This is a genomic window from Nocardioides deserti (assembly GCF_014266025.1).
In the GTDB taxonomy this organism is placed as follows: Bacteria; Actinomycetota; Actinomycetes; order Propionibacteriales; family Nocardioidaceae; genus Nocardioides; species Nocardioides deserti.
This window is the reverse complement of sequence record NZ_JACMYC010000001.1, coordinates 506,847-622,189: the sequence shown is the minus strand read 5'-3', so window position 1 is coordinate 622,189 and position 115,343 is coordinate 506,847. Positions and strand designations below refer to the sequence as shown.

Genomic DNA, 115,343 nt, shown 5'->3' with positions numbered 1-115,343 from the left:
CTGCGGGTGACCGGCTACGAACGGGGCACGATCACGCCCCTGGGCAGCCGGACCGCCCTCCCGGTCGTCGCCGACGCGTCCGTCGCCGGACGGATCTCGATCGGCGGAGGTGAGCACGGGGTCGGGGTGACCGTCGAGGCCGACGACCTCCTCGCCGCGCTGGGCGCGGAGGTCGCCGACGTCACCGACGTCACCGACGTCGTCCCGTCGGACTAGGGACTCCTCAGCGCCGGCGCAGCAGCATCGAGCCGACGTAGAGGATCGCCAGGACGACGAGGACGATCAGCAGGATCTTGAGCACAGGGGTCTCCTTGTCCGGGCGGCCTCGGGGTGGCCGCCGCGCCGGGACCGTTACCCGCGACAGTCCCGGCGCGAACGGATCAGAGGTACTGGCCGGTGTTGGCGACGGTGTCGATGGACCGGCCGGGCTCGGTGCCCTGCTTGCCGCTGATGAGGGTGCGGATGAAGACGATCCGCTCCCCCTTCTTGCCCGAAATCCGCGCCCAGTCGTCGGGGTTGGTGGTGTTCGGGAGGTCCTCGTTCTCCTTGAACTCGTCGACGCACGCCTGCAGGAGGTGGGCGACCCGGAGGCCGCGCTGATCCTGCTCGAGGAAGTCCTTGATGGCCATCTTCTTCGCGCGGTCGACGATGTTCTGGATCATCGCGCCGGAGTTGAAGTCCTTGAAGTACAGGACCTCCTTGTCGCCGTTGGCGTAGGTGACCTCGAGGAACCGGTTCTCCTCGGTCTCGGCGTACATCCGCTCGACCGTCGCCCGGATCATGCCGCCCACCGTTGCCTCGCGGTCCCCGCCGAACTCGGCGAGGTCGTCTGCGTGGAGGGGGAGGTCGGGGGTGAGGTACTTGGAGAAGATGTCGCGTGCGGACTCGGCGTCGGGCCGCTCGATCTTGATCTTCACGTCGAGGCGACCGGGCCGCAGGATCGCGGGGTCGATCATGTCCTCGCGGTTCGAGGCGCCGATGACCAGGACGTTTTCCAGCAGCTCGACGCCGTCGATCTCGCTGAGCAGCTGCGGGACGATGGTGTTCTCGACGTCGGAGGAGACGCCGGACCCACGGGTGCGGAACAGCGAGTCCATCTCGTCGAAGAACACGATGACCGGCGTGCCGGTGCTGGCCTTCTCCCGCGCCCGCTGGAACACCAGCCGGATGTGGCGCTCGGTCTCACCGACGTACTTGTTGAGCAGCTCGGGGCCCTTGATGTTCAGGAAGTAGGACTTCACCTCCTGGCCCGCGCCGTCCGTGCCGTGCCGTGCGGCGACCTTCTTGGCCAGCGAGTTCGCGACCGCCTTGGCGATCAGCGTCTTGCCGCAGCCGGGAGGGCCGTAGAGCAGCACGCCCTTGGGCGGCTTGAGCTGGTGCTCGCGGAAGAGCTCGGGGTAGAGGTACGGCAGCTCGACCGCGTCCTGGATCTGCTCGATCTGGCCGCCGAGGCCGCCGATGGACTCGTAGGCGATGTCGGGGACCTCCTCGAGGACGAGCTCCTCGACCTCCGACTTCGGGACCTTCTCGTAGACGTAGCCGGCACGGGAGTCCAGCAGCAGGCTGTCGCCGGCGCGGATCGTCTCCCCGCGCAGCGGCTCGGCCAGCCGCACGATGCGCTCCTCGTCGGCGTTGGCGATGACCAGGGCGCGGTCGCCGTCGGCGAGCACCTCCTTGAACATCACGACCTCGCCGACCTGCTCGAACTCGAGCGCGGCGACGACGTTCAAAGCCTCGTTGAGCATGACCTCCTGGCCGCGGCGCAGGGTGTCGAGGTCGACGGACGGGCTGACGTTGACCCGGAGCTTGCGGCCGCCGGTGAAGACGTCGACCGAGTCGTCGTCGTTGCGGGCGAGGAAGGTGCCGAATCCAGCCGGCGGCTGGGCGAGCCGGTCGACCTCCTCCTTGAGCTTCATGATCTGGTCGCGGGCCTCGCGCAGCGTGCTGGCGAGCCGCTCGTTCTGCGACGTCACTGCGGCGAGCGAGCGCTGCGCGTCGGCGAGCCGGAGCTCGAGGCCGCGGTTGTGCGAGGGCGAGTCGCTCAGGCGGCGCCTGAGGTCGGTGACCTCGGCCTCCAGGAACCGGACGTGGCTCGCGAGCTCCTCCGGGCTGGGACCGTCCTGAGCGCGGCTGCCCGAGCTGGGGATGTCGGATGTCATCGGCGCACCTCCTCGTGTGCCGCGACCCTACCCGCGGATCCTGACGACGGAAGGGGGTGAACCGCCGGGATGGTCACGATTCGGACGCGGCCCGTCGACGGTCCCCGCCCCGGCCCCGCCCCAGCCCCTGTCCGGCCCCGGTGCGGGTCCGGTGATCAGTCCTCGACGACGGGCTCCTCGACCGGTACGCCGGGCGGGCGCGGGCCGGTGTAGTCCGGGCCGTAGGCGCCGGGCGCCGGGCGCCGCTTCTTCAGCGGCGGCCGCTGCCCCGGGGCCATCCGCCGGGCGGTCACGAGGAACGCCGTGTGGCCGATCATCTTGTGGCCCGGCCGGACCGCGAGCCCCTCGACGTGCCAGTCCCGCACGAGCGACTCCCACGGCTGGGGCTCGGTGAACCCGCCGTGGAGCCGCACGGTCTCGACGAACCGCGAGAGCTGCGTGGTGGTGGCGACGTACGCGCACACGATGCCGCCGGGGACCAGCGCGTCCGCGGCGGCGTCCAGGCACTCCCACGGCGCGAGCATGTCGAGGATGATCCGGTCGCAGCGCTCGCCGGACGCGGGCAGCGCCTCGGCGAGGTCGCCGAGGGTGAGCTGCCAGGCGGGGTGGGTCTGGCCGTCGGGGGCGCCGAAGAACTGGGTGACGTTCTTGCGCGCGACGTCGGCGAACTCCTCGCGGCGCTCGTAGGACGACACCTTGCCGAACGGGCCGACCGCGCGCAGCAGCGAGCAGGTCAGGGCACCCGATCCGACGCCGGCCTCGACGACGTGGGCGCCGGGGAAGATGTCGGCCATCGCGACGATCTGGGCGGCGTCCTTGGGGTAGACGACCGCCGCGCCGCGGGGCATGGAGACGACGAACTCCGAGAGCAGCGGCCGGAACACGAGGTACTCCCCGCCGGCCGAGGAGGTGACGGTGAAGCCCTCCTCGCGGCCGATCAGCTCGTCGTGCTCGAGGTGCCCGCGGTTGGAGAAGAAGCGCTTGCCGGCGACCAGCTCGAAGTTGTGGCGGCGGCCCTTCTGGTCGGTCAGCCGCACCCACTCCCCCTCGCGGAGGGGTCCGCGGTGGACCCCCGACCAGGCGTCACGGCTCACGTCGGGCAGGGCGTCGGACATGCGCGGAACCCTAGTGGCGACCCTCGCGGAACGCGCGATCGACGTCGGCGGTCACGAGCACGCCGTAGACGCCCTGGCGCTGGTCCTGGCCCTCGCCCTGGCCCTCGACGAGGAGGTACTCCGTCGCCGGGGTCCGGCTGATCGCCCGGACCAGCTCCTCCCCGGCGAGGCCGGCCGGGATCCGGAGCCCCGGCTCGAGCGTGCGCGCCACGGTGGACGTGGCGACCCAGGGGCGGCGGTCCTCGGGCGTGGCGAGGAGGGCGGCCTCGTTGACCAGGCCGACCGGCGTGCCGTCGGCGGCCACGGTGACGAGGCTGCCGGCCTGCGCGTCCTGCGCGCGGCGTACCGCCTCGGCCAGCGGCAGGTCCTCGGACACCGCGAGGGTACGCCGCGCGAGGTCGCGGGCGACCAGGTGCGGGAGGCGGCGGCGCACCCGAGCGGAGGTGATCGCCGCCGTCGCGCCGGTCCACAGGAACAGCCCGACGACGAACGCCAGCAGGAAGTCCAGCAGCTCGGCCTCCACGCCCAGCAGCGGCTCGAGCGCGAGCGGCCACAGCAGCACCAGGACCGCCGTGATCCGGCCGCCCCACCCGGCCGCGATCGTGCCGCGGTGCTGGTCCTTCGTCGCACCCCACACGGCCGCCTTGAGCACCCGGCCACCGTCGAGCGGCAGCCCGGGCACGAGGTTGAGGACGCCGACGAGCAGGTTGGCCACCGCCAGGCCCTCCACCGCCAGGAGCAGCAGCCCGTCCGGCACCACGAACCACAGCCCGAACGCCGCCGCGCCGACCGCCAGCGACGTCAGCGGACCGACCACGGCGATCGCGAACTCCTGCTTCGGCTTCGTCGTCTCCGCCTCGATCGCGGTCATGCCGCCGAGGAAGTGCAGGGTGATCGAGCTGATCGGGAAGCCGTAGCGCTGCGCCATCACCGCGTGCGACGCCTCGTGGAGCAGCACCGAGAGGTAGAGGACGACCGCGAAGGCCAGCCCGGCGACGTACTTCAGCGCACCGAGACCGGGCTCGACCTGCTCCACGCGCGGGGCGATGACGACAGCGATGAGCGCCGCGACGATGAACCACGAGGACGAGACGAGCACGTCCGCGCCGGCGATGGTGCCGACCTTGAAGGTGCCGGGCGGGCGGCGCGCGGGGCCGGGTCGAGGGCTGCGGTCGGTGGCCCGGCCGTCGCCGGGAGGTTCGGGGTCGGCCACCTCGCCAGCGTATCGGGGCGGTCACGACGCGACTGTCCGTGGGCTCGCCTAGGGTCTGGCCCATGAGCGTGCAGCAGGCCTCGTCCCCCGCCGATCGGGTCTCGACGCCGGTGGACGGGGTCGAGGTGGTCGGCGCGCTGTCCCCGAGCCGGGCGGGTGACTTCCTGACCTGCCCGCTGCTCTACCGCTTCCGGACCGTGGACCGGCTGCCCGAGCCGCCGTCGCCGGACCAGGTGCGGGGCACGGTGGTGCACAAGGTGCTCGAGGACCTCTTCGACCTGCCCGCGGCCGACCGGACGCCGGCGCAGGCGGAGGCGATGCTGGAGCCGGCCTGGGAGCGGCTGCGGGAGGAGTCGCCCGACGTGGCGGCGATGCTCGGCGACGGCGGGCCCGAGGTCGCCGCCTGGTTGGCGTCCTGCCGGACCGTGCTCGAGCGGTACTTCACGCTCGAGGACCCCCAGCGCCTGGAGCCGGCCGAGCGGGAGCTGTACGTCGAGAGCCTGCTGGACTCGAAGCTGCTGCTGCGCGGGTTCGTGGACCGTGTCGACGTCGCTCCGGACGGGTCGATCCGCATCGTCGACTACAAGACCGGGCGGTCGCCGGCGGCCGGCTTCGAGGCCCGCGCGCTGTTCCAGATGAAGTTCTACGCGCTGGTGGTGTGGCGCACCCGCGGGATCGTGCCGGCGGTGCTGCAGCTGGTCTACCTCGGCAACGGGGAGATCCTCCGCTACCGGCCCGACGAGCAGGACCTGCTCGCGACCGAGCGCAAGGTCGAGGCGATCTGGCAGGCGATCCGGTCCGCGGAGGAGAGCGGCGACTGGCGGCCGCGGCGCAGCCGGCTCTGCGACTGGTGCCAGCACCGGTCGCTGTGCCCGGAGTTCGGCGGCACGCCTCCCCCGCTGCCGGACGCCCCGCCGAGCACCGAGTCGAGCACCGGGTCGAGCACCGGGTCGAACACTCAGCCGACGACGGCCTGACGGGTCGAGGCCCTACAGGCCGTTCCGCTCGGCCCAGAGGGCTGCCTGCGTGCGGTCGACGACGCCGATCCGCGCGAACGCCGAGGTCAGGTGCGCCTTCACGGTGCGCTCACTGATGTCGAGTCGACGGGCGATCTGCTTGTTCGCGAGGCCCTCGCGGACCAGCTCGAGCACCTCGGTCTCGCGGTTGGTGAGCTGGACCGGCGGCGGCGCGGCGCGTACGCCGAGCAGCGCGCGCGCTGCTCGAGGGTGGATCGGGGACTCCCCGCGGCTGACCGACCGGATCCCGGCGAGCACGTCGTCGGGGTCGGCGTCCTTGAGCAGGTAGCCCACCGCGCCGGCGTCGAGGGCGCCGACGATGCGCTCGCTGTCGGAGTAGGAGGTCAGCACGAGCACGTCGCTGCGCAGCCCGGCCGCCTTGATGTTGCGGGTGGCCGTGACCCCGTCGACGTTCGGCATCTGGAGGTCCATCAGCACGACGTCGGGGTCGGTCTCGCGCACGACGGTCAGCGCCCGGGCACCGTCCTCGGCCTGGCCGACCACCTCGATGTCGTCGGTGCCGGCGAGGAGCTGCGCCATCCCGGCGCGGATGACGGCGTGGTCGTCGACCAGGACCACGCGGATCGGTGTGCTGCTCACTGCTGGGCCACCTCCATCCGGACCGTCGTGCCTGCGCCGGGCGCCGAGATCACGTCGATCTCGCCGCCGATGTCCTTGACCAGGCTGCGCAGGCCCTTGAGACCGTAGCGGTCCGGGCCGGAGACCGCCGGGTCGAACCCGACGCCGTCGTCGACGACCTCGAGCCGCAGCCGGCTGTCCACGCTGTGCACGGTGACCGCCACGGTCGTGGCGTCCGAGTGCCGCAGGGCGTTGCGCACCGCCTCCTGGGCGACGCGCCAGACGAGCGCGACAGAGGCGTCCGAGGCGCCCTCGATGCCGCTGACGTCGACGGACGCCTGGATCCCCGCGTTGGCCGCCGGTGCGACCAGGTCGTTCAGCGCCGGCTCCAGCCCGTCGGCGTGCAGGTCGGGCGGGTGGATCTCGGCCAGCAGGGAGCGCAGCGCGCGCAGGCTGTCGCGGAGGCTGTCCCCCGCCCCGTCCAGCGTCTGCCGCGCCGGCTCCGGGACCGCGGGGTCGCGGGAGAGCGCCGTGACGGAGAACGTCGTGCCGGCGATGTCCTGGACCACCCCGTCGTGCAGGTCGCGCGCGATCCGGCGCCGCTCGGCGTCCGAGGCGTCGGCGGCGTGGACGAGCAGCCGCTCCCGCTCCTCTCCGGCCCTGGTCAGGCGGCGGGTGAGCAGCCAGAGGATCGGGGTGACGATGACGAGCAGCCCGGCCAGCGAGCCGATGGTGATCCACCGGAATGGCGCCAGGATCTCTTCGCGGCGCTGCTCGATCCGGTCGAGGCTGAAGTAGGCCTCGAACAGCACCGGCTGGTCGTCGACCACCAGCGGTGTGTACACCCGCACGAGCTGCTCGTCGAAGTTCGTGCCGGCGTTCTCCGGGTCGTCCTCGTCCGCGACGGCGTAGCCCGTCCCGCCCTCGCGGAGGACGCGGCGATGGTCGCTGCTCAGCTCGAACGGTGCGCCACTGAGCGCGCCGAGGTCGCTGAAGACCAGCGTCCCGTCGGCGAGCCAGACGTTGATGCGCACCGTCTCGGGGTTGTCGATGAGCAGGCCCTGCTCCGTGAGGTCGCGGAACCTGTCGATGGCCCCGGCCTGCGCGCGCAGCAGCCGCCTATCCATGGCCGGCAGCGCCACAGAGTTCGCCAGGACGACGGTGGTGTTGCGGGCCTCCGCGACGGCTTCGTCCTCGGCGACGTCCTCGGCTATCCAATTCGTGCCGGCGATGATCGCGGTCATCGTCACCACGGCCAGCAGGAGGAACTGCACGACCGGACTGCGCAAGAACCGCACGGCTACCTCTCGACGACGCGCCGGGCGGCGCGGCGACCAGGATAGGCCGCACGCGTGGTTGGGCTCAGGCGGTGCCCTCGGCCTTGCAGGCCTCCCCGGTCTTCTGATTCACCGCGCGGAACAGCACGTCGTCGGCACCGTAGAGGTCGACCATGAACCGGACGATGCGGAAGGACCGGTCGGCGTCCTTGGCCTTGACCTCACCCATGAACGAGAAGTCGTCGTTGTGCTTGAACTTCCACGTCCACACGTCGTCGTCGTCGCTGAAGACCACCCCGACGACCTCGATCTCGCCGTTGGTCATCAGCGTCGTGCGCAGCTTGACCCGGCTGCTCCCCTGGCAGTTGCCGAAGTGGTTGCTCTTGGAGTCGTCCTTGCGCTTCGCGGGGAGGCCGTCAGGGCCGGGCGCCGGGATCAGACCGTCGGCGACCACGTTGCTCTGCACAGGGGCCACGTCCTCCGCAGCCCCGCCATCACTCGCCACCGCCGGAGCGGGAGCGAGGGCCGCTGCACCCAGCACGAGGCCGAGCACGATGGCGGGACTGCGACGGACGAACATGTGGGCCTCTCTCAGAGCGCTGGGAGTCCAGCGCCCCCGAAGCAGTCCCCATCCTGCCGGGCGCCGATGTGCGACGCCATTGCCCGGAGGTACTAGGACCTCCGGGCAGTCACGGCCGTCGCCCGGCGGCCGGCCCGAGCGGCGCGCCACACCTCGTCCAGGTCAAGCCCGTCGAGGGTGCTGGCGAACGAGCGCCGCTCCCCCGGCGGGACCTCGACGTGGTTGGGCACGACGAGCACCTCGCAGCCGGCCGCTGCGGCCGACGTCGCGCCGGTCGTCGAGTCCTCGACCGCGAGGCAGTCGGCGGGGTCGAGGCCGAGCTGTGCCGCCGCGGTCAGGTAGGGCTCGGGGTGGGGCTTGCCGTGGGTGACCTGGTCGCCGGTCACGACGGCCGAGAACGTGCCCGGGGGCAGCTGCTCGAGGATCGGCTCCACGAACCGGGTCCACGACATCGTGACCAGCGCGCACGGCACGCCCGCCTCGGCGAGGGTCAGCAGCTGCTCGCGCGCACCCGCGCACCACGGCACGCTGCGGCGTACCCGCTCCACGACGCCGTCGAGCAGCAGCTCCACGATCTCCTCGGGCGGCAGGTCCAGCGGCATGTGCTCGCGGATGTAGCGCGCGGAGACCATCAGGTCGTTGCCGACCAGGGCGAGCGCGTGCGCCTCGGACCAGGTGCCGCCGAAGCGCTCGGCGAGCGCGAACTCGGTCTCGATCCAGTAGGGCTCGGTGTCGACGAGCGTGCCGTCCATGTCCCAGAGCACGGCCTGCGGGAACCGGGCCCGGCGCTCAGGGTGCTGACCATCGGTCCTCGTGCGATTCGCGGTACTCAGCGTGCCCTCCCGAGCTCCAGTGACCGGTCGGGTGACGAGCCACGCTGCGCACCAGCCTAGGTCGGGCCCCCGGCGAGCAGTTGCGCAGGAGGCCGCTCCTCCGGACTCAGCGCACGCGCCAGCGGATGCTCGAAACGCTGGCGGCGGACCGGGTCGTGGCGGTCCTCGGGCTCTTCAGGTCGAAGCGGGTCGTCGCTCGTACGCGGATCCGCGTGACGGCGTACCCGCTGCGGTCGGTGGTCACCCAGCGCCGGACGACGACGCTCCCCTGCCGCCACCCCCGGACCAGGACGCGGAGACCGGCGACGGGCCCACCGGTGTCGGAGTCGGTGGCTCGGAGCCTGATGCGGACGCGTCGCCCCTGCGTCGTGGCCCCTCCTCGGTCGGTGAACGCGAGGACCGGCTGGACCGCCGTAGGGGCGGGACTCGAGGTCGGTGTCGGGGACGCGGGCGGGGACGAGGGTGTCGGCGACGGCGCGGACTCCGGGACCGGGGTGGGTTCCGGCGTGGACGTGGCGCTCGGCGAAGGCACGGGCTCGGGCTCGGGCTCGGGCTCGGTGGTGGCGGTCCCCGTCGCTGTGGGCAACGGCGACGGGCTGTCGGAGACGGGGGCGGGCGGGAGCGGTACCGGGCTCACGGCGCGAGCGTCACAGCCGGTCAGGGAGCACAGCGCCCGGTCGGGGTCCGGCAGGCCGTACCCGTGCTCGGGGTCCCAGCCCGCCGACCCCAGGTCGCGAGCCGTGATGGTCAGTGCACTCGCCAGCTGCTCGCTCGTCATCGCGCCGTCGGTGACGTCGACGGCCAGGGCCGCGATCGCCGCTACATGGGGGGTCGCCATCGAGGTGCCGGACATGTAGGCGTAGCCGGCAGGGACCGTCGAGATGATCCGACCACCGGGGGCGGCGACGTCGACGTAGGTGCCGGTGTTGGAGAACGCCGAGCTGCTGTCGTCCACGTCGGTCGACGCCACGGCGATCACGCCTGGCACGGCCGCCGGGAAGCTGGGGGCGTTGCCGGTGGCTCGCTCGTTGCCGGCTGCCGCGATCACGGGTACGCCCTTCGTCATCGCGTAATTGGCGGCGACCGTCGTGGTCGGGTCCTCGGTCGGCCCACCGAGCGAGAGGTTCACGACGTCCGCGCCGCGGTCGGTGGCGTAGATGATCGCTTTGGCGATGTGTGAGCTCCAGCCCGAGCCATCGGCGTCGAGGACCCGCAGCGGCATGATCTTCGCGGCCGGCGCCAGCCCCGCGACGCCGACCGAGTTGCCACGGACTGCCGCGATCACTCCGGCCACGTGCGTCCCGTGACCGTTCGGATCCACCTGGCCGCCGCCGCTGACGCCCACCGCACCGGAGACGAAGTCCGCGCCGGATGCGGTCAGCTGACCTGCGAGGTCGGGGTGGCTGCCGTCGACGCCCGTGTCGACCACCGCGACCACCGAGCCGGCACCGGACGACCATCCGGCCCACACCTGCTCGGCGGCCAGCCGGTCCAGAGCCCACTGGCGGGCGCGGAGCACGTCCGCCGACATCGCCTCTGCTGCGGGTGTGTCGATCGACACCTTGGAGTCGATGGACACGGCCACGAGGTCGTCGCCGGTCTGAGCGCGCCGGACCGCCCGCACACCGTCGTCCGGTCCCACGACCTCGTCGACGATCACGCGCGGTTCACCGCCCCGGTCGACCACCCTGACCACTCGCAGACGGGTGTCGGCGGTCGCGTCCGGCGCGGCCGCGCGAACCAAGGCGGCCGCCGGCGTGTCGACCGATTCGTGAGGTGTCGCCCAGGGCTGCGGGACGTCCACCACCTCGTCCGGGGCCTGCAGGGCCGCCGGCTGCTCGGGCGCCCCGGGCGGCGACCACACCGCCGAGTCCGGGCCCGTCGCCTGCCCGCTCGGTGGCCGCCCGTCGGACGTGTCCACGAGCCCGGTCCCCAGGGTGCCGGACACCGCGAGCGCTGCAGCGACAAGGCCACATGCGAGGAGGATGCGCGTACGGCCACGAGGCGAGCCAGTCACGTCTGGGTTCCCTTTCCCGAGTCAAGGTGAGACCCCCCAGAGCCGCCTTCCGAGGCCGCATCGGGCCATTGCCCGACTCCCCAGAGGGTAATCGTCCTGGCCACTGCCGGCGGAATCCGGCCAGTCCTCCGGTCCTCCGGCCAGTCCTCCGGGCCGTCCTACGGTCAGTCCTCCGGGTCGTAGCCGAGGTTCGGCGAGAGCCAGCGCTCGGCCTCGGCGAGCGTCCACCCCTTGCGCTCGGCGTACGCCGCCACCTGGTCGCGGCCGAGCCGGCCGACCACGAAGTACTGCGACTGCGGGTGGCTGAAGTACAGCCCCGAGACCGAGGCTCCGGGCCACATCGCCATCGACTCGGTGAGGCGGATCCCGGTCGCGGCCTCGACGTCGAGGAGCTCCCAGATCGTCCGCTTCTCGGTGTGGTCGGGACACGCGGGGTAGCCGGGCGCGGGGCGGATGCCCGTGTAGCGCTCGGCGATGAGGTCCTCGTTGGTCAGGGACTCGGTCGGCTCGTAGCCCCACAGCTCGGTTCGGACCCGCTGGTGGAGCCGCTCGGCGAACGCCTCGGCCAGCCGGTCGGCCAGCGCCTCGACCATGATTGCGGAGTAGTCGTCGAGGTCGTCCTTGAACTGCTGGACCCGCTCCGGCAGGCCGATGCCCGCGGTGACGGCGAAGCCGCCGACGTGGTCGGCCAGTCCGGTCGAGGTGGGCGCGACGTAGTCGGCGAGCGAGCGGTTCGGGACGCCCGCGCGGTGCTCACCCTGCTGGCGCAGCTGGTGCAGGACCGTCCGCTGCTCGCTCCGCTCGTCGTCGGCCCAGACCACGAGGTCGTCGCCGTCGGCGTTGGCCGGGAAGAAGCCGTAGACCGCACGGGCGGTGACCCACCGCTCGGCGACTATCCGGTCGAGCATGGCCTGCGCGTCGTCGTACAGCTTGCGGGCGGCCTCGCCGCTGGCCGGGTTGTTGAGGATGTCGGGGAACTTGCCCTTCATCTCCCAGGCGTTGAAGAACGGCTGCCAGTCGATGTACTCGCGCAGCTCGGACAGGTCGTAGTCGTCGAGGACGTGCACGCCGGGCTGCTTCGGCGCCGGCGGGACGTAGCCGTCCCACGAGACCGGCGTGGCGTTGGCGCACGCGTCGGCGTACGTCAGCTGGGGCCGGTCCTGCTTGGTCGCGTGGCGCGCGCGCAGCGAGTCGTAGTCGGCCTTGAGGTCGGCCAGCAGGTTCACGCGCCGTTCCGCGTGCAGCAGCGAGGCGACCGTCGGCACCGACCGTGAGGCGTCCTTGACCCACACGACGGGGGCGTCGTAGCGCGGGTCGACCTTGACCGCGGTGTGCGCGCGGGAGGTGGTGGCGCCGCCGATGAGCAGCGGGATCTCGAGACCGAGGCGCTGCATCTCGGTGGCGACGTTGACCATCTCGTCCAGCGACGGCGTGATCAGGCCCGAGAGGCCGATGACGTCCGCGCCGACCTCGGCGGCGGTGTCGAGGATCTTCTGCGCCGGCACCATCACCCCGAGGTCGATGACCTCGAAGTTGTTGCACTGCAGCACGACGCCGACGATGTTCTTGCCGATGTCGTGGACGTCGCCCTTGACCGTGGCCATGACGATCGTGCCGTTGGTGTCCTTGGCCGTGGCCAGCGCCGGGTTGTCCAGCTTCTCCTGCTCGATGAACGGGATGAGGTAGGCGACGGCCTTCTTCATCACGCGCGCCGACTTCACCACCTGCGGCAGGAACATCTTGCCGGCGCCGAACAGGTCGCCGACGACGTCCATGCCGGACATGAGCGGGCCCTCGATGACCTCGATCGGGCGGCCACCGCGGGCGGCGATCTCCTGGCGCAGCTCCTCGGTGTCGGCCTCGACGTGGGCGTCGAGCCCCTTGACCAGCGCGTGGGTGATCCGCTCGCCGACCGGCAGCGAGCGCCACTCCTCGGCGGTCGCCTCGGCCTCCTCGCCCTTCTTGTTGAACGACTCGGCGATCTCCAGCAGCCGCTCGGCCGCGTCCGGACGTCGGTTGAGCACGACGTCCTCGATCCGCTCCCGCAGCTCCGGCTCGACCTGGTCGTAGACCACCAGCGCGCCGGCGTTGACGATGCCCATGTCGAGCCCCGCCTCGATGGCGTGGAGCAGGAAGACGGCGTGGATCGCCTCGCGCACGGGGTTGTTGCCGCGGAAGGAGAAGCTCACGTTGGAGATGCCGCCGGATACCTTCGCCCCGGGGAGGTTCTCCTTGATCCAGCGGGTGGCCTCGATGAAGTCCAGGCCGTACGACGCGTGCTCCTCGATGCCCGTGGCCACGGCGAAGACGTTCGGGTCGAAGATGATGTCCTCGGCCGGGAAGCCGACCTCGTCGACGAGGATCCGGTAGGCCCGCTCGCAGATCGCCTTGCGGCGCTCGAGGTTGTCGGCCTGGCCGTCCTCGTCGAAGGCCATGACGACCGCGGCGGCGCCGTACTTGCGGCAGAGCCGGGCGTGCTCGCGGAACGCGTCCTCGCCTTCCTTCATGGAGATCGAGTTGACGATCGCCTTGCCCTGGACGTTCTTCAGCCCGGCCTCGATCACCTCGAACTTCGAGGAGTCGACCATGACCGGCACCCGGCTGATGTCGGGCTCGCTGGCGACCAGCTTGGTGAAGCGGTCCATGGCCGCGACGCCGTCGATCATCCCCTCGTCCATGTTGACGTCGATGACCTGCGCACCGTTCTCGACCTGCTGGGCCGCGACCGACAGGGCGGTGTCGTAGTCGCCGTCCTTGATCAGCTTCCGGAAGCGGGCCGAGCCGGTGATGTTGGTGCGCTCGCCGACGTTGACGAAGAGCGAGTCCTCGTCGATCGTGAACGGCTCGAGCCCCGACAGCCGCATCGCGGGGCGGATGCTCGGCACGTCGCGGGGCGTGGCGTCCTCGACGGCCCGGGCGATCGCGCCGACGTGGGCCGGGGTGGTGCCGCAGCAGCCGCCGACGAGGTTGACGAACCCCGCCTCGGCGAACTCCCGGATGACCGCCGCGGTCTCCTCGGCGGCCTCGTCGTACTCGCCGAACGCGTTGGGCAGGCCGGCGTTGGGGTAGCAGCTGACGAAGGTGTCGGCCACGCGGCTGAGCTCGGCGACGTAGGGCCGCATCTCCTTGGCTCCGAGAGCGCAGTTGAGGCCGATGGCGAGGGGGCGGGCGTGCCGCACCGAGTTCCAGAACGCCTCGGTCGTCTGGCCCGACAGCGTGCGCCCGGAGGCGTCGGTGATCGTGCCGGAGATGATCACCGGCCAGCGGCGCCCGAGGTCCTCGAAGAGCGTCTCGAGCGCGAAGATGGCCGCCTTGGCGTTGAGCGTGTCGAAGATCGTCTCGACGACCAGGAGGTCCGCGCCGCCGTCCACGAGGCCCCGGGCGGCGGTGGTGTACGCCGCGACGAGCTGGTCGTAGGTCACGTTGCGGGTGGCGGGGTCGTTGACGTCGGGCGAGATGGAGGCGGTGCGCGTCGTGGGGCCGAGCGCGCCGGCGACGTACCGCGGCCTGTCGGGGGTCTCGACGGCGTCGCACGCCCGGCGGGCGAGCCGGGCTGCCTCGAGGTTGAGCTCGTAGGCGAGCTCCTCCATGCCGTAGTCGCCGAGCGAGACGGCGTTGGCGTTGAAGGTGTTGGTCTCGAGGATGTCGGCGCCGGCCTCGAGGTACTCCCGGTGGATGCCCTCGATGATCTGCGGCTGGGTCAGCGTCAGCAGGTCGTTGTTGCCGACCACGTCGCTGGGCCAGTCGGCGAACCGCTCGCCGCGGTAGCCGGCCTCGTCTGGGCGGTCGCGCTGGATCGCGGTGCCCATGGCGCCGTCGATCACCATGACCCGTTCCCGCAGCGTCGCGGTGAGCGCCTCGGTGGCGTCGGGTCGGCGGTTCGGCGGTGCGAGATCGGGCACGCCAGCTCCTTCCGGGCAGGTGGCTCCAGCGTAGGAAGAGCGGTCCGAGTGCTGGACAGGGTTCTCAGATCGTGGCACCGGGCGTCGTGCCCGGTGAAATCCCGGCACCTGACTACCCTGATGTGGTGATCGAGATCGAGGACCTGCCGGAGCTGGTCGACCCCGTGGTCATCGCGGCCTTCGAGGGCTGGAACGACGCAGCCGACGCCGCCTCCTCGGTCGTGGACCACCTCATGGAGGTCTGGAACGCCCGGGTCGTGGGCGCCATCGACCCCGAGGAGTTCTACGACTTCCAGGTCAACCGTCCCGTCGTCGGCACCGACGAGCTCGGGCACCGCCGGATCACCTGGCCCACCACCCGGATCGCGGTCGCCTCTCCCCCGGACCTCGACCGCGACGTCATCCTCGTGCGCGGCATCGAGCCCAACATGCGCTGGCGCCAGTTCTGCGCCGAGCTGCTCGCCGCCTGCGACGACCTCGGTGGCGAGCTGGTCGTCACGCTCGGCGCGCTGCTCGCCGACACCCCGCACACCCGGCCCATCCCCGTCACCGGCACGGCCACCGAGCCGGACCTCGTCGACCGGCTCAAGCTCGAGCAGTCGACCTACGAGGGCCCGACCGGCATCGTCGGGGTCTTCCAGGACGCCTGCGTCCGGCTCGACATCCCCGCGGTGTCGTACTGGGCGGCGGTGCCCCACTACGTCGCCCAGCCGCCGTGCCCCAAGGCGACCCTGGCGCTCATCGGCCAGCTCGAGGACCTGCTCGAGGTCTCCATCCCGCTCGGCGACCTGGCCGAGGACGCCCGCGCCTGGGAGCGTGGCGTCGACGAGCTCGCCGAGGACGACGAGGACGTCGCCGACTACGTCCGTGCGCTCGAGGAGACCCGCGACACCACCGACCTGCCCGAAGCGTCCGGCGAGGCGATCGCGCGCGAGTTCGAGCGGTACCTCAAGCGGCGCGGCGACGAGTCCGGCGGCGGGGCCGGCTAGGCGTCAGGTTCATCGGGGACCCGTCGAACCTGACGGGTCCCCGATGAAATTTCAGCGGGGACCCGTGAGGTTCATCGGGGCGCCGATGAACCTCACGGCCGCCCGAGGGGTTCAGACGGCCAGGCCGAGCGCGGCGTCGAGGACGGCGATCATGCTCACGGCGGCGTCGGGGTCGCTGGTGTCGGCGAGGCCGTCGGTGCCCAGCGTCGCGCGGACCCAGCGATCGACGGCGGCGACGGCGCGCGGGGCGTCGAGGTCGGCGGCGAGCGCCTCGAGCACCTCGGCGACGACCGGCGCGGCGGGAGCGCCGGCGCCGAGCGCGAGGGCGCGGCGCCAGTCGGCGAGGGTGTCGACGGCGTCCCAGAGCTCGGCGTCGGTCCACTCCCAGTCGGCGCGGTAGTGGTGCCGCAGCAGCGCGAGGCGGATCGCCATCGGGTCGACGTCGCTGTTGCGCAGCGCGGAGACGAAGACCAGGTTGCCGCGCGACTTCGACATCTTCTCGCCGTCGTAGGCCACCATCCCGGCGTGGACGTAGGTCTGCGCGAACGGCGTGCCCGGGTCGGCGACCTGGGCGTGGCCGGCGCACATCTCGTGGTGGGGGAAGACCAGGTCGCTGCCGCCGCCCTGGACGTCGAACGCGCCGCCGAGGTGCTCCAGCGCGATCGCGGTGCACTCGACGTGCCAGCCGGGGCGACCGGGGCCGAACTGGCTCGGCCACGACGGCTCGCCCGCGCGCTCGCCGCGCCACACGACGCAGTCGAGCGGGTCCTTCTTGCCGGGCCGGTCGACGTCGCCGCCGCGCTCGGGGTAGATCCGCAGCATCGTCTCGCGGTCCCAGCCGGACTCCGCGCCGAAGGCGGGGTCGGCGGTGACCGACATGTAGAGGTCGTCCTCGACGCGATAGACCGCACCGGCCTCCTGCAGCCGCTCGATCAGCTCCAGCACGAGCGGGATCGACTCGACGGCACCGATGTAGTGGTCGGGAGCGAGCACCCGCAGGGCGGTCATGTCCTGGCGGAACAGCTCGGTCTCGCGCTCGGCGAGCTCGGTCCAGTCGGTGCCGACCTTGGTGGCCCGCTCGAGCAGCGGGTCGTCGACGTCGGTGACGTTCTGGACGTAGCGGACCTCGTGGCCGGCGTTGCGCCAGGCGCGGTTGAGCAGGTCGAAGCCGACGTACGTCGCCGCGTGGCCGAGGTGGGTGGCGTCGTACGGCGTGATGCCGCAGACGTACATGCGCGCCGGGCCCTCGGGCGTGGTCGTGACGAGCGCGCCGGTGGCGGTGTCGTGGACCGACACCTCCGGGCCCGTGACGGCGAGGGTCGGGATCTCCGGGGACTGCCAGGCGCGCATGGCCGCAGCCTATCGACCGGGATCCGCCGACCCGGTCGGCGGGAGGCTCAGAACGGCGGCCACGGGATCGCGGGCATCTCGCCGTCGGGCGCCGGCATCACGCCGCGGTCGAGGAACCGCGCGCAGCGCCGCTCCAGGGCGGTGATCTCGAGGTCGGTGAGCAGCGGCGCCAACGTGTCGCCGAGGTCGCCGGAGAGCGCGGTGCGGAGCCGGCTGACGACCTCGACGTCCTCGTCGCGCAGCGGCTCGCCGAGCCAGCCCCACAGGACGGTCCGCAGCTTGTGCTCGTGGTGGAACGTGATGCCGTGGTCGACGCCGTACCGGTGGCCGTCGGCCATCTCCAGCACGTGCCCGCCCTTGCGGTCGGCGTTGTTGACGACCACGTCGAAGACGGCCATCCGGCGCAGCGGCTCGCTGTCCTCGTGGACCAGGCTCACCGGCAGGTCCCGGCCGTCGACGCCGTCGAAGACGTGGAGGAAGCCGCGCGGCACCTCGCCGTGCGGCACGATCTCCACCGCCGCCTGCTCGGGGTCGGGCTCGCGCCAGCGCTGGACCATCCCGACGCCGTGGGGGCCTTCACGCAGCCACGTCTGCGGCACGACGTCCCACCCGGTGGCCTCGGACACGGCGTACGCCGCCACTTCGCGGGAGGCGAGGTCGCCGTCGGGGAAGTCCCACAGCGGCCGCTCCCCCGCCACCGGCTTGTAGACGACCTTGATGTCGCCGATCGCACCGAGGAACGTCGCGTTGCTGGCCGGCATGATCCGGCCGTGCAGGACCAGCTCGTCCTCGATCAGGTCCACGCCGGTGTCGTCGGCGGTGGTCACGGGTCGCGGCGCTTGAACCCGTTGGCCCGGACGCACAGGTGGCCGTCGGGGTCGATCGGCAGCCCGCAGAAGGGGCAGGACGGGCGACCCGCCTCGAGGACCTGCTCGCTGCGCTTGACGAACGCGCGGGCGAGACCCGCGGGGATCCGGACGAGCAGCACCTCGTCGGGCTCGGGCTCCTCGAAGTCCTCGTCGACCTGCTCGGGCGAGACCACCGCGGCCTCGGTGAACGGGAAGACCTCGATCACGACGCGCTCGTCGTCGGGGTCCCACGACAGCGTCATCGTGCCGGCGCGGAACTCCTCCTCGATCGGCTGCTCCAGCGGATCGGTGTCCTCGAGGTCCAGCGGCGCGACGGCCGGGATCATCGCCGTGTTCCGATCGCTGGCCATGACCTCGTCCAGCAGCTCATCGATCCGCTCCGCGAGGGCGGCCACCTGCTGCTTCTCCAGGGCGACGCTCACGAGCTTGGCACCGTTGCGGGCCTGGAGGAAGAACGTGCGGGACCCCGGGGGCCCGACGGTGCCGGTGACGAAGCGCTCCGGCGGGTCGAACCCGTGGACGAGTGGTGCCATGTCCCCCACCCTATGAGGCCGCGCTAGGAGGTCGGACCGGCGCCGCCGCCGACCACCGCGTCCGCCTCGGCTGTCGCCGCCGCCCGCTTGCCGGCCCGCGGCTTGCGCGCGGGCTTCTGCGCCAGCCAGGCGAGGTCGCCGGCGTGGGTGTTGGTGGCCAGCACGTAGGGCCGCGAGCCGGTGTACCGCACGATCGAGATTGACGCGGGGTCGATGGTGATCCGCTGGAAGAGGTCCAGGTGCATGCCGAGGGCGTCGGCCAGCACGGACTTGATGATGTCGCCGTGGCTGACCGCCACCCAGACGGCGCCGGCGCCGTGCGCGGCCTCCACCGATGCGTCGTGGCGGCGTACGGCGGCGACGGCTCGCGCCTGCATCGCGGCGAGCGACTCACCGCCGGGGAACTCGGCCGCGGAGGGCTGCGACTGCACCGTCGACCACAGCTTCTCCTTGGCCAGGTCGCGCAGCTGCCGGCCCTGCCACTCGCCGTAGTCGCACTCCGTGATGCCCTTCTCGGTCACCAGCGTGAGCGGGGGCGCCTGGGCCCGCATGATCGCCTTCGCGGTCTGCCGGCAGCGCTCGAGCGGGCTGCTGACGATGGCCTGCACCGGCAGGTCCTTCATCCGCTCCCCGGCCCGCGCGGCCTGCTTCTGCCCGGTCGCGTCGAGCTTCACCCCGGGCATCCGACCGGCCAGCATGCCGCTCGCGTTGGCGGTCGTCCGGCCGTGGCGGACGAGGATGACGGTGGCCATGGCGTCGAACACTACTGGTCACCGCGGCGCTACCGTTCCGGGCGTGATCGTCGACAGCGCGCTGTACCGTCACGGCTCGCGGGTCCCCGTCGACTGCGGACCGCAGGACTACTCCCTGCTGCGGCGGGAGGTCCGCGACGAGGGCGACTTCGTCTGGCTGGGGCTGCACCAGCCCGATGCCGAGGAGCTCGCGCGGGTGGCCGAGGCGTTCGACCTGCACCCCCTCGCCGTCGAGGACGCGGTCAAGGCGCACCAGCGGCCGAAGCTCGAGCGGTACGCCGACAGCCTGTTCCTGGTGCTCAAGACGCTCTGGTACGTCGACGAGGACGACGCCGTCGAGACCGGCGAGATCAACATGTTCGTGGGCCGGGACTTCGTCGTCACCGTCCGCCACGGCGAGGGGTCGGAGCTGCAGTCGGCCCGGCAGTTCCTCGAGTCGCAGCAGGCCGTGCTGGACCACGGACCCTCTGCGGTCGTGTACGCCGTGTGCGACACCGTCGTCGACGCCTACCGGGACGTCGCCGACGAGCTCCAGCAGGACGTCGACGAGGTCGAGGACTCGGTCTTCTCCCCCACCCGCAGCGACGACTCGGTCCGCATCTACGTCCTCAAGCGGGAGATCGCCGAGGTGCGTCGCGCGGTCCAGCCGCTGCGCGACCCGATGCGCCGGCTCGCCGCCGGCGAGGTCGACGGCATCGACGCCGGCGCGGCGCCGTTCTTCCGCGACGTGCTCGACCACCTCGGCCAGGTCGGCGAGGTCGTCGACAACCTCGAGACGCTCCTGTCCTCGGCGTTCGACGCCCACCTGGCGCGGATATCGGTCCAGCAGAACGACGACATGCGCAAGATCTCCGCCGGCGCCGCCCTCGTCGTCGTGCCGACGCTGATCGCCGGCATCTACGGCATGAACTTCGACCACATGCCCGAGCTGCACTGGACCTTCGGCTACGTCTTCGCCCTGGCGCTGATGTTCGGCTCGTCGGCGGTCCTGTGGGTCTTCTTCAAGCGGTCGGGCTGGTTGTGAGTCGCTGCTGCTTTCTCGCGGCCGTCGGTCGAGGCTGGGATGGGGTCGTGTGCCTGAGGACGCACGCCAGCGCGTCGTCAGGCACACGACCGTGACGACCGGCCCCCTGTGAGGCCGGCAGCGCCGTCCGCCTCCGATGCGTACGGACGTACCGAAGTGCGCCAGCGGCCATCGCGACCTGCGGGAACGTCGCGCGCGGACAGGTTCGGTACGTCCGCCGCGTCCGAGGTCGTCCCGTCGGCTGTGGCTCACCTCAGCCCTGTGCGGCTGCTCCGAGCGGGATCAACCACAAGTTGCCCCTCGCGCACGACGACCGGCGATCCTTTGCTCCCCAGCGTCTCCATCAGCTCGTCGATCGCGCTGCCCGAGATGGCTGGGTCGTAGAGCGCCCCGACCCCGGGCGCTGCGCCTGCGAAGCCATGAGCGACGAAGTGGGCCCACTCGGTCGGCCCGAAGGCGAGCACTTCTTTCTCGCCGGCCCGGAACCTGATGATGGTTCGCGACTCATCGAGGCGCTCGACCCAGGCGACCCCGGAGAGGAATTCCATGAGGTCGCGCCAGAGGGCCTCTACGAGGCTTCGCGGGATCTGTTCGCGCGCCGCGCCCATGGGCGGCAGTATGCGCGCGGTGCCGCCCCACTGCACCGGGCAGCGCCGCAACTGGGACAGGCGCTTCGAGAAACCTGTCCCACGTGGGCGTAGCGTTTCGCCGTGCGCTGCCTGCTTGCTGTCCTGATCATCGGGCCGGTGCTCGCCGCGTGCTCCTCGGACAAGGGCTTGGGCGAGACCGAGCGGGTCCGCAGTGATGACCTCGGGAGCGCTTGGCCGCTGACGGTCGATTCGGCTCTGCTGACTTACGACGACGCAACCGTCTTGGTGCAGGTCGAGGGCAGTGCCTTCCGCATCGACGACATCTCCGGTCCGGGCGACGCCCACTCGGGCTTCCGGCGACTGTGGGCGACCGACCCCGAGCAACGCCATGGGCGCAGAGACCTGTCGCCCTTGGTCGACGCGGGGAGATCGCTCTGCGACTGACCTGCTCTTCACCGCTCCAGCGCACCACGGTCAGGTCGACGCCAGTCCCCGAGGCACGGCGTCATCGATCGCCGTCGCACGTCGCTGGGCGTGGAAAAGTGGCTCTGGCCAACCGGGCCCGACCGGCGCACACTCAGGGCATGAGCGACCCTCGAGGCGTCACCAGCGTGCTCCGGCCGAGGTTGCCGTGGGCCGTGTTCGCCGTCGTCGCCGCAGCCGCGCTCAGCGCCTGCGTGGTCGCTGCCCTTGCCGCGGACGACGCTGCCAGGGCGTCGGTGGTCGTCGGGAGCGGGGTGGTCGCCGTGGCGCTCGGCGCGCTGCTCATGGCCGCGGTGCTCTCCCCGCTGCCGGGGGCGGCCCGGCCGCGGGGGCTGCACGGAGCGGACTGGAGCGCGGCCGCGGCGACCGGCACCGATGGTGGTGGTGGCTGCGGCGACGGCGGGGCGGCCAGCGGCTGACTCGACCCCGGCCGAGGGTCAGGCGGCGAGCACGCCGGTGCCGACGAGCACCAGCACGAGGGCGCCCAGCCCGACGCGGTAGAGCACGAACGGCGCGTAGGAGCGGGTCGAGACGTACCGCAGGAGCCACGCGATGGCGGCGTACCCGACGACGAACGACACGATCGTCGCGGTGATCGTCGGGCCCCAGCCGTAGGTGTTGTCCCCGTGCGGGATCTCCTTCAGCTCGAACAGCCCGGCGCCGACGACGGCGGGGATCGCGAGCAGGAACGCGTAGCGGGTGGCGGCCTCGCGCTCGTAGCCGAGGATCCGGCCCATCGAGATGGTCGCGCCCGAGCGGCTGACGCCGGGGACGAGCGCGCACGCCTGGGCGAGCCCCATGAGGACCGCGTCGCGCAGGTTCATCTGCTTGATGGTCTTGTTCGAGGCGCTCATCCGGTCGGCGATGCCGAGCACGATGCCGAGCACGATCAGCGTGGTGCCGATGATCCACAGGCTGCGGAAGTCGGACTCGATGACGTCCTTCAGCGCGATGCCCAGCAGCACGATCGGCAGCGAGCCGATGATGATGAACCAGCCCATCCGGGCGTCGAGGCTGCCGCGGTGCTCCGGCTTGACCAGCGACCGCAGCCACGCCGACGCGATCCGCCAGATGTCGTGGCGGAAGTAGATGAGGACGGCCAGCTCGGTCCCGATCTGGATCACCGCGGTGAAGGCCGCTCCGGGGTCCCCCCACCCGAAGAGCTCGGGGAAGATCCGCAGGTGGGCGCTGCTCGAGATCGGGAGGAACTCGGTCAGTCCCTGGATCGTGCCGAGCACGACGGCCTTGAGGAAGTCCCACACGGGCGCCGATCCTACGGACACCGGTCCCGCGAGCCGGGCACGGCGTCCGGGGCGTCGCCCACTACCTTGTCGCCATGCAGCACAGGTCTCTGGGTGCCACCGGCTTGAAGGTCTCGCGCCTGGGTCTTGGCACGATGACGTGGGGTCGCGACACCGACGAGCACGAGGCGCGCGACCAGCTCGTGGCGTACGCCGAGGCGGGCGGCACGCTGCTCGACACGGCGGCCGGGTACGGCGGCGGCGCGTCGGAGGAGCTCATCGGCTCGCTCCTCGGCGACGTCGTCACCCGCGACGAGGTCGTGCTGGCGACGAAGGCCGGCATCAGCGCGCGGCGGGGCGGCCGGGAGTACAACACCTCCCGCGGCCACCTGCTCACCACGCTCGACGGTTCGTTGAAGCGGCTCGGCGTCGACCACGTCGACCTGTGGCAGGTGCACATCTGGTCCGACGAGACGCCGCTGGAGGAGACGCTGTCGGCGCTCGACATCGCGGTGTCGTCGGGCCGGGCGTCGTACGTCGGGGTCTCGAACTACTCCGGCTGGCAGACCGCCCAGGCCGCCACGTGGCAGCGCGCCGTGCCCGGTCGGGCGGTCATCGCCTCGACCCAGGTGGAGTACTCCCTGCTCAACCGCGCCGTCGAGGCCGAGGTGCTCCCGGCCTGCGAGGCGCTCGGCCTCGGGGTGCTGCCCTGGTCACCGCTGGGTCGCGGGGTGCTGACCGGCAAGTACCGCTCCGGCACGCCCTCGGACTCCCGCGCCGCCTCGTCGCACTTCGCCGGCTTCGTCGGCACCTACCTCGACGACCGCTCGGCCAGGATCGTCGAGGCCGTCGCCCGTGCCGCCGACGGCCTCGGCTGGACGCCGCTCGAGGTCGCCCTCGTGTGGGTGCGCGACCAGCCCGGCGTCACCGCCCCGATCGTCGGCGCCCGCACGGCCGCGCAGCTGCGCGGCGCGCTCGGCACCGACGGCCTCGTCCTGCCAGCCGAGATCGTCGAGGCGCTCGACGACGTGTCCGGAGAATGACGGCATGTCTCGGGTCCACCGTCTGCCGCTGAACCGCGGGGTCGAGTGGGAGTTCGACAAGGTCACGTTCTCCCGCGAGTTCTCCCGCAACGTCGTCACCAAGCTGCTGGTCGAGCGCGCCGAGCACGGCGGCTGGGAGCTCGACCGCGTCCGGATCACCCCCGACGGCACCCGCCGGGTCATCCTGCGGCGCAAGATCATCCGGGCGGTCCGCACCGCCTGAGCCGGGACGCGCCGGTCCTCAGACCTGGTCGAGGAACCGGTCGAAGACCCGCGCGCCGAACTCCAGCGCGTCGACGGGCACCCGCTCGTCAACGCCGTGGAACAGTGCGGTGAAGTCGAGGTCGGCCGGGAGGCGCAGCGGCGCGAAGCCGTAGGAGCGCATGCCGAGCTTGCGGAAGTGCTTGGCGTCGGTGCCGCCGCTCATGAGGTACGGCGCGACCACGGCGTCGTCGTCCTCGGCGAGGATCGAGCGGGTCATCGCGGCGACGAGGTCCCCGTCGTACGGCGTCTCCCAGGGCTGCTGGTGCGAGACGTGCTCGATCTCGACGCCCTCGCCGGTCAGCTCGGCCAGGGTCGAGAAGAACTCGTCCTCGAAGCCGGGCAGGAACCGCCCGTCGACGTACGCCGTGGCCTCGGTCGGGATCACGTTGACCTTGTAGCCGGCCGACAGCATCGTCGGGTTGGTCGTGTTGCTGATGACCGCGCCGAGCATCCGGGCGGCGCCGCCGAACTCCTCGATGAGCGCCGGCGCGTTCTCCGGCGTCACCTCGGTGCCGGCGAGGTCGGCGACGGTGGCGAGCAGCACCTCCATCGTCGGCGTGAGCCGGACCGGCCACTGGTGCGCGCCGATCCGGGCGACGGCGGCGCTGAGCCGGGTGACGGCGTTGTCGGTGTTGATCATCGAGCCGTGGCCGGCGCGGCCGCGGGCGGTCAGCTTCATCCAGGCCATGCCCTTCTCGGCGGCCTCGATGAGGTAGACACGGCGGCCGCGGACGGTGGCGGAGAAGCCACCCACCTCGCCGACGGCCTCGGTGACACCCTCGAGCAGGTCGGCGTGCTGCTCGACGATGACCTGGGCGCCCTTGTGGCCGCCGGCCTCCTCGTCCGCGGTGAACGCCAGCACGACCGGGCGGTCCGGCACCTCGCCGGCCTGCTGCCGGGCGCGGACGACGGAGAGCAGCATCGCGTCGAAGTCCTTCATGTCGACCGCGCCGCGGCCCCACACGTACCCGTCCTGGACCTCGCCGGAGAACGGGTCGACCTGCCAGTCCTCCGCCGCCGCCGGCACGACGTCGAGGTGGCCGTGGAGCAGCAGCGCGTCGGTGCGGCTCGGGTCGGCACCGCCCCACCGGGCCACCAGCGAGGTGCGACCCGGCTCGGACTCGATGACCTCGCAGGTGATGCCGACCTCGTCGAGCAGCGTCGCGACGTGCTCGGCGGCTTTGCGCTCACCCGGGCCCTCGGCGTCGCCGTAGTTGGAGGTGTCGATGCGGATCAGGTCGCGGCACACCTCGACGACCTCGGCGGCGGGGTCGTAGGAGCGCTGCTGGTCGGACGCCTCGGAGCTCGTCATGGGCCCAGCATGACACCGGCCCGCGAGGGGCCCGATTCGGTCGGGACGACACCTCTGTAGTACTTTTTCTCCGCACTCGTCCGGGTGGCGGAATTGGCAGACGCGCTAGCTTGAGGTGCTAGTGCCCGTATTAGGGCGTGGGGGTTCAAGTCCCCCCTCGGACACAGAAGTTGCTCCTCGAACGAAGGCCCCTCCGGCCTGGCCGGCGGGGGCTTCGTCGTTCCCGGCTCAGCCGTTGCCGTCCTTGACGTGACCGCCGTCACCACATTAGCGTCGTTGATGCCAGGATTGAAAGGTTTCAATCGGGCGCCGGTCTCGGGACGACGCGGTGTCGGGCGGCGCCTTGGTGCGCCCTCGCGACCCCTCGCGTGCCGGGCCCGCGCGCTCCTGACGTGCCGCCTCCCCCTGCGGCACCCGAGAGGACGCAGATGAACGCCACTCCCCCCACCTCCGCACGACCGGTCGGCCGCGGACGGCGCAGCGCCGCGTGGCTCGCCGCGGCGGCCGTCACCGGCACGCTCGCAGCGACCGGCCTCGTGGTGGCGCCTGCCACCGGCGGACCCGGCCGGGCCGCGCACGCCCCGGACGCTCCGCTCGCCCTGACGGTCGATGACCAGACCCGCCCGCTGAACGTCGAGGGCGCACCGCTCTTCGGCTGGCAGCCGCAGGACCGCGACCCGGGCGAGGTGCAGACGGCCTACCAGCTGCGGGTCCTCGACGCGAGCACGGGCAGGACCGTCTGGGACTCCGGCAAGGTCGCCTCCGACGAGCAGTCCCACGTCGAGTACTCCGGGCCGGCCCTGCGCAGCGGGGACGACTACCGCTGGACCGTCCGCACCTGGGACGTCACCGACCGGTCCTCCGGATGGTCGGCGCCCGCCACCTTCGAGACCGGCATCGGCGACGGCGACTGGGAGGGCGCCTCCTGGATCCGCCGCACGACCGGCGAGGCGGACGACTACACGCTCGCCCGCACCGAGGTCCCCGTCGCCGACAGCCCCGTCGTCCGGGCCCGCGCGTACACCGCGGCCAACCACACCTACGAGCTGTTCCTCGACGGGAAGCGCGCCGACCGCGGGACCTCCTTCGCCTACCCGGGCGAGGGCTACTACCAGGCCACCGACGTGACCGACCTGGTCACCGCCGGCCGGACGCTCGCGATCGGCATCCGCTACCACTGGTACGGCAGCGGTCAGGGTCGTCCTGCCGCCGCGCCCGGCCTGCTCCACAAGCTGGTCGTCGAGCACGCTGACGGCACTCGGCAGGTCGTCACCACCGACGGCAGCTGGCGCCTCACCCGCGACACCCGGTTCGTGAGCGGCAACCGTCGCAACGGGGAGGGCGACCGTGTCGACGCCCAGGACGGCCGCGCCGTCATCGACGGCTGGGCCCGGCCCGGCTTCGACGCGGGTTCCTGGCAGCCGGCGACCGTGGTGGGTCAGCACCCGGTCGCGCCGTTCACGCACCTCTCGGGCCAGGAGACCCGCATGGAGGAGTCGATCATCGCCCCGGAGCGGATCCTCACCGCGGCCGACGGCACGCTGGTCGCCGACTTCGGGAAGGTCGTCCCCGCTCGTCCTGTGGTCCGCTTCCAGGACGGCGTCGCGGGTCGCACCGTGGTGCTGCGCGCCGGCTACGAGCTGACCGACAACGGCCGGGTCGCGACCTCCACGCTCGCCACCCAGGGGACCGACATGTCCTTCCCCTACATCCAGGACGACGGCGAGCAGACGTGGGAGGCCTGGACGCACCTCGGGTTCCGCTACCTCGAGATCCCCCAGGCGGGCGAGGACGTCACGGTCGACGACGTCTCCGCCGTCCTCGTCCACACCGACGTCGAGGGCCCGGAGGCCACGTTCTCCAGCAGCGACCCGACGCTCGATGCGGTCTGGGACATGATGCAGCGATCCGCGCTGTGGTCGGTGCAGGAGCAGTTCGTGGACACGCCGACCCGGGAGAAGGGTCAGTTCCTCGGCGACGCCGCCAACATCTCCTACGCCACCATGCAGGGCTTCGGCGAGCGGACCGCGACCCGCCAGGCGATCCGGGAGTTCCTCCAGTCCCAGCAGCGGTTCTGGAGCTCCGGCGCCGACGCCGGCCGCTACAACGCCGTGTACCCCAACGGGGACGGCAAGCGTGACATCCCCGACTACACCGAGATGTTCGTCGACTGGGTCTGGCGCTGGTACGAGGTCACGGGCGACGAGACCCTCATCCGCGAGGCGTACCCGGCCATCCGGGAGACCGCGGGCTACGTGCTGCGCCACATCCCCGACGAGGGCCCGACCGCCGGCCTCGTCACCAACCTCTCCGGCGGCAGCGGCGCCTACCGCTACGGCATCATCGACTGGCCGGAGCCGGGGCGGTTCGGCTACGACATGGACGCCGCCGCCCGCACCGTCATCAACGCCCTCGGCGTCGAGGTCCTGCGCCGCACCGCAGACATGGCGGAGGTCGTCGGGCGTCCTGCTTCCGAGGTCGCCGAGCTCCGCGACTCCGAGCGGGCCCTCGTCGGCGCGATGAACGACCGGCTGCGTCGCCCGGACGGCGTCTACGTCGACGGCCTGCACGCCGACGGGACCCAGTCGACGCACGCCGGCCAGCACTCGACGTCGTACGCCGTGGCGTTCGACGTCGCCCCCGAGGAGGACCTGCCGGCGCTGGCCGAGCACCTGTCCTCGATGGGCATGAAGCAGGGGCCGATGACCGCCCACTGGCTGCTGCAGGCACTCTCCGACGCCGGCCGGCCGGACGCGGTGCTGCGGCTGCTGACCAATCCCGACGACCTGGGCTGGGCACGCATCCTCGACCAGGGCGGCACCTTCACCTGGGAGGCCTGGACCCTCGACCCCGGCAGTAACTTCAGCCAGTCGCACGGCTGGGGCGCCCAGGCGGCGGTCGACGTGATCGAGACGATGCTCGGCATCCGGCTCGGCGAGCCCGGCGCCGAGACCGTCGTCCTGGCCCCGCCGGCCACAGGTCTGGAGCACGCATCCGGCTCCGTGCCCACCCAGCGCGGCGTCGTCTCGCTCGACTGGACCCGCAGCCAGCACGGCGTCCGGCTGGAGGCGGACGTCCCGGTCAACGTGACGGCCCGGGTCGAGCTGCCGGCCTCCGACCGGACCACCTACCGGGCCGTCGGACGCACGGACGCGCGGTACCTCGGCACGCGCGACGGCGTGGCCGTCTTCGAGGTGGGGTCGGGCAGCGTGCGGTTCGTCCCCACGCGCGGCCGCGGCTGAGATCGCGGTGCCACCGGGTCCGGGAGCCCCGGGCCCGGTGGCGCGCGGTGGCCGACGGCCCGACCCCGGAGGAGCCGCGTACGCCGCGTGGCTCCTGACCGGCGGCCCGGGCCCGTCCCGTAGGCTCCGGCCACGCCCGCTGCGCAGGAACCCGGTGAGACTCCGGGGCGGTTCCGCCACTGTGACGCGACCTCCGGGTCGTCAGCCAGACACTCGTCGTGGGTCCGATCCGACCGTTCGACGGGGCGAGAACCCCGGAGGAGGACCCGGCCATGGCCGACCCTGCCCGCATCTGCCTGCTGTCCACGTCCGACACCGACCTGCTCTCGGCGCGGGCCTCGGGTGCCGGCTACACGCTGGCCAACCCCGCCCGGCCCGCACACCAATCCATGGCCGCGGCGCTGGAGGGCGCCGACCTGGTCGTCGCCCGGATCCTGGGCGGTCCCGAGGACCTGTGCAGCGGGTTCCGGCGTATCCGCGAGACCGGCGTGCCACTGGTCGTGCTGGGCGGTGAGCAGCAGCCGAACGCGGAGCTGATGGAGCTCTCGTCGGTGCCGATGGGCGTCGCGGCCGAGGCACACCGCTACCTCGCCGAGGGCGGCCCGGAGAACCTCGCCCAGCTGCACGGGTTCCTCTCCGACACCGTGCTTCTCACCGGCGAGGGCTTCGAGCCGCCGCGTCCGGTCCCGGCGTGGGGCGTCGCCGAGCGGCCCGCGCCAACCACGGGCACGGGCACGACCCGCGCGGACCTGCCACGGGTGGGGATCCTCTACTACCGCGCCCACCACAGCAGCGGGAACACCGACTTCGTCCACGCCCTGGCCGACGCCGTCGACGCGACCGGCGCCGCCGTCGGAGTACCCGTCTTCGCGGGCTCCCTGCGCAGCGCGCCCGACGCGCTGTTCGAGGAGCTCGCGACCTTCGACGCCCTGGTCGTGACCGTGCTGGCAGCCGGCGGCAGCGTGCCGGCGTCGGCGAGCGCCGGCGGCGACGACGAGGCGTGGGACGTCGAGCGGATCGCGGCGCTCGACCTGCCCGTGCTGCAGGGGCTGTGCCTGACCAGCAGCCGGGCGGAGTGGGAGGCCAACGACGACGGCGTGACGCCGCTGGACTCGGCCAACCAGGTGGCGATCCCGGAGTTCGACGGTCGGATCATCACCGTGCCGTTCTCCTTCAAGGAGGTCGACCCCGACGGGCTCCCCCGCTACGTCGCCGACGAGGAGCGCTGCCGACGGGTCGCCGGCCTCGCGGTCAACCACGCCCGCCTCCGCCACGTGCCCAACGGCGAGAAGAAGGTGGCGCTGGTGCTGTCGGCGTACCCCACCAAGCACTCGCGGATCGGCAACGCCGTCGGGCTCGACACCCCGGTCAGCACCGTCCGGCTGCTGCGCCGGCTGCGCGACGCCGGCTACGACCTCGGCGGCGCCGGCGCGGTGCCGGGCCTCGACCTCGAGGACGACACCGAGGCCGGCGACGCGCTCATCCACGCGCTGATCGCCGCGGGCGGGCAGGACGAGGAGTGGCTGACCTCCGGCCAGCTGACCGACGCCCACGTGCGCGTGGCGCCCGAGCAGTACGCCGCGTGGACGGCGCACCTGCCGGCCGCGCTGCGCGAGGAGATCGCCGCGGCCTGGGGGGAGGCGCCGGGCAGCCTGTTCGTCAACGACGCCGGCGAGCTCGTGCTGGCCACGCTGGTGGCCGGCAACGTCGTGCTCATGATCCAGCCGCCCCGAGGCTTCGGGGAGAACCCGGTCGCGATCTACCACGACCCCGACCTCGCCCCCACGCACCACTACCTCGCGGCGTACCGCTGGCTCGAGGCACCCGAGGCCGAGGGCGGCTTCGGCGCGCACGCGGTGGTCCACGTCGGCAAGCACGGCTCGCTGGAGTGGCTGCCGGGCAAGAACGCCGCGCTGTCGGCGGAGTGCGGCACGGACGCGGTGCTGGGCGACCTGCCGCTGTTCTACCCGTTCCTCGTCAACGACCCCGGCGAGGGCGCGCAGGCCAAGCGGCGCGCGCACGCGACGATCGTGGACCACCTGGTGCCGCCGATGGCGCGGGCGGAGTCCTACGGCGACATCGCGCGACTGGAGCAGCTGCTCGACGAGCACGGCAACATCGCCGCGATGGACCCGGCCAAGCTGCCGGCGATCCGCGGCGAGATCTGGCAGCTGATGAAGGCCGCCGAGCTCCACCGCGACCTCGGTCTCGAGGAGAGGCCCGAGGACGACGACTTCGACGACTTCCTGCTCCACGTCGACGGTTGGCTGTGCGAGATCAAGGACGTCCAGATCCGCGACGGCCTGCACGTCCTGGGGCAGCCGCCGACCGGCGAGGCGCTGGTCAACCTCGTGCTCGCGGTCCTCCGCGCGTCCCAGGTGTGGGGCGGCGTCGGGCACGCGGTCCCCGGCCTGCGGACCGCGCTGGGGCTCACCGAGGGAGCGGGCACTGCCGAGGTCGACGCCGTCGAGGCGCAGGCGCGCGGGCTGGTCACGGCGCTGGCCGACGCCGGGTGGGACCCGGACGCCGTCGACGCGCTGCACGAGGACGCGGATGTCCGCGCCGCCCTGCGCTTCGCCGCCACCGAGGTGGTCCCCCGCCTGGCGGCCACGACCGACGAGATGGACGCGCTGCTGCACGCGCTCGACGGGGGGTACGTCGCCGCGGGACCGTCCGGGTCACCGCTGCGCGGCCTGGTCAACGTGCTGCCGACCGGGCGGAACTTCTACACCGTCGACCCGCGTGCGGTCCCGTCGCGGTTGGCCTGGCAGACCGGGCAGGCGATGGCCGAGTCGCTCGTGCGGCGCTACCTCGACGAGACCGGCGAGCACCCCACCTCGGTGGGCTTGTCGGTGTGGGGCACCAGTGCGATGCGCACGTCCGGCGACGACGTGGCCGAGGTGCTGGCCCTGCTCGGCGTGCGGCCGGTCTGGGACGAGATGTCGCGTCGGGTCAGCGAGCTCGCCGTGATCGACCTCGCGGAGCTCGGCCGGCCCCGGATCGACGTGACGGTGCGGATCTCCGGATTCTTCCGCGACGCCTTCCCGCACGTGGTGGCGATGCTGGACGACGCGGTGCGGCTGGTGGCGGACCTCGACGAGCCCGACGAGCTGAACTTCGTGCGCGCCCACGCCCGGGCGGACCTGGCCGAGCACGGCGACGAGCGACGCGCGACCACCCGGATCTTCGGGTCGAAGCCGGGTTCCTACGGGGCCGGCATCCTGCAGGTCGTCGAGTCCGGGACCTGGCGCGACGACAACGACCTGGCGGAGGTCTACACCGCGTGGGGGGGCTTCGCCTACGGCCGCGGCCTCGATGGCGCACCCGCCGCCGACGACATGCGCGCGGCGTACCGCCGCATCAAGGTGGCGGCGAAGAACGTCGACTCCGCCGAGCACGACATCGCCGACTCCGACGACTACTTCCAGTATCACGGCGGGATGGTCGCCACCGTCCGCGCGCTCACCGGCGCGGATCCCAAGGCGTACGTCGGCGACTCGACCACTCCCGACGCCGTGCGGACCCGCTCCCTGCAGGAGGAGACCAACCGCGTCTTCCGCGCCCGCGTGGTCAACCCGCGCTGGATCGCGGCGATGCAGCGGCACGGCTACAAGGGTGCCTTCGAGCTGGCCGCGACGGTGGACTACCTCTTCGGCTTCGATGCGACCGCCGGCGTGGTGCACGACTGGATGTACGAGTCGCTGGCCGCCTCCTACGTGCTCGACGAGACCAACCAGGACTTCCTGCGCCGCTCCAACCCGTGGGCGCTGCGCGGCATCGTGGAGCGGCTGCACGAGGCGGCCGACCGCGGGCTGTGGGCCGAGCCGGACGCCGAGACGCTCGCCTCGCTGCAGAAGGTCTACCTCGAGGTCGAGGGCGACCTCGAGGACGGGGACCAGTGACACACGTCCACGTCGTCGGCCTGGGCATGGGGCGACAGCACCTGACCGCCGAGGGCGCAGCCGCGCTGGCTGGCTCCGACTACGTCGTGGCGGTCCGCAAGGGCGAGCACGACGAGCTGCTCGAGGTACGCCGGCGGGTGGCCGCCGACCACGGGCTCGACCTCGTCGAGGTGGTCGACGCTGAGCGCGACCGCGCCGACCCGGCGGACTACCCGGGCGCGGTGGCTGCCTGGCACGCGGCGCGCGCGGACGCGTGGGCGCGGGTGCTCGGCGCGCGCGGCGGCACGGCGACGTACCTCGTGTGGGGCGACCCCTCGCTCTACGACTCGACCCTGCGGGTGCTCGAGCAGGTCGCCGCGCGCACGGAGCTGACGTGGGACGTGGTGCCAGGGGTCAGCGCCCCGCAGGTGCTCGCCGCGCGCCACCGCGTCGTGCTGCACGAGGTCGGCCAGCCGGTGCACCTCACGACCGCGCGGCGGCTGGCCGACGACGTCGCCGCCGGCCAGCGAAACCTCGTCGTCATGCTGGGGTCGGCCGCGAGCCTCGACGGGCTCGACGGCCTGCCGGACTGGCGGATCTGGTGGGGCGCGAACCTCGGCGCGACCGGCGAGCGGGTGGTGGTCGGCCGCGTCGGCGAGGTCCTCGACGAGGTGCGGGCCGCCCACGAGGCCGCCCGCGACGAGGCCGGCTGGGTGATGGACTGCTACTTGCTGCGGGCGCCACGGTGAGCGGCCTGCTGGTGGCCGGCACGACCTCCGACGCCGGCAAGTCGGTGGTCACGACCGGGCTGTGCCGTGCGTTCGCGCGCCGGGGGGTGTCGGTGGCGCCGTACAAGGCGCAGAACATGTCCAACAACTCGATGGTCTGCCACGACCGCGACGGCACCCCGGCCGAGATCGGCCGGGCGCAGTGGGTGCAGGCGCTCGCCGCCCGGGTCACCCCCGAGCCGGCGATGAACCCGGTGCTGCTCAAGCCCGGCTCGGACCACCGCAGCCACGTGGTGGTGCTGGGCCGGCCCGCCGGGGAGGTCGCAGCGACCGACTTCGCGACCGGCCGGCGGCACCTCGCGACGGCCGCGCACGCGGCGTACGACGACCTGGCCGGGCGGTACGACGTCGTGGTCGCCGAGGGCGCCGGCAGCCCGGCCGAGGTGAACCTCCGCGCGAGCGACTACGTCAACCTGGGCCTGGCCCGCCACGCCGACCTGCCGGTGGTGGTCGTCGGCGACATCGACCGCGGCGGCCTGTTCGCCGCGATGCTCGGGACGCTGGCGGTGCTGGAGCCGGCCGACCAGGCGCTGGTGGCGGGCTTCGTGGTCAACAAGTTCCGCGGCGACCTCGGGCTGCTGCGCCCAGGGGTGGAGCGGCTGCAGGAGCTGACCGGGCGACCCGTGCACGGCGTGCTGCCGTGGCACCCCGACGTCGGGCTGGACTCCGAGGACGCGCTCGACCTCGAGGGCCAGCGCGCCCGGGCCGGCGACGGGGTCCGCGTCGCGGTCGTCCGGCTGCCGCGCATCAGCAACTTCACCGACGTCGACGCGCTCGGGCTCGAACCGGATCTCGACGTCGTCTTCGTCTCGCACCCGCGCGACCTCGCCGACGCCCACCTGGTCGTCCTGCCCGGGACGCGCGCCACCCTGGCCGACCTCGCGTGGCTGCGCGCCCGCGGCCTCGACGCCGCCCTCGCCCGCCACGTCGCAGCCGGCCGACCGCTGCTCGGGATCTGCGGCGGCTTCCAGATGCTGGGCCGGGAGATCCGCGATCCCGAGGGCGTCGAGGGCCCCGCCGGGGCGCACGCCGAGGGGCTGGGCCTGCTGCCCGTGAGCACCACGTTCGCCCGCGACAAGGTCCTGCGGCTCCCGGTCGGCGAGGCGCTCGGCGCCACCACCACCGGCTACGAGATCCACCACGGACGGGTCTCCCGGGACGCCGGCTGCGAGGAGTTCGTCGGCGGCGCCCGGTCCGGTGCCGTCCTCGGGACGATGTGGCACGGCAGCCTCGAGGGCGACGCGTTCCGCGCGGCGTTCCTCGCCGAGGTCGCCGGCCTCGCGCGGTCCGAGGTGTCCTTCCCCGCCGCGCGCGAGCGCCGGCTGGAGCTGCTGGCCGACCTGGTCGAGGAGCACCTCGACGTCGGCGCGCTGCTCGCCCTCGCCCGCTCCGGCCCCCCGCCGGACCTGCCGACCCTCGAGCTGGGGCTCGTCCGATGAGGGTGCTGCTGCTCGGCGGCACCGCCGAGGCCCGCGAGCTCGCGCGGCTCCTCGTCGACGCCGGGGTGGACGTCACCTCGTCGCTGGCCGGCCGGGTCGCGCGACCGCGGCTGCCGGTCGGGCCGGTGCGGATCGGCGGCTTCGGAGGGGTGGCCGGCCTGCGCGCCGAGCTGGCGGCGTACGACGTCGTGGTCGACGCGACGCACCCGTTCGCTCGGGGGATCAGCGCGAACGCCGTCGCGGCCTGCACCGCCGAGGGCGTCCCGCTGCTGCGGCTGGAGCGGCCTGGGTGGGAGCCCGACCCGGCCTGGACGTACGTCGCCACGCACGCCGCCGCCGCGGAGCGGGCCGCCGCGCTGGGCCGGCGTCCGTTCCTCACCGTCGGGCGGCAGGAGCTGGCCGCCTTCGTCCCCCACCTCGGCGACCGCGACGTGCTGGCCCGCGTCGTGGACCCGCCCGACATCGACGTGCCCCCGACCTGGTCGCTGCTGACGAGCCGCGGCCCGTACACGCTCCCGGGCGACCTCGCCGTTATGCGCGAGCACGGCTCTGACGTGCTGGTCACCAAGGACTCCGGCGGCACCTACACCCGTCCCAAGCTCGACGCTGCGGCCGACCTCGGCGTGCCGGTGGTCGTCGTCGCCCGGCCCGAGCCGGACCCGCGGACGCCCGTCGTGAACGCCCCGGGTCCGGCCCTGGCGTGGGTGGTCGGCCGGCCGACCGCGGACTGCACCGACGAGCTCGGCGGCGCGGTGGTAGGTTCCGCCTGCCGTGGTGAACGGGAAGCCGGTGCGAGACCGGCGCGGCCCTCGCCACTGTGAGCGCGGAGTCCCGCGACCTCACTGACACCCAGGTGTCAGGACCACTGGGCGCGAGCCTGGGAAGGTCGGTCGTCGGACGTCGATGCGCGAGCCAGGAGACCGGCCACGGCGCTTCACCTCCACGAGGGTTCCTGGAAGAGAGCACCACCGATGATCCGTCGTACCGTCCTGCGTCCGACCCTGCCCACCGTCCCGTCCACCGGACCGTCCACCGCCCGGCTCCGCAGGCTCGGCGGGCTCGTCCTCGCGGCCGGGCTGCTGTCCGGCTGCACCGGGGCGCCGGCGACCGGGTCCGCCCCGCCCACGTCCTCCGACCGGTTCCCGGTCACCGTCACCAGCTGCGGCCACGAGGTCACCGTCGACGAGCCGCCGTCCGAGGTGGTGACCCTCAACCAGGGCGCCACCGAGGTCGTCCTGGCCCTCGGGCTGGCCGACCAGCTCGCCGGCACGGCCTACCTCGACGACGCCGTCCCCGAGGAGTGGCAGGCGGCGTACGACGCCGTGCCGGCGCTGTCGGCGGAGTACCCCACCAACGAGCAGCTGCTGGCCGCCCGTCCCGACTTCGTCTACGCCTCCTACGCGAGCGCCTTCGAACCGGCCGTGGCCGGCACGCAGGACGACCTCGCCGCCTCGGGCGTCGGCTCCTACCTCTCCCCGTTCGGCTGTCCTGAGGCCACTGACCGCCCCGAGGCCTCGTTCGAGGCCGTCTGGGACGAGGTCACCGACGTCGCGAGCGCCCTGGGCCACCCCGAAGCCGCCGAGCGGCTCCGGGACGAGCAGGAGGACCAGCTCGCTGACCTGCGGTCCGGGGCGGCCGGCGAAGGCCTCGACGTCCTCTGGTGGGACGGCGGCACGAAGTCACCGAACGTCGGCGCCGGCGACGGCGGTCCGCAGCTGGTGCTGGACGCCGTGGGCGCGACCAACGTCTTCGGCGACCTGCCCGGCTCCTGGGCCGAGGGCAGCTGGGAGGACGTGCTGGCCGCCGACCCCGACGTCATCGTGCTGGTGGACGCCGTCTGGGACCGGGCCGCGGACAAGCGGGCCTACCTGGAGTCCGACCCGGTGCTGAGCGGGCTCACCGCGGTCCGGGAGCAGCGCTACGCCGTGGTGCCGTTCTCCGCCTCGACCGCCGGCGTGCGGCTGGTCGACGGGGCCGCCTCGCTCGCCGGACAGCTCGGCGAGCTCGGGCTGGATGGGTGAGCCTGCGGGGCGCCCGCGGCCGGACCGGTCTCGGGCTCCTGGCGCTCGGCGGGCTGGCGGTGCTCGTCGGCAGCTGCGCGATCGCGCTGGGGGTGGGCTCGGTCGACGTGCCGGTGGCCCGCGTGCTGGCGGTGCTGGCGCGCCGGGCCGGGGCGGGTGAGCTCGACGTGACGCTGCTGGAGGACCAGCTGGTCTGGCAGCTGCGGCTGCCGCGGATCCTCGGCGCGGTCGCCGTCGGGGCCGTGCTGGCGTCCAGCGGCGCCGTGCTGCAGTCGCTGACCCGCAACGACCTGGCCGACCCGTTCCTGCTCGGCGTCTCCAGCGGCGCCGGGGTGGGTGCGGTCAGCGTGATCGTGCTGGGCGTGGGCGTCGGCGGCCTCGCCGCGGGCGCCGTCCTCCCGGCCGCCGCGTTCGCCGGCGCGCTCGCCGCGCTCGCCGCCGTGCTCCTGGTCGCGTCGGCCGGGGGCGGCGCGCTCCGCCCGCACCGCACGGTCCTGGCCGGCGTGGCGGTCGCGCACCTGTGCGGCGCCTACACCTCGGTGGTCGTGATCATGCACGGGCAGGGGGACGCCGCGCGCCGGGTGCTCGCCTGGACGCTGGGCTCGCTCGCCGGCCTCCGCTGGGGCAGCGCGCTCGTGCTCGTCGGTGCCGCCGTGGTCGCGCTGGTGTGGTTCCTGGCGTACGCCGAGCGGCTCGACGCGTTCGCGTTCGGCGAGACCTCTGCCCGCTCGCTCGGCGTCCCCGTGACCGCCACCCGGTGGGTCCTGATGGTGGGCACGGCGCTGGTCACCGCCACGACCGTCGCGTACGCCGGCGCGATCGGGTTCGTGGGGCTCGTCGTGCCACACCTGGTGCGTCCGCTCGTGGGCTCGCGGCACCGGGCCCTGCTGCCTGCCTCGGCGGTCGCGGGCGCGGTGCTCCTCGTCTGGGCCGACACCGCGGCGCGTTCCCTGGTCGACGGACAGGAGGTGCCGATCGGTGCCCTGACCGCGCTCATCGGCGTCCCCGTCCTGGTCTGGCTGATGGCGAGGAGGACCGTCGGATGAGCCACCGCGAGAACTGCGTCCACCGGGCTGCCCACGGCGACCTGCTCGAGGTCACGGCCGAGGGGGTGACCGTTCGGCTCGGCGACCGGACCGTGCTCGACTCGGTCGGGCTGCGGGCCGCGGGCGGTCGGGTGACCGGGCTGCTCGGCCCCAACGGCTCGGGCAAGACCACGCTGCTGCACGTGCTGGCCGGACTGCGTCGTCCCGACGCCGGCGTGGTGCGGGTCGGGGGCACCGACCTCCGGTCGCTGCCGGACCGGCGGCGGGCCCGGACGGTCGCGCTCGTCGAGCAGCACGCCGCCACCACGGTCGACCTCACCGTCCGCGAGGTCGTCACGCTCGGCCGGCTCCCCCACCGCGGTCGGCTCGGCGGCGCGGCGCGGGACACGCGCGGTGCGGACGTCGTCGAGGAGGTGCTCGAGATGGTGGGGCTGGCCCCGCTCGCGGAGCGGCTCTGGGGCACGCTCTCGGGCGGCGAACGACAACGCGCCCACCTCGGGCGGACACTGGCGCAGGAGCCGGAGGTGCTGCTGCTCGACGAGCCGACCAACCACCTCGACCTGGGCCAGCAGCTGCGCTTCCTCTCGCTGGTCCGCGAGCTCGGCCTGACGGCGGTCGCGGCGCTGCACGACCTGGAGCTGGCCGCAGCGTTCTGCGACGACGTGGTGGTGCTCGACGGGGGCCGGGTCCGTGGCGACGGCACGGTCGGCGACGCGCTCACCGCGCCGTTGCTCGGCGAGGTGTACGGCGTCGAGGCGTCCCTCGCGCCGCACCCCCGCCTGCCCCGGCAGCACCTGGTCTGGGACGGCCCCTCCGGAGGACCCCGGTGACGGCGTACGTCCTTGTCGGCACGACGCCCGCCGACCCTGCCCGCCGGGCGGAGCTGCTGGCGCTCGCGCGTCGCGTCGGCGCCGAGCTCGCCTTCATTCAGCTCGGCTCCCCCGGGCTGGGCACGGTGCTCACGCGGCTGGCCGACGACGGCGCCGCCCGGGTCGTCCTCGTCGGGGTCGGCGGCGCGACCGGGCCGGGGGTGTCGTGGCTGCGCCGGGTCGCCGCGCACTGGTGGGCGACGTACGGCGCCGGCGCGCCCGAGCTGCTCACCGCCCCGGCGTACCTCGCCGACGAGGCGGCGTGGGACGACCTGGTCGCGCGCGCCCGGCCGGTCACCGGGGCCGGGCCCGGCCTGCGCTCCGCCGCGTGGGAGGACGTCCCGCGCCACCGCCACCAGGTCCTCGTCTGCCGCGGGCCCCGGTGCACCGCCGCGGGCGCGGAGGAAACCGCCGCCGCACTCGTCGTCGAGCTCGCCCGGCACGACCTCGGCGACGACGACGTGCTGCTCACCCAGACCGGCTGCCAGTTCCCCTGCAACCGGGCCCCTGTCGTCACGGTCCACCCCGACGACGTCTGGTACGGCGGCGTCGACCGGGCCGCGGCCGGCGCGGTCGTCGCCGAGCACCTCGTGGCCGGGGACCCGGTCGAACGGCTCCGACTTCGGCGTGTGGCAGCCGGGACGACCGCGGACAGGGCACGATGACCCAGTGAATTGAGGGTGCCGGAAGCTGACCCGCACGACGGCGAGCGGCCGCCCGAGCATCCTGGCGGTGCTCGGGCCCGGCGACACGGTCGGCGAGATGTCCCTGCTGGGTAGGCACCCGGCGGGTCGCACCCTCACCCCAGTGGGGTGTTGCGTTGCCGCCGAGAGGGGTACTGGGATCTCAGCCGCCTTGGCGCGGCTTCCCCCGAAGTGCCCAGCCGGCTGCCGAACATCATGGGGTCAGCAGCCTGGCGGCACACCTTCAAGGAGTACACGCGCATGTCTGCACACACGAACGACACCACGAACCACACCGGCCGCCGCATCAGCACCGAGACGAAGGCGTCCTTCAAGACGACCGAGCTCATCGCCTACGTCGCGGCCGTCATCGGCGTTCTCATCGCCTCCGCCATGGTCGACGCCTCGGACTTCGGCGCGCAGGAGGCCTGGTTCTACGTCACCCTCCTCACCATCGGCTACATGGTCAGCCGCGGACTCGCGAAGTCCGGCAGCCGCGACTTCTACGACGACGACCAGAACGACCGCACCGCGAACAGCGCCCACCAGCACTGACCGCTGCGCCACACAGACACGGACCGCCCCTCGCTCCTGAGCCGGGGGCGGTTCTGTCGTTCGAGCCGACCGAGCTGGCCGCGCCGAACGGACCGTGGTGGTCGCCCGGGGACCCGTCGGGGGAGCCCCGGGCGACGACGACGCCGGTTCAGCAGCGCCGTCGTGTTGACCCGCGACTGAAGCCGCGCGGCCCCCTCCGGAGGGGTGGTGGTGACGTGGCTCGGGGAACACATCAGGTACCCGCTCTGGTCGAACGTTCCTCAGTCGTGGCGAGACGTGTCACCGAAGACCGCGCGGAGGCCGGGGTACGCCTCGTAGAGCCGCTCGCGTCGCTCCCTGGCCGGCTTCACGACGATGTCGTCGTGCGTCGGCAGGCCCTTGCCCTGGCGCCAGCGCATGACCGTTGCTTCCGACAGCCCGCACGCCGCGGCGACCTCCCGGATGCTCCCGCCGTTGCGCATCGCGGTCACGACCGCGTCGGCCAGTTCGAGCTCGGCGAGCTTCTTCAGCTCCACCGCACGCTGCATCCGCTCGACGTCGGCCGGGCGGGGGATGCCCTTGCGCTGAGGCATGGGCGGACGGTAGCGGTGGGACGCCGCGCAGGTGCAGTCGTGGGGACGGCGGTTCATACCATGGTGCCGCCGCAGCAAGCAGCAAACGCTCGCTTCGTGAACCCACCTATTGGGTGAGACGCGGCTTAGGCCTAGCGTCCGGACGCCTGCTACTGCGGGCCGCGGCTCGGGACGCTGCTGCTGGCGGGAGCGCTGTCCCCATCCGCGGGAGCCGCCTCGGTTTCCCCCCGCTCCGAGGCGGCTCCACTTCCAGACGAGCCGCCTCGGGTTGGTCCCCCCGAGCCCGGGGCGGCTCCCTGCTTCCCCGCACCCTCGGAATAGGTGCGGTCGCGGTGACGGCTTTTCCGCCAGGCGAGGTGTGGACATCTAGACGTCGACGCCATGTCAGCGCCAGGTCTAGGTAGGACGGGTCTCAGTCCATACCGTCCGGATGCCTGCCCTCCCAGCGGGCCGCGGTCGGCAGGATCTGGTGGCGAACCGTTGACGCCGACCGCGCGAGCCGCCTCGGCCCCTCCCCCAAGTGCCGAGGCGGCTCACCTTCACCGCCCGCCGGGTTCGACCCGCTCCTGCGGGAGCACCGCGGCTTGCTTTGCGTTGGTGCGGTGAGACTCGCGACACGCTGGGGTTACCGAGCGGTACACCCTTTCGGGCGAGATCCCTGCCCTAGGCTCATCGACGTGAACCCACTGGCCGACGCGATCGAGTGCGACGTTTGCTGGGCCCTCGTGTCGAGACGGCTCATGGTCTTCCATCGTGAGTGGCATGCCAGTGCCGACGGGGTCGGACGGCGAACGTTCCCGGATCAGCAATCGCTGGAGCTGCACTTCGCTGAGGCAGTGTGGGGACTCTGCCAGCTCCGATCGATCCCGGAAGCCTCTCCTCGGCGTGAGTTCGTGCAGGACCTCAGGAGCCGACTCGTCGCTGCGGCACACGCCTCGGTGGAGGTCCCTGAACATCCCGCGGCTCAATCGCCCGTCGGTTCGACTACTGCCGGCTGTCCAGCCGGTAGCGCTTGCTGAACTCCTGCGTGCGACGGCGCTTCTCCTCGCGCGCCGCGATCTGCTCGGCGGTCGGCCAACCGTTCGCCTAGCCCCACCGGTGCGCGGTCCGGTCGCTGATCCCGGCCGACGCCGCGGCCTCCCGGTGCGAGGCGCCGTACTTCATCGCGCCGACCACCGCGGCGAGCAACTCGGCCTCGGCCGCCTCGAGCTCGGCCCGCGCGGCGTTGAACCGGGCGCGCTTCTCGATCCGACGCTGGTCGGCCGGCGCCGGGATGGCCGTCCGCTGGCGCACCCGCGGAGGCTGACGGCGCAGCCCGGAAAGGGTGTGGCCACGATGTCAGCGGTTCGGGACCTTCCCGGCCGAGTGAGGGCATCCAGGGTCGTGGGTGACCCGTGCCTCGTGGGCTCCTCGGCGTGAGGCGGTCCTTCACCCGGGACGCCCTACTGGCGTTCGCTCGGCTCAGCCTGGTCCCGCACCGATCTCGGCCGGCGATCCTGCCGCTGACGGCCGCCGCCGGCCGCTGACGGCCGGTCACGAGCAGCGTCACCTGCCCGACGCCGGCCCTTCATCCTCCGCTCACCGCAGGACGCCCTGTCCACCCCCGGAGACGCCTACGTTCGCGCCACCGACGACAGGGGTGGTGCATGGCGAGGATGATCAGTCCCCGGGGTGGGACCCGGGTGCTGTCGGTCTACGAGGGTTTCTTCGCCGGGGGTGCGCGGATCCAGCACACCTCGGTGGTGACCGGCCTGCACGCCGCGACGGACCAGCGGCACAGCGTGCTGGGACTGGCGAGCAGCACGGCCCGCGAGGACACCGTGCAGCGCGCCGACCGCGACGGCAGCTGGCGGCGGCTCATCGACGCCGGAGTCGCCGTCGACGCGCTGGACCGGTCCTCGACCGGCACGCTGGGCCGCGGGCACCTCGCCCGCCTCGAGCGGGCGGTCCGGGACGCCGACGTGGTCCTGTCGCTGAAGGAGCAGCCGCTCGCCGCGCTCGGTCGCGTGGACACCGGCGGCACCCCGGTGCTCGTCTCCCTGCACCGGTCCGACCCCGAGCACCACGGGCCCGCCGTGGCCGACCTCGTCGAGCTCGTGGACCGCGGGGTCGTTACCTCGGCGGTCTGCTGCGCGCGGTCGACCCAGCGGGCCTACCACGCGGCGACCGGGATCCCGCTGAGCCGGCTGCCGGTCGTCCACAATGGCGTCGACCTGCGGCGGTACCGGCCCTCGGCCTCCGACCGCCGCGACGTACGCCGGGAGCTCGGCATCCCGAGCGGTGCACCCGTCGTCCTCCTCTCCGCCCGCTTCGACCCGATGAAGGACGTCCCGCTGTTCCTGCGGGCGGTCGCCGCCCTCGCGCGCCGGCGCCCCGAGGCGCACGTCGTGCTCTGCGGCGCCGGCATGTCGCCGACCAACGGCGGGCTCGCCGACCTGGCCGCGGCGACGCTGCGCGGCTGGTCGGGCGCGCAGGACCGGGTGCACCTGCTCGGGATCCGCACGGACATGCCGCGCCTCTACAACGCCGCCGACCTCGTGGCCCTCACCAGCGCCTACGGCGAGGCGGCGCCGCTGTCGCTGCTGGAGGCGATGGCCACCGGCACCGTGCCGGTCACCACCGAGGTCGGCGACGCGGCGGAGATGGTCGGCGACCCCCGCCTGGTCACGAGCCGCGAGCCGGACGCGGTTGCCCTCGCGTGGGAGGCCGCGCTCGAGGCCCGCGAGGGGCACCGGGCCCGGATCCTGGGCCGCCGGCACCGGCTCTCCGAGCGGCACTGCGTCGACGCGTACGCCGCCCTCGTCGAGCAGCACGCGACGTACGACGCCCTCCGCCCCGCGGTCTGACCGGGTTCGCGGACGTGGTGCGACCGGACGGCCGGCAGGCCGTGGTGCTGGCGCTCGCCGCGGCCGCAGCGGTGTGTGCAGCGGTCGTGGAGGCCGGCTGGGCGCCGGCCTTCATCGACCTCTCGGTCTACCGGTTCGGCGCCGGGCAGCTGGCGCGCGGCGAGGACGTGTACGCCGGCACCGACCCGGCGAGCGGGCTGCCGTTCACCTACCCACCGTTCGCGGCGCTGCTGTTCCTGCCGCTCGCGGCACTCCCCGCGCCCCTCGCGGCCGGCCTGCTCGCGGGCGCCTCGGTCGCGGCCCTGGGCTGGACCGTCCGACTGCTCGCCCCGCGCCCGGGACCCGCGGTCCTCGGGCTGCTCGTCGCGGGGCTGGTCGTGCTCGAGCCGGTCGAGCAGACCCTGTCCTTCGGGCAGGTCAACCTGCTGCTGATGGCCCTCGTCGCGGCGGCGGTGCTCCAGCCGGACCGGCCGCGCAGCCCCTGGCTGCTCGGGGTCGCCGCCGGGCTCAAGCTGACGCCGCTGGTCTTCGTCGTCCTCCTCGCCCTCGTCGGCCGTCAGGGCCAGGCCGCGCGGGCGGTGGCGGTCTTCGGGGGCACGGTGCTGCTCGGGGCGGCCCTGCTCCCCCGGGACGCTGAGGCCTACTGGACCGCAGCGGTCTGGGACCCCGACCGGGTCGGCGGCGTCGCGTTCGTCAGCAACCAGTCGGTCAACGGGCTCCTGGCCCGCCTCGGCGACGGGCACCCGTCGACCGCGGTGTGGTTCGTGGTGGCCGGAGCGGCGTCCCTCGCGGCCCTGGCGTGCGGCGCCGCGTGGTACCGGCGCGGGCATCGGTCGCTCGGCCTGGCCCTCGCTGCCGCGGCGATGCTCCTGGCGTCGCCGGTCTCCTGGAGCCACCACTGGGTGTGGGTGGTCGTGGCCGTGGTGGCCCTGCCCCGGACCGCGCCGGTCGTCGTGGCCGTCTTCGCCACCCGGCTGCTCTGGTGGCCCCCGCACGGCGAGGACCGCGAGCTCGACTGGGGTCCCGTCCAGCACCTGGCCGGCGGCTCCTATCTGCTGCTGGCGGTGCTCCTCGTGCTGGGCTCGGCCGTGGCGCTGGTGCGCACCGGCCGGACCCCGGCGTCAGCGCCAGAGCCGGAGCAGGGCCCAGACCCAGAACACGACGACGGCCGTGCCCAGGACCGTCACCGTGACGAGGCTGCCGCTCACGGCACCACACCCTGACCACGGTCGGCCACCGCCGCTCCACCGGCGGGAGGACCGCAGGCGCACAGCCGGCGAACACCCGCCGGCCTGGACCGGCAGGCCCGCCTATCGTCGGGACCATGGGGACGGAGGGCTCGGCACGCGAGGCGCTCCGCGTGCTGGCCACGCGGCTCCTGCTCGAGCACACCGGCGCTAGGGGCGTCGTCCGGCTCTGCCCGCAGTGCGGCGGCGACGACCACGGCCAGCCCGTGCTGACCGGGCCGGGACCGCTCGCCCGCGTCTCCCTGGCGTACGCCGACGGGCTGGTGGCCCTGGCCTGGAGCAACCACGGGCCGGTCGGCGTCGACGTGGAGCGCGACGGTCCGCCGGTCGGGACGTACGGCGACCGGCGGGCCTGGACGAGGGCCGAGGCGCTGCTCAAGCACGCCGGCACCGGCCTGGCCCACGACCCGCGCGACGGCCTTCCGGCCGACGTGCCGACGCACGACCTCCGGGCGCCGGACGGCTACGTCGGGACCGTCGTGGGGCGCGGGGTCAGCTGGTGCGTGGCCGGTCCGGCGCTGCCGGGAGGTCGGGCAGGGCCGGTTCGTCGAGCCACGCCCGGAACAGACCGCCCAGGTCCTGCCCGGTGACCTCGCCGGCCAGCGCGACCAGCTCGGTGGTGGTGACCGACCCGCCGCGGTGCCGCTCGCACCAGGTGCGCAGCAGCTCGAAGAACGGCTCGTCGCCCACGGTCAGCCGCAGGGCGTGCAGGGTGAGCGCGCCGCGCTTGTAGACCCGGTCGTCGAACATCGTCTCCGGCCCCGGGTCGGCGAGCACGAGGTCCTGGTCGGAGTCGCCGAGGCGCTGGTGGTGGGAGCGGGCGTGCACGTCGGCGGGGTCGCCGCCGGAGCGCTCGGACCACAGCCACTCGGCGTAGCAGGCGAAGCCCTCGTGCAGCCAGATGTCGCGCCAGCGGGCGAGCGTGACCGCGTTGCCGAACCACTGGTGCGCGAGCTCGTGGGCGACCAACCGCACCGAGCGCCAGTCGGGGTCGAGGAAGTTGGCACCGAAGGTGGAGAGCCCCTGCGCCTCGAGCGGGATCTCCAGGTCGTCGGCGGTGACGACGGAGGTGTACGCCGCGAACGGATAGGGGCCGAAGAGCTCCTCGAAGAAGCCGAGCATCTCGGCCTGCCGGCCGAACCCGGCGGTGAACGCCTCGTCGCCGGTGTCGGTGCCCTCCGGCACCGCGGCCCGGACCGGCACCCGGGCGCCGTCGAGCTCGTGGACGTCGTACCGCCCGACCTGGACCGTGGCGAGGTACGTCGCCATCGGCTCGCGCTGCTCGTGCACCCACCGCAGGCCGGAGCCCTGACGCACCCGCTCGGTGCGCTCGCCGTTGGCGACCACGACGTACCCCGGCTCGGCCGTCACCGTGATGCGGTACGTCGCCTTGTCGTCCGGCCGGTCGTTGCAGGGGAACCACGTGGGGGCGCCGTGCGGCTGGCCTGCGACGATCACGCCGTCCTCCAGCTCCTCCCAGCCGGCGTCGCCGTGGACGTCGTCGACCAGCGGCCGCGGCGTGCCGGCGTACTTCACGACGACCCGGAACTCGGTGCCGGCCGCGAGCGGCTCGGCGAGCGAGACCACGAGCCGGCTGCCCCGGGTGGTCCACCGCTTCGGGCTCCGGCCGCCCACCGTGACCTTGTCGGCCTCCAGCCCGGCGAGGTCCAGGACCACCCGGTCGAGGTCGTCGGCCACCGCGACCGCGTCGATGGTGGCCCGGCCGCGGAGCCGGTTGGGGGCGAGGTCGTAGTCGAGCTCGAGGTCGTAGTGGCGGGCGCTCCAGGCGGGGTCGCCGTGGCCGGGGAGGTAGTCGTCCGCGGTGGGGAGGCCGTGCTGACCGGGCAGCTTCACGGCTCCGCCGTCCACGGGCCGATGGGGTTGCCGATCCAGGTCGTCTTGTCCGGCACGGATTCGCCCCTCATCACCAACGACACGGGGCCGACCGTAGCGTGGCGGCCCAGCGTCGCCGCGGGGAGGATGACGCTGTTCGGGCCCAGCGTCGAGCCGCGCAGGAGCGTCACGGTGTCGGTGCTGAGCATCCGGTCGTGGAACAGGTGCGTCTGCACGACGCTGCCGGCGTTGACGGTGGCGCCGTCGCGCAGGTCGACCAGGTCGGCCTCGGGCAGCCAGTAGGTCTCGCACCACACGCCCCGCCCGATCCGGGCGCCCATCGTGCGGAACCACGCGGTCAGCAGCGGCGTGCCGACCGCGGCGCGGGCGAACCACGGCGCGGCCAGCACCTCGACGAAGGTGTCGGCCAGCTCGTTGCGCCACACGAAGGAGCTCCACAGCGGGTGGGCGCCGGGTCGGGTCCGGCCGACGAGCAGCCACTTGGCGGCGGTCGTGACCGCAGCCGCGACCAGGCCGCCGAGCGCGAGCAGCGGGCCGGCGAGCAGGACCGCCACGAGGACGCCCCACCGGTCGAGGAGCGCCACGAGCGCCACCGCGACCACGAGGGTCAGCGCGACGGCGAGCACGACCGGGACCAGGCGGCACAGCTCGACCAGCGACCGCGCCACGAGCAGCCGCGTCGGCGGGTCGTAGGTGCGGCCGCCGTCGGAGTCCTGGGCGACCCGGCGCAGCGGCGCCGGCGGGCTGCCGAGCCAGGACTCGCCGGACCGGGCGCGGGCGCGCCGCGGGGCGGCCGACAGCACGGCGACGAGCGACGCCTTGGGCACCTTGCGGCCGGGCGCCGCCATGCCGGAGTTGCCGACGAACGCGCGCTTGCCGATCTTCACCCGCTCGACGCGCAGCCACCCGCCGCCCAGCTCGTAGCCGCCGATGAGCGTGTCGTCGGCGAGGAACGCCTGGTCGTTGACCTGGGTCAGGGACGGCACGAGCAGCACCGTCGAGGCCTCGACCCGACGCCCGACCCGCGCGCCGAGCGCCCGCAGCCAGACCGGGGTGAGCAGCGAGGAGTAGAGGGGGAACAGCCAGGTCCGCGCCTCGTCGAGCACCCGCATCGTCGTCCACACCGCGAGCGCCGGTCCGCTGCGCACCGGGTGGACCCCGGGCCGGACGCCCAGCGCGGCCAGTCGGACGACCAGCCACACCAGGGCGGCCAGGACGAGCAGGCCGACCAGCGTGGCGAGCGGCACCCAGGGCAGCAGGCCGGCGAGCGCGTCCCGCGGGCCGTCGTACGCCGCCGGGCCGAGCGCCAGCAGCACGGCCCCGCCCGCGGCGACCGCCGCGACCGGCAGCAGCGCCAGCAACGCGGCCACGGCGACGTACGCCGCGACCCAGGCGCGCGAAGTCACCGGACGACCCGACCAGGGCCCGCGCGCCGCCTCGCTGACCCGCGTGGCGGGAGCGCCGGACCAGAACTCCCTGTCCGGCACCCGGCCGAGGACCGCCGACCCCGGTGCGACCTCGGCGTCCCGTCCGACCTCCGCACCGGGGCACAGCATCGAGCGCGCGCCGACCTTGGCCCGGGCGCCGACGGTGACCGGGCCCAGGTGGACGACGTCGCCGTCCACCCACCAGCCGCGGAGGTCCACCTCGGGCTCGACCGAGCAGCCCTTGCCGAGCCGGAGCAGGCCGGTGACCGGAGGGAGGGAGTGGAGGTCGACGTCGCGGCCGACCTCGGCGCCGAGCAGCCGGGCGTACCACGTCATCGCCGGGGCGCCGGCCAGCCCGGTCGCGCCGAGCTCGTCGGCGGCGCGCTCGGCCAGCCACAGCCGCAGGTGGACCTTGCCGCCGCGCGGGTGGTCGCCCGGACCGATCCCCGCCAGCACGAGCCGCGCGGTCCCGGCGGCGAGCAGCATCCGGCCGGGCGGGCTGAGGAAGACGAGCCAGCCGAGCAGCACCAGCGACCACGCCGGCCGGGGCAGGCCGTCGATGCCGACCAGCGCGGCCGCGTGGCAGCCGATCGCCGCCCAGGTCAGCCAGCGCGGGCCGGCGAGCATCCGCAGCGCGACCGTCGCGACCACCTGGCCGGCCTGGGTCTTCAGCGGCACGGCGGGCACGGTCCGGTCGCTGGTGGCGCCCGGCGCGGCCAGCCCGTCGAGGTAGCCGGCGAGCTCCCCGAGGGTCGGCCGCTCGTAGATGTCGCCGACCGCGACCTCCGGATGGCGCACCCGCAGCCGCGAGACCATCTGCGCGGCGGTGAGGCTGCCGCCGCCGAGGTCGAAGAAGTCGTCGGCGCGGCCGGTCGCGCCCGCCCCGAGCACCTCCAGCCACAACCCGGCCACCCACGACTCGGTCGCGGTCAGCCCGGCGGTCGGCGCCTCGGCCGCCGCGGGCAGCGGCCAGGGCAGCGCGTCGCGGTCGACCTTGCCCGACGTGCGGGTGGGCAGCGCGTCGACGACCGCCAGGCGCGGGACGAGCGCGGCCGGGAGCGCCCGGCGCAGGCGGTCGAGGGCGGCGGTCTGGTCGAAGGTCGCGTCCACGGCGACGTACCCGACGAGCAGCTGGTTGCCGGCGGAGGTACGCCGCACCGCGGCCGCCGCGCCGGAGACGCCGGGCAGCCCCAGCAGCGCGCTGTCGACCTCGCCGAGCTCGATCCGCCGACCGCCCAGCTTGACCTGGTCGTCGGCGCGGCCCCCGAAGAGCAGCCCCTCGGGGTCGAAGACGACCAGGTCGCCGGACCGGTAGGCGCGGTCCCACCCGAGGGTCGGCATCGCGGCGTACTTCTCCGCGTCCTTGGCGGGGTCGAGGTACCGCGCGAGGCCGACGCCGCCGATGATCAGCTCACCGGTCTCCCCCGGAGCGACGTGGTGCCCCTCGGCGTCGACCACGGCGAGGTCCCAGCCGGCCAGCGGCAGCCCGATCCGCACGGGCCCATCCCCCGTGAGCTCGGCACCGCAGGCCACGACGGTCGCCTCGGTCGGGCCGTAGGTGTTCCACACCTCCCGGCCGGGCGCGACCAGCCGGGCCGCGAGCTCCGGCGGGCAGGCCTCGCCACCCATGATCAGCAGGCGCACCTGCGCCAGCGCCTCCGCCGGCCAGAGCGCGACCAGCGTCGGCACGGTCGAGACGACGGTGACCTCGTTGGCGACGAGCCACGGCCCGACGTCGACGCCGCTGCGGACCAGCGCGCGCGGGGCCGGCACCAGGCACGCGCCGTACCGCCAGGCCAGCCACATCTCCTCGCAGCTGGCGTCGAAGGCGACCGAGAGACCCGCCATCACCCGGTCCCCGACGCCGAGGGGCGCGCCCTGGAGGAAGAGCGTCGACTCGGCGTCGACGAACGCCGCGGCGCTGCGGTGGGACACCGCGACGCCCTTGGGGGTCCCGGTCGAGCCCGAGGTGAAGATCACCCACGCGTCGTCGGTCAGCCCCGGTTCCTCGGCCGCACGGGGCACCTGCGCGTCCACCTGGCGGCGCGCGACCACGGCGAGCCCGTTGCCGACGACCGCGGCGACGTCGGCCTCGCCGAAGACCAGACGGGCCCGCTCGTCGGGGTCGTCGGCGTCGACGGGGACGTATGCCGCGCCGGCCAGCAGGATGCCGAGGATCCCGACGTACAGGTCGGTGGTCCCCGAGCTGATCCGCACGCCCACCCTGTCGCCGGGGCCGACCCCGAGCTCCGCCAGCCGCGCGGCGAGGGCGTCCGCGGACTCCTCGAGCTCTGCGTAGGTGAGCACCTCGTTGCCGGTGTCGACCGCCGGCTCGTCGGCCGCCTGCGCGACCGTCGCGCGGAAGACGTCGACCAGGGTGCGTGGCGTGGGCGCCTCTGCGCCTCGGCGCAGCGGCAGCGTGGGATCGGTGAGCACGGGCGAACGCTGTCGGGGACAGGTGAACGGGAGGTGTCGGTGTCCGCGGAACGGGTCGTCCCAGGCATCGGCCGGCGGCCCACGGTTCACCCGGGCGGCACCGACGCTCCTCCTCCCGGCCACCCGCCGACGGCAGCGTGGAGCCGCTGCGGCGGCCTCGGTGCCGCGGCCCCTACTCGGAAGGATCGCCATGCACGAGCACCCGCACGACCACTCCCACGGGCACGACCACGGGCACGACCACGGGCACGCGCACGAGGTCGACGACCTCAACGCTGTCGCCGCGGACACCTCGGTCCCCGACAGCGACCTCTCCCCCGCCGAGCTGTCCCGCCGTGGGCTGCTCCGCGCGGCCGGCATCACCGGCGCCGCTGTCGCCGGGATCGCCGGCATGCGCGGCGTCACCCCGGCGATGGCCGAGCCCGGGGCCACGCCGGCCCGCGGCGGCAGGCCGGGCTCGGGCGCACCGCGGCACTGGCTGGCGGGCGACCACCACATCCACACGCAGTACTCCTCCGACGGGCAGTACCGCGTCATCGACCAGGCCCAGCACGCCGCGGCGTACGGCCTGGACTGGCTGGTCATCACCGACCACGGCGGGGCCACCCACGCCCGCATCGGCGTCGACCTGGTCAACCCCGACATCCGGGCCGCGCGTGAGGAGCTGCCCGACACGCTGATCTTCCAGGGCCTGGAGTGGAACATCCCGGCCGCCGAGCACGGCACCGTCTTCGTGGCCCCCGGCCCGCACGAGGTCGAGGTGCTCAAGCAGTTCGAGAACGCCTACGACGGCTCGGTCAAGGGCGCGTCGGGCAACTCGCCGGCCAACGAGGCGCTCGCCGTCGCCGGCGTCCAGTGGCTCGGCCAGCAGGTCGACCGCAAGCGGGTCGCCGACGCGCTGTTCCTCGCCAACCACCCGGCCCGCAACGGCATCGACAGCCCCCACGAGATCCGGGCCTGGCGCGACGCCGATCCCCGGATCGCGATCGGCTTCGAGGGCGCGCCCGGCCACCAGGCCGCCGGCCTGCCGAAGGGGTACGGCCCCGGCTCGGCCCGCGGCTACTACGGCAACGCCCCGGGGCCGGCGTCGTTCGCCGGCTACCCGCCCGAGAGCTACCGCACCTGGGGCGGCTTCGACTGGATGACCTCCACGGTCGGCGGCCTCTGGGACTCGCTGCTCGCCGAGGGCAAGCCGTGGTCGATCACCGCGAACTCCGACTCCCATGTCAACTGGACCGACACCCCCCGCCGCCCCGACGGCTCGAGCTCGGAGCAGTTCAACCGCGACGGGCGGTACGGCGACCCCGTCTACGCCGGCCGGATCAACCTCGACGCCGGCGACTTCTGGCCCGGGTTCTACAGCCGGACCCACGTCGGCGCGTCCTCTCGCGACTACCGCGCGGTCATGCGCGGCATGCGCGACGGCCGGATCTGGGTGGACCACGGCGGCCTGGTGAAGTCGATCGACGTGACGGTCCGCAGCACCGGCGGCCGCGGACGCGACCGGAACGCTTCGGAGACCCTCGGCGGCACCCTGATGGCCAGCCGCGGGAGCCGGCTCGAGCTCGTCGTGCGGATCACCGCCCAGGACGTGCCGAACTGGTCGCAGTTCGTCCCGTCGCTCAACCGCGTGGACGTCGTCCGCGGCAAGGTCGAGCTGCCGTCCCGGTCCGCCGACCGCGACCGGTTCACCGCCCCCGACTCGAAGGTCGTCGCGCAGACCGACACCTCGGGCCGGACCGGCACGTACACGCTGACCTACGACCTGGGCCGCGCGGAGGAGCCCTTCTACGTCCGGCTCCGCGGCACCGACGGCAACCGGTCGCAGCCGGGCTACCTCGGCGCGGCGGTCGACCCGGCCGGCCCGCAGATCGACGTCGTCGGCGACGCCGACCCATGGGTGGACCTGTGGTTCTACACCAACCCGATCTGGGTCGTCCCGACCCGGTGACGACTCCCCCGGACGTGCCGGCGTCCACGGTGCTGCTGGCCGTGGACGTCGGCACCCGCGACCACGCCGGTGCCGAGCACGTCGTCCACCAGCTCGACGCGCTGCTGCCCGCCGAGCTGGTGGCTCACGCGACGTACGTCGCCAGCACGCACGTCGTGAGCACCGACGACGGCGCGCACACCGCCGTCGCGGCGTCGTGGACCAGGTCCGCGTCGGAGGCCGCCGCACTGCTGTCGCGGCTCGCCGGCCCCCTCGGGGATGACGTCGGCGTGCTCGTCGTCGCCGCAGGCGACGAGGACGCGGCGGGGCCGTCGGCGTTGGTAGCGGGTGCCCGTGCGGCGGCCGAGCAGCACGCCGGCCGCACCGCCGGGCGGCTCGCCCGGTTCGCGGGCCGCGCGGGGGTCGAGCGGGTGTGCACCGTCGCGGAGGTCGAGGCACTCGACGCGGTCGACGCCGTCGAGGCGCTGGCCGGCACGGAGGTCGGCCCCGACACGCTGGTCGACCTCCGCGAGTGGGCTCGGCCGACGTGGCGGGCGGGGCGCGCGGTGCTCACCGTCCAACCGGGTCGGGAGCACCTGGTGCCGTTCGAGTCGCGCTACCAGATCCCCTGCTGCTCCGACCACTAGCCACCCACCGGGGTCGTGTGCCTCAGGACGCGCTCGGCCGCGTCCTCGGGCACACGACCCTGCTCGCATGGGCGGACGCGCCCAGCGCCGCCAGCCACCCCACGCGGCGGGCGAGAGCGGTCACCCGGGGCACGTCGCTGGGCCGGACCGGCCGTCCGCTGCCCATCGTCGGCCGCTGCTCGACCCGGTCGCCGTACCGGTTCGTGCCGCCAAGGGTGACGCCGAGCGACCCCGCGAACGACGCCTCGACCACGCCGGCGTTCGGGCTGGGGTGCGCCCGGGCGTCGCGCCGCCAGGCCGCCCACGCGTCCGCGGCCCCGGTCGGCGCGGCAGCCAGCACGCACAGCCCGCCCAGGCGCGATCCCGGCAGGCCGAGCACGTCGTCGAGGCGGGCCGACGCCCACCCGAAGCGGGCGTAGCGGGGGCTGCGGTGGCCGACCATCGCGTCGAGGGTATTGGCGGCGCGGTGTGCCAGCAGGCCGGGTACGCCGCCGACGGCCCCCCACGCGAGCGGGGCCGTGACGGCGTCGGAGGTGTTCTCCGCGACCGACTCGACCACCGCGCGGGCGACCTCGTCCGCGTCGAGGCCGGTCGGGTCGCGGCCGACGAGGTGGGTCAGCCGCTGCCGGGCCGCGGGCAGGTCGTCGGCCGCGAGCAGCGCGTGGACGGCCAGCGCCTCGCGCTCGAGGCTGCGCCCGCCCAGCACCGCCCAGGTGCCCAGTGCGGTCGCGGCCGCGTGCAGCGCGGGGCGGCCCTGGGTGGCCCGCTCGACGGCGATGCCGAGCCCCGCGGCGCCGCCCACCAGCAGGGTGGTGTGCGCGACGCCGGGCGCTCGCGCGTCGGCGTACAACATCTGCTCGGAGCGGCTCGCGAGCCGCCCGAACCCCGCGACCGGGTGCCACCGGCGCGGGTCCCCCATCGCCCGGTCCAGCGCGAAGCCGAGGAGGAGCCCGGCGGCGCGCGACCTGGCGTTCGGGCGCGACCACAATCGTTCAATTGCGCGGTTGTTGCGGGTTCTCGGGCCGGAAAGGCGTCGCAATCGTTCAATTGAACGATCGTGTACGCCGCCAACCCTGCGCCCGCCCCCGACCCGACCCCCCGACGCCACCCTCACGCCTGCAACCGAGCAGCGTCGAGCGCAGCCAGCAGCAGCGCGGTCGTCTCCGGCGGGCGCACGGCGATCCGGGCCCAGGAGCCGTCGAGGCCGGGGAAGGTGTCGGCCCGGCGCACCGCGACCCCCCGCTCGCGCAGCGCCGCGCGAGCGCCGTCGCCGAGCCGGGCGAGCACGAACGACGCCTGCGACTCCACGACCTCGACGCCCCGCTCGGCCAGCCCCGCGACCAGCACCGACCGCCACCCGGCGATCCGGGCCGCGCGCCGGGCCGCCTCGGCGACGGCCGCCGGGCCGGTGCAGGCGGTCGCGGCGTGGATCGCCGGCGTCGAGACCGACCACGGCACCTGCCGCGCGGCGAGGCCGGCGATGCTGCGCTCGTTGCCGACGACGTACCCGACGCGGATTCCCGGCAGCGACCAGTGCTTGGTCAGGCTCCGGACGACGAGCAGCCCGCGCCGCCGGTCCTTGGCCAGCGACTCGCGCTCCCCCTCGACGGTGTCGATGAACGCCTCGTCGACGAGCACGACCCGCTTCGGCCGCCGCAGACGGAGGATCTCCGCGGCGGGGTGCAGCACGCCGGTGGGGTTCGTCGGGTTGCCGAGCACGACCAGGTCGGCGTCCTCGGGCACGGCGGCGGGGTCGAGCCGGTAGCCGTCCTCAGCCCGGCAGTGCACGACGGTCACCCGGTGTCCCGCGCGCTCGAGCGCGGCGTGCGGCTCGGTGAACTGCGGGTGCACGACGACCACGTGGCGCCACTGCTTCCACCGGGCGACCAGCTCGAAGGCCTCGGCGGCGCCGGCGGTCACCAGCACCTCGTCGGGCCGCCGGCGGTGCAGCTCGGCGATCGCCACGCGGGCGGCCGCCGGGTCCGGATAGCTCGTCGACGCCCGCACCCCCTCGGCCAGCGCCCGCTCCAGCCAGGCCGGACGCGGCTCGGGGTGCACGTTGACCGCGAGGTCGAGAAGCCCCGGACCGAGCTCGCGGTCGCCGTGGTGGAGGAGCGGGTCGGTCGACTCCTGCGGCTCCTGGGGTTCGACGGCCGTCGGCTCGGGCTCGGCCAGGGGCGGCCCGGCCACCGGCGCCGCGGCGGCCGCCGCCTCGGTGAACCGCCGGGCGAGCTGGGGGTGGCCGGCCCAGTGGAGGTGGAGGTACGACGCGTGCAGGGTCGGCGACGCGACGCCGATCAGCTCGCGGTCGACCTCCCAGGCCGGCGTCCAGCCGCGGGCGGCGCGGGTCAGGGCGGTGCGGTGGAACTCGTGCCCGCGCACCTCCTCCCCCGCCCGGGTCAGCAGGCTGTCGCCGACCGCTCGCGCGACCGGGTAGCGCAGCACCAGCCGCTCCGACATCGCGGCCGACGTCCCGATCACCCCGGCCATCGGGGTGTCGTCGAGGGAGTCGAGGAGGTAGAGCATCCCGGCGCACTCCGCCACCGTCGGCAGCCCGCCGCGCACCGCGTCACGGACCTGCGCGAGCAGGGCGGTGTTGCGGGCCAGCTCGCGTGCGTGCTCCTCGGGGAAGCCTCCGCCGAGCAGCAGCGCCTGCGTGCCGTCCGGGAGCGCGCGGTCGGTCAGCGGGTCGAACCGCACCACCCGGCAGCCGGCGGCCGCGAGCAGCTCCTCGGTCTCGGCGTAGGCGAACGTGAACGCCCGGCCGCCCGCCACCGCGACCACCGGCCCGCCCGGCACCGGGCTCACCTCGCGCGCGGGGTCCCACGGCGTCGCGTCGAGGGCGGGCGCTGTCCGCGCGACGTCGAGCACCGCGTCGAGGTCGACGTGCTTCGCGACGTGCTCGCCGAGCCGGGCGACCAGCGCGGTGGCCTCGTCGCGCTCGGCGGCCGGCACCAGGCCGAGGTGCCGTGAGGGGGTCGCCAGCGACTCCTCGCGCGGCACGACGCCGAGCACGGGCAGGTGCAGCGAGCGGCGTACCTCCTCCACGTTGCGGGGCGAGCCGGCCCGGTTGAGGACGACGCCGACGACCTCGACCGCCGGGTCGTACGCCGCCATGCCGGCCACCAGCGCACCGACCGACCGCGACATCCTCGCGATGTCGACGACGAGCACGACCGGCGTGCGGGTGAGCGCGGCCACGTGCGCCGTGGACGCGAACCCGTCGGTGCCGAGCCGGCCGTCGTGGAGGCCCATCACGCCCTCGACGACCGCGACGTCCGCGCCGCGGGCGCCGTGCAGCAGCAGCGGGCCGATCCGCTCCTCGCCGACCTGGTGGGGGTCGAGGTTGCGGCCGGGCCTACCGGTGGCGACGGCGTGGTAGCCGGGGTCGATGTAGTCCGGGCCGACCTTGTGGCCGGACACCTCGAGCCCCCGGGCGCGCAGGGCGGCCATGAGGCCGGTGGCGACCGTGGTCTTGCCCTGGCCGGTCGACGGCGCGGCGACCACGAGGCGGGGCAGGTGCGCCTGCGTCACCACTCGATCCCTCGCTGGCCCTTCTGGCCGGCGTCCATCGGGTGCTTGACCTTCGTCATCTCGGTGACCAGGTCGGCGACCTCGAGCAGCGCAGGCGCGGCGCGGCGGCCGGTGACGACGACGTGCTGGCGGCCGGGCCGGTCGCGCAGGGTGGTGACGACGTCGTCGAGGTCGACCCAGCCCCAGGCGATCGGGTAGGTGAACTCGTCGAGCACGTAGATGTCGTGCGCCTCGGCGGCCAGCCGCCGCTTGATCTCGGCCCAGCCCTCGGCGGCGGCGCGGGCGTGGTCCTCGGCGTCGCCCTGCTTCTTGGTCCACGACCAGCCGGCGCCCATCTTGTGCCACTCGACGGGTCCGCCCTCGCCGGTCTCGCGGTGCAGCTCGCCGAGCCGCTCGAGCACGGTCTGCTCGCCGATGCGCCACTTGGCGGACTTCACGAACTGGAAGACACCGACCCGCCAGCCCTGGTTCCAGCCGCGGATGGCGAGGCCGAAGGCGGCGGTGGACTTCCCCTTGCCGTCGCCGGTGTGGACCATCAGCAGCGGCCGGTTGCGGCGCTGGCGGGTCGTGAGCCCGTCGTCGGGCACGGTCAGCGGCTGTCCCTGGGGCATCAGCGGGTCTCCTCGAGCTGGCGGGTCGGCGTGGCGAAGGCGGCGACCTCGCCGATGACGGTGACGGCGGGCGGGGCGATGCCGGCCGCGGCGGTCGCGATGTCGGCCAGGTGCGCCACGCGGACCTCCTGGTCGGGGTGGCCGCCACGGGCGACGACGGCGGCCGGGGTGGCGGGCGGCATGCCGTGGCCGAGCAGCTCGGCGGTGATCGCGGCGAGGTTCGCGACGCCCATCAGCAGCACCAGCGTCGTGCCGGACCGGGCCAGCGCGGCGTAGTCGAGCGTGCAGGTGGGATGCCCCGGGGGCACGTGCCCGGACAGCACGCTGAACCCGTGCACCACCCCGCGATGGGTGACCGGGATGCCCGCGAGCGCGGGCACGGCGACGGCCGAGCTCACCCCGGGCAGCACGCGCGCCTCGATGCCGGCGTCGGCGCAGGCGAGCACCTCCTCCATCCCGCGACCGAAGACGAACCCGTCGCCGCCCTTGAGCCGTACGACGCGTCGCCCGGCCCGCGCGTGCTCGACGAGCAGCTCGTTGATCCGCTCCTGCGGGGTGGTGCGCCCGCGCGGCAGCTTGGCGACGTCGAGCACCTCGGCGTCGGGGCGCGCCCAGGCCAGCGCCTCCTGCGGGGCGAGGTGGTCGACGAGCAGCACGTCGGCCTGCTCGACCGCGGCGCGGCCGGCCACGGTCATCAGCCCGGCGTCGCCGGGCCCGCCTGCGACCAGGGTGACCGAACCAGGCAGCAGGGGTGCGAGCGTGCCCATCAGGCGACGCGCCCCGTGGCGGGCCCGGAGTCGGCGCGACCGGCCACGACCTCGACGAGGCCGTCGGCGCTCACCTGCTCCATCGGCACGTGCTCCGCGCGGAGGTGGCCGGCGAGCGTCCGCGCCAGCCCCATCCGCAGCGGGCCCTGCTCGCAGTCGACCACCACGCTCGGGACGCCCTGGCCGGCGAGGTGCGCCGCCGCACGGCGGGAGCGGTCGACGGCGTCCGGGCCGGCGGTGGCGCGTCCGTCGGTGACGAGCACGAGCAGCGGCCGCAGGTGCGGGTCGCGCAGCCGCTCGCGGCGCAGCACCCGCTCGGCCTCGAGGAGGCCCTCGGCCAGCGGCGTCCGGCCGCCGGAGGGCAGGTCGTCCAGCAGCGCGGCGGCGACCTCGACCGACCCGGTCGGCGGCAGCAGCAGCCGCGCCTCCCGGCCGCGGAAGCCGACCAGCGCCACCTTGTCGCGGCGCCGGTAGGCGTCGGTCAGCAGCGACAGCACCGCGGTCTTGACCTGGGCCATCCGCCGTCGAGCCGCCATCGAGCCGGAGGCGTCGACGCAGAAGAGCAGGAGGTTCGCCTCCCGGCCCTCGCGGACCGCCGTGCGCAGGTCGACGGGCTGCAGCCGGACCCGGCCGCCCGCGGTGCCGGCGCCCTGGCGGGCGGACCGCTCGGCCGCCGCGCGCAGCGTCTCGACCAGGTGCAGCGAGCCGTGGCCGGTGCTCGCCCCGACCCGCCGGCCGCTCGTGGCCCGCGCCCGGCTGCGCCGACCCGGGTTGCCCTCGCCGACGCCGTCGACGGTCAGCAGGCGGGGGCGGTACGCCGTGCCGGAGCGCGCGGCGGGCTGGTCGCCGCCGCTGCCGCTCGGGGCGGGCGGCGCCTGCGGGGCGGGCTGGTCGTCGGGCTCCTGCTCGTCCTGGTTGCCGGCCGGCTGGTCGGACTCCTGGTCGCTCGGCTGGTCGGGCTGCTGGTCGGGCTGCTGGTCGGCGTGGTCGTCGTGCCCCGGGCCGCCGGAGCCCTCCGTCTCCGGGGCCTCCCGCTGCGGGTCGTCACCACCGCCCGGCGGCTCGGGCTGCGGGTCGGGATCGGGGTCCGGCTCGGGGAGCTCCTCGTCGCCGAGGACCCGGTCGAGCAGGTCCTCGTCGAGGCCCGGCGCGTCGAACGGGTTGCGTCGACGCCGGTGCGGCAGCGCCAGCAGCGCGGCGGCGCGGATGTCGGCCAGCGTGACGCGGTCGCGGCCGGCCCAGGCGGCGTGGGCCGCCGCGGTCCGGGTGGTGACGATGTCGGCGCGCAGGCCGTCGACCTCGAACGCTGCGCACACCTCGGCGACCTTGAGCAGCGCCGCGTCGGTGACCACGACCGAGCCGACCCGGGCGCGGGCGTCGGCGATGCGCCGGGTCAGGTCGGCCTGCCGGGCGGCGTACTGCTCGGCGAAGGCGTCGGGGTCCGCGTCGAAGGCCAGCCGGCGGCGTACCACCTCCGCGCGCAGCGCCGGGTCCCGCGGCGCCGCCACCTCGACGGTGAGGCCGAACCGGTCGAGCAGCTGGGGGCGGAGCTCGCCCTCCTCGGGGTTCATGGTGCCGATCAGCACGAACCGCGCCGCGTGGTGCAGCGAGATGCCGTCGCGCTCGACGGTGACCGTGCCGGTGGCGGCGGCGTCGAGGAGCAGGTCGACGAGGTGGTCGTGGAGCAGGTTGACCTCGTCGACGTACAGCACGCCGCGGTGCGCGCGGGCCAGCAGGCCGGGCTCGAGCTCGACGGCGCCGGAGGTCAGCGCCTTCTCCAGCTGGATCGAGCCGAGCAGCCGGTCCTCGGTGGCGCCGACCGGCAGCTCGACGAGCCGCACCGGTCGGGTCCGCGTCGGGCGGCCGGGCCCGAACGGGCCGTCCGGTGAGACCGCGCCACCGTCCGCCGGGTCCACGGAGAACCGGTCGCCCTCGTGCACCTCGACCGCCGGCATCACCTCCGCGAGCCCGCGCACGGTCGTCGACTTCGCCGTGCCCTTCTCGCCGCGCACCAGCACGCCGCCGATGCCCGGGCTGACCGCCGTCAGCACCAGCGCGAGCCCCATCGGGTCCAAGTCGCCGGACGAGGCGTGGTCGCAACCGACGACGGCAGAAAAGGGGTACTTCGTAGGCACGTGAGGCTCCCGCTCGCTTGGCCATGGATGGCGACGCGAGGCCGGTCTTCGGACTTGCCGGGTCACTCCCGAAGGAGTGCTCGGTTCACCGCAGCGGGCCTGTGCCGGAATCTCACCGGCTTCCCAGATTCTCCCCGTTGTCCGTCCCCACCGCCTGGCGATGGTTGGGCCGCAGGGGCACCTCACGTTGTGCGAGGACGATAGCGTCCGGCCCCGTGCCCGACCCGACACCCCTGCCCGGCGTGGACACCGACCCGGTGATCACGGTCGTCGGCGTCGGCGCGGACGGACGCCTGGACGAGCACGCCGAGGCGCTGGTGCGCGACGCGGACGTGCTCCTCGGCGGCCGCCGCCACCTGGCCGACCGACCCGACGTACCGGGCCAGCAGCGCCTTCCCTGGCCCTCCCCGCTCGCCGACGGCCTGCCCGCGCTCCTCGACCCCCTGCTCGACGGCCCGCACGGCCGCCGGGTCGTCGCCCTGGCGTCCGGCGACCCGATGGTCTCCGGCATCGGCACGACCCTCGTCCGCCTCCTCGGTCCCGCTGCCGTCCGCGTGATACCGGCCGTCTCGTCGGTCGCGCTCGCCCGGGCCCGGATGGGCTGGTCGGCCGAGGAGTCGGTCGTCGTCACCCTCGTCGGCCGCCACGAGGCGCGGTTGCTCCGCGAGCTCGCCCCAGGCCGCCGGATCCTCCTGCTCAGCTCCGGCCCCGAGACCCCCGCCCGGGTCGGTGGGCTGCTCGTCGACGCCGGCCACCCCGAGGCGTCCGTCACCCTCCTGGCCGACCTCGGCTCCCCCGCCGAGTCACGGGACGTCCGCACCGCGTCCGAGTGGACCGCCGTCCCCGCCACCGACGTCCCGCCCCTCCACGTCCTCGCCGTCGAGCTGCCGCGCGGCCTCGGCTCCCGGCACTCGTCGTGGGTGGCGGGCCTCCCCGACGACGCCTTCGAGCACGACGGCCAGCTCACCAAGCGCGACCTGCGCGCCTCCGCCCTCGCCCGCCTCCAGCCCGCCCCCGGCCAGCACCTCTGGGACGTCGGCGCCGGGGCCGGCTCGGTCGGCATCGAGTGGATGCGTGCCCACCCCACCTGCCGCACGACCGCCGTCGAGTCGCACCCCGACCGCGCCGCCCGGGTCGCCCGCAACGCCGCCCGCCTCGGCGTCCCCGATCTCGCCGTCGTCGAGGGCCGCGCCCCGGACGCCCTCGCGGACCTCCCTGGCCCGGACGCGATCTTCGTCGGCGGCGGCGCCACCCGCCCGGGAGTCCTCGACGCCTGCCTCGCCGCCCTCGCCCCCGGCGGCCGTCTCGTCGTCCACGGCGTCACGCTGGAGACCGAGTCACTCCTCGCCGACGCCTACCGGACCCACGGCGGCGAGCTGACCCGCCTCTCGGTCGAGTCCACCGCCCCCGTCGGCACCTTCACGGGCTGGACCCCGGCGCGCACGGTCACGCAGTGGGCGTGGGCCCGCTGACGCCCACCTTGGACGCGACGAGGAGGCACCACCCGACGCCACCTCGGGTGGCCGGCTGCCTCCTCACGGGGCGATGACGAGCTCGCTGACGAGGTCGTCGGTGAGGGTGAACCGGTAGCGGAGGTCGACGACACCGCCCGGGAAGTCGCCCTCGAGGCGCTGGAGCGCCACCCAGTGCGCGGCGTCGACGCGCTCGGCGCCGACCAGCTCGGTCGTGTAGTCGAACTCCGCGCCGGCGGCGCGCAGGAAGGCGAGGACCTCGGCGGTCCCGCGGTAGGAGCGGCCGTCGTCGACGACGAGGGCGTCGGGGACGAAGGTGCGGATCGCAGCGTCCGCGTCCCCGGCGGCGTGGGCGGCGAGGTAGGCCCGGATCGTGGCGGGCAGCTGGTCCGGGCGGATGGTCGTCGGTGTGCTCATGCCGTCACGCTGCGGCGTCCGCAGGCGGGAGGGTCAAGCACTGGACCCTCCCGCGGGGAGAGGGTGCAGACTGCCCGGGTGCTGGCGATCGGCGAGTTCTCGCGTCTCACCCACCTGAGTGTGCGCACGCTCCGCCGCTACCACGAGGCGGACCTCCTCGTCCCGGCGACGGTGGACGAGGCGACCGGCTACCGCTACTACGCCGCGGAACAGATCCCTACCGCGCAGGTCATCCACCGGCTGCGCGAGCTCGACGTGCCGCTGCCCGACGTCCGGCGCATCCTCCGCTCCCCCGAGCCTGCGGCGCGTGCTGCGCTCGTCGCCGACCACCTGCGGCGACTCGAGGCCGAGCTCGACCGCACCCGCGTCGCGGTCGCGTCACTGCGCAGGTTGCTGGCCCCGGAGCCGGCGCCCGTGCACGTGGAGCTGCGCTCGGTCCCGGCGGCCACGGTCGCCGCCGTCGAGGGCGACGTCGAGCTCGAGGAGGTGCTCCCCTGGTACGCCGGCGCGATGGCCGAGCTGGACGCGGCAGTCGCGGAGCCGGACGGCCCGCCGGGAGGGCTGTACGACAACGCTCTCTTCGAGGTCGGCCGCGGGCACGTCCTCGTGCACCGCCCGACGGCCCGCCCTCCGACCCTCGGCCGGGTGCGTCCGGTGACCATCCCCGCCGTCGAGCTTGCCGTCGCCACCCACGTCGGCCCGCACGACGACATCGACGTCACCTACGGCGAGGTCGGCGCCTGGGTGGTCGCCAACGCGCTCGCGGTGGCCGGACCGGTCCGGGAGGCCTACCTCGTCGGCCCGCGGGACACCCCCGACCCCTCCGCCTGGCGCACCGAGATCGGCTGGCCCGTCTTCCAGGTCTCGCCGCGCTGAGCGGCGTCCGATCGGACCATCTCTTCCGTCGGAGATCGATGTACCGCGCTGGTCGGCCTGCTCGGCCACGTGGGCGCCTGGGCACTTCGGCGAACTCGTGGGCCACGCGTGCCCCGCCGGACTGGGCGACAGGTCGGTCACCCGTACACCGGGCCCAGAATGGGCGCCCCAGCCCGCCGAATTCGGCGCATTAATAAGTGCGGTAGACGTAGACGGGGACGCCCGCGGAGGTCTGACGTTCGCCGAGTGCCGATCGGGTGCCTAGACCAACCAATTCTCACCGCAGCCGACGGCGACCCCGGACGGCAGCTATTGTCCGGGCATGGTTGAAGCGCTGCCGCTCCGAATCTTCCTCGCGTCGCCCGGCGACATGGAGAACGAACGCGCCGCTGTACGTGCGTGCGTCGATGAGCATAACGCTCGTCACGACGGCGAAGACGGTGTCATGTTCGAAGTCGTCGGGTGGGACCGCGTCCGCGGTACCGTTCGCAGGGCCCAAGAGGCGATCAATGATCTGATCGCTGAAAGCCACTTCATGATCACCCTGTTCAAGGATGCTTGGGGAAGCGCACCAGGCAGCCCGTGGGGATACACGTCTGGCACGGAGGAAGAGTTCTTCACGGCGCTACTTGAGCTCGGCCAGGCTGAGCAGCCGATGAGAGACCTGTGGGTTGGTTTCGTCAAGGGGTCCGAGCCTGATGCTCGGATTCTAAGACTCCGTCAGCACATAATCGACGGTCACTCGGTGATGCTTGAATCAATCACTGATCTCAGAGACTTGAAGGAGAAGTTGACTCAGCGCCTTGAGTCCTGGCACGACCTCGTGGACACGAAGATCCCCCGGCACGTCGACCTCGTTCCGTCATCAGGCAAAGACGTGCTGCGCGCCGCCAATCTGCGACTGAGAGGCGAGAAGCTTATCGACCTGGGCCAACCCGACGCAGGCCGAGCGTCCCTAAAGGAGGCTGCGGTGCTCGGCGGCCCGATCGAGAAACTCGCTTATGCGAAGGTCCTTCGCCGAGCAGGTGACCTGAACGCCGCCTACACCCAGACCCAGAAAGCGATCGACTACTTCACTGACGGCGGCACACTTTACTCCACACTTGCAGCGGACGCGTTTTCCGCTCAGGCGCGGGTGCTCAATGATCAGGGCCGCGAACGCGACGCGATTGGCCGGCTCGAACACGCGTTGACGTTGGCAATCGGCGACGATGCTAACGCCCAGGCTATTCGGTGCCGGATCCAGGACGACCTTGGCTTGGCGTACCAGAAGGTCGACGACCTCGCGAACGCTCAGCGCAGCTTCGAAGCGGCTCTTTCTGTGCGGCAGAAGGTCGGTCGCGATGTCGATGTTGCCCAATCCCTGATCAACCTTGCGAGACTCTTGATCGCTGCCGACGACTTGGAGAGTGCCGCAGACTACGCGGAAGAAGTGGTCGCGACGTTGCGAGCAACACCGCCATCCGGGCTGCACGCAAATTCAGAAGTTCTAGCCGCGCAAGTTCGCCTTCGACAGGGTCGCCCAGATGAGGGCGTCCCCCACGTGGAACGGGCGCTCGCCATCAACCGGCAACTGGCAAACAGGCGTGGCGAGGCGATTTCGTTGCTATTGCTCGCTCAATGCCATCGCGCCGCTGGCCGTCTCGACGACGCCGAGGATATCGCGATGGAATGCATCGCAGTGAATGAGGCGATGGGAGACGCCAATGGTGCCGCGAAGGCACAGTGGATTCTCGACCACTTGGCGGACCACCCACCCGTTAGCTAAGGGACGACCTCGCCTTGACTATTTACCTGCATGTAGTCAAGGGACGGCCATAGGAGCGCAGTTAGCCGCCCAGAATCTGTTCCGCAACCGGTGTCCACCCTGGCCGTGCGACTTCCGATTCGTGGAAGCTCCCCGACGGGAATATGCGCACTGATATGAAACTTAGCCGTCGGCGAGTTGGACGGGATATGCTCAGCAATCAGCTCGTCCGTCTCGTATGCCGTCCGCATCGCACGTAGTTCCGCGAGGTGTTCTGGCGGGAAGGCGGCGATGAAATCCGCGAACACGTCCGGCCCGACGCGTCTTCCGACGTAGGACTTGACGGTCATTGCGCCGCCCATCTTGAGGAACCCGCTCAAGTCTTGACGGTCAATGGCGTCGAGGAGAGCAAGTTCGTGATTCCCTGCTAGCAAACTGGCGCGCCCGGCTCGCCGATGGGCAATCAGGTCCTGCATCACTCCCGCGCTCTGCGAGCCCTTGTTGATGTAGTCCCCAAGAAAGATCACGTGTGATGTCTCCCGCCGAACAAGCGCGCGCCATAATCCGCTAAGCGCAGGCCGATTGCCATGAACGTCACCAACAAACGCAATCTCAGAACTCACAGCAGGATCTTCTCCACTTCTGCGTAATCGGTTCCTTGGCCCGTTACTCCAAGCGCGAGGAAAGACATCGACAGCAGGTCGCCGGGCTCCTCCCATTGATTGACAATCGTTGCCTCGAGGGAGCCGTTCCGGCTCTCCGGGAAGGCCCCCAAGACCCTACGAAGGCGAGCGAGACATTCACCCAAGTCCCGGGCCGAGGGTTCCCCAGGCTGGCGGGAGGCCAATAGGCGGGACAGGTCTGGGTCGCCATTGCGATCCGCGAGCTCGCGGACTGAGAAGCACGGTCGGCTCTCGGCGATCGCCTGCGCGTACAGGCAGCTACGTAAGAGGTACCTTGCCTCGCGAAGCAGCCCCGGCAGGTACTTCGGAAGATCGCGCTCTGGCGTAGTGAAGAGTTCAGACATTGCTCGCGAGCGGGTGAGCAGTCGGTCCGTATCCACCTCACCCATCGCCCTAATGGCCCCCGAAAGCAGTCCTTCGGGATCCCAAACAACCCTCGAGTCGCGCTTTAGATGGGCGCCGAATAGCGTGCCTATCCCTGACGTCAATTGCTCGATTGTGTAGAAGCTGACGTTGACGTCGCCAGCGTAAATCGACGGTCGAGGCGTCGAAACGAGCGCGAGGACATCGAGATCCGAGTCTGCAACGGCGTCGCCGCGAGCTCGGCTTCCATACACAAGTAGACCGACTAGGTCGGCAGGGAGGCGCGGAAAGTCGACGAGAATGTCATGCGGCACGCCCATGTTTTCTATGGCACTGACCACGCTGTCTCGGATCACAAGACTACCGTAGGGCTTGGCGCCTGTTCCGGGGAAACCATCTGTGGTGGAGCGTGCCGTCGACGTGCGAGCCCGCAACTGATGTTGTCCTGTGCGGTAAGACAAGCCTTGTCGTTCTGTGTGGTTTCATCGCTTCTGGTTCGAGCACTTAGAGAGTGACCGAATGGGCTGCGACGGCAGCGAAGTGCCACACGCCTGTTCAACGGGACCTCTTGGTTGGTGCGACCGTGATTGACGCCGATCGCCGTGCGGGAACATCGCGGGCAGGAACGTAGACGCGACACCCCTCCCGGGATGACCTGCGCCGAGTTCGCCCTGTGCGTCGTTGTGCCCGACGCCGTGCTCGTGGGCGCGGGATTCTCAACAAGCGTCTCGCCGAAGAGACCCCCGGCGCAAAGGGGCGCCCCGCAGGCTTGCGAAGGCGCGTCACTCCGCCGCTCAGCAGACGCCGGTGGTCGGGGCGAGAGGACTAGCGTCGATTGGTTCAGACTCCCGGTCGGGCTGGCGGCGGGCGCGCCGGGGCAGAGCTAGTCCGCCGCGAGGTGGCCTCATGTCCGGCACGACAGCACTACTGCCTTTTCAACCGGCCGAGATGTCGCCGGCCCAGCTCGCGGCGGTCTCCTACCTAGCCCGCTACTCCGGCCGCACCCACCGGCTGTACGCCTTCCAGCTACGACGGTGGTTCACCTGGTGCGAACAACACGGGCTGGACCCCCTGCACGGGATTCAACGCGCTCACATCGAGCTCTACATTCGCCAGCTCGGCGACTCGGGCCTGATGGACTCCTCAGTCGTCACGATGATGCACGCGGTCCGAGGCCTTTTCCGGTTCGCGCACATCGACGGGCTCATGATCTCTGACCCGGCCGTCTACGCGAGGCTCCCGAAGGTCCACCGCGACGAATCCCGAACCCAGGGATTGGACCGGCTCGAGCTCATCCGGTTCCTCCAGGTTGCTCAGACCCTTACCGTTCACCACGGCGCCCTGGCCTACCTGCTCGGCATCAACGCGTTCCGAGCATCCGAAGCCGCCGCCGTGCGGATCGAGGACTACGCCGACACCCTTCGAGGCCACCGAGTGCTGCACCTGGTCGGCAAGGGGAACAAGCCCGCCCCCATGCCGATCACCGTCCCGGTGCTACGGGTCCTGGAGGCTTGCCGCGGCCAGCGCACCATCGGGCAGGTCATCCTCCGACCAGTCTCAGGAAAGCCAATCGATCGCCGCGACGCCTACCGGATGGTCACCCGAATCGCGAAGGTCGCCGGCATCCCGCGCCACATCAGCCCGCACTCCCTGCGGCACGCCGCCATCACCAACGCCCTCGACGCAGGCGTCCCACTCCGAGACGCCCAGATCCTGGCCCGACACGCCGACCCGCGCACCACTGAGCACTACGACCGCGCCCGCGGCAACCTCGACCGGCACGCAGTCCACTTCCTCAGGCCTACGTCGCTGGCGTGTGAGCACGCTCGCCCGGCTCGGCCCAGATTGACACAGGCCGCCGCTGGCACATGCGTCGTGTGCGTAGTGGGCTCGACGGACGCCGGTGCGACGCTTCGCACCGGCGGTGCCAGCCTCCGCACGGCTGCAACCTCGCCTTGATCCAGGCACGAACCGGGCGAGCGCAAGGGCGATAACCACTCAACTCATCGGCTCGAGAGGTGTGCTTGGAAATCCATGCTTGGCGAGCAGAGAGGAGGAGCGACCTACAAGGCCTCGGGCTAGGCCGGCAGATCTCCAACGATCTCCCGCACCTTCGTCAATAGCCCTTCGTCGCTACCGAGAAGCACGCGGACCGACTTCTCGTAGAGATCCAGATTCTTGAACCCGAGGGCGTGAGCAACGGCTGTGCGCAATCCGCTGTCGCGCACGGAGAACCCGCGCACGATCGCGTCGTAGTCCTTGGAAGCAACGAGGTCTGCGAGCTTCTGATGCTCACGGGGGTATGGAGACGTCAGACTGATCGGAAGCTCCACTCCGCCGTTGATCATGTCCTCACCGCTCGGCAAGCTGGCCAGTGCCTGACGACGCAGCATTTTCACGGCATTTACCGAAGCTAGGTGCTGCACCGTGTTCGGCCGGAGCGTCTCCATCGCCTTGTCTCGGACGGTCGACCTAAGGGCTGCCGAATCCTCGCCCAAGGTTGCCGCTTGACGATCAGCAACCGCGTCCACGACGCAGGACAGGTAATAGAGGTTTTCCACCTCGTCGACGCGCAACACCAAGATCTTCTTGGCTCCAAGCGCACTGATCTCCTCTGGCGAACGCGCATCTCCATCGAGAATGCCCCGGCTTTCGACCCAGTGATAGGCATCGGCCTCGTGTAGCCCAGTGGTCGCTCTCTTGACCTCGTCGGAGCCGCCGCACGGCACGACAGTCCATTGAGGAAACAGAAGTTGGTACAACGGAAAGTCAAGGCTGGATGTCTCGCCCTCCACAAATAGCAACTGGCGCCGACCTCCCAAGATGGCCTCACGGACGGCGTCGGGAACACCGCTGGCTTCCGAATCGATCTCGAGAGCCCAACCGGTGGCCCTGCCCTCGTTCCATGCGACCGCGCTTACGAAACAGACGATCGTTCCGGACGGCTCCAGCTTGCCGAGCAGGTCCAGATCGTGCGTGAGCAATACGAATGCGCAATCATCGCGCTCACGCATCAGGGAGGCCACAAAGTCAGAGGAGATGGCGCGATGTAGATGACGCTCCGGCTCATCAACGATCTGCACGCTGCCAGGAGGCGACAGCAACACTTCCGCCGCCAGCAGGAAGGCACCCTTCTCACCGTCCGACATCTCCGAGATCGGATAGGCGTCCCCAGACTCACGAACAGCTTCGAACTCGCCCAGGTGGGTCACCCGGAACCTAATGTCCAGGTTGGCCGACGCAAAGACTCGCGAGATTGTGGTGAGCATCGACTCGTCGACCATCGACGTGTCTTGGCCAGTATCAACGAGTTCAGCAATCCGAGCGTTCCGCCCGTTGACACGTCCAAGAAGGTCGTAGAGGAGTCTGGACGAGCGCTCAGAGTCGCCTTCAACCTTGACTCTGGACGTGGGTTGTGCGTCCCACGACGCGAAGGCTGGCAACAATTGGGCACGCTGACTGGCGGTCATCTCGGTACCAGCTGACTGCATCCAGACCCGGCGGTGCGCAAGTACCCGCGTAACCGGGGTATCTGAGTCACCACGATTGACGCTCAACCAGTGGCTGAGCGCCGACTTGCCCGATCCGTTCGGTCCGACGACCACAACTGAGCGTCCGGCGTAAGCACGCAGCTCTACCGAACTGTCTCCCCCGGGACTCGGCACGACCCATTCAAGGAGAGGCTTGGTGGCGTCGTCTGGCACTTCGGTCATCGCACGTCCTGCCTAGTTCTTGGCGATGCTTGTCTTAACACCGCGATCAACCGTGGACATTACGGGCACTCAAGGCCCCAAACGCTCAGAAGCGCTGACCAGGCGACGATCGCAAGATCCGGGGGCAGGCGCCAACTTGGCGATCCTGCGGTCCTCGCGCTAGCGACGTCGACATGGTGCTCGAGTTCTAGGCGGCATGTGCGTCCTTCCGCCGCCTGTCGGCTTCGCTCCGACGACCGCTGATGCCGCTGACGGGCGCCGGCGCTACGTATCCTCCCGCGGGGCGGCAAGAGACCTCAGCGGAAGTCGAACAGTCGGATACCTGCGCCCACCGGAACGCCGTGCACGAACTGTCCCTCGGGGATCGGGACAGGGGCCCGAGCCGCCAGCGCTCGGGAAGTCGAAGCCCCGTTGAGATGGTTGTAAGCAGCTGACGCACGGCTCCGCAGCGGCGCGGACGCCTCCCGGCCTCGAGACCTCGGCAAGCCGTGCCTACCCAGTTGTCCGCACCACCCTCAGGTTGGCGAGAGTCCTCAGCGCCGCCTGTTCTCACCGCTATCGGCGCGTGCCTTTCACCGGTCCTGGTGTGGAACAGGCAGTCGCTCGTCCGCAGGGTGACGACGAGCGCCCGGAGTCACCGGGGGGGTGTGGCAAGGGCGGATGTCTTGCGACTGTGCAGTCAGCCAGGTTGATGGCAGTCAGCGAAGCGTCGAGAACGTGGTCCGGAAACACGCCTCATCACGGGTGCGGCATCAGCCCTCCTCGTGTGCCCCCACCGCGTGCGCAGGCGGTTTCAGGGCCGGGTCCTGCTGGCGATCAGGACGCCCAGCACAGCTATGGCGCAAGTGAAGGCATAGACCGCCAGGAACGGGTCGATGCCACCGCGCTCGGCAGCAGCGAAGGCCACCCCGGCTACCGAAAGCGCTAGCGCGGCGCCCAGCGAGTCGGCCACCGAGAGCGCCGAGGAGTTCAGACCGCGGTCGCGGTCGGTCGACTCTGCCAGCATCGCGACCGATGTCCGGGGGTAGGCGAACCCCATCCCCGCTCCCGCGAGGACGTACGCGGCGATCGGCAGCACCGGGGACAGCTCGCTTCCGGCGACCTGGAAAGCCACAGCGACGAACAGTGTGACGATGCCGACCAGGACCACCGTGGTGCCCGCATGCATCGCCCGCTCATGGGTGATGCGGGTTCCCAGCCGTGACTGCACCTGGCTGGAGAGGGCCCACACCAGACCAACAAGGGTGAGTGCGACGCCGGCCTGACCGACCGAAAGGTCCCAACGGTCCTGCAGGACGAAGACGATGTGGGCCTCCGCGCAGAAGAATCCGGCGCTCAGCAGCCCCCGCGTCGCCACGACGGCCGGCAGCCCACGCCCGCCGATCAGCGTGCCCGCAGGAAGCAGCCGGGCGAGGGCGAGGAACACCAGCAGGAGGGCGCCGACCGCGCCGCCCCAGGCCAGACCGCTGTCCGCTCCGAGCAGCGCAAGGGCGAGCACACCGACCGCCGCGACGCATGCCCACCCCAGGCGGGACAACGGCGTGGTGGTGCCCTGCGGGTGCGGCTTCATCCGGCGCAGCGCTGGTGCGATCAGCATCAGCGCCACAAGCACCAGAAGGATCGTGCCGGTGAAGACCCAGCGCCAGCCGAAGGCGCTTGCCACCACGGCGGCGAGTCCGGGTCCGAAGAGAGCCGGCAGCACCCAAGCAGCCGCGAACGAGGCGAAGATCGCCGGCTGCAGGAGGCTCGGGTAGACCAGCCCCACGACGACGTACAGCGCCACGACGAGGGCGCCGCCGCCCAGCCCTTGGAGGACGCGGCCTGCGATCAACACCTCCATGCTCGGTGTGGTCCCACACGTCAGCAGCCCCAGCGAGAACAGCACCATCGAGATCAGCAGAGGAGCCCGCGGACCGGCGCGGTCACTCCACATACCGGCGCCGACCATCCCCACGACCCCGCTCGCCAAGGGTGCCGCGAAGGAGAGCGCGTAGAGCCTGAAGCCATCGAGATCGCGGGCGACGCTCGGCATCACGGTCGTGACGGCCATCGCCTCGAAGGCCACGAACCCGATCAGCCCGAACATGCCCACGGTCGTCGCCAGGTAGGCCGGGGAAAGGATGCCGTCACGGCGTCCGTTGGTAGCGCCGCTCGACGTCGCACTGCTCACCCCCGGACGCTACGGCCCGAGCCAGGGCGGGACCACATGGGTCCCCATCGCGCCGTCGCTGCCCACCGGAAAGGCTGTCCTGGGCTTCGCTGCGACGCCGCTCCCGCGCCTTCGGCGACCTGCTTCTATCCGCCGCCTGTCGGCGTGCGCCCGAAGCGTCCGCTCATGCAGAGGGAAACGCGTCCCTGGCTCGCTGGAACACTGGCGAGATGCCACGCATCGGATTCCTCCACACCGCGCAGGTCCATGTCGCAACCTTCGAGGCACTCCTGCGCGATGCCGATGCCAGTTCGTCCTGTGTGCACCGGGTCGAGCCGGATCTTCTCGACCAGGTGCGCAGGGACGGCCCTACCCTGGATGTCGAGGACGCCACCCTGGCTGCCCTCCGCCGACTCGCCGATGACGACGTGGACATAGTCGTCTGCACCTGCTCCACACTCGGGTCCGTCGCCGAAGCCCTGGGAGGGCGTCTACCTGTGCCGGTCGTCCGCGTGGACCGGCCGATGGCACGCGCGGCTGTCCGGGCTGGGGCGCGTATAGGCGTCATCGTCGCGTTGGAGTCCACGCTCGAGCCGACCCGTGCACTGCTCGCCGCCGAGGCGCGGCGCGAAGGCGCGTCTCCGACGATCATCGACGTCGAGGTACCGGACGCATGGGCGGCTTTCGAGGCCGGGGACCATGAGGACTACCTGCGACAAGTTGCGCATGCCGCTCGCTCCATCGCCGACCGCGTGGACGTCGTCGTCCTGGCCCAGGCGAGCATGATGGGCGCCACCACGACGCTCAGCGATCTCCAGACGCCTGTGCTGGCGAGCCCTGTCCTTGCCGTGCAGCACGCCTTGAGCCCGTCGAGTCGATGAAGGGGCGAGGGTCCGCCGATGCCTCGATGAACGACTTTCCGCCGCCTCCAAGCGGGAAGAGTCCCGCTGGTCTGCCGATGAGCGCACTGCGACGCCAGCTCGACGCTCCTCGGAACGAGTGACTGGACTACCGAGATGGGCGCGGCGCCGCCGGCGATACCTCCTGTGGCGGCTGAGTGCTCGGCGGCGATGCTCCGAGCGGCGGTGGCCGCCGGGCGGTTGGCCAACGCCCAGGGCTAGTTCCTTGAAGTAGCGCAGCGAAGACCACGGAGGGTGGCGCCTCGACGACGGCTCCTCCGAGATCGGAGTGCGTCATCGGACGAACGTAGCCCTGGCCGGCCTGGCTGGAGAGCCTCTTCGTCCCGGCCTGACGCCCGGGCCCAGGCCGGCTCCGGCGCACGCACCGAGCACACATGGAGGAACCGCCGGGGTCTCGGGTCCCCGGCGGTTCAGGGACGAACATAGCCGTGATCGGGCGGCACAGGTTCGAGAACCTCGCAACGTCTCCTCGAGATCGCCGCCGAGCGCGGCACCACGTAGCGGCCGAGGGGACACCTACCCGAACGGGCACATCGTCTAGTCCATTGGTACTAGTCCCCGCGCGTCGTGGATCCTAGGGGTTCTAATTCTCGCCTGGCGCCAGTAGCAACTGCTTCTCTCGGGTGGTGCGGTGGTCCATGGGGGAAACATGTCGCGATGCACGCAGCCCAGGGTCGTGGTCGCCGATCAGCACGCGATGCTGACGGAGAGCCTCGCGGTGGTCTTCGAGAGGTGCCACTACCAGTACCGCGTCGTCCCCATCCCCCGTGAGCCGGCGAGCGTCGGGCACATCCTCAGCCAGGTCCTCAAGCTGCGGCCGGACGTGCTGGTCATCAACGCCGACCTCGGCCCGACGTGCAGCGGTGCGGCGCTCATCGCGCCGATGACCCGGGCCGGCGCCGCGGTGGTGGTGCTGACCGACACCCTCGACGAGGCCCGCGCGGGCGAGTGCGTGCTCAAGGGCGCGCGGGTGGTGCTGCCCAAGAGCGAGTCGCTGGCCGTCGTGGTGTCGACGATCCGCCGGATCGTCGCCGGTGAGTGCGTCCTGGACCGTGCGGAGCGCCGGCGCCTCGTCGAGGCCTACCAGCGACGCGAGTCCCACGAGCACGGCCTACGGGATCGCCTCGAGCGCCTGTCGCCGCAGGAGGCCGAGGTGCTGCGGCACCTCATCGCGGGCCGGACCACCCGCGAGGTGGCGCAGGTGCGAGTGGTCTCCGAGGCCACGGTCCGCACCCAGGTCAAGGCCGTCCTGGCCAAACTCGAGGTCAGCTCGCAGCTGGCGGCCGTCGCCCTGGCCCGTCGGGCCGGGTGGAGCGCGCCGACGATGGTCCTCGGGTCGGAGGTCGCCCGGCGGGCGCGTCCGGAAGCGACCCGCGCGACCGCCTGACCACGCGACCTCCGGCTCCGCCTCAGCCCGCCGGCGGCGCGGCGTAGGACTCCTCGTGGACGACGAGCGGCGTGCGCGAGCGCCAGCCGAACCGCTCGAGGTCGGGCACGTCGGGCAGCGCGGCGATCTCGCCGACGCAGAGCCACGCGACCGGCCGGACGTGGTCGGGGAAGCCGACGAGGTCGGCGAGGACCTCCTCGCGGTAGAAGCTGACCCAGCCGACGCCGAGGCCCTCGGCGGTGGCGGCGAGCCAGAGGTTCTGGATCGCCAGGCACACCGAGTACAGCCCCGTGTCCGCGATCGCGTGACGGCCCAGGACCCGCTCACCCGCGGTGGTCGGGTCGTACCCGACGACCAGGCCGAGGCCGGCCTCGACGATCCCCTCGACCTTGATCCGCGAGAACGTCGCCGCTCGCCCGGGATCGTCGGCGAGCGAGGCGGCGAAGACCTCCCGCTCGGCGGCGACGTGGTCGCGGAACGTCCGGAGCCGGGCCGGGTCGCGGACGGTGACGAACACCCAAGGCTGGGACATGCCGACGCTCGGGGCGCGGTGCGCCGCCTCGAGGACGCGGGTGAGCGCCTCGGCGGACGGCGGGCCGGTGAACTCGGCGCGGGTGTCACGGCGGCGCGCGATCGCGTCGTACAGCTCCACGGTCAGCGCCTCCGCTCGCGCTCGGGGCTGTAGAGGAACGACTCGCCCCCGTCGCGGGCGTCGCCGAGGGCGCGGCCGACGAGGATGACCGCCGCCTGCCGCAGGCCGGCCTCCTCGACCTGGTCGGCGATCGAGCCGACGGTCCCGCGCAGCACCAGCTCCTCGGGTTGGCTGGCGCGGTGCACGACGACCACCGGGCAGTCCTCGCCCACGACGGGGACCAGCTCGGCCGCCAGCTCGCGGGTGCGCCTGATCGCCAGGTGCAGCACCAGCGTGGCGCCGGTCGCGGCGAAGGCGGTCAGCGACTCGCCCTCCCCCATCGGCGTCGACCGGGCGCGGGTGCGGGTGAGCACGACGGACTGGGCGAGGTGCGGCACGGTGAGCTCGCGCCCGACCAGCGCCGTCGCGGCGGCGTACGCCGGCACGCCCGGCGTGACCTCCCACGCGACCCCGGCCGCGTCGAGCCGCCGGGCCTGCTCGTGCAGCGCGGAGTAGAGAGACGGGTCGCCGGAGGTGAGCCGGACGACCCGCTCCCCCGCTCGCGCACCCGCGACGAGGTGAGCGGTGATCGCGTCGAGGTCGAGGTCCTGGGTGTCGACGAGCCGGGCACCCGGGCCACAGTGGGCGAGGACGTCGGGGTCCAGGTAGGTGCCCGGGTAGAGCACCAGGTCGGCCGCGGCCAGGAGCCGGGCTGCCCGCAGCGTGAGCAGGTCGGCCGCGCCGGGCCCGGCACCCACGAAGTGGACGGGGAAGCAGCCGGTCACCGGACGTACCTCGGCGTCCACACGCCCGCCGCCGACACTCGCGTCGAGGAGGCGCCCACGATGAGCAGGCACTTCATGTCGATCGTCGCCGGATCGAGCTCGCCGAGCGTGGTGACGGTCAGCGACTCCTCGGCCCGCCCGACGTCACGCCCGACGACCACGACCGTCTCCGGCGACCGGTGCTCGAGCAGCACGGCGCGAGCCACCGCGACCTGGTCGGTCCGGCTCCGCGAGGCGGGGTTGTAGACGGCCAGCACGAGGTCGGCCTCGGCGATCGCGCGCAGCCGCCGCTCGACCACCTCCCAGGGCTTGAGCCGGTCCGAGAGGCTCACCACCGCGAAGTCCGCGCCCACCGGCGCGCCCGCCCGGGCCGCGACCGCCTGCACGGCGCTGACGCCGGGCAGCACGCGCACGGGCACGGCGGCGTACGCCGGGTCCTCGGCCGCCTCGAAGACCGCCGCCGCCATCCCGAACACCCCCGCGTCGCCACCGGAGACGACGGCGACCCGCTCCCCTCGGCAGGCCAGGTCCAGGGCCAGCCGCGCGCGGTCGACCTCCACGGTGTTGCCCGACGCGTGCCGGGTGAGACCCGCCCGCTGCGGGACGCGCGCGACGTACGGTCCGTAGCCGACGACATGGTCGACCTCCGCCAGCGCGGCCGAGGCCTCCGGCGTGATCCACCCCTCCGGGCCCGGCCCGAGACCGACCACGAGCAGCTCGGCGGCGCCGCGGGACGGCATCGGTGGGACCGCCGAGGCGGACGTCGCCGGCGCGGCGAGGTCGCGCGAGCGGCGGCCGTTGCGGGTGTCGCCCGTGACCACGATGAGCGAGAAGTACGGCACGGACGCGGGGTCGACCTCGGCCACCGGTCGCCACTGCTCCTCGGGCATCGAGGCCCGCTCGACGTACAAGGCGTGGTCGAGACGACCGGCCTCGACCAGGGCGCGGCGGACGGCGGGGAACGTGCGGCCCAGCTTCATGATCACCGCGCCGTCGGTGTCGGCCAGACGGCGGGCGAGCTCCGGCTCCGGCAGCGTGCCCGGGAGCACGGTCAACACGTCGGTCTGCCGGACCAGCGGGCTCGCGACCGTCGCCGTCGCGGCCAGGAAGGCCGGGACCCCCGGTACGACCTCGGCCTCGTAGCGCGCGGCGAGGCGGTCGTGCATGTACATGTAGGACCCGTAGAACAGCGGGTCGCCCTCGGCCAGCAGCACGACGTCGCGACCGGCGTCGAGGTGCGCGGCCAGCCGCGCGGCCGAGGCCTCGTAGAACTCCGCGATCGCCCCGGCGTAGCCGCCGGGGTGGGTGGTCGTCCCGGTCGTCACGGGGTAGGTCAGCTCCTCCTCCACCGCGTCCGCCGGGATGAGGTCGGCGGCGATGCGGCGGGCGTTGGAGCGCTTGCCGGCGGCGGCGTGGTACGCCACCACGTCGGCCTGCGCGATGAGCCGGGCGGCCTTGCGGGTGATCAGCTCGGGGTCGCCCGGGCCGACGCCGACCCCGGCGAAGCGACCGGTCCTCACTCCTCCTCCTGGGCGATCGCGTTGAGCGCGGACGACGTCATCGCCGAGCCGCCGCGGCGGCCGCGGACGGTGACGAAGGGGACGTCGATGCCGTGGTCGGCGGCGAGGTCGACCAGCCCCTGCTTGGACTCGGCGGCGCCGATGAAGCCCACTGGGCAGCCGACGACCGCCGCCGGCCGCGGCGCGCCGTCGACGAGCATCTCGAGCAGGTGGAAGAGCGCGGTCGGGGCGTTGCCGATCGCGACGACGGCCCCCTCCAACCATGGCTCCCACAGCGACACCGCGGCCGCGGTGCGGGTGGTGCCCCACTCCTGGGCCAAGCCGGGCACGCGGGGGTCCTCGAGCAGGCAGAGCACCTCGTTGTCGGCGGGCAGCCGGCTGCGGGTCACCCCGCGGACGACCATCGTCGCGTCGCAGAGGATCGGCGCGCCCGCCTCGAGCGCCGCCCGCGCGGCCGGCACCAGCCGCGGGTCGACCACGAGGTCAGCGGCCAGGTCGACCTGGCCGCTGCCGTGGATCATCCGCACCGCGAGCCGCTCCGCGCTGGGCGGCACCGCGGACAGGTCCGCCTCGCGGCGGATGGTCGCGAAGGAGTCGCGGTAGATGTCGGCGCCCCGGTCGACGTACGTGTAGTGGTGGCGGGGGCGGGTGGGCGTGCTCAACGGGACTCCTCGTTAGGTGGGCCGGGGACGAGGACGCCACGCCACGGCGTGACGACGAGGACGGGTGCGGCGGCGGTGAGTCGCTCGACGGCGGCCCGGTCGAGGCCGTCGTCGGGGACGGGTTCGTGGACACCGCCGGGCACGACGCCGTACGGCGGTGCGGGTGCGGGCGGTGGGAGTCCGGGGTCGGGCGGGCACGGCTCGACCAGCGGCTCGACCAGCTCGGCGACGTGCCACGGCGCGTCGGGCCCATCGCCCCGGACGTCGAGGAACCGCCGGGCGAGGTCGACGACCGTCCGTGGAGCGTCCGCGAGCGGCACGACCGGCCCCCAGCCGTCCCCCACGCGCAGCTGGCCGAGCTCCGCGTCGAGGGCCACCACGCCGAGGTCGCACGAGCGGTCCGCGAGGTCGCCGCGGTCGTCGAGGACGAGCAGGAAGCGCCCGGGCAGCCCGCCGAGCGCGGGGTCGGCGAGCAGCGTCGCGTCGAGGCCGTCGACGAGTCGCCGCAGGTCGGCCCGGCCACCGGCGAGCCCGGTCTGCGGCGATGCCATCAGGTTGCGGGCGAGGTCGTGGGTGCGGCTCGGCAGCAGGCCGGTCGCCTCGACCGCGGCGAGCACGTCGGGCCGCAGCCGCGCAGGGCCGGCTCCCCCGTCCGGCTCGCCCGGCAGCGCGCGGACCTGGAGGTTGGCGCGGCCGGTGACGTGCACCCGACCGTCGCCGTACCGCTCGGCCACCTCGGCGAGCGCCAGCAGGGAGGCGGCCGGCACCCGCCCACCGGGCAGGCGCAGCCGCACCAGAAGCCCGTCGTCGGCGGGCCAGGGGCGCAGCGCGCCGGGGCAGCGGTCAGGTCGGAACCGGTTCACCGGGAAGCGTCACCTTGCTCGGAGTCGGGGTCCGAACGCGAGACCCACCTCGACCCGACGACGGGCGTCGTCGAGGCCAGCAGGTCTTCGGACTCGGATCAACCGGGAGTGGACGCCTTCCCAGGACCCGAGGGCCCCAGTGGCTGCCGTTGCCGGCGTGTCCGTCCCGTCCCCTCACCGCTGCGCGTCAGCTCCGGATTCACACCGGATTCCCTGACTCCACAAGGGAGTACGACTGGCTGACCCGGACCCTAGCGCGTCCTCCCGGGCACCCGCGCAACCGGCTCGCCCCCCGGGCGCGCCAGCCCTCTCGTCGACGTCCCGGAACAACGCGGCGACCGGATGGGTTGCACCACCCATCTTCGGTCCGCAGGGATCGCGTCGGTCGGGAGCACGGCGCGTGCGGCCGTAGCCTTGAGGGCACTGGCCCCAGGGCCCACGTCGCCGTCGGACCCATCCGGGAGGACCCCCACTCGTGCTGCTGCTGATCGTCGCACTGCTCGCGGCGGCAGCACTGTCCCCGTGGGTGCTGCTGCGCGGCGGGCCCCGCGCCTTCCTCGCGCTCGCCCTGGTCCCCCTCGTTGGCACCGGATACGTCGCGCTGCAGGCCCCCGACGTCCTCGACGGCGGGATGCTGGTCGAGGTCCACCCCTGGGTCGGCGCGATCGGGATGGACCTCGCGTTCGCGATGGGCACCCTGCAGTGGCTCATGGCGCTGGTCGTGCTCGGCATCGGCGCGCTCGTCCTCGCGTACTGCGCGTGGTACTTCGACGCGGGCGCCACCGGCGTCCCGCGCTTCGGCGGCGTGCTGGTGGCCTTCATCGGCGCGATGCTCGGCCTGGTCCTGGCCGACAACCTCCTGGTGCTCTACGTCTTCTGGGAGCTCACCACGGTCTTCTCGTTCCTGCTGATCGGGCACGACTCCGACCGACGCAGCAGCCGCCGCGCCGCGATCCAGGCGTTGGTCGTCACGACCTTCGGCGGGCTGGTGCTGCTCGTCGGCGCGATCGTGCTGGGCAACCAGGCCGGGACGTTCCGGATCAGCGAGATCCTCGCCGACCCGCCGAGCGGCACCGCCGTCACGGTCGCGGTGCACCTGCTGCTCATCGGCGCGGTGAGCAAGTCCGCGCTGCTCCCCTTCCACTTCTGGCTCCCCGCCGCGATGGCCGCTCCGACACCGGTGAGCGCCTACCTCCACGCCGCGTCGATGGTGAAGGCCGGCGTCTACCTCGTCGCGCTCCTCGCCCCCGCCTTCGCCGACGTGGCCGGCTGGCGCGCGGTCCTGCTGACCCTCGGCGTCGCGACGATGGTGCTCGGCGGCGTCCGTGCGCTGCGGCAGCACGACCTCAAGCTGTTGCTGGCCTACGGCACGGTCAGCCAGCTGGGCTTCCTCGTCCTGGTGCTCGGCACCGGCACCCGCAGCGCGGTCCTGGCGGGCCTCGCGCTGCTCCTGGCCCACGCGCTGTTCAAGGCCACGCTGTTCCTCACCGTCGGCGTCATCGACCACAGCACCGGCACCCGCGACCTGCGGCGCCTCAGCGGGCTCGCCCGGCGGATGCCGGCCCTGGCGGTCGCCGCGACGCTCGCCGCCGCGTCGATGGCCGGCCTCCCCCCACTGATCGGGTACGTCGCCAAAGAGAGCGTCCTCGTCGCGCTCGTCGACGTGGCCAAGGAGGGCGACGGCACCGGCATGGGCCAGCTGAGCGGCTGGCTCCTCGTGGCCGGCGCGGTCCTCGGCTCGGTGCTCACGGCGGCGTACTCCGCCCGCTTCGTCTGGGGCGCGTTCGGCAACCACCTCGACGCCGACGGCGGCGACCCGGTCGAGGTGCGCCGCCCGGCGGCGGCGTTCGTCGCGGCCCCGGTCACCCTGGGCGCGTTGTCGCTGGTCCTTGGGGGCCTGGGCGGCCCGCTCACCCACGCGCTGGCGGGCCACGCGGAGCTGCTGCCGGCCGGCGTGCACGAGCCGGAGCTGACCCTGTGGCACGGCGTGGGGCTGCCCCTGCTGCTGACCGCGGTCTCCCTCGGTGTCGGCGCCCTGCTGTTCGTCGCCCGCGACCCGGTCGCGCGCCTGCAGGCCCGGTTCGTGCACGACTGGAGCCTCGAGCACACCTACCGCAGCGGCATGCGGCTGCTCGACCGGAGCGCCGTCGAGCTGACCGGCGTCGTGCAGCGCGGCTCGGCGGCGGCGTACCTCGCCATCATCCTGCTCGTCGTCGTCATCGTGCCGGGCTCCGCGATGGTCCGCGGCCTCGACGACGTGCGCGTCCGCGCCTGGGACACCCCGGTCCAGGCCGTCATCGGCGTCGTGGTGGTGATCGCGGCGATCATGACCGCCCGGTCCCGCCGACGGATCCGCGCGGTGCTGCTGGTCGGGGTGACCGGCTACGGGACGGCGCTGATCTTCGTCGTGCACGGTGCGCCCGACCTCGCGCTGACCCAGGCCCTGGTGGAGACCCTGACCGTGGTGGTCTTCGTGCTGGCGCTGCGCCGGCTGCCGGAGTACTTCACCGACCGTCCGCTCAGCCGGCAGCGCTACGTCCGGGCGGCCATCGGGCTCGCCGTCGGCGTGGCGAGCGCGGGCTTCCTGCTGGTGGCCGCGACGGCCCGCACCGCGGAACCGATCTCGGCGGGGCTGCCGCAGGAGGCGGTCGACTTCGGCGGCGGCAAGAACATCGTCAACGTGATCCTGGTCGACACCCGCGCCTGGGACACCCTCGGCGAGATCAGCGTGCTGATCGCTGCCGCGACGGGCGTCGCGAGCCTGGTCTTCATCAACACGCGCGGCACCGAGATCCGCCGCGTGCACGAGATCCCCTACCCGACCTCGGTGAAGAAGGTCCCGACCGCTCCGGGCCGGCGCGCCTGGCTGCCCGGGTCGCGGACGCTGCCGCCGGAGAAGCGCTCGATCATCTTCGAGGTGATGACCCGGCTGGTCTTCCACACCCTCGTCGTCATCTCGATCTACCTGCTGCTCGCCGGGCACAACGCGCCGGGCGGCGGCTTCGCGGCCGGCATGACCACCGGGCTCGCGCTGGTGGTGCGCTACCTCGCCGGCGGGCGCTACGAGCTGAACGAGGCCGCGCCGGTCGACGCCGGCCGCCTCATCGGGTCGGGCCTGACGATCGCCGCCCTGGCCGCAGTGATCCCGATGGCGTTCGGCGGCGAGGTGCTGCAGTCGGCCGTCTTCGACGTGCCGCTCGGCCCGCTCGGCAAGCTGCACCTGGTGACCTCGGTCGGCTTCGACATCGGCGTCTACCTCGTGGTGGTCGGCCTGGTCCTCGACCTGCTGCGGGCGCTCGGCTCGCACATCGACCGCGACATCCAACGCGCGCTGCGCGAGGCCGAGGAAGCGAGCACTGCGTGACCGACGTCAACCTGACCCTGGTGATCGTCTCCGCCGCGCTGCTGGGCAGCGGGGTCTACCTGGTGCTCGAGCGCAGCCTGTCCCGCGTGCTGGTCGGCCTGGTGATGATCGGCAACGGCGTCAGCATCGGGTTCCTCGTCGCCGGCGGCCGGGCCGGCCGCGCGCCGATCGTCGGCGAGGACGGCGACAGCGCCGGGATCGCGGACCCGCTGCCCCAGGCGATGGTGCTGACCGCGATCGTCATCACGCTGGCCACGACGGCGTTCGTGCTCGCGATGGCCTACCGCAGCTGGCAGCTCTACGGCCACGACGACGTGCAGGACGACGTCGAGGACGCCACCGTGCGCCGGCTGGCCACCATCGACGTCACCTCCGAGGCGTACGCCGCCACGACCTCCGACTTCCCCGGTGACGACTCCAGCGGCGACCCCGGCCAGGGCCCTGACGACGACCCCCGCGGCAATCAGGCGCACGGCAAGGACCCGCTCGGCAGGGACCCGCGCACGGGTGATCCCGCCGAGAGCGACCCGCTCCGGGCGGACGCCGCCGAGGCCCGGGGAGCCGACTCGTGAACACCCTCGTCCCCCTCCCCGTCCTGCTGCCGATCCTCGGCGCCGGCGCGACGCTGGCGCTGGGTCGCCACCCGCACATCCAGCGCTGGCTCAGCCTCACCGTCCTCGGCGGCGTCGCCGCGATCGCTGCCGTGCTGCTCGTCCAGGCCGACCGGCACGGCCCGCAGACGGTCTGGATCGGCGCCTGGCCCGAGCGGCTCGGCATCGTGCTGGTCGCCGACCGGCTCGCGGCGCTGATGCTGCTGGTCAGCGCGCTCGTGACGCTGGCGGTCCTGGCGTACTCCGTCGGGCAGGGCATGACCGAGGACGAGGAGGGCGCGCCGCTCTCGGTCTACCACCCGACGTTCCTCGTCCTCGTCGCCGGCGTGGCCAACGCGTTCCTCGCCGGCGACCTGTTCAACCTCTTCGTCAGCTTCGAGATGCTGCTGTTCGCCAGCTACGTGCTGCTGACCCTCGGCGGCACGGCCACCCGGATCCGCGCGGGGACGATCTACGTGCTGGTCAACCTGCTGTCCTCGACGCTGTTCCTCATCAGCCTGGCGGTCACCTACGCGGCGACGGGGACGTTGACGCTGGCCGACCTCGCCGCGCGCCTCGAGGAGCTGCCCGACCACGTCTCGTTGATGATCCAGCTGCTGCTGCTGACGACGTTCGCGATCAAGGCCGCGATCTTCCCGCTGTCGTTCTGGCTGCCCGACAGCTACCCCACCGCGCCCGCGCCGGTGACCGCGGTCTTCGCCGGCCTGCTCACCAAGGTCGGTGTCTACGCGATCCTGCGCATGCAGACGCTGCTCTTCCCGCACAGCCCACTGACCGACCTGCTGCTGTGGGCCGCGCTGCTGACGATGATCATCGGGATCCTGGGCGCCGTCGCGCAGTCCGACATCAAGCGCATGCTGTCCTTCACGCTGGTCAGCCACATCGGCTACCTAGTGCTCGGCATCGCGCTCGGGAGCCGCTCCGGCACCGCGGGCACCACGTTCTACGTCGTCCACCACATCACGATCCAGACCGCGCTGTTCCTGGTCCTGGGACTGGTCGAGCGCCGCGCCGGCAGCACCGCGCTGATGCGGATCGGCGGCCTGGCGCGGCTCGCGCCGCTGCTCGCGGTGCTGTTCTTCGTCCCGGCGATGAACCTCGCGGGCATCCCGCCGTTCTCCGGCTTCATCGGCAAGGTCGGGCTCTTCCAGGCCGCACAGGCCGACGGCCGCGCGCTGGCGTGGGCGCTGGTCGCGGGCGGGGCGCTCACCAGCCTGCTGACGCTGTACGCCGTGGCGAAGACCTGGGCGGTCGCCTTCTGGCGGACGCCGCTGGAGGCCCACGAGGCGCTCGAGGCGATCGGGGCCACCGACGACCCGGACGGCGAGCCGGTGCCGGGCCACGACACCCGGCCGGTGCACGAGCACCGAGGTCACGTCCACACCGCCGGCGGGGTCGTCTCCCGCGCCGACATCGAGGAGGCGCGACGCCTCGGCGACGACGACATGCCCGAGCGGGACTTCCACACCCTGATCGAGGCCGGCGAGGACAGCCGGCACTCCCCCCGCGGGATGCTCGGGCCAGCCGCCGCGCTGGTCACGATGAGCGTGATGCTCAGCGTCGTCGCCGGTCCGCTCTACGCGTTCTGCGACCGCGCCGCCGCCGACCTCCACGACCGCGGTCCGTACCTCTCCTCGGTCCTGACGGGTGAGGACCAGTGAGCCCGGTCCTGCGGACCCGCCGGGACGGGAGCACCCGGCCGGCGCGCTACCGGGCCGTCCAGCCGCTCGCGGTGCTGTGGCTGACGCTGGTGTGGCTGGCGATGTGGGGCGAGGTGTCGCCGCTGCTGGTGGTCGGCGGCGTGCTGGTCGCGGTGGCGGTGTGCGTGGCCTTCCCCCTGCCGCCGATCGACATCGCCTCCGGCCTGCGACCCCTCGCGCTGGCCCGGCTGGTCGCGCGGTTCCTGGTCGACCTGGTGCGGGCCAGCATCCAGGTCTCCGGGGTGGTGCTCCGTCGACGGCCGGTGCGCAACGCGGTGGTCGCCGTCGACCTCGAGAGCTCCTCGGACTTCGTGATGACCCTCGTCGCGGCGATGCTGTCGCTGATCCCGGGCTCGGTCGTCGTCGAGGCGCGGCGCTCGACCCACACGCTCTACCTGCACGTGCTCGACGTACCCGACGAGGAGAGCGCCGAGAGGTTCCGCCGCGACGCCCTCGACCTCGAGCAGCGCGTCCTGCGCGCCCTGCCGCCGCACGCCCCTGAGGAGGCCGGAGCATGAACGTCGTCCTGGTCGTGGCCGCCGGCATCCTGCTGGTCGCCGCGCTCCTGCTGGTCGTCCGGATGACCCTCGGGCCGACCATCCTCGACCGCAGCGTCGCCCTCGACGTGCTGGTCGCGGTGACCGTCTGCGCGATCGCCCTCTACAGCGCCCACACCGGGGCGACCTACGCCCTGCCCGTCGTGGTGGTGCTCGCCGGCTGCGGGTTCGTGAGCGCCGTCAGCGTGGCGCGGTACGCGAGCCGCAGCGACGACCTGCAGCCCGGCGCCGGCGACGACGACCGCTTCACGGGGCGGTCGTGATGAGCTGGACGACCCCGCTCGACGTCGCCGCCGCGGTCTGCATCCTGCTCGGCGCCGTGCTGACGCTGATCGCGGCCATCGGCCAGGTGCGCATGCCGGACCTGCTCAGCCGCATGCACGCCGCGACCAAGCCGCAGGTCCTCGGCACGGTCCTCATCGTGCTGGGCCTGTCCCTGCGGCTGCGCGACCCCGGCGTCGTCGGCCTGCTCCTGCTCGTCGTGCTGCTGCAGATGGCCACCAGCGTGGTGTCGAGCCACATGGTCGCCCGGGCGTCGTTCCGCGCCGGCCAGGTCCGCCACGACCTGCTGGTCGTCGACGAGCTCAGCGACGAGCAGCTGCACGAGGAGCCGCGCGGCGCCCCCTGACGCGGGTCAGAGGGCGCCGGTCAGGCCCGCTGGTCAGGCCCGGGACTTGGCCAGGTGCAGCCAGGTGTCGACGACGGTGTCCGGGTTGAGCGACATCGACTCGATGCCCTGGTCGAGCAGCCACTGCGCCAGGTCGGGGTGGTCCGAGGGACCCTGGCCGCAGATGCCGACGTACTTGCCCTGCGCCTTGCACGCCTTGATCGCCAGCTCGAGCATGTGCAGCACCGCTGGGTCGCGCTCGTCGAACGACTCCGCGACGAGGGCGGAGTCCCGGTCGAGGCCGAGCGTCAGCTGGGTCATGTCGTTGGAGCCGATCGAGAAGCCGTCGAAGTGCTCGAGGAACTGGTCGGCGATCACGGCGTTGGAGGGCACCTCGCACATCATCACGACCTGCAGGTCGTTCTTGCCGCGCTCCAGGCCGTGCCTGCCGAGCAGCTCGATGACGCCGGCAGCCTCCTTGGTCGTCCGGACGAACGGGATCATCACCTTGACGTTGGTCAGGCCCATCTCGTCGCGGACGTGCCGCAGCGCCTCGCACTCCATCGCGAAGCAGTCGGCGAAGTCCTTCGAGAGGTACCGCGACGCCCCGCGGTAGCCGATCATCGGGTTCTCCTCGTCCGGCTCGTACCGCTCGCCCCCGACGAGGTTGGCGTACTCGTTGGACTTGAAGTCGCTCATCCGCACGATGACCGGCTCGGGCGCGAACGCCGCCGCGATCGTGGCCACGCCCTCAGCGACCCGCTGGACGAAGAACTCGCGCGGGCCGGGGTACGCCGCCGTCAGCTCCTCCACCTCCTCGCGCAGGTCGGCCGGGAGCGAGTCGGGGTCGTTCGCCAGGTCCAGCAGAGCCTTCGGGTGGATGCCGATCTGCCGGTTGATGACGAACTCCAGCCGCGCCAGCCCCACGCCGGCGTGCGGCAGCCGGGAGAACGCGAACGCCTGCTCCGGCGTGCCGACGTTCATCATGATCTTGACCGGGATGTCGGGCATCGAGTCCAGCTCGGTGCGCTCGACGTCGAAGTCCAGCACTCCGTCGTAGACCAGTCCGGTGTCGCCCTCCGCGCACGAGACCGTGACCTCGCGCCCGTCGGTGAGGTCCTTCGTCGCGTTGCCGGTGCCGACGACGGCGGGGATGCCGAGCTCGCGGGCGATGATCGCGGCGTGGCAGGTGCGGCCACCGCGGTTGGTGACGATCGCCGAGGCGCGCTTCATGATCGGTTCCCAGTCGGGGTCGGTCATGTCGGCAACGAGCACCTCGCCGGCGTTGAACTCGTGCATGTCCTCGACCGAGGTCAGGACGCGTACGGCGCCGGCGCCGATCTTCTGCCCGATCGCCCGGCCCTCGATGAGGACGTCCGCGTCCCTGGTGACGGCCCGGTCGATCTTGAACCGCTCGAGCGCGCCGCTCCGCCGGGACTGCACGGTCTCCGGCCGCGCCTGGAGCACGTAGAGCAGCCCGTCGAGGCCGTCCTTGCCCCACTCGATGTCCATCGGGCGGCCGTAGTGCTCCTCGATGGTGAGCGCGTGCCGTGCGAGCTCCTCGACCTCGTCGTCGGTCAGGGACAGCAGGCGGCTGTCCGCCGGCGCGACGTCGACGAACTCCGTCGTGCGGCCCACGGTCGCGTCGTCGGTGTAGACCATCTTGGTCGCCTTGCTGCCGACGCCGCGCTTGAGCACCGCGGGGCGGCCGGCGCGCAGGGCGGGCTTGTAGACGTAGAACTCGTCGGGGTTCACGGCGCCCTGCACGACGCCCTCGCCCAGGCCGTAGGCGGAGGTCACGAAGACCGCGTCGGTGAAGCCGGACTCGGTGTCCATCGTGAACATCACCCCGGACGCCGCCAGGTCCGAGCGGACCATCCGCTGCACACCGGCCGACAGCGCGACGTCGGCGTGCGCGAAGCCGTGGTGCACGCGGTAGGCGATCGCCCGGTCGTTGTAGAGCGAGGCGAAGACCTCGCGGATCGCGGTCAGGACCGAGTCGATGCCGCGCACGTTGAGGAACGTCTCCTGCTGGCCGGCGAACGACGCGTCGGGCAGGTCCTCCGCGGTCGCCGAGGAGCGGACCGCGAACGACGGCTCCTCGCCGCTCTCCCCCGTCGACCGGCCGGCCGACTCCGCCGCGAGCCGCTCGTAGGCGGAGCGGATGTCGGCCTCGAGGTCCTCGGGGAACGGCTGGGCGACCACCGCCTCCCGGATCTCGCGGCCCACCTCCGCCAGACGGCGTACGTCGTCGGTGTCCAGGCCGTCGAGCAGCCCGGCGATCCGCTCGGCCAGCCCGGTCTCGCCGATGAAGCGGTGGAACGCCTCCGCGGTGGTCGCGAACCCGTCGGGCACCCGCACCCCGAGGTCGGAGAGCTGGGAGACCATCTCGCCCAGCGAGGCGTTCTTGCCGCCCACCTCCTCGAGGTCGCCGAGGCCTAGGTCGGAGAACCACCGGACGTTCGAGGTCGGCTGGCTGGTCATGGGCGTGTCCCTTCGGTGCTGGCGGCCTGCTGCCGACCGGCCCGCTTCCGGGCGGTCGTCTTGAGCGTCTGGAGGATCAGGGCGGAGATCTCCTCGACCGACTTGGCCGAGGAGTCGATGACCGGGAGCCGGTGGGCCGCGAGCAGCGCGTCGGCGCGGCGCAGCTCCCAGCGGCACTGCTCGGGCGAGGCGTAGCGCGAGCCCGGCCGGCGCTCGTTGCGCACCCGGCTCAGCCGTTCGACCGTCGTCGTGAGGCCGAAGCAGCGGTCGAGGTAGGGCCGCACGACCTCCGGCAGGTCCTCGGCCTCGAGGTCCTCGTCGACGAGCGGGTAGTTGGCGACGAAGAGCCCGTGCTGGAGCGCGAGGTACATGCTCGTCGGGGTCTTGCCGCACCGCGAGGGCGCCAGCAGGATCACGTCGGCCTTCTCCAGCGCCCGCAGGCTCTGCCCGTCGTCGTGCTCGATGGTGAACTCCACCGCCGCCATCCGGGTGTTGTACGCCTTGACGTCGTTGACGCCGTGCAGCCGCGCCGCCTGCCGCTGGCCGCGGCGGCCGAGGATCGTCTCGACGCGGTTCATGTGCAGGTCGAAGAAGTCGATGATCGGCGCGGTCGTGCGCGCCAGCTCCGCGCGCACCTCGTCGCTCGCGGCCGTCGTGAAGACCAGCGGCGGCACCGGACCCGCCGCCGCCTCATCGAGCAGCGCGACGACGCGCCGGGCGTCCTCGACGGTGTGGATGAACGGGATCAGCGTCCGCTCGAACTGCAGGTCCGGGAACTGCAGGAGCAGCGCGTTGCCCATCGTCTCGGCGCTGATGCCGGTGGAGTCGGACAGGAAGAAGACGGGTACGACGCCGTGCTCGCTGCTCGCGTCCATCTCCGCCTTCGTCCGCCTCGGTCCCGGTGCCTGCACCGTAGTGCGTCCCGTACCCCGCTCGGCGGCCGTCCCAGGCCGGGCCGCGAGATTTCGCGCCCACGCGTGCATGGTCCGCATCACACCGGGGAACAACTCCGGTGACGGCCGGGGCCTCCCCCCAGTGCTCCGGCTGTCCGCGGGCCGCGACCTCCGGGTCGCGGCCCGTCCTGCGTCGTGGGCCCGCTCGTGCCCGAGGTCGCTCTTGCTGTCGCTGTCGTCGTCGCTGGTCAGGCGTAGGCCAGCTCGGCCGTCACCCGCGTGCCGTGGGACCGCTCGAAGTGCCAGCTCTCGCAGACGTGGTCGACGATCGCGAGCCCGCGTCCGCTGAGCGCGTGGTCGTTGAGCTGGACGGCTTGGAGCTCGTCGACGGCGCCGCCGTCCACGACGCTCAGCCACAGGAGGTCGGGTCGCACGCACCAGGAGACCGCGATCGTCCGGTCCGCGTTCGGCCGGCCGTGGACCAGCCCGTTGGTGAGCAGCTCGCTCACCACCAGGCCGGCGTCGTCGACGACCGTGTCCCGGATGCCTGATCGTCGGAGGTCCTCGGCGAGGAGGTGCCGGGCACGCCGCACGCTCGATGGCTCGTAGGGCAGGTGCACCGTCACGCAGGCCTCGTCGTCGTGCTGGCGCCCCATGCGTCGCTCCTCGCGCTGCTGTCGGTGTCCACCGGTCCCGTAGCCCCCTCCTCCGGGTCCGAAACGGGGGTCTCGCCGATCGGCGGCGGGCTATGCGCCGTTACCGATCTGTGTGTCCGGCGTTGATCACCCGAACCGATCCGAACTCGTGCGCATGACCGGCCGCCCGGCCGTTTCCCGCTCCGGACGTGGTTCCCGGACCCGCGTGAGCCCTCGGATCCGGCGCGGCCGAACCTTTCAGAATCCCGCCTGACCTGCCAGGACGCCATCCGGTCTGCTCACCCCGCACGGACTCCTGGACCGGACGACGTGTCCGGTCATCTGAGCACCACCAGCGTCCGGCGCCGACGGCACGTACCGGAGCTCGCAGGAGATCACGATCGAGCACTGACCGGCCGCTCCAGGACCTCTGTCACCGCGCTCGGGCGCGGGCAGGGTTTCGCCCGCCGAACTACTGGTAGATGTCACTCCCCCAGCCCCTGCTCAGGCGGCGGACGGCCCCGGTCGGCGCACTTCGACCAGTACTTCGGCGAGTGCCACCGCTCGTTCGAGCACGCGGCGGACCTCCATGGGGTGGAACATCACGTCCTCCCACGTGAAGCGGAGGACGATCCAGCCGCCGACCACCATCCGGTTGTAGCGTCGCGCGTCCGAGGCGAGGGCCGATCGGCTGCCGTGCCATGCGAACGAGTCGGCCTCGCAGACGATCCGCAGGCGAGGGTCCACCAGGTCGGCGCGGGCGCGGAAGTCACCGTCGCCGATCGTCACCTGCGGTCGGACGGACAGTCCGGGCACGTCCAGGCAGATGGCGCGCAGCACGGACTCGAACGGGTTGGCGGCGAGACCGGTCGCGACGGCCGCCACCCGGCGCACCTGTGGCGAGCCGGGCCCGCGGACCGTCTCCGCGACCCGCCGCAGCAGCTGGGCGCATCCCGTCTCCCGCAGCGCGGAGTCCGCGACGCAGAGCGCCTCGTCGAACGGCAGGGACCGCAGGCAGTCGCGCAGCGTCGTCTCCTCCGACGTCGCGGCACCGCTCGTCTCGTGGGCCTGCAGCTCCGCGTAGTGCACGTGGGCCAGCCGGCCTCGACGGCCCACCTTGCGCCCGCGGCCCACCATGACGTGCGGGCGGTCCGGCACGACCTTGACCCCCCAGCCGTGGTGCAGCGCCGCGCTGGTGTGGGAGAGGACGCCGCCGAGCTGGGCGGCCACCCGGGTGGCGTCGTCGACCGTCGGCAGGACGTACAGGCCACGACCGGCGCGGCCGACCGTGCCAGCGGAGACGGCGGCGTCCAGCTCAGCGCGGTCCACCACCCCGAGCAGGACCGACCGCCGGGCGACACCGCCCAGGTCGGCGAGCAGGTCCACGACGTCCGGCACACCGGCAGCCTTCCCGCCGACGGCCGGTCCCGCGAGCGCCTCTCCACAGGGGTGGTTGACCGCTCCGGTCCGTGGTCACCGGAGCGGGGCAGGAAGACGTGCACCAGAGAGGGAGTTCCCGTGGCAGAGCAGTCCGTGTCCGGCAAGACGATCGCGTTCCTCGTGTCGACCGAGGGCATCGAGCAGGCGGAGCTGACCGGCCCGTGGGAGGCGGTCAAGGAGGCGGGCGGCACGCCGGTCCTCCTCAGCACCGAGTCCGGGGAGGTGCAGGCGTTCAACCACCTCGACAAGGCCGACACGTTCGGCGTGGACAAGGTGGTCGACGACGTGAGCGTCGACGACTTCGACGGGCTCGTGCTGCCGGGCGGGGCGCCCAACGGCGACCTGCTGCGGACGTTCGAGTCGGCGGTGACGTTCGTGCGCGGGTTCGTGGAGTCCGGCAAGCCGACCGCGGTGATCTGCCACGCGCCGTGGGTGCTGGTGGAGGCCGACGTGGTCCGTGGCAAGCAGGTCACCTCGTGGCCGAGCCTGCAGACCGACCTGCGCAACGCCGGGGCCGAGTGGGTCGACCAGGAGGTCGTCGTCGACGGCAACCTGGTGACCAGCCGGCAGCCCGACGACATCCCGGCGTTCAACCGTGAGTTCCTCGCGCTGGTGGCCCAGGCGGCGTGACCGCGCGCCGGCGGGGTGCCGCGCCGCACGAGCAGCGCGAGGCGAGCCCTAGGGTCGAGCCCGTGAGCACCCCGCCGTTCCGCGTCGGCTTCGTGACCGGGGCGACGCCCGACAAGTGGGCCCGCCACTGGCGCCAGCGGCGCACCCGCGAGCCCCTCGAGCTGGTCCCCGTGACCGAGGAGGACCAGGAGCGCGTCCTGCGCGAGCGCGAGGTCGACATGTGCCTCGTGCGGCTGCCCGTCGACCGGGAGGGCCTCCACCTCATCCCGTTGTACGACGAGCTCCCGGTCGCCGTCGTCGGCGACGAGCACCTGCTGACCCTGGCCGAGGAGGTCACGACCGCCGACCTGGCCGAGGAGCAGCTGGTGCTCCCCCACCGATCGGGCTGGCGCCCCGACGTACCCCAGCTGGACTGGCCGCCGATGAGCGTCAAGGACGCCGTCGAGGTGGTCGCCAGCGGCACCGGCGTCGCGATCGTGCCGATGGCGATCGCCCGGCTGCACAACCGCAAGGACGTGGAGCACCGGGTCGTCACCGACCTGGAGCCGACGACCGTCGGCCTGGCCTGGCTGGTCGAGCGCGACGACGAGCAGTGCCAGGCGTTCGTGGGGATCGTCCGGGGGCGATCGGTCCGCAGCTCGCGCGGCTGACCCACCCTGCTCACCCGTCCCGGGCGGAGTGGGCCACGCCACCCCGCCGGACGGTGTGCGGTCCGGGTGGGACGGGTACGTGGACAGATCGTGACGACACAGCAGGAGCACCCCCAGCCACGCGACGACCGCCCGACGGCCCGCAAGGTCGTCGATGCCGTCGTCCAACCGCCCGTGGACGTCGTCCACCCGGCGCTGGACGCCGTGCCCGAGGAGCAGCGCGTCGAGCGCGGCCTGGACCGCGTCGTCTTCGGCGTCACGGCGGTCATCGCCGTCGCGTTCCTGGTGTGGGGCTTCGTCAGCACCGAGTCCCTCGCCTCCGCCTCCGGCAGCGCGCTGGACTGGGTGATGAACTCGACCGGCTGGCTGTTCGTGCTGACCGCGAGCGGGTTCGTCGTCTTCGTGCTGTGGCTGGCGCTGGGCAAGTTCGGCCGGATCCCCCTCGGGCGGGACGACGAGGAGCCCGAGTTCAGCACCGTCTCCTGGGTGGCCATGATGTTCAGCGCCGGCATGGGCATCGGCCTGATGTTCTACGGCGTCAGTGAGCCGGTGACGTTCTTCACCGAGCCGCCCCCGGGCACCGGCGAGGCCGGCACGCCGCGGGCCGCCGAGACCGCGATGGCGACGACTCTCTTCCACTGGACGCTCCACCCGTGGGCGATCTACGCGGTCGTCGGCCTCACCATCGCCTACGGCGTCTACCGCAAGGGCCGCGCCCAGCTGGTCTCCGCCGCGTTCGAGCCGCTGCTCGGCCGCCACGCCCACGGCGCGGGCGGCAAGGTCATCGACATGTTCGCGATCTTCGCGACGCTCTTCGGCTCCGCGGCCTCGCTCGGCCTGGGTGCGCTCCAGATCCGCAGCGGCCTCCAGATCGTCGGCGGGCTCGGCGAGGTCGGCAACGGCGTGCTCGTCGCGATCATCGCGGTCCTGACCGGGGCGTTCGTGCTCTCGGCGGTGTCGGGCGTCGCGCGCGGCATCCAGTACCTCTCGAACATCAACATGGTGCTCGCGGTGCTCCTCGCGCTGTTCCTCTTCGTCGTCGGGCCGACCGTGTTCATCCTCAACCTGCTGCCCAGCTCGATCGGCACCTACCTCGGCGACCTGCCGACGATGGCGGCCCGGACCGGCGCCGAGGGTCCGGAGACCGCGGAGTGGCTCCAGAGCTGGACGATCTTCTACTGGGCCTGGTGGCTCTCGTGGACGCCGTTCGTCGGCATGTTCATCGCCCGGATCTCGCGCGGTCGCACCATCCGCCAGTTCGTGACCGGCGTCCTGCTCGTGCCGAGCCTGATCAGCCTGGTCTGGTTCGCGATCTTCGGCGGCACCGCGATCGACCTGCAGTCCGACGGCGTCGACATCGCCGGCGCCGAGGGGCTGGAGTCGCAGCTGTTCGCCACGCTCGAGCAGTTCCCCTGGGCGACGGTCACCGGCATCCTGGTCATGGTCCTGGTCGGCATCTTCTTCGTCTCCGGCGCCGACGCCGCCTCGATCGTCATGGGCACCCTGTCCGAGCGCGGGACGACCGAGCCGCGCAAGCCGACGGTCGTCTTCTGGGGCGTCGCCACCGGCGCGGTGGCGGCCGTGATGCTGCTCGTCGGCGGCGCGGAGGCGCTGTCAGGGCTGCAGACGATCACGATCGTCGCGGCGCTGCCCTTCGTGCTGGTGATGATCGGCCTGGCCGTCTCCCTGGTGAAGGACCTGCGCCAGGACCCGCTCGTCGTGCGTCGTCAGTACGCCGTGGAGGCGGTCGAGCAGGCCGTCGTCGCCGGCGTCACCGAGCACGGCGACGACTTCGCCCTCTCGTTCGAGGCGGCGCCGGTCACCGAGGACCCCGCCGAGGCGGGGACCGACCCGGAGACCGAGCCCGAGGCCGGGCCGAGGACCGGGCGCGCCGCCGACTGAGCCCGGCTCACCAGGAGGTGGCGAGCGGTCGCCCCTCCTGGTAGCCCGCCGCGGACTGCACGCCGACGACCGCGCGCTGGTGCAGCTCGGCGAGGTCGCGCGCCCCGGCGTACGTGCAGGCCGAGCGGACGCCGGAGCAGATCTGGTCGATGAGGTCCTCCACGCCGGGGCGGGCGGGGTCGAGGTACATCCGCGAGGAGGAGATCCCCTCCTCGTAGAGGCCCTTGCGCGCCCGGTCGTACGCCGACTCCGCCGACGTGCGGTTGGCGACGGCGCGGGCGGACGCCATCCCGAAGGACACCTTGTAGGCGCGACCGCTCGGGTCCTCGACCAGGTCCCCCGGCGACTCGTGGGTGCCGGCGAACCACGAGCCGATCATCACGCTCGCGGCGCCGGCGGCCAGCGCCAGGGCCACGTCGCGGGGGTGCCGCACTCCCCCGTCGGCCCACACGTGCCCGCCGAGGTCGCGGGCGGCCGCGGCGCACTCGAGCACGGCGGAGAACTGCGGCCGGCCGACGCCGGTCATCATCCGCGTCGTGCACATCGCGCCGGGGCCGACGCCGACCTTGACGACGTCCGCGCCGGCCTCGAGCAGCGCCCGGGTGCCGTCGGCGTCCACGACGTTGCCCGCGACGACCGGCACGGACGGGTCGAGCGCGCGGACCGAGCGGAGCGCCTCCAGCATCCGGTCCTGGTGGCCGTGCGCGGTGTCGACGACGAGGCAGTCGACGCCGGCCTCGAGCAGCCGGCGCGCCTTGTCCGCGACGTCGCCGTTGACGCCGACCGCGGCCGCGATCCGCAGGCCGCCGCGGGCGTCCACGGCCGGCGTGTAGAGCGTGGCCCGGAGCGCGCCGGTGCGGGTGAGCACCCCGACCAGCGCGCCGTCGTCGTCCACCGCGACCGCGAGCGGCTCGCGCGCCTTGTCGAGCGCGTCGAAGGCGGTGCGCGGATCCGTGCCGTCCGCGATCGTGACGAAGTCGCGCCGCATCACCTGCTGCACCTGCGCGAACCGGTCCACGTCCGCGCAGTCGCCCTCGGAGACCACGCCGACCGGCCGGCCGGCGTCGACGACGACCGCCGCGTGGTGGGCGCGCTTGGGGATGAGCGAGAGCGCCTCGGCCACGGTCTGGTGCGGGGTGAGCTCGATCGGGGTGTCGAAGACCAGGTGGCGCGACTTCACCCACGCGACGACGTCGGCGACGACGGGCACCGGGATGTCCTGCGGGACCACCACGAGGCCGCCGCGGCGCGCCACGGTCTCCGCCATCCGCTTGCCGGCGATCGCGGTCATGTTCGCGACCACGAGCGGCAGCGTGGCGCCGGTCCCGTCGCTGGTGGACAGGTCGACGTCGTACCGGCTGGCCACCGCGGAGTGCCGCGGGACCATGAACACGTCGTCGTAGGTCAGGTCGTGCGCGGGTCGCGCGTCGTGGAGGAATCGCACGTATCCCGACAGTACGCGGTGCCACGCCGCCGACCGGACTTCTGGCCCGACTTCCTAGGGTGGGCGCGTGGACCTCCTCGAGCCCGGCAACCCGGACCAGATCGCCGCCGACCTCCGCGCCGCCTTCGAGCAGCGGTACGGCGCCCCCGCCGCCGTCGTGGGCCGGGCGCCGGGCCGGGTCAACCTGATCGGTGAGCACACCGACTACAACCGCGGCCTGGTCCTCCCGCTGGCGCTGCCGCACGCGACGTACGCCGCCGCGGCGCCGCGCACCAACGGCCGGGTGCGGGTGGCCAGCCTCCAGTCCGACGCCACCTGGGAGGGCACGCCGGTGGACGCCGGGCCGGGCGGCCCGCAGGGCTGGACGGCGTACGCCGCGGGCGTGCTGTGGGCGCTCGGCGAGGCCGGCGTGGACGTGCCCGGGGTCGACCTGCTGGTCGACGGACGCGTGCCGCTGGGGGCCGGTCTGTCCAGCTCGGCCGCGCTGGAGTGCTCGGTGGCCGTCGCGGTCCTGGCGCTGGCCGGGCGCGACCTCGACGCCGACGCCCGTCAGCTCGTGGTCGACGCGTGCATCCGGGCGGAGACCGAGGTCGCCGGGGCGCCCACGGGCGGCATGGACCAGACGGTGTCGGTCCTCGCCGAGGCCGGCACAGCGCTGCTGGTCGACTTCGACAGCGACGAGACCCGCCCGGTCGCGCTGGACCTCGACGGGCTGACGCTGCTCGTGACCGACACCCGGGTCTCCCACGAGCTCGTCGACGGCGGGTACGCCGCCCGGCGCGCCGACTGCGAGGCGGCCGCGGCTGAGCTCGGCGTGCCGTCGCTGCGGCAGGCCGACCTGGGGGAAGTCGACCGGATCCCCGACCAGCGGGTGCGCGCCCGCGCGCGGCACGTCGTGACCGAGATCGACCGGGTCCGGCCCGTGGCCGAGGCGCTGGCCGCCGGCGACCGCGACACCGTCGAGCGGCTGTTCGCGCTCTCGCACGCGTCGATGCGCGACGACTTCGAGATCTCCTGCGACGAGCTCGACGCGGCCGTGGCGGTCGCCGTCGAGGCCGGCGCGGTCGGGGCGCGGATGACCGGCGGCGGCTTCGGCGGCTCGTCGGTCGCGCTGGTGCCGGACGAGCGGGTCGAGGCGGTGATGCGGGCGATCGACACCGAGTTCGCGCTCCGCGGCTTCGCGGCCCCGGCCCACCTGCGGGCCGAGCCCTCCGCCGGCGCCGGCCTGGTCTGAGGCCAGACGGTCGGCGTCAGGTCGAGGAGACGCCGATCCGCCCCTCGCGGAACGCGCTGACGAAGAGCGCGTGGTCGGCGCGCACCCGGTCGGCGTACCGCAGCCCGACGTCGGCGACCCAGGTGCGCAGCTCGTCGCGCCGTCCCTCGACCGAAGCCGCGACCGCGTCCTCGACCTGGAAGTCGACGAGGTCCTGCTCGCTGTCCTCGTCCGAGGCGCAGTGGATCTTCGCCGTCGCGCGGCCCAGCAGGCCGACGACCTCGGCGACCTGGTCGGGCTCGGTCAGCCCGGTCCAGTCGAGGTCGACCTCGTAGGGCGATAGCTCCGAGACGACGTACCCGACGCCGTCGAGCTCGGTCCAGCCGAGCAGCGGGTCCGTGTGCACCTGCAGCGCCCGCTGGCTCACCACCGTGCGGTGGCCCTCGTGCCGGAAGTACCCCTCGACGGTCCCCGCGTCGACGAAGCGGCTGATCGCCGGGACGTTCGCCTGCTTCATCGACAGCACGACGTCGTTGTCGAGCGCCTCGCTGTGGCCCTCGATGAGCACGTTGTACGCCGGCAGCCCGGCCGAGCCGATGCCGAAGCCGGACTTCCCCACGACGTCGCGGAGCCGGTAGAAGAGCGCCCGGTCCGAGCGCTTGTCCTCCGGGATCGTCCCCAGGTAGCTCTCGTACGCGGCCTCCACCTTCGCGCGCTCCTCGTCCGGCAGGCGTCGGACGGAGACGTCGTCGCGGAAGAGCCGCACCCCGTCGACGCGCACGGTGGCGGCGTCGAGCAGGTCCGCCCGGCTGCGTTGCCGGGCACGCACCAGCGCCTGGTGGATCGGCCCCTCGGTGTTGTCCAGGTGCAGGGCGAACTCGGCCGCGTCATCGGCCGCGTCGTCGGCCGCGCGGCGGTAGTCGTCGACCTGGTCGAGGTAGCCGTCGACGTAGGTCCCGACGAGGTCGCGCACGTCGGGCTCGGGCAGCGCCTTCTGCCAGCCCACCAGGGCAAGCGACGCGGCGAAGCGCAGCACGTCCCAGGTCCAGCGGCCGAGGTAGGCCTCGTCGAAGTCGTTGACGTCGAACACGAGCCGGCCGTCGTCGCTGAGGTAGGTCCCGAAGTTCTCGACGTGCAGGTCGCCGTGGACCCAGATCCGCCCCGAGCGCTCGTCGACCCAGCCGTCGTCGACGGCACCGTCGGCGCCGCGGGCCGTGACGTCGGCGTAGAACAGGCTGGCGCTGCCGCGGTAGAACGCGTGCGGGTCGCGGGCCATCGAGCGGTACTTGCCGCGGAACGCCACGGGGTCGGCCGCCATCAGCGGCGCGAACGCGTCCGCGAAGGTGCTGATGATCAGCTCGGTGCGCGCGTCGTCGTCCACGTTGCCCGTCGGCCAGGTGCCCGTCACGACCCGGCCCCCCTCGGCGGGTGCGGCGGGGGCGGTGGGATGCGTGGAGCGGAGGTACGCCGCGGCGCGGGCGGGCGCAGCCCGTGCTGGGCCAGCTCCAGGCGCGCGAGCCGCTCGACGACGGCCGCGTCACCGCGGCGCCACGCGCCGACCGGGTCGTCGGTGACTCGCCCCAGCACGGAGAGCGGCTGGTGCGCCATCGCCCGCAGCGCGAACAGCTCGAGGTCGGCCGGCCCGTCGACGTACCGCTGCGCGGCGGTGGCCTCGCGGACGAACCTCACCCGGCCCGGGACGTACCGCGTGGCGACCACCAGGATCGGGATCGCCGCGATCGAGAGCCCCAGCCAGAAGGCGAGCCGCTCGACCGCCCGCACCGTCGACTCCCCCGCGTCGGCCAGCGCCCGTGAGGCGTCGGAGGCCTGCTCGAACGGCGACGCGATCCCGCCCCCGACGAGCGGCACGTCCTCCAGGTAGCGGCCGGCGTCGCCCATCGACTCCGAAAGGCTCGTGGCGGACGCCGCCGTGCGCTCGCCCGGGCCGGCGAGCTCCATCGTCCCGTCGTGGACGGTGTTGCCGACCCAGATCCACAGCACGACCCAGCCGACGAGCAGCGCGTCGAGCGCGAGCTGGGTCGCGAAGCGGGGCGTGGCGTCCGCGTAGAGCTTCATGGGGGCTCGGTGACCGCGGCCGAGCACTGGTACTCAGGTGCGGACGGGTGCGCGCACGGATCCCGCCGCGCCGGGCCGTGGCGAGGCTGAGGGCCATGAGCACTCCGACCTCCGTCCGCAACACGACCGCCTTCTACGCCCAGGCCGGCATCTCCTTCGCCGTCGCGCTCTCCGCGATGCTCTTCGCCGTCCTCTACGTCCCCGTCGACCCGTGGGTGCGCGCGTTCTTCGCCGTCACCACGCTCTACCTGACGACCTCCGCCTTCACGCTCGCGAAGGTCATCCGCGACGCCCAGGAGACCCAGGCCGTCTCCGCCCGCCTCGACCAGGCCCGCGTCGACAAGATCCTCGCCGAGCACGACCCCTTCCGCGCCGTCTCCTGACGCGTCCGGGGCGGTCCGCCGCATGGCGAAGGTCACCGCGACGCGGTGTTCTGCTCAGGTTCGTCCGGGGTACGGGACCGAGAACCGCGCGTCGTACGCGCCTGTTTCACTCCTCGGAGACCTCGACCCACCGGAAGGACCGACACCGTGGCCCGCAAGAGCCCCCTCGGCAAGATCAAGGACGCCGCCCTCGACACCATCAAGGACCCGATCGGCTCGGGTTCCAAGGCGGTCGGCCAGGCCGTCGGCCAGGCGAAGGGCACCGTCGAGCTCGGCAGGGCGGTCGCCGGCCAGGTCACCGGCCAGGCGATCTCCCGCGCGACCGGCACCGTCGGCGCCGTGACCTCGCTGGTGCCGGGCCTGAAGAAGCACGGCACGCCCGCTGCGCCGACCGAGGACCCGATCGCCCGCAAGACCGCCGAGCCGCCGGCCGGCACCGAGACCCCCGCACCGGCTGAGAAGGCCGACACGACCGCGACGAAGGTCGCCGCACCCAGCCGCCCGCAGGGCGACCCGGTGAAGCCCGCCGCCAAGAAGGCCCCGGCCAAGAAGACGCCCGCGGCGAAGAAGGCCCCGGCCAAGAAGGCCGCGAGCGAGCCGGTGAAGGCGCCCGTCGAGGATGTCGCCACCGCCGCCGTCAAGGAGGCCGCGACCCAGGCGACGCCGGGCAAGGGCTCGCTGAGCGAGGCGACCACCCGCAAGGGCACCGCCAAGACCGCGAAGAAGGCCGCCAGGACGACCGAGCCCGACAACGCGATCGACGCCGCCGCCGACGTGGACGACGTCGACGTGACCCCGGCCGACATCGCCGCCGCCGTCGCCAAGAAGGCCCCGGCCAAGAAGGGCACCGCGAAGAAGGCTCCTGCTGCGAAGGCCCCCGCTGCGAAGAAGGCCCCGGCGAAGAAGACCCCCGCCGCCAAGCGCACCTCCTCCGGCGACGTCCCGCTCTCCGCCGCCGAGCTCGCCGGCGGCGCCGGCACCGAGGCGATCACCCCGGCCGGCACCCGTGGCGCCGGCGTCCCGTCCAACCCGGACACCGGCGAGACCGGGTTCGGCACCTCCTCCGCCGGCGACACCCCGCTGATCGACCCCGGCACGGCGAGCGCGGTCGCCAGCGAGGCCGAGACCCTCGGCCGCGCGAGCGACACCGACAAGGGCTGACGCCCCGGCGTACGCCGCCACCAGCACGTCGAACGGCCCCCGCGGAGCGATCCACGGGGGCCGTTCTCGTCTGTGGGCCGGTTGCGTCCCGACCGCTACTTCAGCTCGGCGCTGGAGAGGCCGAGGACGCGACGGGCGACGATCAGCTGCTGGATCTGCTGGGTGCCCTCGAAGATGTCGAGGATCTTGGAGTCGCGGGCCCACTTCTCCAGCAGCTCGGCCTCGCTGTAGCCGACCGAGCCGCACAGCTCGACGCACGACAGCGTGATGTCGGAGCCGACGCGGCCGGCCTTCGCCTTGGCCATCGAGGCCTCGAGCGAGTTCGGCCGGCGGTTGTCGGCCATCCAGGCGGCCTGGAGCATCAGCAGGTGCGCCGCCTCCCAGTCCGCCTCCATCTGCAGCAGCTTGGCGGCCGCGGCGTGCTGGAGGTGCGCCGGTCGGTCGTGGTCGACCGTGACGCCGGCGTCGGCCAGCAGTGACCGGGTCAGGTCGAGGGCGGCGCGCGCGCAGCCGACGGCCATCGCGGCCACCAGCGGCCGGGTGTTGTCGAAGGTCGCCATCGCGCCGGCGAAGCCCTGCTTGGTGTCGATCTCCGGGGAGCCGAGCAGGTTCTCCTTCGGCACCCGGCAGTTCTCGAAGATGATCGTCGCGGTGTCGGAGGCCTTGATGCCGAGCTTGTGCTCGAGCCGGTCCACCCGCATGCCGGGGGTGCCCTTCGGCACGACGAACGACTTGATCGCGGCCCGGCCCAGCGAGCGGTCGAGCGTCGCCCAGACGACGATGTGGTCGGCGCGGTCGCCGGCGGTGACGTAGATCTTCTCGCCGTTGAGGACGTACTCGTCGCCGTCCAGCACCGCGGTCGTCGTGATGTTGGCCGAGTCCGAGCCGGTGCCGGGCTCGGTGATGGCCATGCCGGCCCAGACGCCCGCGAACCGCTCGGCCTGCTCGTCGTTGGCCACCGAGGCGATCGCGGAGTTGCCGAGCCCCTGGCGCGGCATGGACAGGAGCAGGCCGACGTCGCCCCAGCACATCTCGGCGATCGACATGACCGAGGCGAGGTTCGCACCGTTCTTCACGCCGCCGTCGTCCTTCTTCGCACCGTCCTCGCCGCGGCGTACGCCGGCGGCCCCCGCGCCCTCGTTCGCGCCGGACTCCGAGAGCCCGTCGATCATCGCGGCGAGCATGTCGAGCTCCTTGGGGTACTCGTGCTCGGCTCTGTCGTACTTGCGGGAGATCGGGCGCAGCATGTTCATCGCGACCTGGTGCGCCTGCGAGACCAGCGGCCGGAACTTCTTCGGGTCCTCCAACGAGATGGCCATCAGACCAGCACGCTCCCTTCCATCACGCCGACGGCCCGCAGGTCGCGGTACCACCGCTCCACCGGGTGCTCCTTGACGAAGCCGTGGCCACCGAGCACCTGGACGCCGTCGAGGCCGATCTGCATGCCCTTGGCGGCGCACAGGTTGCGCGCCAGCCCGACCTCGCGGCCGAACTCCTTGCCGGCCGCGGCGCGCGCGGCCGCCTTGTAGGTCAGCAGCCGCATAGCCTGCAGCTCGATCGCGATGTTCGCGACCATGAACGCCACCGACTGCCGGTGGGCGATCGGCTCACCGAACGCCTCGCGCTCCTTGACGTAGGGCGTCACGTAGTCGAGCACCGCCTGTCCGGTGCCGACCGCCAGCGCGCACCAGGCGAGGCGGGAGAGCCGCACGCACTCGGTGTACGTCGTCCCGTCGGTCGCGCCGAGGACGGCCTCGGCCGGCACGGTGACGTCGGTGAGCTCCAGCCGGGTCAGGCCGGCGGCCCGCACGCCCATGCCGGGGTCGCCCTCGACCGTGAGGCCGGCCGTGGACGACTCGACGAGGAACAGCACCGGGGTGCCGTCGAGGGAGGCGCCGACGACGAACAGCTCGGCCTCCGCGCCGAGCGGCACGAGCGACTTGGTGCCGTTGAGCACGTAGGAGTCGCCACGCCGGACCGCGGTGGTCGACGGGACGAGCACGTCGAAGAGGACGGTCGGCTCGTTGAGGGCGAGCGCCGCGGCGGGAACGTCCTCGCCGGCGAAGGCGGGCAGGTAGGTCCGCTGCTGCTCGTCGGTGCCCCACAGGCCGAGGGCGGTGGCGACCGACCCGGGGGCGAGCGTCGCGACGGCGAGGCCCATGTCCCCCTTCGCGAGCGCCTCGGCCACGAGCGTGCCGGCCATCGCCGAGCGCTCCTCGGAGATGCCGCCGAGCGACTCGGGCACGCCGAGCAGCGGCAGCCCGACCTCCTGGGCGGCCGAGCGCACCGAGTCGGGCACCGTGCAGCACTCGTCGGCCTCGGCCGCGGCGGGCCGCACGACCTCCTCGGCGAGCTCGGTCACGACGTCGACGAGCATCTGCTCGTCCTCGGTCGGGGTCAGGTCGAAGACGCCGGTGCGCGGGGCGGACGGCACCCGGACACCGGGCTTGCCGCGCTGGCCGGCGCGCTGGAACGACCGGCCGGCCGCGGTCGCCGTCCGGAACCCGGTGCGCGTGACGGTGAAGACGGTCTGCTCGGCGGTGCGGCGCAGGCCGAGCCGGTCGATGAGGTCGCTCTGGGCCACGCGGTTCAGGGCCGCCACGGCGTACCCGATCGGGTCGCGCGACTCCTGCGTGGCGAGCCCGTGCCTGCCGCCGGGCCCCAGCTTCTGGATCAAGGACATGGCGCCAATGTAACTACGAGTTACACCACCGGCTACACCCCACGCCGTGGGCCGGGTCACAGACCGCCGGACAGCGGGTCGGACCGGTCCGGCCGACTAGGATCGCGCCCATGCCCGCCCCCGCCGAGCCCCCGCACCACGCCCCGCACGGCCCGCTGCCGACCGGCGGCACGGTCCGCCCGATGACGCGCTGGGGCACGCCGGTGATGCACCGCCCGCAGCAGCCGGTGACGGCGTACGACGCGGAGCTGCGGTCGCTGGTCGCCGACATGGTGGCGACGATGTACGCCGCGGACGGGGTCGGCCTGGCCGCGTGCCAGATCGGCGTCGACCGGGCCGTCTTCGTCTTCGACTGTCCCGACGACTCCGGCGAGCGGACCGTCGGCGTGGTGTGCAACCCCGAGCTCGTCCTCCCCGAGGGCCGCGACCGCCGGCTCGAGGAGTCCGAGGAGGGCTGCCTGTCCTTCCCCGGCGCGTTCGTCGAGTGCGCCCGGCCGGACTTCGCGACCGTGACCGGCACCGGCCTCGACGGCGAGCCCGTGACGTTCTCCGGCGACGGGCTGCTCGCGCGGTGCCTCCAGCACGAGACCGACCACACCCGGGGCACGGTCTTCGGCGACCGGCTGCCCACCAAGCTGCGCAAGAAGCTGCAGAAGCAGCACGACAAGCTCGCCGGCGACTACCCCGCGGACTGGCCCGTCGGCGAGGAGTGAGCCCCGGCGTGGGCCGGGCGCGCGAGCGCGTCGACGGTCGCCCCGAAGAGCCACGGCAGCCGCTCCGCGGTCGGCACGAGCGCTGAGCGGCTCGACCGCCGGCTCGTCGCGCCGAGCAGCGCGGAGGTGAGCCAGCGGTAGCGCCGGGTCAGGCGCCGCCAGTCCTGCTCGTACGCCGCGACGTCGCCGCGGACGACCGCCTGCACGGCCGCGCCCGCCTGGGCCACCGCGAGCGCGATCCCCTCCCCGGTGAGCGCGTCGACGTAACCGGCCGCGTCGCCGACGAGCAGCACCCGGCCGGCCGTGCGGGCGGTGGCGTCCTGCCGCAGCGGCCCGGCGCCGCGGTCCGAGCCCGAGCGCGCGGCGCTGGCGACCCGGTCGAGCAGCTCGGGGAAGGCGGCGAGGTGGTCGTCGTACGAACCGGTGCGGGTGGTGAGCACGGCGACGCCCACGAGGTCGTCGGCCACCGGCGTCACGTAGGCCTCGGCGTCACGGGCCCAGTGCACCTCGACGTGGTCCGACCAGGGCCGGACGGTGTAGTGCCGGCGCAGCCCCCGCCGCAGCTGGCGGCGCCGAGGGCGGTCCAGGCCGAGCGAGCGGCGCAGCGGCGAGTGCAGGCCGTCGGCCGCGACGACGTACCGCGCGCGGTGCCCGCCGACCGTGACGCCCTCGTCGTCCTGCTCGATCCCGTGCACCCCGACGTGCTCGACCGCCACGCCGGCGTCGGCGACCGCCCGGCTGAGGGCGTCGTGCAGGGTCGTGCGGCGTACGCCGCGGCCGCGTCCGGACCGGAAGTCGGCCTCGACGCGGCGGGCCCCGGCGACGTACCGGATCCCGAGCAGGTCGTGCCCGGCCGGGTCGACGCCGAGGTCGGCCAGTGCGGCGACCGCGCCGGGCATCAGCCCCTCCCCGCAGGCCTTGTCGACGGTGCCGACGCGCTGCTCGAGGACCGTGACGTCCAGGCCGGCGCGGGCGGCGTGCAGCGCGGTCGCGAGGCCGGCCGGTCCTCCGCCGACGACCAGGAGGTCCTTCACGCCGCAGCACCGCCGGGCACGCGACCGGTGAGGTTCGCGAGCGCGGCGTCCTCGGCGCGGATCCGGGTCGCAAGCAGGCCCGCGTTGAGCACGGTGAAGACGATCGCGGTGATCCACGCGCCGCCGACCAGCGGCAGCGCGAAGCCCTCGACGACGACGGCGACGTAGTTGGGGTGCGGGATGAGCCGGTAGGGACCGCCGGTCACACGGGCGGCGCCCGGGACGACGATGACGCGGGTGTTCCACTGCCGGCCGAGCGTGCGGATGCACCACCAGCGCAGCGCCTGGGACGCGAGGACGAGCACGAACATCGACCAGACCAGCGCGGCGGGCGGCTCGGGGCGGCGCACCCACACCTCGACGAGCGCGCCGACGAGCAGGCCGGTGTGCAGCACCACCATGAACGGATAGTGCCCGCGACCGGACTCGACACCGCCCTGGGCCAGGCTCCACTCGGCGTTGCGGTTGGACACGACCAGCTCCGCGACCCGCTCGACGGCCACGGCGGCCACGAGCAGCGTGAAGGCGACCTCCAGGCTCACGCGGTGGCCTCCGTGGAGTCGTCCGGCGCGCGCAGCAGCACGAGCTCGGAGCAGAACCCCGGGCCCATGGCGAGCATCAACCCGTAGGAGCCGGGCCGGGGCGGCCGGTCGGCGAGCGTGTCGGCCATGACGTGGAGCACCGAGGAGGAGGACAGGTTCCCGATGCGGCGCAGCGAGTCCCAGGTCATCCCGAGCGCGTCACGATCGACCTCGAGGGCGTCCTGCAGGGCCTCGAGCACCTTCGGGCCGCCGGGGTGCGCGACGTACCACTCCACGTCGTCGTGCGTGAGGCCGTGGTCGGCGAGGAAGCCGCTCACGTCGTCGCCGACGTACTGCCGGACCAGGTCCGGCACCGAGGAGTCGAGGACGATCTTCAGGCCACCGGCCCCGACGTCCCAGCCCATGGTGCGCTCGGAGTCGGGGTACATCCGGCTGCGCGAGGCGAGGACCTCCGGCTGGGTCGGCTCGGCCACCTGCGCGAGCGGGTGGTCGGCGCCGACCGCCACCACCGCGGCGGCGCCGTCGCCGAAGAGCCCGCTGGCGACCAGGTTGGCCACCGAGGTGTCGTCGCGCTGCAGGGTGAGCGAGCAGAGCTCGACCGACATCAGCACCGCGACCCCGTCGGGGCGGCCGCGCAGGAGGTCGTGGAGCCGGGCGACGCCAGCGGCGCCGGCCACGCACCCCAGGCCGACCAGCGGCAGCCGGACCACGTCGGGGCGCAGGCCGATCTCCTGGGCCACCCGGGCCTCCAGCGACGGCACGGCCAGGCCGGTGACGGTGCAGGAGACGATGACGTCGACGTCGGCCGGCGTGAGGCCGACCGCCTTGAGCGCGTCGACCACGGCCCGGGCGCCGAGGTCGACGCCGGCGCGGATGAACACGTCGTTGGACTGCCCGAAGTCACCGAGACCGGCGTACTCCTCGAGCGGCATCGCGGTGTGCCGGGTGTCCACGCAGGCGTTGCGGTGGAAGCGCTCGACGACGCCCGGGTTGATCGACCCCTCGATGAGCGTGTCGGTGAAGGAGGCGGTGATCTCCTCCTGGGTGTAGCGGTGCTCCGGCAGCGCGCCGCGGACGCTGACCACCCGGCTCGGGCGGCTCGGGAGGCTGGTGGTGGTCATGCGGGCTCCTTGAGGGCGGGCGGTCGCGGGTCGCGGTGGGTGGCGGGCGGAGGCCTGAGCAGCGCGCGCCCGAGCCCGAGCGCGAGGGACGAGGTGAGCCGGCCCCGGGCGAGGCCGAGCTCGACGAGGTCGTCGAAGACACGCTGGTCCGCCGCAGCGGCGGCGATGCCGGCCCCGAGCACCCGGCTGCTGCGGGTCAGGGTCGCGGCCAGGGCGGTGTGGCGCAGGTGCGGCAGCAGGATCGCCCGGGTCGCCCGGCGGTGCAGCGACCCGGCACGCTCGGGACTCCCCCGGCGCAGCGCCTCGGCGGCCGCGCGGCCCGCGGCCAGGCCGGTCGCGACGGCGTAGAAGATGCCCTCGCCGGTGAGCGGGTTCACCAGGCCGGCGGCGTCACCGACGAGCAGGACGCGGCCGTTCCGCGGGCGCCAGCGGGCGGTCGACAGGGGCAGGTGGTGGCCCTTCCAACCGGTGCCGCCGACGGTCACATCGGGCAGCAGCCGCTCGAGCCGCTCGAAGAGCTCCGCGCGGGTGGGGGCAGGCCGGTCGTCGTGCAGCACCTCGCCGTACCCGACGTTGGCGGTGCCGTCGCCGCAGTCGAAGGACCAGGCGTACGACGGCTGGTGCTCGGTGCCGAGCTCGATGACCTGGCGACCGGCGTGGGCCGCCGTGACCGGTGCGTAGCCGCGGATCGCCAGCGCCACCGGTCCGCGCGGCCGGTCCAGCGCCCGGCGGACGACCGAGTGGGCTCCGTCCGCCCCGACCACCACGGCCGCGGGCAGCTCGCCGTCGAGCACGACGCACCCGGGCTCCTCGTGCAGCGTGCGGACGCGGTGCCGCCGCAGCTCGGCACCGGCCGCGACGGCCGCGTCGACCAGGCGCGCGTCGAGGACGGCCCGCGGCACGACGTACGCCGGTCGGGTCATGGTCCGCTCCGCCTCGGCGCCGCCGCGGACCAGCCGCAGGCGGTCGACCGGCATCCGGTCGTCGAGCAGCCCGGTGACGCCGGCCTCGGTGAGCAGGTCGAGCACGTGCGGCGCGATGCCGTCGCCGCACGCCTTGTCCCGGGGGAAGTCGGCGCGGTCCAGCAGGAGCACCCGCAGCCGCGGGTCGGCGTGGAGCGCGCCGATCGCGGTGGCGGCGCCCGCTGGGCCGGCACCGACGACGACGAGGTCCCATCGCTCCTCGCGCGGGCTCATCCGGCAGCCACCAGCAGCACGACGTCGAGCAGGGCGACGGCGACGGCGGCCCGGAACGGGGTCCGTCCGCGGGTCACCAGTGTCACGGCCGCGAGGGCCACGGCCAGCGCGAGGGCCGCCCACGCCCACGCCGGCGGGCTGCCAGCAGGGCCGAGGACGGCGGCTACCGAGGCGCCGCCGAGCAGGACCGCGGCCAGCACGCGGGACGGCGTCGCGCCGATCCGGTGCGGCAGCCCGCGGACGCCGGTGCGCTCGTCGTCATCGAGGTCGGGCAGCGTGTTGAGCAGGTGCGCGCCAACGCCGAGCAGGGCGCCCGCGGCGGTCATCCAGGCCGGCGCCCAGGCCGGGTCCGGTCCGGCGAGGGTGACGACGGAGGGCAGGGTGCCGAAGGCGCACGCGTAGGGCGCCCAGGACCACCACGTCGCCTTGAGCCCGAGGTTGTAGGCGTGGCCGGCGCCGGCGCCCAGCACGACGTTGACCAGCGCGCTGCGCCACCCGACGGCGGCGGAGAGCGCCATGCAGGCCACGGCCGTGGCGCCGAGGGCGACGACCACCCACAGCACCGGCAGGTCGCCGGTGACCAGGGGCTTGTCGGTGCGGCCGACCGCCCGGTCCCGCGGCAGGTCGCGCAGGTCGTTGCCCCACCCGATGGTGAGCTGGCCGGTCAGGACGGCGGCGGTGACGAGCACGGCGTCGGTCGCGTCGAGTTCGCTGCGGACCGCGAGCAGTCCCGCGATCGTCGTGACGGCAAGAGCGGGGCCGCCGTGGGCGGCGGCGAGCAGCGCGGCGGCCCGCCCGGACCGGGTCCGGGCGCGCGGACCCGACCGGGCGGGGACCGCGCTCGTCGTCACGGCCGGCGCCGCACGGCGACCGGCCCGCGTCGTACGGCGTCGCTCACCGCCCCGAGGACCGAACGGGGGCGCAGGGCGGGCGTGCGGCCCGCGGCGGCGTCCTTCATGCCGGCGACGACCTCGGCGAAGACCGTCGGCCCGTCCTTGGTCGGCGCCCAGCCCAGCTCCACCCGGGCGCGGGTGGTGTCCATGGTCGGCAGCGCGAAGCCCATGTCGAGCCAGCCGGTGTCGACCTGCTGGAGTCGGGCGTGCCAGGTGGCCGACATGACCGCCCGGACGACCTGCGACGGGACGTGCACGAGCTTGGCGCCGAGCACGTCGGCGATCACCTGGGCCGTGACCGGCGGGTCGGCGGCGAGGTTGAACGGGCCGGCCGCCCCCTGGCGCAGCACGGTCGCGACCGCCTCGGCCACGTCGTCGGTGTGGACCATCGGGATGACGAGGCCGCGGTCCATCGGGAGGACCGGCAGCAGGCTCAGGGCGCGGGACGGGACGAGGGCGGGGATGCCGTAGCGCAGCAGCGCCGACCCGGCGGCGCGCTGGCCGACGATGCCGGGGCGGATCCGCGTGACGACCCGGTCGGGGTGGGCCGTCTCGTGCTGGTCCAGGAGCCGCTCGGCGGCCGACTTGTGGCGGCTGTAGCGGCTGGTCGGCACGCCCTCGGTCGGCCAGGACTCGTCGACCGGCCGGTCGTCCTGCTTCGGGGCGTAGGCGCCGACCGAGGACATGTGGACCACGTGCGGCACGCCCACCTCGGTCACCGCGCGGAGCACGCGGCGGGTGCCGCCGATGCCGGTCTCGGCGAGGTAGGTGAGGTCGTGCGAGGGCTGGAAGCCCCAGGCGAGGTGCACCACCGCGTCGGCCCCGCGGAACGCCTCGACCAGCGTGTCGTGGCACGCGTCGGTGCTGAGGTCCACGCTGTGCCAGGTGACCCCGTCGTGGGCGCTGTCGTGGGCGCTGTCGTGGGCGCCGTCGCGGTCCTCTGGTGGGCGCCGGGCGAGGCCGACCAGGTCGTGGGTGCCGTCGGCCTGCAGCCGTCGTACCAGCGCCGAGCCGATGTTGCCGGACGCTCCGGTGATCGCGATGCGCATGAGCGCTCGGTGCCCCGCCGGCGGGGGCCTCACACTGCTGCTCGCGGTGCCCGCCCACCCGCGGTCGTCAGTGGTCATGGGAGCACGGGGCACCAGGCGGGACGGGCCGCTCGTCGACAATCGCGCAATTGCGTGGTTTCAGCGCCTGGGACGCGCGCAGACGCGCCATTCCCGCGCAATTGAATGATCGTTGACGCGCGCTCGGAGCCGACGTACCCCGCCACCCCCGACGGCCGGAGCCGGGTCGTGTGCCCCAGGACGCGCACTCCCGCGTCGACGAGCACACGACCCCGCGACCGCGCGAGGTCGGAACCAGCCCGGTCGGCGGACCGCTCCCCGGTCGGAGGGACCCGGGACGCCGTGTCGTCCGGTGGCCGCGCCGGTGGTGGTGCGGGCGGGACTCAGCCGGCGAGGGCGTTGGTCACAGGTAGCGACCGCAGTGCGGCCACGGCGAGCGGCCGCGCTGCTTGTAGAGCAGCTTCGCGCGGTACGTCTGCTCCGCCGCCGGGACGCGGTGCGGCATGCCGCGGCCACCGACGCTGCGCCAGGTGCCGGTGTCGAACTGGTACAGGCCGTAGTAGCCGGCCGCGTTGACGGCGCGCGGGTTGCCGCCGGACTCGCAACGGGCGAGGCCACGCCAGTTCAGGTGGTCGGCGGCGGGCACGGACCGGCGCGGCGCGCCGACGAGCACGCGGCGCGGCCGCGGGTCGCGGACCATGTGCTTGCGGACGGCGCGGTCGACGACGCGGGCGTTGAGGGTCACCCGGACGACGCGCACCTTGCGCACCCCCGGGCGGCCGTCACGCACCACGCGGCGCTGGCCGGGTCGCAGCGACGTCGTACGCCGCTTCTCGACGCCGGCGCGCACCTTGACGCGGCGGGTGTCGACCGTGCGCTCGACGCGGACGACCTTGACGGTGTCGCCACGGCGGAGCCGGCGCCGGTCGCCGCTCACGCGGCGCTCGGCGCGCAGGACGCGGACCTGGTCGCGACGGGAGACCTCGACGCCCTGCTCGCGCAGGACGCCGGCCGGCCACGCGGCCGAGGTACGCACCGGTCGCGTGTCGTTGCGGCCGACCCGGAGGCGGACGGGCGTGGTGTCGGGGGCGGCAGCAGCAGCCACCGGCTCGGTGCCGGCGGGTGCGGGCTCGCTCTCGGCGGCCGTGGCCGTGGCAGGCAGCAGCCCCAGGACGACCGCTGCCGCGAGGGTCGAGGTGGCCGCGAGCCGGGACGGACGGCCGGTGGGCAGGACGGAGGGCAGGGCAGAGTGCAAAGGCATGAAGAAAAGGAGGTCCAAACGGGGTGTCGACGCCCTCGCCGTGGTGCGAGGGTCTCCTGGTCGTGACACGGCCGGCGTGCGGCCGCGGGAGCCCGACCGGAACGGCATCAGGGGCCGCCCGGCGGAACGGCCATCGACGGTACGCGACCCGCGGCGCTCCGCCCAATCACCGCCGCCGAGGTGGCACTTCGCGCAGGCTCGAGCCCGCTCGGTCCGCCCAAGTGGCGACTCGGCGGGGTGGGGTCAGCGGCGGGCGGTGACGTAGCAGGCGACGGCGGTGGCGGCGGCGACGTTGAGCGAGTCGACGCCCTCGGCCATCGGGATGATCGCGCGCCGGTCGGCGGACTGCTCCCAGCGCGGCGAGAGCCCGTGGCCCTCCGAGCCGAGCACGAGCGCCACCTCGTCCAGGCCGGCGACGGCGTCCTCGATCGGGGACGAGTCGTCGGCGAGGGTGAGGGCGATGGTGGTGAAGCCGCGCGCGGAGAGGTCGGGCAGGGCGTCGTACCAGTCCGGGAGCCGGGTCCACGGCACGTTGAAGACCGTGCCCATCGCGACCTTGATCGAGCGGCGGTAGAGCGGGTCGGCGCAGCGCGGGGCCAGCAGGACGGCGTCGAAGCCGAGCGCGGCACCGGAGCGGAAGATCGCTCCGACGTTGGTGTGGTCGACGACGTCCTCCAGGACGAGCACCGACCGGGCGCCGTCGAGGACCTCGTCGACCGACGGCAGCGGGCGCCGCTCGAGCGAGGCGAGCGCTCCGCGGTGGACGTGGAACCCGGTGACCTGCTCGGCGAGAGCCTCGGACAGCACGTAGCAGGGTGCGTCGGAGCGATCGAGCACGTCGGCGAGCCCGTCCAGCCAGCGCGGCGCCATCAGGAACGAGCGCGGGGTGTGGCCGCCCTCGACCGCGCGGCGGACCACCTTCTCGCCCTCCGCGAGGAACAGCCCGTGCTCGGCCTCGAGGTTCTTGCGCAGCTCCACGTCGCGCAGGTCGCGGTAGTCCGCGAGCCGCGGGTCGGCGGGGTCGGCGATCTCCACGATCGTGGCCATTCAGGCGCCGTCCCCGCCCGAGGAGCCGGCCGCGCGGTCGCCGAAGCGCTCGGGGTGGGCCACCGCGACGACGTCGCCGACCAGGATGATCGCCGGCGGCTTGACCCGCTCGGCCGCGAGGTCACCGGCGAGCGTGCCGAGCGTGGAGAGCACCGTCCGCTCCCCCGGCATCGTCCCGTCGCAGACGACGCCGACCGGGGTCCCGGCATCACGACCACCGGCGACGAGCGCGTCGGCGATCGCGGGAGCGTTCTGCACCGCCATCATCAGCACCAGCGTGCCGCGCAGCTGCGCGACGGCCGCCCACTCGGTCAGCGACTCCGGGTGGCCCGGCGGCAGGTGGCCGGAGATCACGGTGAACTCGTGCGCGACGCCACGGTGCGTCACCGGGATGCCGGCGACCGCGGGCACCGACACCGGGCTGGTCAGCCCGGGGATGACCGTCACCGGCACGCCGGCCTCGCGGCAGGCGAGGACCTCCTCGTAGCCACGGCCGAACACGAAGTTGTCGCCGCCCTTGAACCGCACCACCCGCTTGCCGGCGAGCGCGCGCTCGACGATCACCCGGTTGATCTCCTCCTGCTGCGCGCTCCGCCCGCGGGGCAGCTTGGCGACGTCCACCAGCTCCACGTCGGCCGGCAGGTCACCGAGCAGCTCGCGTGGCGCCAACCGGTCGGCGACCACGACGTCGGCGTCCATGAGCGCCTTGCGGCCGGCGACGGTGATCAGCTCCGGCTCCCCCGGACCACCGCCGACCAGCACGACGCCCGGCGTACGGTCCCGTCCGCGGCGCGCCGACAGCACCCCCTCGCGCAGCTGCTCGACGACCGCGTCGCGGATCGACGCCGAGCGCTGCGGCTCGCGGTTGCTCAGCACCGCGACGGTGACGCCGTCGTGCCGACCTGTCGCGGGCGTCCATGCCGTGGCGTGGGTGGCGTCGTCGGCCCGCACGCAGAAGACCCGCCGCGCCTCCGCGGCCCGGCTGATCCGCTCGTTGACGGTGGGCAGGTTCGTCGCGGCGATGCAGTACCAGGTGTCGTCGAGGTCGCCGTCCTCGAAGCCGCGCTGGTGCCAGGTCAGCTCCCCGGACCCGACCAGCCCCTCGATGGCGGGGGTGGCCTCCGGGGCCACGACGTGGACCTGGGCGCCGGCCGCGATCAGCTGCGGCACGCGGCGCTGGGCGACGTGTCCCCCACCGACCACGACGACACGGCGGCCGGCCAGGCGCAGGCCGGAGGGGTACGTCGGGAAGTCGTCCACCCACCCATTCTCGCGTGTCCAGCCCGGCGGTCGGTGGTACGGGTTCGGGGACCGGACTACGGTCGCCCGCGACCCGCCACTGCGATAGGAGCCCCATGTCCTCGTCCCTCGACCGCCCGGTGAGCCCGAACCCCTACGACCTGCTGCCGGCCGTGCCGTCGTTCACCGTCACCAGCGCCGACGTCACCGACGGGCAGCCGCTGACGCAGGACCAGGTCGCCGACGGCGGCGACACGTCGCCGCAGCTGTCGTGGTCGGGCGCGCCGGAGGGGACGAAGAGCTACACCATCACCTGCTTCGACCCCGACGCCCCGACGCCGAGCGGCTTCTGGCACTGGGTGCTCGTCGACGTGCCCGCCGACGTCACCGAGCTTCCCGCCGGCATCGGCGCGGAGGGCGGAGAGCTGCCCGGGTCGGCGTTCATGTGCCGCAACGACGGCGGGTCGAAGGCGTTCACCGGCGCCGCCCCGCCGCCGGGCGACCAGGTCCACCGGTACTTCTTCGTCGTCCACGCCGTCACCGAGGAGACCCTCGGCGTCGACTCGGACGCCACGCCCGCCGTCGTGTCGTTCAACCTCGCGTTCAAGACCGCCGGCCGGGCGATCCTGCACGGCACCTACCAGCACTGAGCGAGGACGCGTCAGCGGACTCGCCGAGGCGGAACCTCTCAACCAGCGGAGGCGCGGCGGAGCAGCTCCTCGAAGGGGGTGGGCGCGGCCAGCTCGTCGTCGGCGGAGCCGCGGGTGGGACCGGCGGCGTCGGCGGGGCTGACCTTGCCCACCAGAGCGGCCAGCTCGCCGGCCGCGCGGGCGATCCGCTGCTCGAGCTCGGTGCTCGCGAAGTCCTCGGTCGCGGCGAACACGCCGGTCGGGACGACGACGGCACGCAGGTAGGCGAAGAGCGGGCGCAGGGCGTGGTCGAGCACCAGCGAGTGCCGCGGCGTGCCGGCCGTCGCGGCGACGAGCACCGGCTTGCCGTCGAGCGTGCCGGGCTCGAGCACGTCGAAGAACGTCTTGAACAGGCCCGAGTACGACGCGGAGAACACCGGCGTCACGACGACCAGCCCGTCGGCGGCCCGGACCGCGTCGATCGCCGCCGCCAGCCGCTGGCCGGGGAAGTTGGTCAGCAGGTGGTCGGTGAGCTCGTGCGCCACGTCGCGCAGCTCGACGACGGTCACGTCGACCTCCTCGAGCGCCTGCGACGTCGCGGCGCCGAGCCGGTCGGCCAGCAGCCGCGTCGACGAGGGGTTCGAGAGGCCCGCGGAGACGACCACGACCGAGGTCATGAGAGCACGTCCTCGGCGCGGTGACCCGTGGCGGAGTCGGCGGCGGCGTACACCGTCGCGTCCTGGGCGCCGCCCGCGGCGGCCACGAGCGAGCCGTGGGTGGGCGCGTCCGGGACGTGCGCGGGACGGCCCTCGGCGAAGCCCTTGCGCATCTCCGGGAGGATCTCGCCGAGCAGGTCCAGCTGCTCGAGGACGGTCTTGAGCGGCAGCCCGGCGTGGTCGACGAGGAACAGCTGGCGCTGGTAGTGCCCGACGTAGTCACGGAACGACAGCGTCCGCTCCAGCACCTGCTGGGGCGACCCGACGGTCAGCGGGGTGGCCTCGGTGAAGTCCTCCATCGACGGGCCGTGGCCGTAGACCGGGGCGTTGTCGAAGTAGGGACGAAACTCGTTCCACGCGTCCTGGCTGTTGCGGCGCATGAAGAACTGCCCGCCGAGCCCGACGATCGCGGTGTCGGCCGGGCCGTGGCCGTAGTGCTCGAAGCGGCGGCGGTACAGGTCGACCATCTGCTGGGTGTGCGAGGCCGGCCAGAAGATGTGGTTGTGGAAGAAGCCGTCGCCGTAGTACGCCGCCTGCTCGGCGATCTCGGTGCTGCGGATCGAGCCGTGCCACACGAACGGGGGCACGCCGTCCAGCGGCCGCGGCGTGGAGGTGTAGCCCTGCAAGGGCGTCCGGAAGCGCCCGGACCAGTCGACGACGTCCTCGCGCCACAGGCGGTGCAGCAGCGCGTAGTTCTCGATCGCGAGGTTGATGCCCTGGCGGATGTCCTTGCCGAACCACGGGTAGACCGGGCCGGTGTTGCCGCGGCCCATCATCAGGTCGACGCGGCCGTCGGTGAGGTGCTGGATCTTGGCGTAGTCCTCCGCGATCAGCACCGGGTCGGTGGTGGTGATCAGCGTGGTCGCGGTCGACAGCACGATCCGCTCGGTCTGCGCGCCGATGTAGGCGAGCGTCGCGGTGGGGTTGGAGGAGATGAACGGCGGGTTGTGGTGCTCGCCGGTCGCGAAGACGTCGAGCCCGACCTCCTCGGCCTTCTTGGCGATCGCCACCGTGGCCTTGATCCGCTCGTGCTCGGTGGGCGTGCGTCCGGTGGTCGGGTCGGTGGTGACGTCCCCGACGCTGAAGATCCCGATCTGCATGACGGTCCCCGTCTCTCGCGGTCGCTCCGCGGCTCGGCATGGTTGAAGGGCCTGGCTGAAAAGCCTGGTTGAAAGGCGAACTATCCGTGTCAACGAGGGATCCTGCCAGGCTATTCCGCGACAGTGGCGCCATGCGTCGCGTGCCGTGGTGGATCCCTGCCCTCGTCCTCCTCGCCACGGTGGCCCAGCTCGCCGTCGCCCAGTGGGTGCCCGGCATCGAGCGGTTCGAGGGGAAGGCGTTCGGCGCCCGGCTCGTCGCGTATCCCCTCCTGATGCTGCTCGCGCCCGCCGTGTGGTGGGTGTGGGCGCGGCGGAGGCAGGCCGATGCGGCGCCGTACGGCGCTTTCACGCTGGTGATGCTGCCGTTCCTGGTCGACGTGACCGGCAACAGCCTCGACCTCTACGACGCGGTGGTCTGGTGGGACGACCTCAACCACCTCGTCAACTGGTTCCTGCTCTGCGCCGGGCTCGGGCTGCTGCTGTGCCGCTCGGT

General features: G+C 73.2%; 98 protein-coding genes, 1 tRNA gene, 2 pseudogenes and 3 riboswitches (2 of these 104 cut by a window edge). Of the genes and pseudogenes, 46 read left to right on the top strand and 55 right to left on the bottom strand.

Annotated elements, in window-relative coordinates; all coding sequences use genetic code 11:
- Positions 1-216 carry the end of an aminoacyl-tRNA deacylase gene (locus H7344_RS03000; RefSeq protein ID WP_186344501.1) on the top strand. It extends 267 nt beyond the left edge of the window, so 216 of the gene's 483 nt are visible here — the last part of the coding sequence; its start codon lies off the left edge, out of view; it ends in the stop codon at positions 214-216.
- A gap of 164 nt (positions 217-380) precedes the next feature.
- Here the strand turns inward: H7344_RS03000 and arc are convergent, their stop codons facing one another.
- The 3 genes from arc to H7344_RS02985 form a co-directional block, all read right to left on the bottom strand.
- On the bottom strand, positions 381-2,159 hold the full coding sequence (gene arc, locus H7344_RS02995; RefSeq protein WP_186344500.1) for a proteasome ATPase: 1,779 nt from the start codon (positions 2,157-2,159) through the stop codon (positions 381-383).
- A gap of 155 nt (positions 2,160-2,314) precedes the next feature.
- A complete protein-coding gene (locus H7344_RS02990; RefSeq protein WP_186344499.1) occupies positions 2,315-3,274 on the bottom strand; it encodes a tRNA (adenine-N1)-methyltransferase in 960 nt (319 codons plus the stop codon).
- Between the two features lie 10 nt (positions 3,275-3,284).
- Positions 3,285-4,487, bottom strand: coding sequence for a site-2 protease family protein (locus H7344_RS02985; protein ID WP_186344498.1), 1,203 nt, complete (start codon positions 4,485-4,487; stop codon positions 3,285-3,287).
- 62 nt (positions 4,488-4,549) lie between these two features.
- On the opposite strand from H7344_RS02985, the gene H7344_RS02980 reads away from it, so the two are divergent.
- A complete protein-coding gene (locus tag H7344_RS02980; protein ID WP_186344497.1) occupies positions 4,550-5,464 on the top strand; it encodes a RecB family exonuclease in 915 nt (304 codons plus the stop codon).
- Between the two features lie 12 nt (positions 5,465-5,476).
- Here H7344_RS02980 and H7344_RS02975 read toward each other — a convergent pair whose 3' ends face one another.
- The 6 genes from H7344_RS02975 to metH all read right to left on the bottom strand — a co-directional run bounded on the left by H7344_RS02975 (position 5,477) and on the right by metH (position 14,691).
- Positions 5,477-6,103 (bottom strand): response regulator, encoded by a 627-nt coding sequence (locus H7344_RS02975; protein ID WP_186344496.1) that lies wholly within the window; start codon positions 6,101-6,103, stop codon positions 5,477-5,479.
- The gene (locus H7344_RS02970) at positions 6,100-7,356 is read right to left on the bottom strand and encodes a sensor histidine kinase (protein ID WP_186344495.1); all 1,257 of its coding nucleotides are present in this window, start codon (positions 7,354-7,356) and stop codon (positions 6,100-6,102) included. The genes H7344_RS02975 and H7344_RS02970 overlap by 4 nt, the downstream gene beginning before the upstream one ends.
- Before the next feature lie 88 nt (positions 7,357-7,444).
- Positions 7,445-7,825: a hypothetical protein gene (locus H7344_RS02965; protein WP_186344494.1), complete on the bottom strand. Its 381-nt coding sequence runs from the start codon at positions 7,823-7,825 to the stop codon at positions 7,445-7,447.
- A gap of 206 nt (positions 7,826-8,031) precedes the next feature.
- A complete protein-coding gene (locus H7344_RS02960) occupies positions 8,032-8,703 on the bottom strand; it encodes an HAD family hydrolase (RefSeq protein ID WP_229706772.1) in 672 nt (223 codons plus the stop codon).
- Between the two features lie 175 nt (positions 8,704-8,878).
- Positions 8,879-10,432 carry a S8 family serine peptidase gene (locus tag H7344_RS02955; protein WP_186344493.1) on the bottom strand — a complete coding sequence of 518 codons (1,554 nt, stop codon included), beginning with the start codon at positions 10,430-10,432 and terminating at the stop codon, positions 8,879-8,881.
- 521 nt (positions 10,433-10,953) lie between these two features.
- Complete coding sequence (gene metH / locus H7344_RS02950) at positions 10,954-14,691, bottom strand: methionine synthase (RefSeq protein WP_186344492.1); 3,738 nt, start codon at positions 14,689-14,691, stop codon at positions 10,954-10,956.
- A gap of 125 nt (positions 14,692-14,816) precedes the next feature.
- On the opposite strand from metH, the gene H7344_RS02945 reads away from it, so the two are divergent.
- Entirely contained in the window at positions 14,817-15,680 is an 864-nt protein-coding gene (locus H7344_RS02945) for a PAC2 family protein (RefSeq protein WP_186344491.1), read from the top strand.
- A 111-nt stretch (positions 15,681-15,791) separates the two neighbouring features.
- Here H7344_RS02945 and mshC read toward each other — a convergent pair whose 3' ends face one another.
- Genes mshC through H7344_RS02925 form a run of 4 tightly spaced genes read right to left on the bottom strand, consistent with a single transcriptional unit; the run spans position 15,792 to position 19,184 of the window.
- Positions 15,792-17,030 carry a cysteine--1-D-myo-inosityl 2-amino-2-deoxy-alpha-D-glucopyranoside ligase gene (gene mshC / locus H7344_RS02940; RefSeq protein ID WP_186344490.1) on the bottom strand — a complete coding sequence of 413 codons (1,239 nt, stop codon included), beginning with the start codon at positions 17,028-17,030 and terminating at the stop codon, positions 15,792-15,794.
- 47 nt (positions 17,031-17,077) lie between these two features.
- Positions 17,078-17,857: an SCO1664 family protein gene (locus H7344_RS02935; protein ID WP_186344489.1), complete on the bottom strand. Its 780-nt coding sequence runs from the start codon at positions 17,855-17,857 to the stop codon at positions 17,078-17,080.
- The gene (locus tag H7344_RS02930) at positions 17,854-18,432 is read right to left on the bottom strand and encodes a DUF3090 domain-containing protein (RefSeq protein ID WP_186344488.1); all 579 of its coding nucleotides are present in this window, start codon (positions 18,430-18,432) and stop codon (positions 17,854-17,856) included. Before H7344_RS02930 ends, H7344_RS02935 begins: the two co-directional genes overlap by 4 nt.
- A 23-nt stretch (positions 18,433-18,455) precedes the next feature.
- Positions 18,456-19,184, bottom strand: coding sequence for a histidine phosphatase family protein (locus H7344_RS02925; protein ID WP_186344487.1), 729 nt, complete (start codon positions 19,182-19,184; stop codon positions 18,456-18,458).
- Between the two features lie 43 nt (positions 19,185-19,227).
- On the opposite strand from H7344_RS02925, the gene corA reads away from it, so the two are divergent.
- Positions 19,228-20,208 carry a magnesium/cobalt transporter CorA gene (corA, locus tag H7344_RS02920; RefSeq protein ID WP_186344486.1) on the top strand — a complete coding sequence of 327 codons (981 nt, stop codon included), beginning with the start codon at positions 19,228-19,230 and terminating at the stop codon, positions 20,206-20,208.
- Positions 20,209-20,456: 248 nt separating this feature from the next.
- On the opposite strand, the gene H7344_RS02915 is transcribed toward corA, so the two are convergent.
- Positions 20,457-20,816 carry a hypothetical protein gene (locus H7344_RS02915; protein WP_186344485.1) on the bottom strand — a complete coding sequence of 120 codons (360 nt, stop codon included), beginning with the start codon at positions 20,814-20,816 and terminating at the stop codon, positions 20,457-20,459.
- Between the two features lie 102 nt (positions 20,817-20,918).
- On the opposite strand from H7344_RS02915, the gene H7344_RS02910 reads away from it, so the two are divergent.
- Both H7344_RS02910 and H7344_RS02905 read left to right on the top strand, forming a co-directional pair.
- The gene (locus H7344_RS02910) at positions 20,919-21,242 is read left to right on the top strand and encodes a hypothetical protein (RefSeq protein WP_186344484.1); all 324 of its coding nucleotides are present in this window, start codon (positions 20,919-20,921) and stop codon (positions 21,240-21,242) included.
- A gap of 140 nt (positions 21,243-21,382) precedes the next feature.
- Positions 21,383-21,700: a hypothetical protein gene (locus tag H7344_RS02905; RefSeq protein ID WP_186344483.1), complete on the top strand. Its 318-nt coding sequence runs from the start codon at positions 21,383-21,385 to the stop codon at positions 21,698-21,700.
- Positions 21,701-21,718: 18 nt separating this feature from the next.
- Here H7344_RS02905 and H7344_RS02900 read toward each other — a convergent pair whose 3' ends face one another.
- A complete protein-coding gene (locus H7344_RS02900; protein ID WP_186344482.1) occupies positions 21,719-22,543 on the bottom strand; it encodes an undecaprenyl-diphosphate phosphatase in 825 nt (274 codons plus the stop codon).
- 74 nt (positions 22,544-22,617) lie between these two features.
- On the opposite strand from H7344_RS02900, the gene H7344_RS02895 reads away from it, so the two are divergent.
- Both H7344_RS02895 and H7344_RS02890 read left to right on the top strand, forming a co-directional pair.
- Positions 22,618-23,565, top strand: a complete 948-nt coding sequence (locus H7344_RS02895) for an aldo/keto reductase (RefSeq protein ID WP_186344481.1) — start codon at positions 22,618-22,620, stop codon at positions 23,563-23,565.
- A gap of 4 nt (positions 23,566-23,569) precedes the next feature.
- Positions 23,570-23,788, top strand: a complete 219-nt coding sequence (locus H7344_RS02890) for a DUF5703 family protein (RefSeq protein ID WP_186344480.1) — start codon at positions 23,570-23,572, stop codon at positions 23,786-23,788.
- 18 nt (positions 23,789-23,806) lie between these two features.
- Here H7344_RS02890 and H7344_RS02885 read toward each other — a convergent pair whose 3' ends face one another.
- The gene (locus tag H7344_RS02885; protein WP_186344479.1) at positions 23,807-25,141 is read right to left on the bottom strand and encodes a M20/M25/M40 family metallo-hydrolase; all 1,335 of its coding nucleotides are present in this window, start codon (positions 25,139-25,141) and stop codon (positions 23,807-23,809) included.
- Between the two features lie 78 nt (positions 25,142-25,219).
- Here H7344_RS02885 and H7344_RS02880 point away from each other — a divergent pair.
- From H7344_RS02880 to H7344_RS02830, 12 genes and pseudogenes are all read left to right on the top strand, one after another.
- Positions 25,220-25,305: transfer RNA gene (locus H7344_RS02880), tRNA-Leu, on the top strand.
- 264 nt (positions 25,306-25,569) lie between these two features.
- Entirely contained in the window at positions 25,570-28,383 is a 2,814-nt protein-coding gene (locus tag H7344_RS02875; RefSeq protein WP_186344478.1) for a family 78 glycoside hydrolase catalytic domain, read from the top strand.
- Positions 28,384-28,655: 272 nt separating this feature from the next.
- A complete protein-coding gene (gene cobN, locus H7344_RS02870; protein WP_186344477.1) occupies positions 28,656-32,285 on the top strand; it encodes a cobaltochelatase subunit CobN in 3,630 nt (1,209 codons plus the stop codon).
- Entirely contained in the window at positions 32,282-33,013 is a 732-nt protein-coding gene (cobF, locus tag H7344_RS02865; protein WP_229706773.1) for a precorrin-6A synthase (deacetylating), read from the top strand. The genes cobN and cobF overlap by 4 nt, the downstream gene beginning before the upstream one ends.
- A complete protein-coding gene (locus tag H7344_RS02860) occupies positions 33,010-34,491 on the top strand; it encodes a cobyric acid synthase (RefSeq protein ID WP_186344476.1) in 1,482 nt (493 codons plus the stop codon). Before cobF ends, H7344_RS02860 begins: the two co-directional genes overlap by 4 nt.
- A pseudogene (locus H7344_RS02855) lies at positions 34,488-35,183 on the top strand (cobalt-precorrin-6A reductase); the annotation flags it as partial. The gene H7344_RS02860 and the pseudogene H7344_RS02855, both read left to right, overlap by 4 nt.
- A 63-nt stretch (positions 35,184-35,246) precedes the next feature.
- Positions 35,247-35,434, top strand: a riboswitch (cobalamin riboswitch).
- Between the two features lie 28 nt (positions 35,435-35,462).
- Positions 35,463-36,512: an ABC transporter substrate-binding protein gene (locus H7344_RS02850; protein ID WP_186344475.1), complete on the top strand. Its 1,050-nt coding sequence runs from the start codon at positions 35,463-35,465 to the stop codon at positions 36,510-36,512.
- A gap of 2 nt (positions 36,513-36,514) precedes the next feature.
- Entirely contained in the window at positions 36,515-37,558 is a 1,044-nt protein-coding gene (locus tag H7344_RS02845; RefSeq protein WP_186344637.1) for a FecCD family ABC transporter permease, read from the top strand.
- Entirely contained in the window at positions 37,555-38,388 is an 834-nt protein-coding gene (locus H7344_RS02840) for an ABC transporter ATP-binding protein (RefSeq protein WP_186344474.1), read from the top strand. The genes H7344_RS02845 and H7344_RS02840 overlap by 4 nt, the downstream gene beginning before the upstream one ends.
- The gene (locus tag H7344_RS02835) at positions 38,385-39,092 is read left to right on the top strand and encodes a (2Fe-2S) ferredoxin domain-containing protein (RefSeq protein ID WP_186344473.1); all 708 of its coding nucleotides are present in this window, start codon (positions 38,385-38,387) and stop codon (positions 39,090-39,092) included. The genes H7344_RS02840 and H7344_RS02835 overlap by 4 nt, the downstream gene beginning before the upstream one ends.
- 25 nt (positions 39,093-39,117) lie before the next feature.
- Positions 39,118-39,219 (top strand): annotated as a pseudogene (locus tag H7344_RS21350) (cyclic nucleotide-binding domain-containing protein); the annotation flags it as partial.
- 152 nt (positions 39,220-39,371) lie between these two features.
- Entirely contained in the window at positions 39,372-39,665 is a 294-nt protein-coding gene (locus tag H7344_RS02830) for a hypothetical protein (protein WP_186344472.1), read from the top strand.
- Between the two features lie 260 nt (positions 39,666-39,925).
- On the opposite strand, the gene H7344_RS02825 is transcribed toward H7344_RS02830, so the two are convergent.
- Both H7344_RS02825 and H7344_RS02820 read right to left on the bottom strand, forming a co-directional pair.
- Positions 39,926-40,237, bottom strand: a complete 312-nt coding sequence (locus tag H7344_RS02825; protein ID WP_186344471.1) for a helix-turn-helix domain-containing protein — start codon at positions 40,235-40,237, stop codon at positions 39,926-39,928.
- 1,086 nt (positions 40,238-41,323) lie between these two features.
- Positions 41,324-41,530: a hypothetical protein gene (locus H7344_RS02820; RefSeq protein WP_186344470.1), complete on the bottom strand. Its 207-nt coding sequence runs from the start codon at positions 41,528-41,530 to the stop codon at positions 41,324-41,326.
- Positions 41,531-41,892: 362 nt separating this feature from the next.
- Here H7344_RS02820 and H7344_RS02815 point away from each other — a divergent pair, with 362 nt between their 5' ends.
- The 3 genes from H7344_RS02815 (at position 41,893) to H7344_RS02805 (ending at position 44,920) form a co-directional block, all read left to right on the top strand.
- On the top strand, positions 41,893-43,083 hold the full coding sequence (locus H7344_RS02815) for a glycosyltransferase (protein WP_186344469.1): 1,191 nt from the start codon (positions 41,893-41,895) through the stop codon (positions 43,081-43,083).
- A gap of 14 nt (positions 43,084-43,097) precedes the next feature.
- Positions 43,098-44,306, top strand: a complete 1,209-nt coding sequence (locus tag H7344_RS02810; RefSeq protein ID WP_186344468.1) for a glycosyltransferase 87 family protein — start codon at positions 43,098-43,100, stop codon at positions 44,304-44,306.
- 101 nt (positions 44,307-44,407) lie between these two features.
- On the top strand, positions 44,408-44,920 hold the full coding sequence (locus tag H7344_RS02805) for a 4'-phosphopantetheinyl transferase family protein (RefSeq protein ID WP_186344467.1): 513 nt from the start codon (positions 44,408-44,410) through the stop codon (positions 44,918-44,920).
- On the opposite strand, the gene H7344_RS02800 is transcribed toward H7344_RS02805, so the two are convergent.
- Both H7344_RS02800 and H7344_RS02795 read right to left on the bottom strand, forming a co-directional pair.
- Positions 44,823-46,184, bottom strand: a complete 1,362-nt coding sequence (locus tag H7344_RS02800; protein WP_229706775.1) for a M1 family metallopeptidase — start codon at positions 46,182-46,184, stop codon at positions 44,823-44,825. The two genes, H7344_RS02805 and H7344_RS02800, sit on opposite strands and share 98 nt — an antisense overlap.
- Positions 46,181-50,047: a Pls/PosA family non-ribosomal peptide synthetase gene (locus tag H7344_RS02795; protein ID WP_229706776.1), complete on the bottom strand. Its 3,867-nt coding sequence runs from the start codon at positions 50,045-50,047 to the stop codon at positions 46,181-46,183. The genes H7344_RS02800 and H7344_RS02795 overlap by 4 nt, the downstream gene beginning before the upstream one ends.
- A 190-nt stretch (positions 50,048-50,237) precedes the next feature.
- On the opposite strand from H7344_RS02795, the gene H7344_RS02790 reads away from it, so the two are divergent.
- A complete protein-coding gene (locus H7344_RS02790; RefSeq protein ID WP_186344465.1) occupies positions 50,238-51,998 on the top strand; it encodes a PHP domain-containing protein in 1,761 nt (586 codons plus the stop codon).
- A complete protein-coding gene (locus H7344_RS02785) occupies positions 51,995-52,624 on the top strand; it encodes a hypothetical protein (RefSeq protein ID WP_186344464.1) in 630 nt (209 codons plus the stop codon). The genes H7344_RS02790 and H7344_RS02785 overlap by 4 nt, the downstream gene beginning before the upstream one ends.
- Before the next feature lie 22 nt (positions 52,625-52,646).
- On the opposite strand, the gene H7344_RS02780 is transcribed toward H7344_RS02785, so the two are convergent.
- The 5 genes from H7344_RS02780 to H7344_RS02760 all read right to left on the bottom strand — a co-directional run bounded on the left by H7344_RS02780 (position 52,647) and on the right by H7344_RS02760 (position 59,602).
- Positions 52,647-53,612, bottom strand: coding sequence for a cobalamin biosynthesis protein (locus tag H7344_RS02780; RefSeq protein WP_186344463.1), 966 nt, complete (start codon positions 53,610-53,612; stop codon positions 52,647-52,649).
- 122 nt (positions 53,613-53,734) lie between these two features.
- Positions 53,735-56,161: a cobyrinate a,c-diamide synthase gene (locus H7344_RS02775; RefSeq protein WP_229706777.1), complete on the bottom strand. Its 2,427-nt coding sequence runs from the start codon at positions 56,159-56,161 to the stop codon at positions 53,735-53,737.
- Positions 56,155-56,769, bottom strand: coding sequence for a cob(I)yrinic acid a,c-diamide adenosyltransferase (gene cobO, locus H7344_RS02770; protein WP_186344462.1), 615 nt, complete (start codon positions 56,767-56,769; stop codon positions 56,155-56,157). Before cobO ends, H7344_RS02775 begins: the two co-directional genes overlap by 7 nt.
- Complete coding sequence (gene cobA / locus H7344_RS02765) at positions 56,769-57,536, bottom strand: uroporphyrinogen-III C-methyltransferase (RefSeq protein WP_186344461.1); 768 nt, start codon at positions 57,534-57,536, stop codon at positions 56,769-56,771. The genes cobO and cobA (H7344_RS02765) overlap by 1 nt, the downstream gene beginning before the upstream one ends.
- Positions 57,536-59,602 carry a VWA domain-containing protein gene (locus tag H7344_RS02760; protein ID WP_186344460.1) on the bottom strand — a complete coding sequence of 689 codons (2,067 nt, stop codon included), beginning with the start codon at positions 59,600-59,602 and terminating at the stop codon, positions 57,536-57,538. Before H7344_RS02760 ends, cobA (H7344_RS02765) begins: the two co-directional genes overlap by 1 nt.
- Positions 59,603-59,693: 91 nt before the next feature.
- Positions 59,694-59,844, bottom strand: a riboswitch (cobalamin riboswitch).
- A 42-nt stretch (positions 59,845-59,886) separates the two neighbouring features.
- On the opposite strand from H7344_RS02760, the gene cbiE reads away from it, so the two are divergent.
- Positions 59,887-61,143, top strand: a complete 1,257-nt coding sequence (cbiE, locus tag H7344_RS02755) for a precorrin-6y C5,15-methyltransferase (decarboxylating) subunit CbiE (protein ID WP_229706778.1) — start codon at positions 59,887-59,889, stop codon at positions 61,141-61,143.
- A gap of 63 nt (positions 61,144-61,206) precedes the next feature.
- Here cbiE and H7344_RS02750 read toward each other — a convergent pair whose 3' ends face one another.
- On the bottom strand, positions 61,207-61,560 hold the full coding sequence (locus H7344_RS02750; protein WP_186344459.1) for a DUF4440 domain-containing protein: 354 nt from the start codon (positions 61,558-61,560) through the stop codon (positions 61,207-61,209).
- A 78-nt stretch (positions 61,561-61,638) separates the two neighbouring features.
- Between H7344_RS02750 and H7344_RS02745 the strand changes: the two genes are divergently transcribed.
- Positions 61,639-62,436 (top strand): MerR family transcriptional regulator, encoded by a 798-nt coding sequence (locus H7344_RS02745; protein WP_186344458.1) that lies wholly within the window; start codon positions 61,639-61,641, stop codon positions 62,434-62,436.
- A 322-nt stretch (positions 62,437-62,758) separates the two neighbouring features.
- Positions 62,759-64,204 carry a tetratricopeptide repeat protein gene (locus H7344_RS02740; protein ID WP_186344457.1) on the top strand — a complete coding sequence of 482 codons (1,446 nt, stop codon included), beginning with the start codon at positions 62,759-62,761 and terminating at the stop codon, positions 64,202-64,204.
- Here H7344_RS02740 and H7344_RS02735 read toward each other — a convergent pair.
- Both H7344_RS02735 and H7344_RS02730 read right to left on the bottom strand, forming a co-directional pair.
- Entirely contained in the window at positions 64,201-64,902 is a 702-nt protein-coding gene (locus tag H7344_RS02735; RefSeq protein ID WP_229706779.1) for a metallophosphoesterase, read from the bottom strand. The genes H7344_RS02740 and H7344_RS02735 overlap by 4 nt on opposite strands.
- The gene (locus H7344_RS02730) at positions 64,803-65,585 is read right to left on the bottom strand and encodes a nucleotidyltransferase domain-containing protein (protein ID WP_186344455.1); all 783 of its coding nucleotides are present in this window, start codon (positions 65,583-65,585) and stop codon (positions 64,803-64,805) included. Before H7344_RS02730 ends, H7344_RS02735 begins: the two co-directional genes overlap by 100 nt.
- Before the next feature lie 550 nt (positions 65,586-66,135).
- On the opposite strand from H7344_RS02730, the gene H7344_RS02725 reads away from it, so the two are divergent.
- Entirely contained in the window at positions 66,136-67,188 is a 1,053-nt protein-coding gene (locus tag H7344_RS02725; protein WP_186344454.1) for a tyrosine-type recombinase/integrase, read from the top strand.
- A 119-nt stretch (positions 67,189-67,307) separates the two neighbouring features.
- On the opposite strand, the gene H7344_RS02720 is transcribed toward H7344_RS02725, so the two are convergent.
- The gene (locus tag H7344_RS02720; protein WP_186344453.1) at positions 67,308-68,942 is read right to left on the bottom strand and encodes an AAA family ATPase; all 1,635 of its coding nucleotides are present in this window, start codon (positions 68,940-68,942) and stop codon (positions 67,308-67,310) included.
- Between the two features lie 793 nt (positions 68,943-69,735).
- The gene (locus tag H7344_RS02715) at positions 69,736-71,112 is read right to left on the bottom strand and encodes an MFS transporter (RefSeq protein WP_186344452.1); all 1,377 of its coding nucleotides are present in this window, start codon (positions 71,110-71,112) and stop codon (positions 69,736-69,738) included.
- Positions 71,113-71,321: 209 nt separating this feature from the next.
- On the opposite strand from H7344_RS02715, the gene H7344_RS02710 reads away from it, so the two are divergent.
- Positions 71,322-71,972, top strand: coding sequence for an aspartate/glutamate racemase family protein (locus H7344_RS02710; RefSeq protein ID WP_186344451.1), 651 nt, complete (start codon positions 71,322-71,324; stop codon positions 71,970-71,972).
- A 736-nt stretch (positions 71,973-72,708) separates the two neighbouring features.
- Positions 72,709-73,398 (top strand): LuxR C-terminal-related transcriptional regulator, encoded by a 690-nt coding sequence (locus tag H7344_RS02705; protein WP_186344450.1) that lies wholly within the window; start codon positions 72,709-72,711, stop codon positions 73,396-73,398.
- Between the two features lie 22 nt (positions 73,399-73,420).
- On the opposite strand, the gene bluB is transcribed toward H7344_RS02705, so the two are convergent.
- The 5 genes from bluB to H7344_RS02680 are packed head-to-tail and all read right to left on the bottom strand — an operon-like array spanning position 73,421 to position 77,859.
- A complete protein-coding gene (gene bluB, locus H7344_RS02700; RefSeq protein WP_186344449.1) occupies positions 73,421-74,050 on the bottom strand; it encodes a 5,6-dimethylbenzimidazole synthase in 630 nt (209 codons plus the stop codon).
- 2 nt (positions 74,051-74,052) lie between these two features.
- The gene (locus tag H7344_RS02695; RefSeq protein WP_229706780.1) at positions 74,053-74,814 is read right to left on the bottom strand and encodes a cobalt-precorrin-4/precorrin-4 C(11)-methyltransferase; all 762 of its coding nucleotides are present in this window, start codon (positions 74,812-74,814) and stop codon (positions 74,053-74,055) included.
- A complete protein-coding gene (locus H7344_RS02690; RefSeq protein WP_186344447.1) occupies positions 74,811-76,334 on the bottom strand; it encodes a precorrin-2 C(20)-methyltransferase in 1,524 nt (507 codons plus the stop codon). The genes H7344_RS02695 and H7344_RS02690 overlap by 4 nt, the downstream gene beginning before the upstream one ends.
- A complete protein-coding gene (locus tag H7344_RS02685) occupies positions 76,331-76,996 on the bottom strand; it encodes a precorrin-8X methylmutase (protein ID WP_186344446.1) in 666 nt (221 codons plus the stop codon). The genes H7344_RS02690 and H7344_RS02685 overlap by 4 nt, the downstream gene beginning before the upstream one ends.
- Positions 76,993-77,859, bottom strand: coding sequence for a nitrite reductase (locus H7344_RS02680; protein WP_186344445.1), 867 nt, complete (start codon positions 77,857-77,859; stop codon positions 76,993-76,995). Before H7344_RS02680 ends, H7344_RS02685 begins: the two co-directional genes overlap by 4 nt.
- 61 nt (positions 77,860-77,920) lie before the next feature.
- A riboswitch (cobalamin riboswitch) is annotated at positions 77,921-78,114 on the bottom strand.
- A gap of 220 nt (positions 78,115-78,334) precedes the next feature.
- On the opposite strand from H7344_RS02680, the gene H7344_RS02675 reads away from it, so the two are divergent.
- The 6 genes from H7344_RS02675 to mnhG are packed head-to-tail and all read left to right on the top strand — an operon-like array spanning position 78,335 to position 84,719.
- Positions 78,335-81,223: a Na+/H+ antiporter subunit A gene (locus H7344_RS02675; RefSeq protein ID WP_186344444.1), complete on the top strand. Its 2,889-nt coding sequence runs from the start codon at positions 78,335-78,337 to the stop codon at positions 81,221-81,223.
- Positions 81,220-81,795, top strand: coding sequence for a Na(+)/H(+) antiporter subunit C (locus tag H7344_RS02670; protein WP_186344443.1), 576 nt, complete (start codon positions 81,220-81,222; stop codon positions 81,793-81,795). Before H7344_RS02675 ends, H7344_RS02670 begins: the two co-directional genes overlap by 4 nt.
- A complete protein-coding gene (locus tag H7344_RS02665) occupies positions 81,792-83,495 on the top strand; it encodes a Na+/H+ antiporter subunit D (RefSeq protein ID WP_186344442.1) in 1,704 nt (567 codons plus the stop codon). Before H7344_RS02670 ends, H7344_RS02665 begins: the two co-directional genes overlap by 4 nt.
- Entirely contained in the window at positions 83,492-84,052 is a 561-nt protein-coding gene (locus H7344_RS02660) for a Na+/H+ antiporter subunit E (protein WP_186344441.1), read from the top strand. Before H7344_RS02665 ends, H7344_RS02660 begins: the two co-directional genes overlap by 4 nt.
- Positions 84,049-84,354 (top strand): monovalent cation/H+ antiporter complex subunit F, encoded by a 306-nt coding sequence (locus H7344_RS02655; RefSeq protein ID WP_186344440.1) that lies wholly within the window; start codon positions 84,049-84,051, stop codon positions 84,352-84,354. The genes H7344_RS02660 and H7344_RS02655 overlap by 4 nt, the downstream gene beginning before the upstream one ends.
- Positions 84,354-84,719, top strand: coding sequence for a monovalent cation/H(+) antiporter subunit G (mnhG, locus tag H7344_RS02650; RefSeq protein ID WP_186344439.1), 366 nt, complete (start codon positions 84,354-84,356; stop codon positions 84,717-84,719). The genes H7344_RS02655 and mnhG overlap by 1 nt, the downstream gene beginning before the upstream one ends.
- Positions 84,720-84,752: 33 nt before the next feature.
- Here the strand turns inward: mnhG and ppsA are convergent, their stop codons facing one another.
- The 4 genes from ppsA to H7344_RS02630 all read right to left on the bottom strand — a co-directional run bounded on the left by ppsA (position 84,753) and on the right by H7344_RS02630 (position 90,108).
- Entirely contained in the window at positions 84,753-87,182 is a 2,430-nt protein-coding gene (ppsA, locus tag H7344_RS02645; RefSeq protein WP_186344438.1) for a phosphoenolpyruvate synthase, read from the bottom strand.
- On the bottom strand, positions 87,179-88,057 hold the full coding sequence (locus H7344_RS02640; RefSeq protein WP_186344437.1) for a pyruvate, water dikinase regulatory protein: 879 nt from the start codon (positions 88,055-88,057) through the stop codon (positions 87,179-87,181). The genes ppsA and H7344_RS02640 overlap by 4 nt, the downstream gene beginning before the upstream one ends.
- A gap of 266 nt (positions 88,058-88,323) precedes the next feature.
- The gene (locus H7344_RS02635; protein WP_186344436.1) at positions 88,324-88,731 is read right to left on the bottom strand and encodes an ATP-binding protein; all 408 of its coding nucleotides are present in this window, start codon (positions 88,729-88,731) and stop codon (positions 88,324-88,326) included.
- A gap of 483 nt (positions 88,732-89,214) precedes the next feature.
- On the bottom strand, positions 89,215-90,108 hold the full coding sequence (locus tag H7344_RS02630; RefSeq protein ID WP_186344435.1) for a hypothetical protein: 894 nt from the start codon (positions 90,106-90,108) through the stop codon (positions 89,215-89,217).
- Positions 90,109-90,228: 120 nt separating this feature from the next.
- Here H7344_RS02630 and H7344_RS21030 point away from each other — a divergent pair, with 120 nt between their 5' ends.
- The 3 genes from H7344_RS21030 (at position 90,229) to H7344_RS02615 (ending at position 93,332) form a co-directional block, all read left to right on the top strand.
- Entirely contained in the window at positions 90,229-90,780 is a 552-nt protein-coding gene (locus H7344_RS21030; RefSeq protein WP_186344434.1) for a type 1 glutamine amidotransferase domain-containing protein, read from the top strand.
- A gap of 62 nt (positions 90,781-90,842) precedes the next feature.
- A complete protein-coding gene (locus tag H7344_RS02620) occupies positions 90,843-91,430 on the top strand; it encodes a LysR substrate-binding domain-containing protein (RefSeq protein ID WP_186344433.1) in 588 nt (195 codons plus the stop codon).
- Positions 91,431-91,520: 90 nt separating this feature from the next.
- On the top strand, positions 91,521-93,332 hold the full coding sequence (locus H7344_RS02615; protein ID WP_186344432.1) for a BCCT family transporter: 1,812 nt from the start codon (positions 91,521-91,523) through the stop codon (positions 93,330-93,332).
- Positions 93,333-93,339: 7 nt separating this feature from the next.
- Here H7344_RS02615 and H7344_RS02610 read toward each other — a convergent pair whose 3' ends face one another.
- Entirely contained in the window at positions 93,340-94,776 is a 1,437-nt protein-coding gene (locus H7344_RS02610) for a GuaB1 family IMP dehydrogenase-related protein (RefSeq protein ID WP_186344431.1), read from the bottom strand.
- Positions 94,777-94,843: 67 nt separating this feature from the next.
- Between H7344_RS02610 and galK the strand changes: the two genes are divergently transcribed.
- Positions 94,844-96,010, top strand: a complete 1,167-nt coding sequence (galK, locus tag H7344_RS02605) for a galactokinase (RefSeq protein WP_186344430.1) — start codon at positions 94,844-94,846, stop codon at positions 96,008-96,010.
- Between the two features lie 16 nt (positions 96,011-96,026).
- Here galK and H7344_RS02600 read toward each other — a convergent pair whose 3' ends face one another.
- Together H7344_RS02600 and H7344_RS02595 are read right to left on the bottom strand one after the other, a co-directional pair.
- Complete coding sequence (locus H7344_RS02600; RefSeq protein ID WP_229706781.1) at positions 96,027-97,397, bottom strand: DUF2252 domain-containing protein; 1,371 nt, start codon at positions 97,395-97,397, stop codon at positions 96,027-96,029.
- Positions 97,394-98,065: a hypothetical protein gene (locus tag H7344_RS02595; protein ID WP_186344429.1), complete on the bottom strand. Its 672-nt coding sequence runs from the start codon at positions 98,063-98,065 to the stop codon at positions 97,394-97,396. Before H7344_RS02595 ends, H7344_RS02600 begins: the two co-directional genes overlap by 4 nt.
- Positions 98,066-98,160: 95 nt before the next feature.
- Between H7344_RS02595 and H7344_RS02590 the strand changes: the two genes are divergently transcribed.
- A complete protein-coding gene (locus tag H7344_RS02590) occupies positions 98,161-98,448 on the top strand; it encodes a YiaA/YiaB family inner membrane protein (protein ID WP_186344428.1) in 288 nt (95 codons plus the stop codon).
- 147 nt (positions 98,449-98,595) lie between these two features.
- Positions 98,596-99,609, top strand: a complete 1,014-nt coding sequence (locus H7344_RS02585) for a hypothetical protein (RefSeq protein ID WP_186344427.1) — start codon at positions 98,596-98,598, stop codon at positions 99,607-99,609.
- Between the two features lie 95 nt (positions 99,610-99,704).
- On the opposite strand, the gene H7344_RS02580 is transcribed toward H7344_RS02585, so the two are convergent.
- Positions 99,705-100,928, bottom strand: a complete 1,224-nt coding sequence (locus tag H7344_RS02580) for an acyl-CoA dehydrogenase family protein (RefSeq protein ID WP_186344426.1) — start codon at positions 100,926-100,928, stop codon at positions 99,705-99,707.
- The gene (locus tag H7344_RS02575; protein WP_186344425.1) at positions 100,928-102,292 is read right to left on the bottom strand and encodes an acyl-CoA dehydrogenase family protein; all 1,365 of its coding nucleotides are present in this window, start codon (positions 102,290-102,292) and stop codon (positions 100,928-100,930) included. The genes H7344_RS02580 and H7344_RS02575 overlap by 1 nt, the downstream gene beginning before the upstream one ends.
- 110 nt (positions 102,293-102,402) lie before the next feature.
- Here H7344_RS02575 and def point away from each other — a divergent pair, with 110 nt between their 5' ends.
- Entirely contained in the window at positions 102,403-103,005 is a 603-nt protein-coding gene (gene def / locus H7344_RS02570; protein ID WP_186344424.1) for a peptide deformylase, read from the top strand.
- On the opposite strand, the gene H7344_RS02565 is transcribed toward def, so the two are convergent.
- The 9 genes from H7344_RS02565 to cobA (H7344_RS02525) all read right to left on the bottom strand — a co-directional run bounded on the left by H7344_RS02565 (position 102,972) and on the right by cobA (H7344_RS02525) (position 112,426).
- Positions 102,972-104,039 (bottom strand): NAD(P)/FAD-dependent oxidoreductase, encoded by a 1,068-nt coding sequence (locus tag H7344_RS02565; protein WP_186344423.1) that lies wholly within the window; start codon positions 104,037-104,039, stop codon positions 102,972-102,974. The two genes, def and H7344_RS02565, sit on opposite strands and share 34 nt — an antisense overlap.
- On the bottom strand, positions 104,036-104,581 hold the full coding sequence (locus tag H7344_RS02560) for an isoprenylcysteine carboxyl methyltransferase family protein (protein ID WP_186344422.1): 546 nt from the start codon (positions 104,579-104,581) through the stop codon (positions 104,036-104,038). Before H7344_RS02560 ends, H7344_RS02565 begins: the two co-directional genes overlap by 4 nt.
- Complete coding sequence (locus tag H7344_RS02555; RefSeq protein WP_186344421.1) at positions 104,578-105,702, bottom strand: type III polyketide synthase; 1,125 nt, start codon at positions 105,700-105,702, stop codon at positions 104,578-104,580. The genes H7344_RS02560 and H7344_RS02555 overlap by 4 nt, the downstream gene beginning before the upstream one ends.
- The gene (locus tag H7344_RS02550; RefSeq protein ID WP_186344420.1) at positions 105,699-106,898 is read right to left on the bottom strand and encodes an NAD(P)/FAD-dependent oxidoreductase; all 1,200 of its coding nucleotides are present in this window, start codon (positions 106,896-106,898) and stop codon (positions 105,699-105,701) included. The genes H7344_RS02555 and H7344_RS02550 overlap by 4 nt, the downstream gene beginning before the upstream one ends.
- On the bottom strand, positions 106,895-107,749 hold the full coding sequence (locus tag H7344_RS02545) for a UbiA family prenyltransferase (RefSeq protein WP_222130089.1): 855 nt from the start codon (positions 107,747-107,749) through the stop codon (positions 106,895-106,897). The genes H7344_RS02550 and H7344_RS02545 overlap by 4 nt, the downstream gene beginning before the upstream one ends.
- Positions 107,746-108,840 carry an NAD-dependent epimerase/dehydratase family protein gene (locus H7344_RS02540; RefSeq protein WP_186344419.1) on the bottom strand — a complete coding sequence of 365 codons (1,095 nt, stop codon included), beginning with the start codon at positions 108,838-108,840 and terminating at the stop codon, positions 107,746-107,748. Before H7344_RS02540 ends, H7344_RS02545 begins: the two co-directional genes overlap by 4 nt.
- A 421-nt stretch (positions 108,841-109,261) precedes the next feature.
- Complete coding sequence (locus H7344_RS02535) at positions 109,262-110,119, bottom strand: resuscitation-promoting factor (protein ID WP_186344418.1); 858 nt, start codon at positions 110,117-110,119, stop codon at positions 109,262-109,264.
- Between the two features lie 243 nt (positions 110,120-110,362).
- Positions 110,363-111,166, bottom strand: coding sequence for a TrmH family RNA methyltransferase (locus H7344_RS02530; protein WP_186344417.1), 804 nt, complete (start codon positions 111,164-111,166; stop codon positions 110,363-110,365).
- Positions 111,167-112,426 carry a uroporphyrinogen-III C-methyltransferase gene (gene cobA / locus H7344_RS02525; RefSeq protein WP_186344416.1) on the bottom strand — a complete coding sequence of 420 codons (1,260 nt, stop codon included), beginning with the start codon at positions 112,424-112,426 and terminating at the stop codon, positions 111,167-111,169.
- 95 nt (positions 112,427-112,521) lie between these two features.
- Between cobA (H7344_RS02525) and H7344_RS02520 the strand changes: the two genes are divergently transcribed.
- Positions 112,522-113,055: a YbhB/YbcL family Raf kinase inhibitor-like protein gene (locus H7344_RS02520; protein ID WP_186344415.1), complete on the top strand. Its 534-nt coding sequence runs from the start codon at positions 112,522-112,524 to the stop codon at positions 113,053-113,055.
- Between the two features lie 38 nt (positions 113,056-113,093).
- Here the strand turns inward: H7344_RS02520 and H7344_RS02515 are convergent, their stop codons facing one another.
- Both H7344_RS02515 and H7344_RS02510 read right to left on the bottom strand, forming a co-directional pair.
- Positions 113,094-113,711, bottom strand: a complete 618-nt coding sequence (locus tag H7344_RS02515; protein WP_186344414.1) for an FMN reductase — start codon at positions 113,709-113,711, stop codon at positions 113,094-113,096.
- The gene (locus H7344_RS02510; protein WP_186344413.1) at positions 113,708-114,850 is read right to left on the bottom strand and encodes an LLM class flavin-dependent oxidoreductase; all 1,143 of its coding nucleotides are present in this window, start codon (positions 114,848-114,850) and stop codon (positions 113,708-113,710) included. Before H7344_RS02510 ends, H7344_RS02515 begins: the two co-directional genes overlap by 4 nt.
- A 131-nt stretch (positions 114,851-114,981) precedes the next feature.
- On the opposite strand from H7344_RS02510, the gene H7344_RS02505 reads away from it, so the two are divergent.
- On the top strand, positions 114,982-115,343 hold the 5' portion of the coding sequence (locus H7344_RS02505; protein WP_186344412.1) for a hypothetical protein. Its footprint extends 229 nt past the window's final position; the window shows 362 of its 591 coding nt (coding positions 1-362); it begins with the start codon at positions 114,982-114,984; its stop codon lies beyond the right edge, outside the window.

What these genes read in the sequence shown, in the direction of transcription:
- arc (WP_186344500.1), bottom strand. Translation starts at nt 2,159, where the DNA reads ATGACATCCGACATCCCCAGCTCGGGCAGCCGCGCTCAGGACGGTCCC.
- H7344_RS02990 (WP_186344499.1), bottom strand. Translation starts at nt 3,274, where the DNA reads ATGTCCGACGCCCTGCCCGACGTGAGCCGTGACGCCTGGTCGGGGGTC.
- H7344_RS02980 (WP_186344497.1), top strand. Translation starts at nt 4,550, where the DNA reads ATGAGCGTGCAGCAGGCCTCGTCCCCCGCCGATCGGGTCTCGACGCCG.
- mshC (WP_186344490.1), bottom strand. Translation starts at nt 17,030, where the DNA reads ATGCGCGCCTGGCAGTCCCCGGAGATCCCGACCCTCGCCGTCACGGGC.
- H7344_RS02930 (WP_186344488.1), bottom strand. Translation starts at nt 18,432, where the DNA reads ATGGCACCACTCGTCCACGGGTTCGACCCGCCGGAGCGCTTCGTCACC.
- H7344_RS02925 (WP_186344487.1), bottom strand. Translation starts at nt 19,184, where the DNA reads ATGGCCACCGTCATCCTCGTCCGCCACGGCCGGACGACCGCCAACGCG.
- H7344_RS02915 (WP_186344485.1), bottom strand. Translation starts at nt 20,816, where the DNA reads ATGGGCGCGGCGCGCGAACAGATCCCGCGAAGCCTCGTAGAGGCCCTC.
- H7344_RS02905 (WP_186344483.1), top strand. Translation starts at nt 21,383, where the DNA reads ATGAGCGACCCTCGAGGCGTCACCAGCGTGCTCCGGCCGAGGTTGCCG.
- H7344_RS02895 (WP_186344481.1), top strand. Translation starts at nt 22,618, where the DNA reads ATGCAGCACAGGTCTCTGGGTGCCACCGGCTTGAAGGTCTCGCGCCTG.
- H7344_RS02890 (WP_186344480.1), top strand. Translation starts at nt 23,570, where the DNA reads ATGTCTCGGGTCCACCGTCTGCCGCTGAACCGCGGGGTCGAGTGGGAG.
- H7344_RS02885 (WP_186344479.1), bottom strand. Translation starts at nt 25,141, where the DNA reads ATGACGAGCTCCGAGGCGTCCGACCAGCAGCGCTCCTACGACCCCGCC.
- H7344_RS02875 (WP_186344478.1), top strand. Translation starts at nt 25,570, where the DNA reads ATGAACGCCACTCCCCCCACCTCCGCACGACCGGTCGGCCGCGGACGG.
- cobN (WP_186344477.1), top strand. Translation starts at nt 28,656, where the DNA reads ATGGCCGACCCTGCCCGCATCTGCCTGCTGTCCACGTCCGACACCGAC.
- H7344_RS02850 (WP_186344475.1), top strand. Translation starts at nt 35,463, where the DNA reads ATGATCCGTCGTACCGTCCTGCGTCCGACCCTGCCCACCGTCCCGTCC.
- H7344_RS02840 (WP_186344474.1), top strand. Translation starts at nt 37,555, where the DNA reads ATGAGCCACCGCGAGAACTGCGTCCACCGGGCTGCCCACGGCGACCTG.
- H7344_RS02830 (WP_186344472.1), top strand. Translation starts at nt 39,372, where the DNA reads ATGTCTGCACACACGAACGACACCACGAACCACACCGGCCGCCGCATC.
- H7344_RS02825 (WP_186344471.1), bottom strand. Translation starts at nt 40,237, where the DNA reads ATGCCTCAGCGCAAGGGCATCCCCCGCCCGGCCGACGTCGAGCGGATG.
- H7344_RS02815 (WP_186344469.1), top strand. Translation starts at nt 41,893, where the DNA reads ATGATCAGTCCCCGGGGTGGGACCCGGGTGCTGTCGGTCTACGAGGGT.
- H7344_RS02805 (WP_186344467.1), top strand. Translation starts at nt 44,408, where the DNA reads ATGGGGACGGAGGGCTCGGCACGCGAGGCGCTCCGCGTGCTGGCCACG.
- H7344_RS02790 (WP_186344465.1), top strand. Translation starts at nt 50,238, where the DNA reads ATGCACGAGCACCCGCACGACCACTCCCACGGGCACGACCACGGGCAC.
- cobO (WP_186344462.1), bottom strand. Translation starts at nt 56,769, where the DNA reads ATGCCCCAGGGACAGCCGCTGACCGTGCCCGACGACGGGCTCACGACC.
- cobA (WP_186344461.1), bottom strand. Translation starts at nt 57,536, where the DNA reads ATGGGCACGCTCGCACCCCTGCTGCCTGGTTCGGTCACCCTGGTCGCA.
- H7344_RS02760 (WP_186344460.1), bottom strand. Translation starts at nt 59,602, where the DNA reads ATGGGGCTCGCGCTGGTGCTGACGGCGGTCAGCCCGGGCATCGGCGGC.
- H7344_RS02750 (WP_186344459.1), bottom strand. Translation starts at nt 61,560, where the DNA reads ATGAGCACACCGACGACCATCCGCCCGGACCAGCTGCCCGCCACGATC.
- H7344_RS02740 (WP_186344457.1), top strand. Translation starts at nt 62,759, where the DNA reads ATGGTTGAAGCGCTGCCGCTCCGAATCTTCCTCGCGTCGCCCGGCGAC.
- H7344_RS02735 (WP_229706779.1), bottom strand. Translation starts at nt 64,902, where the DNA reads ATGGGAGGAGCCCGGCGACCTGCTGTCGATGTCTTTCCTCGCGCTTGG.
- H7344_RS02725 (WP_186344454.1), top strand. Translation starts at nt 66,136, where the DNA reads ATGTCCGGCACGACAGCACTACTGCCTTTTCAACCGGCCGAGATGTCG.
- H7344_RS02720 (WP_186344453.1), bottom strand. Translation starts at nt 68,942, where the DNA reads ATGACCGAAGTGCCAGACGACGCCACCAAGCCTCTCCTTGAATGGGTC.
- H7344_RS02710 (WP_186344451.1), top strand. Translation starts at nt 71,322, where the DNA reads ATGCCACGCATCGGATTCCTCCACACCGCGCAGGTCCATGTCGCAACC.
- H7344_RS02705 (WP_186344450.1), top strand. Translation starts at nt 72,709, where the DNA reads ATGCTGACGGAGAGCCTCGCGGTGGTCTTCGAGAGGTGCCACTACCAG.
- H7344_RS02655 (WP_186344440.1), top strand. Translation starts at nt 84,049, where the DNA reads ATGAACGTCGTCCTGGTCGTGGCCGCCGGCATCCTGCTGGTCGCCGCG.
- mnhG (WP_186344439.1), top strand. Translation starts at nt 84,354, where the DNA reads ATGAGCTGGACGACCCCGCTCGACGTCGCCGCCGCGGTCTGCATCCTG.
- ppsA (WP_186344438.1), bottom strand. Translation starts at nt 87,182, where the DNA reads ATGACCAGCCAGCCGACCTCGAACGTCCGGTGGTTCTCCGACCTAGGC.
- H7344_RS02640 (WP_186344437.1), bottom strand. Translation starts at nt 88,057, where the DNA reads ATGGACGCGAGCAGCGAGCACGGCGTCGTACCCGTCTTCTTCCTGTCC.
- H7344_RS02635 (WP_186344436.1), bottom strand. Translation starts at nt 88,731, where the DNA reads ATGGGGCGCCAGCACGACGACGAGGCCTGCGTGACGGTGCACCTGCCC.
- H7344_RS02595 (WP_186344429.1), bottom strand. Translation starts at nt 98,065, where the DNA reads ATGAAGCTCTACGCGGACGCCACGCCCCGCTTCGCGACCCAGCTCGCG.
- H7344_RS02590 (WP_186344428.1), top strand. Translation starts at nt 98,161, where the DNA reads ATGAGCACTCCGACCTCCGTCCGCAACACGACCGCCTTCTACGCCCAG.
- H7344_RS02580 (WP_186344426.1), bottom strand. Translation starts at nt 100,928, where the DNA reads ATGGCCATCTCGTTGGAGGACCCGAAGAAGTTCCGGCCGCTGGTCTCG.
- H7344_RS02575 (WP_186344425.1), bottom strand. Translation starts at nt 102,292, where the DNA reads ATGTCCTTGATCCAGAAGCTGGGGCCCGGCGGCAGGCACGGGCTCGCC.
- def (WP_186344424.1), top strand. Translation starts at nt 102,403, where the DNA reads ATGCCCGCCCCCGCCGAGCCCCCGCACCACGCCCCGCACGGCCCGCTG.
- H7344_RS02555 (WP_186344421.1), bottom strand. Translation starts at nt 105,702, where the DNA reads ATGACCACCACCAGCCTCCCGAGCCGCCCGAGCCGGGTGGTCAGCGTC.
- H7344_RS02550 (WP_186344420.1), bottom strand. Translation starts at nt 106,898, where the DNA reads ATGAGCCCGCGCGAGGAGCGATGGGACCTCGTCGTCGTCGGTGCCGGC.
- H7344_RS02540 (WP_186344419.1), bottom strand. Translation starts at nt 108,840, where the DNA reads ATGCGCATCGCGATCACCGGAGCGTCCGGCAACATCGGCTCGGCGCTG.
- H7344_RS02535 (WP_186344418.1), bottom strand. Translation starts at nt 110,119, where the DNA reads ATGCCTTTGCACTCTGCCCTGCCCTCCGTCCTGCCCACCGGCCGTCCG.
- H7344_RS02530 (WP_186344417.1), bottom strand. Translation starts at nt 111,166, where the DNA reads ATGGCCACGATCGTGGAGATCGCCGACCCCGCCGACCCGCGGCTCGCG.
- H7344_RS02520 (WP_186344415.1), top strand. Translation starts at nt 112,522, where the DNA reads ATGTCCTCGTCCCTCGACCGCCCGGTGAGCCCGAACCCCTACGACCTG.
- H7344_RS02515 (WP_186344414.1), bottom strand. Translation starts at nt 113,711, where the DNA reads ATGACCTCGGTCGTGGTCGTCTCCGCGGGCCTCTCGAACCCCTCGTCG.
- H7344_RS02510 (WP_186344413.1), bottom strand. Translation starts at nt 114,850, where the DNA reads ATGCAGATCGGGATCTTCAGCGTCGGGGACGTCACCACCGACCCGACC.